Raw genomic sequence first — 111,585 nt, 5'->3', positions numbered from 1 at the left:
AATATTTAGAAAATTGGAGCGTATTTAAAATGGCTGATATTGCAAAACTGGTCGAAGAACTTTCGAAACTCACCGTCATGGAAGCGGCTGAACTGTCCAAGGCACTGGAAGAAGAGTGGGGCGTTTCCGCTGCTGCTGCTGTTGCTGTTGCCGGACCTGCTGCTGCAGGCGGTGGCGAAGCTGCTGAAGAGCAGAGCGAATTTGACGTGATCCTGACCGGCGACGGCGGCAAGAAGATCCAGGTCATCAAGGAAGTCCGTGCGATCACCGCTCTGGGCCTCACCGATGCCAAGGCTCTCGTCGAAGGCGCACCGAAAGCGATCAAGGAAGGCGTTGCCAAAGCCGAAGCAGAAGAAATCAAGGCGAAGATCGAAGCTGCCGGCGGTACCGTCGAACTCAAGTAAGCCTTACGGTTTATCGAAACTATCAAGGGCGGTTTCCGGTTCGGAGGCCGCCCTTTTTCTATGGCCGCTTCCGTGACGGCGACCGGATGATATTCCCGTCCTCCTCTGGCAGAATGATTGACACGGCCCGGCCGCTGCGCGACTAGAAGCTTTCACGATTCCGGGGGAAGCCATGACCGACAATCAGGACCTGATCGATCTTGTACGGACGATCCCCGACTATCCCAAACCCGGCATCCAGTTTCGCGATGTATCCACCCTGCTGCTCGACGGCCCGGCCTTTCGCCAGACGATAGACCGGATGATTGCGCTCGTCGATCCGGCCAGCTTCGACCTGATCGCGGGCATCGAGGCGCGTGGCTTCATTGTTTCAGCCGCGATGTCCTATGCGCTGACCAAGGGCAAGATCATGCTGCGCAAGCCGGGCAAACTGCCGGGCAAGTCGGTGAGCATCGACTATGCGCTGGAATATGGCACTGACAAAATTGAAATGCATGTCGATGCGATCAAGCCGGGCCAGCGGGTATTGCTGGTCGATGATCTGATCGCCACTGGCGGCACCGCGATGGCCGGTGTCGAGCTGCTCCGCGGTCAGGGCGCGATTGTCGAACAGGCCCTGTTCATCGTCGACCTGCCCGATCTGGGCGGCGCTGAGAAACTCACGGCAGCCGGTGTGACGCCAACGGCGCTGATGGCCTTTGCCGGTGATTGAGCGGATTGCGATCATCACCGGCGTGCAGGACGAGGCCGATGCCTTCCTGCGCGATCATCCGGTCACGCGCATCGAAAGCCCGCTGGGCACCGTCCGCCAGCTGGAGCATGCGGGCAAGCAAGTCTCGGTCTTGTGCTCCGGTATCGGCAAGGTCCACGCCGGTGCGGCGGCGCTCTATATGCACAGCCATTTCCAGCCGGATCTGTTTCTGGTGATCGGCACCGCCGGGCATGTCAGCGCGCTCGCCGGCGATTGCTTCTATCTCGGCGAGTCCCTGCAGGCCGATTATGGCACGCTGGAAAAGTTCGGCGACCATGACGGCTTCACCCATTATAATGCAGGGGCCTGGCCGATCGGTCCCTCCGACTGGAAACCGTTCGAGGCCCACCCGATGCCGGCCGCGTTCGCTCTGCCCCAGGCACGGATCGCAACCGCCGACTGTTTCGTCAAATGCCCCGACCGGTCCGGCTACCTGCGCAATGTGCTGAAAGCCGATCTGGTCGATATGGAAACCGCAGCGGTGGCGCAGATCGCGGCCCTGCTCAATATTCCCTGGGCGGGCATAAAGGCAGTCACCGATGGCGCCAACAGCGACAGCTCGGGTGATTTCCACGCCAATCTGGAACGGGCCGCCAACCGGGCGGCAAGCGAAGCGGCACGGTTTATTGCATTGCTGTGATAGTGTTTGACAAGCTGCCTCCCAATTAGCCACACTTGACGGGTCGCTCAATATTCGGGGAAGCCATGTGCCAGTACTTGAATTTGTCGTTAAGAAAACGCTGCATTTCATGCCGATATTGTTCGGATTTCTGTTTTTTGGGCCACTTTTTGCACAAATCATGGATAAAATGGGATGGCAATTACCGCTTGGCCTGCCAACCCTGACTTTGGGCCTGATCGTCGGCGGCACCTGGGGAATCATCGCATTCTTCCGGGGCAGCTGGATCTGGGCCAGACCATGACCGAGGCAGAGCTGCGCAAGCAGGAGCGCATGATCGCCCGCAAATATGCCGACCGCTTTCCCTGGGAAGTGCCGGTCTGGGGCCTGGGCAATCTGGTCATCTGGCTATCGCTCTGGCCGCTGGTTTTTCTGGATATTCTGCCCCTCTGGCTTGCCTTTCCGATCGCCTGCGTCAACGTGATGGCCTGCTTCCTGCCCGCCCATGAAGCGGTCCACGGCATGATCGCCAGACCCGGCCAGAGGCTGCGCTGGCTGAACGAACTGGTGGGCCATCTCAGCCTGTTGCCCATGGCCATGCCCTATCGCATCCAGAAACTGACTCATTTCGAGCACCACAAACATGTCAACCACCCGGAACATGACCCTGATATCACGACGCGGTCCCAAGGTCCGTGGCACGCGATCTGGCAAAGCGTTGTCCAGCGGCAACGCGGCAAGGGCGGCGTGCTGCGCGGCTATGGCTATATATTGAAAAAGATCGGCCGGTCCGATGTGCTGGTCGACGGCGCACTCTATCAGCTGACCTTCTTCGCCGCGTTATTCGCGCTCGCCTGGAGCAGCTATGCGATTGAGGCCGCCCTGCTCTGGTGGGCGCCGCGCCATATCGGCATCGCCTATATCCAGTTTTTCTTCAGCTGGGCCCCGCATCATCCGGCGGTCAAACAGGGCCGCTATGACAATGCCAAATTTTTCAGAAGCCGGGTGGGGAATATCGCATCCATGGGCATGCAATATCATCTGATCCACCATCTCCATCCGTTCATCCCCCTGACCGACACGCCCAAGGCGTTTCGGGAGCTGCGGCCGATATTGGAGGCGAGAGGGTGCCGGTTTGAAGGCGATTTACAATGAGCGCGCTGCGCTAGCTTTCCACCCAATTGCCGTGAAATCCCGGCGGGATGCGGTGTGGCACATGGATCACCGCCTGCGGCTCTCCGAGAAAATCATCGGCGTTCAATATCTGCAGTTCGGTGGTTTCGTTGGCGGCGTCGATCACCAGCCCGATTAGCCAGCCGTCATCTTCCTTGGCATCCTCGCCGGTATCCTCCGCCCGCGGCACGAACACAAATTCACCCGGATAACGATCTGCACCCAGCGCGCGAGTCTGCGTTTGACCGCTTTCCATATCGTGCTTGAACAGTTCCGACCCGCCGCGATCAAATACGCCGCTGTCATTTTCCGCCAGTGCCACGCTGTAGACATAGCGATAGGGCTGCGCCGTCATCCGTTCGTTATAGCGCGGAAATTCCTGATTTTTGTCGTGGATGATCTGGCGATCAACCGATTGGGTTTCGGGATCGACCGTCCAGCGTTCCAGCCGCGCCCATTTCCCGCCGGGTCCATATGGCGACTGCGCATACATGCTCTCATGCACCACCATATCGACGATCACCTTCCCGTCAGCGGTCTCGAACGCGTTGGCCGGATGGAAAACATAGCAGGGCTCGACATCGCACCAGATGATGTCATCATTGCTGCCTGTCTTCGGCAGCAGGCCGACCCGTGCGCCATGATCCGGGTTCCAGTCATAGGGAAATTGAAAGCCTTTCAGCAGCCGCTTCATCGAAAGCGTCGCCGGCAGATCGAGCACCAGCACATAATTTTCGCTGATCGCACAATCGTGGATCGACGGGCCGTCCTTGACCGCTATCGGCTCCTCGCGGATCACCCTGCCCTTCGGATCGACCACCACATGCCAGACCCTATCCTGCGTCGCAGCATCATAGCAGATCGCATGCCGCTCACCGGTTCTCGGATCCAGATGCGGGTGGGCCGAATAGGCATGGGTCAGCGTGCCATCGAACGGATTATGCCTGATCGTATCCAGTTCGTCGGTCAGCTCGACCGGAAAGCCGCCGGCCTCGACAATCGCAAAGGTCCGGCGGTCGATGCCGACGATATTGGTATTGGCGGTATCCGACCGCGGGTTGCGAGCTCCCGGCTTGCGCGGTTCGCCCAGCGCATCGCTCACCGCATTGCTGCGGATCCAGCGGTTGCGATACCAGGCCGCCTCGCCGCCCTTGATCCGGATGCCATGCGCCATCCCGTCGCCGACAAACCAGTGATGGCTTGGGCTATGCGCTTTTTTCAGCGGATTGGGCCCGATCCGCAGATAGCGTCCGTCGAGCTGCTCCGGGATAGTGCCAGTGACCTGCATCGCCGCGATCGTTTCCTCGCTCTGCATTGGCGCATGGATCCCGTCCAGAAACGGATGCCCGCCATTGGGCTCGGGCAGGCGTTTGCGGTTATAATTGGCAACGGCGGTGATCATCGGGGTCACAGCGGAGCGAATTGTCTTTTCAATTACGGAGGCCATAGGCGGTTCCTTTCCTGGATTGCGAATCCAACAACACAGCTGTTGGCAAATCGAGTCCCAATGTTTATGGCGTTAACATGCCAAACAATGATAACAGTGTCAACATACGTCTGCCAAAAGGCAAAACATGCTTCCATTTCTTCCACTGCGAGGCCTCCCGGTGAACGCGCCCTATCATCACGGCGACCTGCGCGCTGCGGCGCTGGAAATGGGGATGGAGCGGCTGGCGAAGCAGGAGCAGCCCGATCTCGGCCTGCGCGCGCTCGCCCGTGACCTCGGCGTCTCGGCAACCGCGCTGTACCGCCACTTCCCGAACAAGGATGCCCTGCTCGACGCTCTGGCGCTGGAGGGTCTCGACAGGCTGGGCAGGCATCAGGCAGACGCGGCCGCCAAGGCCGGTGGCGGCCCCGACGGCTTTGCCGAGATCGGCGTTACCTATGTCACCTGGGCGGTCGAAAACCCGGCGTTGCTGCGCCTGATCTACAGCCGCGTCGGCCAGGTCGATCTCGCCAGCGACGATCCAACCGCGATGGGCGAAGCCTTTCATCAGCTTCGCTCCGGCATTGCCGCCATGATGCCGGATGAAATGTCCAGGGAACAGCGCGCCGCCGCCGCCCTCCACGCCTGGTCGCTGGTCCACGGGCTGGCGATGCTGATCCTTGATGGCCAGGTCGAATATGATCCGGCAATGGTCCGCAAGGTGGTGCGGATGACGGATTTCAGTCCCTGCTGACCCAGTCGACCACCAGCCACCCTGACCTGGATCATGTTTAACCTGCCTTTTACCGGATTCTGCTAGCGCTCCGTCTCGATTGGCAGGCGGGAAGCAGAACAAGACAGATGATAGATTTCTTCACCAAAAGCGACAGGCGCGGAACGGCCTGGTTCGCCATCCTGTTCGCTCTGGTCTTCGTGCTTGGCGGCCTGGAACTCGCACTGGCCGACCGTAAATATGGATTGTTCACCGGTGGCTTTGGCCAGTCTCAGGCGGTTGACACATTTGCGGAACGGCTCATTTTCCTCGTCGGCTATATCTCGTCGATCACCATGCTGATCACGGGAATCTGGTGGATCATCGTCCGGGTCTTCCGCAGCAAAAGGTCCTGGCCGCCCGTATTCTTGCTGATCACCATTGTCGGTGGCGGTTATATTCTGCTGCTGGCGCTGACGTTCCAGCTGCACCAATATTTCAGCGACACCATGAGCTTTGCGCTGATGGCCAATCTCGGCGGCGGCAGCCTCACCGATGCCTTGCTATTCGTATCCAACGAGATTTTCATCGGTATTGCTGCGCTGGCGATCGGCTTGGCTTTCTATATCTTTCTATTCCGATGGCTTTCCCGGAAGTTCCCCGTTCGATCGACTGATCCGGTCTGGCCGGCCCAGGGACGCCTTTTCATAGGCCTCTTTTTCTCAACGCTGCTGCTAGCCGTGACCGTGCCATCGGTGTCAATCGATGTCCACAATGGCCTCAATCGCACACTTGCCTGGGGCCTGTTTACCCAGGCTGCCAATACCGTTACCGATTTCGATCGCGATGGTTACGGATGGGTCTCTACCATGCCGGACCGCTACCCCTTTGATGGCTCCCGCTATCCGCTGGCGCTCGATGTCCCCGACAATGGCATAGACGAAGATGGCTATGGTGGCGATTTGCAGCTGGTAGAGATGACAGCGCAACAGCCCATCCGCCTGATTGAAGGCAACCGCCCCAATCTTATCGTGATTGTCATGGAGAGCGCTCGCTACGATACGATCGGCAAGCGGATCAATGGCAAACCGGTTGCCCCCAATCTCGAAGCCATTGCCAAATCAGGCAGCATCATTGCGCCTGTCTTTAGTCATGTCGGCTTCACCACCGCATCGCTCAAATCCCTGTTCAGCGGCGCGCTGCAGCCTGAGACCGGATCGCCCTCACTGTTCCGCGAACTTAAATCGAGCGGCTACGAGATTTCGGTCTTCTCGGGCCAGCCGGAAGATTTTGGCGGCATTTCCAAAACCGTCGGCATGCGGGAAAATGCCGATATATTTATCGATGGTGAAAAGCTGAAAGATCTCCGCGCCTTCAGCAACGCCGCCCAAGGTTCGATCCTGATTGACGAAAGCCATCTTCTGGACGCTTTTGCGCAAGAATATGCAAAGCCCTCGGATTGGGCCCAGCCACAATTTATCTACTTCAATTTCCAGTCCCCGCATTTTCCCTATTTTCATGAGGGTATGCCACTCACATTGACGGACAGGGCATTGCCCCGCTCGGAGATCAGCCCGAAAAATCGGGAGGCGCTGCAGCGAACCTATTGGAACGCGGTAAACTACTCTGACCAGAAGCTCGGCGAACTGGTGTCCAGACTGAAGCAGGATGGAGTATGGGACAATAGCGTGGTCGTCATAACCGGCGACCATGGCGAGGATCTGTTCGAAGACGGACTGCTCGGTCACGGCCACAATATCAATTACCGGCAATATGGCACGTTTCTGGTCACCAACCGTCCGGGTGTGACCGCCGATGGACCGATTGGGCTGAGCGATTATCGGTCGATCATCCTGTCGTTGCTTCAGGGGAAAAAGCCGCATGTGGCGGAAAAGCCGGTACTGATGATGATCGGCGATCTCGATCGGCCGACCCAGATCGGCATCGCTGAAGGCGGCACGCGGTTGACGAGCCTGCGGCTTGATACCGGTGAAGCCTGCCTGGTAGAGCAAAACCGCTGTGCCAATGCCGACGGCTTGACCGGCCGTTTCAAAGACCGGGTCGATCGCCTGATCCGGGTCTGGGGTTCCGCCCGATGGCAGAACCGGTCGGAGAAGCCGCGCGATTGACGAAGATCACCGAATTGACAGGCAAAAGGCCTCATCAATCGGCACCGCCCCCTTGACCGGAATCCAACAACTCTCTATATCCCGCGCTCACCACAGATTTCGAGACAGGGCGTGCAGTCGCGCGGCGCGCCAGAAGAAATGAAATCTGCACGGTTTTCAGGACGCTAAAAAGCTGCAGTTTCCCACTTTGGGGAACATGCGGCTTTTGTTGTCTTGAAGCGCCTCCACATATTGATTTTCCGCCGGTTTTCCGGCGATGGCGAGAAGGCAAAACTATATGGCTACCCAAGCAGCTTCGGTCAAAACGACGGCTCCGACCCCGACCCGCAAAAAACGCATTCGCAAGATCTTTGGCGACATTCACGAAGTCATCGAAATGCCGAATCTCATCGAGGTTCAGCGCGAGTCGTATGAGCAGTTTCTGCGCTCGGATCCTTCGATCGGATATGTTTCCGGGCTGGAAAAGACGCTGCGCAGCGTTTTCCCGATCCGCGATTTTGCTGGCACAGCCGAAATGGACTTCGTCAACTATCAGCTCGAAGATCCCAAATATAACGTCGAAGAATGCCGTCAGCGTGGCATCACCTATGCCGCGCCGATGAAGGTCACGCTGCGCCTGATCGTGTTTGAGGTCGACCCTGAAACCGAAGCCCGCTCGGTTCTCGATATCAAGGAACAGGACGTTTATATGGGCGACATGCCCTTGATGACCAAGAACGGCACGTTCGTCATCAACGGTACCGAGCGCGTTATCGTCAGCCAGATGCACCGTTCGCCCGGTGTGCTGTTTGACCATGACCGCGGTAAGACCCACAGTTCCGGCAAATTCCTGTTCGCCGCCCGCGTAATTCCCTATCGCGGCAGCTGGCTCGACTTTGAATTTGACGCCAAGGACATCGTTAACGTCCGTATCGACCGCAAGCGCAAGCTGCCGGTGACCGCATTGTTGCGTTCGCTGGGCGATGCCATCCTTGAGGTTAAAGAAAAGAAGCCTGATTTCTCCGTTGGCGAAATGGTTCGGGTCGCTGGCATGAAGCAGCCCGCAGAAATCCTCGAAGTCGACGGCAATCTGATCACCATCCGAGAGCCGATGGGTGCGATTGATTTCAACGGCGGCAAGATCGAAGACGAAGGCCGTACCAAGAGCGCCGAAATCGTCAAGATCGTCAAGCAGGGCTATTCGGAAGAGGATATCCTCAACCTTTTCTACGGGCGCATCGTCTACAAACGTGCGAAAGATGGCTGGACGATTCCATTCGTCACCGAGCAATGGCGCGGCCTGAAGCCGACCTTTGATATCGTCGACGCCGACAGCGGCGAAGTCGTCTTCGAAGCCGGCACCAAGATCACGCCACGCGCCGCGAAAAAAGCGGAATCCGATGGCATGAAAAATATCGTCATTCCGACCGAGGAAATTTTCGGTCGCTACAGCGCTTTTGATCTGATCAACGAAAAGACTGGCGAGATTTACATCGAAGCCGGTGACGAAGTGACCGCCGAAAATCTGGAAAAGATCGACAATGCCGGTATTGATTCGCTCGAACTGCTCGATATCGATCATGCGACGACCGGTCCCTGGATCCGCAACACGCTGAAAGCCGACAAGGCCGAAGATCGTGACGGCGCCCTTTCCGACATCTACCGCGTGATGCGCCCTGGTGAACCGCCAACGCGTGAAACCGCTGAAGCGCTGTTCGAAGGCCTGTTCTTCGACCCCGAGCGCTACGACCTCTCCGCTGTGGGCCGCGTCAAGCTGAACATGCGTCTCGAACTGGACGCTCCGGCTGACTACACCATCCTGCGCAAGGAAGACATTCTGGCTGTGGTCAAAACCCTCGTCGACCTCAAGGACGGCAAGGGCGAAGTCGATGACATCGACAACCTCGGCAACCGCCGCGTCCGTTCCGTTGGCGAATTGCTGGAAAACCAGTATCGCGTCGGCCTGCTCCGCATGGAGCGCGCAGTTAAGGAACGCATGAGCAGCGTCGATGTGTCCACCGTAATGCCGAACGACCTGATCAATGCGAAACCTGCCGTCGCGACTGTTCGCGAATTCTTCGGTTCCTCGCAGCTGTCCCAGTTTATGGATCAGACCAACCCGCTTTCGGAAGTCACCCATAAACGCCGCGTGTCGGCGTTGGGCCCCGGTGGTTTGACCCGCGAGCGGGCCGGCTTTGAAGTCCGCGACGTTCATCCGACCCATTATGGCCGTATCTGTCCGATTGAAACGCCGGAAGGTCCGAACATTGGTCTGATCAACTCGCTGGCATCGTTTAGCCGCGTCAACCAGTATGGCTTCATCGAAACCCCATATCGGAAAGTCGTCGACAACAAGGTTACCGACGATGTGGTTTATCTCTCCGCTATGGAAGAGCAGAAACACACCGTGGCGCAGGCGAATGCCGAGCTGAACGATGACGGGAGCTTCGTCGAGGAAATCGTTTCTTCGCGTCAGGGAGGTGAATTCCTGATGGCGCCGCGCGATATCATCACCTTGATGGACGTCAGCCCGAAGCAGCTGGTATCGGTTGCAGCCTCGCTCATTCCATTCCTGGAAAACGATGACGCCAACCGCGCGCTCATGGGATCGAACATGCAGCGCCAGGCGGTTCCTTTGGTGAAAGCCGAAGCTCCGTTTGTTGGTACCGGCATGGAAGAAACCGTTGCCCGCGACTCAGGCGCTGCGATCGCCGCGCGCCGCGCTGGTATCGTCGATCAGGTGGACGCCACCCGTATCGTAATCCGCGCATCAGGTGCAGTGGAAGCTGGCAAGTCGGGCGTGGACATTTACACGCTGCAGAAGTTCCAGCGTTCCAACCAGAACACCTGCATCAACCAGCGTCCGCTGGTGAAGGTCGGCGAGATTGTCCAGAAAGGCGACACGATTGCCGATGGTCCATCCACTGACATGGGTGAACTGGCACTGGGCAAGAACAGCCTCGTCGCCTTCATGCCCTGGAACGGCTACAACTACGAGGATAGTATCCTGATCTCCGAGCGGATCGTGAAAGACGACGTCTTCACCTCGATCCACATCGAAGAATTTGAAGTCATGGCCCGCGACACCAAGCTTGGACCGGAAGACATCACCCGCGATATTCCCAATGTCGGTGAGGAAGCCCTGCGCAACCTCGACGAAGCCGGCATTGTCTATATTGGTGCGGAAATCGAGCCGGGCGATATTCTCGTCGGCAAAATCACGCCCAAGGGTGAATCGCCAATGACGCCGGAAGAAAAACTTCTGCGTGCCATCTTTGGTGAAAAAGCTTCCGATGTTCGTGACACCTCCCTGCGTCTGCCTCCCGGTGTTGCCGGTACGGTGGTCGAGGTTCGCGTGTTCAACCGCCACGGTATCGACAAGGACGAACGCGCCCTTGCGATTGAACGCGAGGAAATTGGTCGCTTTACCAAGGACCGTGACGACGAACGCGCCATCCTCAACCGGGCAACTTTCAACACGCTGAAAGACATGCTGATCGGTCAGACCGCGACCTCCGCGCCGAAGCCGATGAAGAAAGGTGCAGAAATCACCGAGGAAAGCCTGACCGAACTGGAACAGGCCGACTGGTGGAAGATCGCCGTCAAGGACGATCAGGTTCAGTCCGATTTCGAAGCCACCCGTCAGCAATATGACGAAGCAATCAAGCGGATCAACGAACGGTTCGAAGACCGTCGTGAGAAGCTCGAGCGCGGCGACGAACTCGCACCGGGCGTTCTGAAGATGGTCAAAGTCTTCGTCGCCGTGAAGCGCAAGCTGCAACCGGGTGACAAAATGGCTGGCCGTCACGGCAACAAGGGGGTCATCTCCCGGATTCTGCCGCAGGAAGACATGCCGTTCCTCGAGGATGGTACCCCGGTTGACATCGTGCTCAACCCGCTGGGTGTGCCTTCACGCATGAACGTCGGTCAGATTTTCGAAACCCATCTGGGCTGGGCTGCACGTGGTCTGGGCCAGCAGGTTACCGAAGCGCTGGAAGAATGGCGTCTGGCCAATCCCGATCCGGAAGCGGCCCCGCCACCGGACGCGGTCAAGGAAAAGCTCAAGGTCATTTACGGCGAGCAATATCATGAAGACATTGACTCCCGTGGCACATCCGAGATCGTCGAAATGGTCGGCCATCTCCGTCACGGTGTCCCAATGGGCACGCCGGTATTTGACGGTGCACACGAGGGCGACATTTCCGACATGCTTGAACTGGCGGGTCTGGATCGCAGCGGTCAGGTTGATCTTTATGATGGCCGGACCGGCGACAAGTTCGACCGCAAGGTGACCGTGGGCTATATCTACATGCTCAAGCTGCACCATCTGGTCGACGACAAGATCCACGCCCGTTCAATCGGACCTTACAGCCTTGTCACGCAGCAGCCTCTTGGCGGTAAAGCGCAATTTGGCGGACAGCGTTTCGGGGAAATGGAAGTCTGGGCATTGCAGGCTTACGGCGCGGCATACACGCTGCAGGAAATGCTGACGGTCAAGTCGGATGACGTGATCGGCCGGACCAAGGTCTATGAGGCGATCGTCAAGGGTGACGATACGTTCGAAGCCGGCGTTCCGGAGAGCTTCAACGTTCTGGTCAAGGAAATGCGGTCGCTCGGCCTCAACATTCAGCTCTCCAGCTTTGGCGACGAGGATGAAGATGAGGACGACGACGGGATTGCGATCGCGGCGGAGTGAGGCGCTAGCTTCACACCCCGCAGCATTTCAAATTTGGGGCGAAAGCCCAAGAGGAATTAAGACATGAATCAAGTAACAAATTTTGCAAATCCGATCGCAAAACCGGAAACATTCGACCAGATTCAGATTGGCCTGGCCTCGCCAGAGCGCATCCGCAGCTGGTCATTCGGCGAAATCAAAAAGCCGGAAACCATCAACTACCGGACCTTCAAGCCGGAACGCGACGGCCTGTTCTGCGCCCGTATCTTTGGCCCGGTGAAGGATTACGAATGCCTGTGCGGCAAGTACAAGCGCATGAAGTACAAAGGCATCGTCTGTGAAAAATGCGGTGTCGAAGTCACGGTGACCAAGGTTCGCCGCGAGCGCATGGGTCATATCGATCTCGCTGCTCCGGTCGCCCATATCTGGTTCCTGAAATCGCTGCCATCGCGTATTGGCCTGCTGCTCGACATGCAGCTCAAGCAGCTGGAACGCGTGCTCTATTTCGAAAGCTATGTGGTCATCGAACCCGGCTTGACCGCGCTGGAAAAATTCCAGTTGCTGACCGAAGACGAGATGCTCGCCGCGCAGGATGAATATGGCGAAGACGCTTTCTCTGCCGGTATCGGTGCCGAAGCGGTCAAGATCATGCTGCAGGACCTCGACTTGGAGCGGGAACGCGACGATCTCATGGAAGAGTTGCGCACGACCAAATCCACGTTGAAGCCGAAAAAGATCATCAAGCGGCTGAAAGTGGTCGAAAGCTTCATCGATTCGGGCAACAAGCCGGAATGGATGATCCTCGAAATCATTCCCGTGATCCCGCCCGAGCTGCGCCCGCTGGTGCCGCTCGATGGTGGCCGTTTCGCGACCTCCGATCTCAACGATCTCTATCGCCGCGTGATCAACCGGAACAACCGTTTGAAACGCCTGATGGAGCTGCGCGCGCCGGACATCATCGTCCGCAACGAAAAGCGCATGCTGCAGGAATCGGTCGACGCCCTGTTCGACAATGGCCGTCGTGGCCGGACCATCACCGGTGCCAACAAGCGCCCGCTGAAATCCCTGTCCGACATGCTCAAGGGCAAGCAGGGCCGCTTCCGCCAGAACCTGCTCGGCAAGCGTGTCGACTATTCCGGCCGTTCGGTCATTGTGACGGGTCCGGAGCTTAAACTGCACCAGTGCGGTCTGCCGAAGAAAATGGCGCTCGAGCTGTTCAAGCCATTCATCTACGCGCGCCTTGACGCGAAGGGTCTTTCGATGACCCTCAAGCAGGCCAAGAAATGGGTCGAAAAAGAACGCAAGGAAGTCTGGGACATTCTGGAAGAGGTGATCCGCGAGCATCCCGTGATGCTGAACCGTGCGCCGACGCTTCACCGTCTCGGCATCCAGGCTTTTGAGCCGGTATTGATCGAAGGCAAGGCAATTCAGCTTCACCCGCTGGTCTGCTCCGCCTTCAACGCCGACTTTGACGGTGACCAGATGGCTGTCCACGTTCCACTGAGCCTTGAGGCGCAGCTGGAAGCCCGCGTGCTAATGATGTCGACCAACAACATCCTGTCACCAGCCAATGGCAAGCCGATCATCGTTCCTTCGCAGGATATGGTCCTCGGCATCTATTATCTGACGATGGACCGGAAGGGCGAGCCCGGCGAAGGCATGATGCTGGCCGATATGGCCGAAGTGCATCAGGCGCTGGAAATTGGCGCAGTGACCTTGCACTCCAAAATCACCACCCGGGTTCCGCAAACCGATGAAGAAGGCAATCCGATCCTCAAGCGTTTCGAAACCACGCCGGGTCGTTTGCTGATCGCCGAATGTTTGCCGAAATCGCATCTGGTGCCTTTCGACATCGTCAACCGGCTGCTGACAAAGAAGGAAGTCGGCGACGTGATCGATCAGGTCTACCGCCACACCGGTCAGAAGGACACGGTCCTGTTTGCCGACGCGATCATGGGTCTTGGCTTCCGCCACGCCTGCCGTGCCGGCATTTCCTTCGGCAAGGATGACATGATCATTCCGGATTCGAAGGACAAGACGGTCGAAGAAACCCGGACGCTGGTTGCTGACTATGAGCAGCAGTATCAGGACGGCCTGATCACCCAGCAGGAAAAATACAACAAGGTGATCGACGCCTGGTCGCGCTGTGGTGACACGGTTGCGAACGCGATGATGGACGAACTGGCGGCGACCCCGCTGGACGAGAACGGTCGCGAACGCGAGATTAACGCGATCTACATGATGAGCCACTCCGGTGCCCGTGGTTCGCCAGCCCAGATGAAGCAGCTGGGCGGCATGCGCGGCCTGATGGCGAAACCTTCTGGCGAGATCATCGAAACACCGATCATCTCGAACTTTAAGGAAGGCCTGACGGTTCTCGAATATTTCAACTCCACTCACGGTGCCCGTAAGGGTCTCGCGGATACGGCGTTGAAAACGGCAAACTCCGGCTATCTGACCCGTCGTCTTGTCGACGTTTCGCAGGATTGCACGATCGTCGAGGAAGATTGCGGCACCGAAAATGCGCTGGAGATGAAAGCCATCGTCCAGGGCGGTTCGGTTATCGCATCGCTGGGCGAACGTATCCTTGGCCGCACGATGGCCGAAGATATTGTCGACAGCAAAGATGACAGCGTCGTGATCAAAGCCGGCACATTGCTGGACGAAGCGGCCATTCTGGTGATCGAAGAGCTCGGCATTCAATCGGCACGCATTCGCTCGCCGCTGGTGTGCGAATCCAAGATGGGCGTCTGCGGCACCTGCTACGGCCGTGACCTTGCTCGCGGTACACCGGTGAATATCGGTGAAGCGGTTGGCGTCATTGCAGCCCAGTCGATCGGTGAGCCTGGCACCCAGCTGACGATGCGGACCTTCCACATCGGCGGCGCGGCACAGCTCAACGAGCAGTCCAATCTGGAATCGGTGGCTGAAGGTGTTGTCGAATATCGCGACATGCCGGTCATCGAAGACAAGAACGGACGCTTCCTGTCGCTGGCGCGTAGCGGTATCATCGCCGTGATCGACAATGACGGTCGCGAACGCTCTGCCGACAAGGTGCCTTATGGTACCAGCGTGCTGATCAAGGATGGCGCCAAGGTCAAACTGGGCGATCGTCTGGCGGAATGGGATCCATTCACCATGCCAATGATCACCGAGAAGCCGGGCGTCATCAAGTTCCAGGACGTCATCGAAGGCAAGACGATGACCGAACAGACCGATGAAGCCACCGGTATCGCACAGCGCGTGATTACCGAATATCGTGCCTCTGGCCGTGGAGCCAACAAAGAGGATCTGCGTCCCCGCCTCACCCTGCTGGATGAGAATAGCGGAGAAGCCGGTCGCTACATGCTCGCCAACGGTGCGACCCTGTCCGTCGAAGACGGTGCCAAGGTTGCTGCCGGTGACGTGCTAGCCCGTGTGTCTCGCGAAGCGGCAAAAACCCGCGATATTACAGGTGGTCTGCCACGCGTGGCCGAACTGTTCGAGGCGCGTATTCCGAAGGACAACTCGATCATCGCGAAAATCGATGGTCGGATTGAATTCGTCCGCGACTATAAGGCGAAGCGCAAGATCGCGATTGTCCCGGAAGAAGGCGAACCCGTCGAATATCTGGTGCCGAAGACGAAAGTCATCGACGTGCAGGAAGGCGACTTCGTCAAGAAGGGCGACAATCTGGTCTCCGGTTCTCCCGATCCGCATGATATTCTTGAAGTTCTCGGGGTAGAGGCGCTGGCCGAATATCTCGTTTCCGAAATTCAGGAAGTCTATCGTCTGCAGGGCGTGAAAATCAACGATAAGCACATCGAGACGATCGTTCGTCAGATGCTGCAGAAGGTTGAAATCACCAATGGTGGCGACACCACCTTGTTGCCAGGCGAGCAGGTCGATCTGGAAGAGATGCTGGAATATAACGCCAAGCTGACCAAGAAGCAGGTTCCGGCCGAAGGCAAGCCGGTTCTCCTCGGAATCACCAAGGCGAGCCTGCAGACCCGCAGCTTCATCTCTGCCGCTTCTTTCCAAGAAACCACCCGGGTGCTCACCCAGGCGGCGGTCGAGGGCAAGAAGGATCAGCTGATTGGTCTGAAGGAAAATGTCATCGTGGGTCGCTTGATCCCTGCCGGTACCGGCGCGGGCATGAACCGTGCGCGTATCGCCGCAACCAGCCGCGACGCGGCCCTGCGGGCGCAGCAGCAGAAGATGCTCGATGCGATGCAGGCAGCGGCCGACCTTAAGGCAGAGGAAGTGGCGCAAGCCGCAGCTCCTGCTGAAGCGGAACCAACGGCTGCTGACGTATTCGGGGAAACGCCGGTAGAGGAAAGCTTGATTGCTGCGGATAGTTCCGAAGAGCAACATGCGGCCGAACTGGCTCAGAATTCCGATGCCGCAACCGGTGATTCACACATGGCCAAAACCATGGGTGAAGGCATCAAGGATAGCGAAACCGAAGCCGCTCAAACCGATGGCGACAAGGAAGAATAAACCTTCCCGCTTTGAACCGAATTAAAAAAAGCCCCGCTGGAGAGTATCCAGCGGGGCTTTTTTTGCAGCAAGCCAAGTGAGAAACTGTCTGGCCGCTAGAACCTGATTTCGCACACCGACATTTGGCCCTGCACCGTGGTTCGCCATTCGCCGGTCCATTCACCGCCCTGGGAGGCGGCGACGACCGGACATTTGATCTTCGCATCCTCCCGGCTCCAGATCGGACCGGCGTTTACATTGCGTGTATTGCCTGCGGGACGGGGCGCGGGTCGCGGTGCCGGGCGGCGCGAAAAGGCTCCCGGCTGCCGCGATGAAGACTGGATCTGGTAGAGGTCGCTCATGGCGCCGCCATTCTGGCCATAGCCGACCCAGTTCCGATAGAGATCCAGCTGCAGTTGCACATTGCGCGACCGGTCATCCAGATAGACCGACCATTCATCGCGTCCGGTCTCGATGAAATCAAATACCGCCCGGCCCTGCGCATTATATTCAGTCCAGCGGCGCGGGCCGCTTTTCCGGAAACTGCCGCCAGCGAAAAATACCTGTTGCACATTACTGCCATTGGTCACCACTCGCGGTGCCGGCGACCGGGTACGGCCCTCGTTGCGATAGGCGCCGGTGATCGGATAGAAATCGCGTTTCGGTCCGCCCCTGTCACCCAGTCTGATCCAGTTGCGATGGATGTCAATTTGCAGCTGCACATTGCGCGAAGGGTCGTTGAGATAGACCGACCATTCATCGCGGCCGCTTTCCCTGAACGTGAATTTTACGCGACCATCGGCACCATATTCGGTCCAGTAACCCCGGCCGGTTTCGCGAAACAGGCCACCGTTGAACCGGACCTCCGACACATTATAACCGTTCACGCCTTGTTGTTGCCGCTGTGCCTGCGCCGGGACGGACAGGGCTAGGGATACAGATCCCATCGCGGCAACGGTCAGGCCCATTGCCACCGCTCTGTTCAAAAATGTCATGGAATCCCCAATTTTTCGGTGCGACCCAGGACATTGGTCGCACAAAACAGGAATTATTGACAACATTTTATCCCCGAACAGCAAAATCCACCGGAACCTGTCCGGCAGACTGCTGTTTGCCGGGGTCGCCGAGCCGTTCAGGCCGCGGCTATCTGCTCCAGTGCCTGCGACACCGCATCTTCGCCGCGCATCATCTGCCGGTCGGCGGCAATGATCGTCACATCGTCAATGCCGACAAAGCCGAGGACATGCCGCAGATAGCCGGACGCGAAATCAATCTCGCTGCCGATTTCGGTGCCGCCCGAGGCCATCAGCACATAGGCTTTCTTGCCGGTCAGCAGGCCTTTTGGACCATCTTCGGTATAGTGAAAGGTCTTGCGGACCCGGGCAATCATATCGATCCAGGCCTTCAGCGCGGCCGGGACACCGAAATTGTAAATCGGTGAGCCGATCACCACTATGTCGGCCGCGACCAGTTCCGCAACCAGCGAATCGGACAGCGCCAGTTCGGCCTTCTGCTCCTCCGTTCGCTCGGCCTCGTCGGTGAAATTGGCGTGCACCCAGTTTTCGGTGACAAAAGGCATAGTTTTCGACAGGTCCCGCGATACGACCGCTGCGGGATTGAGCCTGGCAATAAGGGCATCGGTCAGAGCCCGGGATGAAGAACCGCCATGGCGGGCGCTGGCGTCGACACGGAGGATATTTGCGGCATTGGTCATGAGAATGTCTCCAGGATTGAAAATATGAAATCATATAGGCAAGGCAATGGGGGGCGCCCCGCAAGGAAGGGAAGGAGAGCGCCCCATGAGTCGAACTCAGTTCTGGGATTGCTGAGCCTCGACAAAGACGAATTCGGCATCGTCGACCGCTTCGATCTGCAGCGACGCGAGATCCCGGATCGCCAGCGAATCGCGGGCGGCTGCAGTCTCGCCATTGACCCGGATTCGGCCAGCGGAGCCGACCAGATAGATATGGGAACCATCGGCAATCCGATGCTCGACGGTCGTTCCCGCGGTCAGCGAAGCACCGTAGAGCCGGGCATCGGCACCAATCATGAGCGCGCCGTTGCTGACATCTTCGTCAAAGCCGCTGGCCAGAATTTCCAGCTGGCCGGAGCGGTCACCCTTGGGGAAGGCTTTTGCGTCCCAGCGCGGTGCACCGCCGGGGGCACGCGGTTCGATCCAAATCTGGAACAGCCGCGTCCGCTCGTCCTCGAGATTATATTCGCTGTGCATCACTCCGGTACCGGCGCTCATCACCTGAACATCTCCAGCCTCGGTACGACCTTCATTGCCCATATTGTCGCGATGGGTAATGGCCCCTTCGCGGACATAGGTGATGATTTCCATATCCTTGTGGCCATGCATCGGAAATCCGGTCTTGGGCTGGATCTCGTCATCATTCCAAACCCGGATCGGTCCAAAACCCATGCGGGATGGATCCCAGTAATTGCCAAAGGAAAAATGATGGCGGGCCTGCAGCCATTCATGGTCAACATGAGCGAGCTGTTTAAATTCGCGTTTCTCAATCATTGTCTTTCTCCTCGTTGGAGCGGCATCGTTTCCGCCCCGCTTGGAACTGAGATATGATATCGCGTTTGTTTCTTAAATAGACAATTTTGAATTTGATTGTTTCCCATTATTATCTAATATCAGGACATGGCTCTTCCCGATTACGAAGCATGGGCGATACTGGAAGCGGTGGCTCGCCTCGGCAGCTTCACGGCCGCCGCCGATGAGCTGTCCCTGTCCAAGCCCACCATTTCAAAAGCGATTTCGCGTCTGGAACGCTCTCTGGGCACAGTGTTGTTCCATCGTACCTCACGTAAAATATCGCTCTCGACAGCCGGGCAGACGCTTTTGCCTCACGCCCAGCAAATTGCCCATGTCGGCGAGGCGGCGATGGAAGCTGCGCGCGATACGACGCATCTGCTGAAAGGTCAGGTGCGTCTGGCCGCACCGCTCAGTTACGGCCTCTCCCACCTTGCGCCGGTCATCGCGAACTTCATGTGCGCCTATCCGGAAATCACCGTTGATCTACAACTCAACGATGCGCGGGTGGACTTGGTCGAGGAAGGCTTCGATTGCGCGATCCGTATTGCTGATCTTCCGGACAGCAGTCTCAGGGTTATCCAGCTGCGCAAAGTAGATATCTATTTCGTGGCCGCTCCCGCCTACATCACGCGGATGAGCGAACCCCGCACGCCCGGCGAACTGGCCGGTCACGATTGTTTTATCTATTCCAACACGCGAGGCCCCGAGGTCTGGCACATCACCGGTCCAAATGGGCAGACAGTCAATGTGCGTCCGAAGTGCCGGTTCCAGAGCAACAACGGCGATGTCATGCTCCCGGCGCTCATCGCGGGTCGGGGTATCGGTTATTTGCCGGACTTTTTATGTCAGAATGCATTGGATGCAGGAACTCTGATCAATATTCTGCCCGGATGGCGGATGGGCGACATCACGCTCAATATCGTCATGCCCCCTTCCCGGCTGCGCCCGGCGCGGGTCGATGCACTCGTTAATTTTCTCAAGGATAATCTGCGCTAGCCCTTGCCAAGCCCGCCTATTTTTCTGTCCTACAGCAGCCACATTATCTATTCTCCCTTTCTGCAACGAAGAAATATGGATCCGAGCCATGGCAAAAGACTGCATCACGACAAGCCTCTTTTCCGTTCAGGCGAGCGCGTTTGGTACCAAAATCGAACCTGCGAATATTTTTGATATTACACTGTCAAGTTTGTAAAGTTTATCAGGAAAGCAGGGCCGAATATTAATGCCGATCGAAGCTATCCTGTTATTTCTGGTTGCCGACATGATGTTCTGCCTCACTCCCGGCCCGGCGACGCTGGTCACGGTGAGCCATGCACTACCGCAGGGGCCAGCAGGAGGAATGCGCGGCGCGCTGGGGCCAATCGTCGGCGTGAATGTCGGTAATTTCATCTGGTACGGGCTCACGGCCTTTGGCCTGATTGCCCTGATACAGGCCGTTCCGACTGCTTATTCCGTGCTCCGCTGGGTCGGAGTAGTCTATTTGGCCTGGATGGGTTTGCGAATGTTTCGTGGCAGCGGGAGCGCATTGGCAACATTGAAAGGGCAGCGTGCAAGTTTCGGGAAAGGGTTTCTCAATGGCCTGGCGGTGCATATGTCCAATCCGAAGGCGCTGCTTTTCTATACCGCTTTCATTCCGCCTTTCATTGACCCAAACGGCAATATCCTGCTGCAATTTGCGATACTGGCCGGATTGACAGTGATCACGGAAACCACTGGGCTGACCTTTTATGCCAGCCTTGCTTCCAGAGCACGGCGCTTGGGCAAGGCTGATCAGACACAGGAGCGGTTTCAGAAAATTGCCGCAGCTGTGTTAATGGGTGCCGCCCTGATATTGGCTTGGTGGAACCTTAACGATGGCGCTATGCAGAGCGCGTTCAACCTGCCGCAAGACACGATAGTCTAGAGGAACATGATGATCCGAATCTGCTTATCCCTGATAGCATTGCTATTCGCGGCCCCGCTATATGCCCAAGAGGCTGCGCCAAACGACTTCGATGCGGAGACGATATTGGCACTGAAGGGGCTGCAATTGCTGGACCATCGTCTAAACGCCATCGGTTACCAGTTGACCGAGGCCAATGCCCCCTATTGCACTGACAAGGTGCCACAGACCGGCATGCTTCTGCACGCTATCGATCAATATCCCGATCACGAGGTCGCCCGGTTTGCGCTTGGTCTTGATGGACTGGTTGCGGTCAATGCCGTGGCGCCCGACAGCCCGGCCGCAGATGCCGGCCTCGCGCCCGGCGATGATATCGTGGCAATCAACGGAACCAAAGTTGAAGCTATTCCTCTCGATGATCCAGCCATCGCAAATGAGCTAGCGGATTACCGGCGGATCGCCGCTGTGAATAACAAGTTGGACGAAGCGCTCTCGCAAGGCGATGTAACGCTTGATATTCTGCGAGGTGGTCAACAAACTCAGGTGACAGTCCGATCGCAGCCAGCCTGTCCCAGCCGGTTTCAGATCAAGGTCAGCCAAGATCGTGGCGCATCGGCTGACGGCAATATTGTCTCGGTCACGTCCAGAATGGCTGAATATTTCCTGACCGACGACGAATTCGCCGCAGTGGTTGCCCACGAACTGGCTCATAATCTGCTCAAACATCGGGAACGGCTCGACGCGCTGGGAGTCAATCGCAGTTTCTTTGGTCAGTTTGGCAAGAGCGCCAGCCGCATCAAGTCCGCCGAGATTGAAGCCGACAAGCTTTCGGTATGGCTAATGGCGAATGCCGGCTACGACCCGCAAGCCGCCATCCGCTTCTGGACCCGATACGGAAAAGAGCACGGCAAAGGCATTTTCTCTGCGTCGACCCACTATCGCTGGAAAAAGCGCGTGGGTCTGTTCGAAGAGCAAATCGCCAAGATGGCGACTCTGACTGCGGTCGACGGGAAATATGCGCCGCCCCTGCTGACCAGCGCAAAATAGGCTAATAGGGTCGCTCGTACGCCTCCTTGCAATTGCGGCGTTCTTGCTTGTTCTGCGCCTCGTCCAGGCACAGTTCCCGCTCCTTCTTTCGTTTCTTGAGCACCTGGCGACCGAGATCCTCTTCCCGCTCGGACTGGCTCTGGGTCGTTGCATCAACCGCCGTCTCGACCACTGTTCCAGCCGCCCTGAAGGGCGCAGTGACGATCTTACTGGCAGTGCAACCGGAAAGGGCCAGCGGGATCAAGATCAGCGTCAGAAACGGCACGGCTCGCATATTATACTCCTCAGAAACCACGTGCGCGCCACCGAATGAAGTCCGGCTGAACGCCTACCGTTTATTCGGCCAGCAATTTCTCTACGGTGGCCCGCATCTCGGCCCCCATTTCAGGGTGAGCCAACGCGAGCGCCAGATTGGCCTCGACAAAACCCGCCTTGGACCCGCAATCATAGCGCTTGCCATCGAAGGTCATGCCATGAAAGGGCTGTTGGCCAATCATCTGTGCCATCGCATCGGTCAGCTGAATCTCGCCGCCCGCTCCGGTAGCCTGCGTTTCCAATATCCGCATGACTTCGGGTTGCAGAATATAGCGTCCCGGCAGAATCAGATTGGACGGTGCCGTACCTGCTGGTGGTTTCTCAACCAGTCCTTTCACTTCCGTGATCGGACCATCGCGATAGCCGGGGTCTATCACCCCGTAGGAAGGTGTCGCTTCCATCGGTATTTCCAGCGCACATACAATATTGCCGCCAAGCTTTTCATAAGCCTTCACCATTTGCGTCATGCAACTCGGCGATCCCACCATGAATTCATCGGGCAGAAAAATCGCGAAGGGCTCGTCGCCGATGATGTCGCGCGCGCACCAGATCGCATGGCCCAGCCCAAGCGGTTCCTGCTGCCGGACAAAGACACAGTCGCCGGGCCGCAGGCGGGTTCCCTCGAGGACGGACCGGTCTTTGGACCGTTCGGCCATCGTATGCTCAAGCTCGTAAGCCATGTCGAAATGATCCTCGATCATTCCCTTGCCGCGACCATTGACAAAGATCATCTGCTCGATGCCCGCTTCCAGCGCTTCATCCACAGCATATTGCAGAAGCGGGCGGTCAACGATGGGGAAAAGTTCCTTCGGCATCACCTTGGTGGCCGGCAGAAACCGGGTGCCCATACCGGCAACGGGAAAAACGGCTTTTCTGATCGGTTTCATAAGTCGGTTCTACTCCTTAAGTTTGTCGGCAAAACTGGTTCTCAGCTTTTGCAGCTTTGGCGGTATCGTGGCAACACAGTAAGGGTTGCTACGGCCTTCGTCAGCCCAATATTGCTGATGATAGTCTTCGGCCACATACCATGGGGATGGCCCCTCGATTGTGGTCACAATCGGCTCGCTGCGGCCCTCTCCTGCTCGCACGATCGCGGCTTCGGCCTCGGCGCGCTGTTGATCATCCATTGGGAAGATGGCCGATCGATATTGCGTCCCGATATCATTGCCCTGGCGATTGAGCTGAGTCGGATCATGAGTTGCGAAAAAAATGTCAAGCAGGTCGGCATAGCTGACTATCGCGTCGTCAAAACCGATCTTGATCGCTTCGGCATGGCCAGTGGTACCCGAACAGACTTCGCGATAGCTGGGGTCCGGTTTTGCGCCACCGATATAGCCGCTTTCGACCGATTGCACGCCGGCAATATCGTTGAACACCGCCTCCGTGCACCAAAAACAGCCACCGGCAAAAATGGCTTCCTGCTGTGCCATATACACTCCTTTTATGCGGTGGCGGCATCGCCTCCGCTATCTGTATTTCTTTTTTCCTCATCGCGCCGCGCGACAAGAAGATACATGGCGGGTGTTACCACGCGAGACAAGAGGGTCGAACTGATCAATCCGCCGATGATGATCGCCGCGAGCGGTGCGTAAAGCGCCCCGCCCCAGAACGCGAGCGGGGTCAAACCGCCGATCGCGGTAATCGAGGTGAGCAGAACCGGAAGGAAGCGGACCTCGCCCGCCTTTTCGATTGCTTCACGCAGCGCCATGCCTTGCTCGCGCAGCTGCGTCGTGAAGTCGACCAGCAATATCGAGTTTTTAATTTCAATGCCGATCAACGCGATAAAGCCGATAATCGCCATGACGCTCAAAGAGTTGCCGGTGATAAACAGAGCGAGAATTCCGCCAAACGTCCCGAGCGGTATTACACCGGCCACAACGATCGTTTCCCGGAAACGCCGGAATTCGGCCACCAGAACCGCCAGGATCAACATGATCGCGGTAATTATCAAGGGTCCGAAATTGCCGAATGTCTGGCCAATTTTTTCCGCCTCGCCGCCGACCGACCAAGTGTAGCCCTCGGGAAATTCTATCTGCTCCAGCTGCTCGACCGCACGGTTGTTCACAGTCGACGGGATTTCACCAAAATCGACCTGCGCCGTGACGAGCACGGTTCGTTGTAGCTGATAACGCTGGATCTGCGGAGGCACGTTGGTCAGCCGAGGATCGGTGATCTGAGACAAAGGCACGGGATCGCCGCTTCGGGTGGCAACATATACCCTGTCCAACACCGACATAGGTTGGCTGCCCTCAAACGGATAGCGGACGGTCACCGGATAGTCGTCCCCTTCCTGGTCGCGAAACGATGCGGCCCTCTCGCCGCTTATTGCCAACCGAATGGCGCGTCGCGGCGCGCCCGCCGGGATATCGAGAAGGGCCGCTTTCTTTTCATTCAGGCCAATGTCCAAATCGATTTTATCGGTTTCAACCGGATTGACGATATCCCGTGCACCCGGCGTCTTGCGGAGCACATCGGCAATTTTTCCGGACAGTTCTTTCAGCTTGTCGAGTTCAGGCCCTGCTACCCTGATGACAATCGGTGCCTCAACCGGCGTGCCGTTCTGGAAGAGCTCGATTTGCACGCGTGCCCCGGGGATCTGGTCAAGCTGCTTGCGCAACCGGTCGATCATTTTGGGACCCTCTCTCGTATCCCATTCGTCGAGCACCGCCAAGACTTCACCATGATTGATCCGCTCTGCCCGTGGGCCAACATTATAGAAGACCTGCGGATTGCCGTTACCGATATTTTCGGCCCGCACCTTTATACTCGGTTCGCTTTCCAATATTTTCGTCACTTCGGCGACGATCTTGTCGGTCCGGTCCAGACTGCTGCCCTGCTCCGCTTCGACCGCGACACGAAAATAAGGCGCATCGGCAAATGGAAAGAGCGAAAAGCCAAGAACCGGAACAAGCGCGAAAGCTGAAAAGCACAAGATGAGAGCGAGGGTCACTGTCTTGACCGGTGCTCCTAGAGCAATATGCAAGAATGGCCGGTAAAAGCGCTGAATCTTTTCGTTGACCCAGCGCAGCGCCCGATTGCCTTCCGGATCTTCATCCCGCCGCAACAGACGACTGGCGAGAAACGGGATCAGCGACAGGGATATCCCAAGCGAAGCGATGACGGTCGCAATAATGGCGATGAAGAAGGATCTGGTATAGGCTCCGGCACCGCCGGGCAGAAACAGCAACGGCGCAAACGCCAGAACCAGAACGGCAGTAGAGCCGATTACCGCTGCCCGGATTTCCAGACTGCCTTCAATAGCCGCTTGCGCCCGCGTCTTGCCCATCCGCAAATGTCGCGCAATATTCTCGGTGACGACGATGCTGTCGTCCACCAGCAACCCGAGCGATACGATGAAACCGGCAATTGAGAGCTGGCTGAGATTATAACCCATGGCGTATAGGACCAGCAGGCCTGAAGCGAGCGAAAGCGGGATCGAGATCATCACAATGGCAGAGGATCGGAAACCGAGCGGTAACAGGGTAAAAATGACCAAGGCGATCGCGATCGTAAAATCGCGGGTCAGTTCGCTCAATCGCCTCTGCACATCGCGGCTCTGGTCAAACTGCATCACCAGTTTGATGTCCGGCGGGAGAATTGAGCGTTGCTGCGCAAGTGTGATATCAAGCTCGTCCTTCAGGCGGGTGACATCAACGCCGTCTTTCTGGGTGACCGTGAGGAAGACCGCTCGCTGGCCATTATGCCGGGCCCGGTAGATCTGCTCTTCAGCGCCCCACTCGACCGTTGCGACATCGCCGACGGTCAGCAGCGAACCGCCCGCAGCCCGCAGCGGCAATTCCCGGATCGCTTCGAGATTGCGGAAGGCACCTCCCGCTTCCACGTTCAGCCGTCGCTCTCCGCTTTGCACTGCCCCGCCCGGTAAATCCGCACCGCCCTGCCGGACGGCATCGGCGATTGCACTGGCCGGAACACGCAATTCGGATAGCCGATCCGGCCGGACCTTGACGCTGACTTCCGGTTTGGGCAGCCCGAAAATGCGGGATTCGCGGACACCGGGATTACGCGTGAACACATCCACCAGATCATCTGCATATTTTTCCATGCGTCGCCAGGATGCGGTTTCGCTGACCAAAGCCACTTGCATGACAGCAGCCTCGGTCGTCCGGATTTTACGATATTCCAACCTCTGCAGTCCATCGGGAAGCTGGTCACGGATCGCTGAGACTTCTCGCACCACGTCATCGAAATAACCGTCAACGTCCCCCGACCATTCGCTGAATTCAACTGATATCGAGGTTCCACCATCGGTGCTTGTCGATCGCACTTCCACGATATCGTCGAGCCCCTGCATGACGTCCTCAATCGGCTTGGCGACTGTCTCTTCCATTTCCTGCGCATCGGCACCGGGCTGGATCGCGATAATCTTGACCGCTGGAATGGGGAAATGGGCATCAACCGCTTTTGGAATATTGGTGAACGCCGAAATGCCGAGCACGACCAGAAGTACGAACAGAACCAGGCTGAGTTGCCACCGAGAAATGACGAAGCGGGCAAGCATATCAGCTCCGTCGACCCGCCTGTTTCAAATATGCATTCATTGCGCGGTCCGGATGGGTTTAATGACATCCCCATCCCGCAGCTTTTCAACACCGCGCGTAACAATGACTTCCCCGGCTGTGAGTCCCTGCAAAATTTCGAGACTCTTGTCCGTCAGCTTGCCGATTTGCACGTTCCGCTGCTTGACCCGATTCTTGTCATCGACCACGAACACCAGTCCTTCACCGGTGCGGACGCCGAATATGGCATTGGCCGGGATCGCGAAGATTGTCGACGTTTCGCGCGGCACCTGAATCTCAACCGTAGCCAGTTGACCGGACCGCAGACGGTCGCTGGGCGGAAGCGCAAAATTGACTTCAAAGGTTCCGGTCCGATCGTCGGCACGTCCATCTTTCTCGCTGACGGTTGCATCCAGCGGCTCATTCGAAACCGCCGAAAGCATAACCTTGGCCGGCATCCCAATGTCTATCCGGGCCGCGTCGGAGTCGGTCATCGGAACACGCAGCACAAAACCCTTGTCTGTTTCTCCCAGTACCAAAGCGGTCATGCCGGCCGCCACTATCTGTCCGGCATCGATATTCCGTGACAATATAATGCCGCTGCTGGGCGCACGGATATAGGCAGTCCGGCTGGCAAATTCGGTCGCTTCGATCCGGGCGCGCGCGGCGCGGGCAGCCGCTTCCGCCTGTTCGAGCCGTGACTTGGTCACCCAACCATCTTTGAAAAGTTTCTCGATCCGGCCATATTCAGCCACCGCGCGGTCCCGTTCTGCGCGGGCCGTGCTCAAATCTGCTGCAACCGTGCTGTTGTCCAAAGCTGCAAGAATTGCGCCTCGCTTCACCCGATCGCCTTCTTCGTACCGCACCGATGCAACTTTTCCACCACTGGTGAACCCAAGCGATGTCTCGCGACGGAGACGCACGGTGCCGGGTGCAGTTATTATCTGGCTATCGCTGGCTGGCTGAACGACCGTCACAGCCGCCGGGATCGGATCGGCTGACGGTGGCTTTGCCTCGGGTTCACTGTCGCTGCATCCGGTCACAAAAGCCAGACCCACCAAGACCGATATTATCGTTCTGCCAAGCGTCATATCGCGCATCACCACCCCTATTGGGTTCGTCTTAAGTGGCTATCGAGTCCTGACCAATAGAAAATTGCCAAAAGCATCGAGAAACAGCCGGATTAATAGATGGGGCCCGCTAAATGTGTTATTAAAGAGTCAGTACCAACGACTTCCCCTTGGCATGTCTTGGTCAAAACCGGTCAGTGGATGTTCGCTATTTGGGCGATGCTGCGCGGCGAAGGCGGTCATTCAACGCGAGACCAATCCCTTCATCCACTATTGGTGCGACGGCAATTTTCTTTTTCTTGCTGGCCTCCGCGTGATGAAGCGCGGCAAAAAGCAGGCTGGCGGCTTCAGCGAGATCGGCGCTGGCGGACAGATTCATGTCGCCAGCCACCGGTCCGAAACCAATATGATATTCATCTGGCTGCGCGCTTGGCGCATTCAGGCGAACCGGCTTATTCGGCGCATAATGTGACGGCATCTGTCCCGGTGCCTCGATTGTCTGGCTGTTGTTTGTCGCCGCTGGCTTGCCGGCAATGCGGTCCAAAGCGGCGGCAGTCACAGGCCCCGGTCGCAAGATCCGGAAATCAGTCCCGTTGATCGCAACAATCGTCGACTCGATCCCCTGTTCGCACGGCCCGCCGTCGAGGATCAGCGGTGCTGCGGGCCCCAGGCTGCGCGCGACATGATCCGCAGTGGTGGGGCTAATGCCACCACTGCGATTGGCCGAAGGCGCGGCAAGATAGAGACCGGATGCGTGTAGCAACTCACGCATCACCGGGTGAGCAGGCACCCGCAGGGCGATGCTGTCCAGGCCGGCAGTGACTGCCGGTGCAACAGGACAATTTTCGGTTTTTGGCAAGACCAGCGTCAAGGGGCCCGGCCACAGAAACTCGGCAAACCTCATGGCCAGTTCGTTAAATTGCCCGAGCTTCCGGGCCGCTGACAGGTCCGGAACATGGACGATCAGCGGATTGAAGTCGGGTCGGCCTTTGGCGCGATATATTTCCGCGACCGCCGCCGCGTTGGTCGAATCGGCGGCCAGACCATAGACGGTCTCAGTCGGTACTGCGACGAGCCCGCCACCGCGCAATCGTGCGACAGCATCGCCGATCGTTGCTGTTCCGTAGCGGTGCGCTTTATCGCCAATATGATCGTTTGAGCCGGACATAACCCTGCGCTATAGCCCAGCACAAATTCAGGCAACAACGGATAGCAATTACATGAGTTTCACAGCCCCCGGTCGCGAACAAAATTTTGTCCTCAAACATATCGCCGATATCGGCGAACTAGCGAGCCATGAGCGCTTCGCCGGTGCCAGCGAGGATATGGTCGAGGCGATTGTTGAGGGCATCGGCCAGTTTGCTGAAGGCGAATTTGCTCCGCTCAACCGGATTGGCGATACCGAAGGCGCGCAATGGCACGATGGTAAGGTCACTCTGCCAGCGGGCTATAAGGAGGCTTATGCGCATTTTGTCGAGGGCGGCTGGGCTTCCATCGACGGACCTGAAGAATTTGGCGGTCAGGGCCTCCCCTATTCGCTGTCCGCGCTGATCCTGGAAACCTGCGGCGCGGCCAATTTCGCTTTCACGCTTTGCCCGATGCTCAGCTTTGGCGCGATCGAGGCAATTCATGCCCATGGTTCGGACGACCAGAAGGCGAAATACTTGCCCAATCTCATTTCGGGTGCCTGGACCGGAACGATGAACCTGACCGAACCGCAGGCTGGGTCAGATGTGGGGGCGCTGCGCTCGACGGCAGAACCGATCACCGAAGGCGAGCACGCCGGCAAATACCGGATCAAGGGGCAGAAGATCTATATCACCTTCGGCGAGCATGACCTGACCGACAATATCATCCATCTGGTACTGGCCCGCACCCCAGGCGCACCCGAGGGAACGCGCGGTATCTCGCTGTTCATCGTTCCGAAATTCCACCTCGATGCCGACGGCAATGCGGGTGCGCCGAATGATGTCACCTGCGTCTCGATTGAACACAAGATCGGCATCCACGCCTCGCCGACCTGCGTGATGGCTTACGGTGAGCAGGACGAATGTATCGGCGAGATGATTGGCGGCGAATTCGGCGGCATGAAAGCAATGTTCACGATGATGAACAATGCGCGGATCAATGTCGGTTCGCAGGGCGTCCAGATAGCCGAGCGCGCGACCCAGCAGGCCAGCGCCTTTGCGATGGAACGGATCCAGTCGGCCCGCGCCGGCAGCGGCGACAAGGCACCGGTAGCGATTATCGAGCATCCCGATGTGCGGCGAATGTTGCTGCGTTCGAAAGCGCTCACGCAAGCGGCCCGCGCACTGCTGTACTATGCTTCGTCAAGCGTCGATCGCGCGACTCTGGGTATCGAAGGTGCCAAGGCGCGCGCCGAAATCCTGACACCGCTGATCAAGGGCTATGGCACCGATATCGGCAACGAAGTCGCCTCAATCGGCGTGCAGGTGCACGGCGGCATGGGCTTCGTCGAGGAAACCGGCGCCGGCCAGCATTTCCGCGACGCCCGGATTGCACCGATTTACGAAGGCACCAACGGTATCCAGGCAGCCGATCTGGTCGGCCGCAAACTGGGGCTTGATGGCGGCGATGCAATGCAGGCGTTTATCGCGGATATCAAGGCGGAAGCAGAGGAAGGCAGTAGCCTGCAGACGCTGGCCGATGCGTGCGAGGATATCCGCCAATGGATGGCAAGCGGCGATGCCTCGATCGATGATCGGCTGGCCGGCAGCTACCCGTTCATGACCATGCTGGCGACCGCGACCTGCGGGATGTTGATGCAGAAACAGCACCGGATTGCCAGCGCCGAACTCGCGGACGGCGATGATCCGTTTCTCAAGGCCAAGCTGGTTACCACCCGCTATTATCTCGACCATCTGGTTCCGGAAGCATTGGGCCTCAAAGCCGCCGCGATGGGTGGTGCGGATATCCTGTACCAGCTCGACAGCGCGGAACTGGCCGGCTGATCATGAACGACGCAGGCAATGACGATATACTCGCGCGCATTGCCGATGCGCTCGAACGCCTGGCTCCCCCAACCACCAGCCCGGTGGATCTGGCGACCGGAGAAGCCTTTCTTTGGGACGGCCGTAAGATCAAGACCATATCACCATTCGAACCTATCGAGATCGATCTGCTCACGGGTATTGATAAACAAAAGGCCAGCCTGCTGGACAATACTAGCCGCCATGCGTCTGGCCATGCCGCGCATGATGTACTGCTCTGGGGCTCCCGCGGCATGGGCAAGTCAGCCCTCTCCAAATCCGTGGTCCGGACCTTGCAGGATCAGGGAAAGGATATTGCTTTGGTGGAGGCGCCCTCTGGGCAACTTGAGAAGCTTCCCGACCTATTAGAGATGCTCGCCACGGTTCAGCGCAGTTTCATAATTTTCATCGATGATATCGGCTTTTCCGAAGGCAGCGCGGAGCCGCGCCTGCTGCGCTCAATGCTGGAAGGCGGCGCGAGCGAGCGGCCAGCGAATGTGCGTCTTTACGTCACCTCCAACCGCCGTCATATCGTCTCGCGGCAGATGAGCGAGCAGGACGACCCGATCAATCCGCGCGACATCGTGGATGACCAGTTGGCGCTGTCCGACCGCTTCGGCTTGCGACTGGGGTTTCATGCCGCAACGCAGGATGATTATCTGGCCATGATTATTCGCTATGCTGACGCCCATGGCCTAAGCTTTGAGCGCGAAGATGCGCTGCTCTGGGCAAAACAGCGTGGCAGTCGCTCGGGGCGGGTCGCATGGCAATATATTGTCGAACTGGCCGGACGCAAAGGACGGTCGCTGGCCTAGACTATTTTTCGTCGGCCGCCGCCGGTTTGGACGCGCCGTCGCGGGAAACCCGCCAGATAATCCCGCCAACATCGTCGCTGACCAGCAACGCGCCGGTCTGGTCAAAGGCAACCATCGTCGGACGACCCCGCGCATCCCCTTCATCATCGACAAATCCGCTCAGGATCGTTTTCGGTTCGCCTTCCGGTTCACCGCGCTGGTTGAAGTTCACATAGACCACATCATAGCCCGCCAGTGGTTTGCGGTTCCATGACCCGTGCCGCGCGACCACCGCACCCGTAGCAAAGGGCTTGCCCAACGCCTGGCCGTGTGAAAAGGCAAGACCTAACGGTGCCACATGCGCGCCCAGCGCGTAATCCGGACGGCGCTCATACTGCCGGTGATCGAGATTTTTCGGTTCAACCCGCGGGTCGACATAACCGCCCCAGAAATGCCAGGGCCAACCATAATGGGCACCCCAACGGACCTCGGTCAGATAATCCGGTACCATGTCGCTGCCGAGCATGTCCCGCTCATTGACCACGGTGTAGAATTTGTCGGTCCCCGGCAGATAGGCCATACCGACCGGATTGCGCATGCCGTCGGAGTAGATGGTTTTTTTGTTGGTAGCGAGTTCGACCTGCAGAATGGCGGCGCGCTGTTTCTCGATATCCATGCCATTTTCGCCGATATTGCTGTTCGAACCGACCGAAATATAGAGATATTTGCCATCCTTGCTTGCCAGCAGATCGCGGGTCCAGTGGTTGTTCGGTGCCTTGGCATTCAGATTAGCAACCTTGCGGCCCTCCGCTGTAATTTTCGTATCACCTTCCGCATAGGGATAGGCATAGACCGCATCGGTATTGGCGACGTAGAGCGTGTCGTCAATCAACGCCATGCCGAACGGCGAGTTGAGATTCTCGAGGAAAGTGAATTTCTGGTCGACCTGACCATCCTTGTCGCTGTCGCGCAGCAAACTGATCCGGTTGGCGGACGGGGTTGCGGCGCCGGCCTTGCTCATCAGATTGCGCATGACCCAGCCTTCGATCCCCTTGTTGGTCCGCGGGGGGCTGTTGGTTTCTGCGACCAGAATGTCGCCATTGGGTAAGCGAAACATACTGCGCGGATGATCCAGTCCTTCAGCGAAGCGCTCTACTGTCAGCCCCTCTGCCGCAACCGGTCCTTCCCCCTCACCCCAGGGTTCTGCCTTCGCAATATTGATCGTGGGAAATGTTTCCTTGCGGACATTTGTCAGCTCCGGTTCGACGCCCTCAGTTGCTTCCAGCGGCAAGCGAGCGGTATCACCACGCATGAAATAATATCCCGCACCCACCCCGAGGATGATGAGCAGAATCGCGATATTTCTAATATGTTTCAGCATGACTCGATAATAGGTGTCGCCATAGGCTCTGACAAGCGCGCTCTGAAAAGGCTATCGACCGCGCCACCACATCAGCACCGCTATCAGTGCACCCAGCGCAAGGCCTGCCAGCAAACCAGCAGACGGCTGCCCCATCAGGCCGCCGACGATCGCGCCGCCAATCGTCCCGAGCGCGATGAAAACACCGCCGCCATTGCGATTGACCGGGTCGGCGGTGGAAGAAGTGGAAGCATGTTCGGTGGGTTCTGGAGTCATGGCGACCCTGTAGACTACAACAGATGCCATGACCAGAGACTGTCGCTGATCTTATGGTTATCCGATTGGTAACCCTAGCCTTTGAAGGTATTTCCACCCGGCACCGTTAGAGCTTGTCGACAGGTCGGAGGCGTCAAGGCTTCCCGAAACAGGAGCCATTAATGCAGTTACCCGTATTCATTGACTCCACCCATTACAGCGCAGCCGAATTACTGATCACCAACTATGGGGAAGAAGCCGGGCTGGAAGCGGCCAATCGCGCCGTCAAGAGCCGGTCGCTGGGAAACCATCTCCATTATTGCAAATGGCGGCAGGTCGAGCGGTTGTGTATTTTTCTATCGATCGATGAAACGATCGGAACAGTACACTGACCCGTTGATCGGGTCGGCGAGTCAGCGTTCAGGATCGCAAATGATTTCAGCGGCACCGTCGCTGCGGACCGTGCAATTTGGTCTGCCCTCGATCTGTATCCGGCCGGTACCGAAATTATTGATGCTCGCTTCCCGTTCGACCACGAGATGGCTACTCGCCGGCCCCCTGTGGATGAGCGTCAGCTTGTCGACGGTCAGTCCGGGGCTTTCAAAGATGCTCGCACCCTGCAGCTCAATACGGGCCGCCCGGGCGCTGCCGGCCATGGCGAGCGCGCCGCCACCAGTCATCGCTACATCAAGTTGATCGGCTTTCACTGAATCAATCCGGAGCGTACCAAATCCGCCCAAGCGCACCTTGGGCGTCCTGCCCGACAATTTGTCGAGCGTCACCGCACCGGAACCGAGATGCGAGATGTTTTCGATCGCGAAACTGCTAAGATAGAGGGTGACGGGTGCATCCTCTTCATAATTGTTCCGCGACAGGGACTTGGGGCGTACCGAGACGACCAGTTGCTTGCCGTTTCTCTGCAAAGCGACACGGTCCAGAATTTCGCGATTGGCACCTTCCGCGCGCGCCGACGGTCCCTTGCCCGAGGTCAGCACAACGTCAACGCCATTGCCGATCCGGATGTCGTCAAAGCCGAAGATTGAAAATTTGCGTTCATCTGCATGAGCCGCCGAAGGCAGCAACAGCGCGGCAACCAGCATTGATATCGATAGCAACCTCATATCGGCCTCGCTTCACCAAATTCCATCCAGCCGAGCCACCGCGGCGTCTTCGGCGCATAATGGCCGCTATTCTCGGCCAATGCAAAGCCGCTGTTTTCGAATAATCTGCTGACGGGGCGGTGCAGGTGACAACCGCCGGCAATATGTTTCCAGGCCGGTTCGATACGCCGTTGCCATTTTGCGGGGCCCTTGTCGGGCGCACGGCCATGTTCGAGAAACAGGATCTTGCCGCCCGGTTTCAATACCCTGCGCATTTCCGAAAGCACTTGCGCGCTGTCCTGGACCGAGCAAAGCGTGAAGGTTGTCAGCACCGTGTCGAAACTGGCATCGGCAAAGGGCATCGCTTCGCCAATGCCATCGCAAATATCCATATCAAAGCCGCGGTCGCTGGCCTCGCGCCGGGTATAGTCGAGCAATTCAGCCGACGGATCGAGGCCGGTCAGCTTGGTGACCTTCTGCCGGTCATAAAATTGCAAATTGATACCGCCCCCGCAGCCAAGTTCGAGCACTTCACCTTCGGCTTTCGGCACTATCAGGCTGCGGTCTTTCATAACCGCCGGTTGCGAGCAGGCGAAACGGATCAGCTTCGGGACCGCATATTTTTCCCATAGATTTGGCATCGCCGGTGAATCTGCCACAGCGGCAACAGATCACCAAGCGATTTCAGCATGTTGCCACACGGCTAGCCGCAGGTGATGTCACCAGATCCCATCGCCCGGGACTTGCATTTGGCGTCTCCGTGAACCCGGATATCACCGGACCCCATGACCTTCGCGCTAACCGAACCGTCCGACGACAATTCGACATCGCCGCTGCCGGCAATCGATATGCTGGCATTGTCGGCTTTCAGGTCCTTGCCATTCATGTCGCCGGAACCCGCTACCGATACGTCTAGTTCGGTTGCGGTGCCGGCAACCGAAAGGGTTCCCGATCCGGCAATCTTCGAATCAAGGGACGCTGTTTTGATTTTTGCCACGTTGATATTGCCGGAGCCCGCGATGCTCAATTTGGTCGATTCAGCGGTCATCTGATCGACTTCCATATCGCCCGATCCAGCCAGCTTGACCGTCCGTAAAGACGGCGCGCTGACAAAAATGGTCGCCTTTCCGCCATCTTTCCAGGACAGACCTTTGCTTTCTCGACCGATCTTGATCTGGTCGCCGGAGATTTTATAGCGCAGCTCTTTGATCGTGTCCGCATCGCCTTCCGCACGGATCGAGTAACCATCGCCCGTGGTGAAGACTACATTATCGGGCCCGGCGAGCGTTACGCCTTCAAAGGCACCGGGGTCGCTATCGCTGGCTCCGATCGGGCTTCCATCAGAAAAATTGCTGGTGCTGCTGGCAGCTTCGCCAACGGCATTGGCGATCGATCCTTCACAGGCGGCAAGCGCCAGTAGCGGCACCAATAACAATATTTTCTTCATCGATTTCTCCATCACTGTATTAATTGAATAATACACTCGCCTCTGCAATAGATCAACAAAAAATTTCATTGTCCGCATGAGGATAAAAAAAGGGCTGCCACATCTCTGTGCCAGCCCTTTCCGAATTTCGATCAACGTCGATAGCTTATCGACTAATCTTCCTTCACCTCATAATATTTGGGTGCAGCAATGTTCAGGATATCCAGAATCTTCGCCAACGCCGTCGGCTCGTCGGTTTCTTCCATAGCCGCCAACTCACGAGCGAGCCGGCTGGATGCCGCTTCAAAAATCTGACGCTCGGAATAGCTCTGCTCTGGCTGGTCATCGGCCCGGAACAGATCGCGCGTCACTTCGGCAATCGATACCAGATCGCCGGAGTTGATTTTCGCTTCATATTCCTGAGCGCGCCGCGACCACATGGAGCGTTTGACCTTTGGTTTGGCTTTCAGCGTTTCCATGGCTTCCCGCAGCGTCTTGTCCGAAGACAGTTTGCGCATTCCAACGCCTTCCGCCTTGTTGGTCGGAACCCGGAGGGTCATCCGCTCTTTTTCAAAACGCAAAACATAAAGCTCGAGTTGCATGCCGGCAATTTCTTCATTTTGCAGCTCAACAACCCGGCCAACGCCATGTTTAGGATAAACAACATAATCGCCCACATCAAAGGACAGCACATTCGCAGCCATAAAAAGCCTTTCTTGATTCAATGGAAAAGAACGCCGCTAGCGTTCGAATTTCGTAATCGCGTGACGAAAAAACCCTTTCGTACATAGATTTAACTACCGAACGCCACCCACTCCCTCGGGCATCCCGCTGTTAACCGACGCACGTTTAACAGATTCGTCACAAAAAAGCAATTTATCGTTGCAAAGCACAACTAACCATGGGTCGCGAACGCCTCACAAAGCGGTCGTCGTGCCATTGAAGTCAGCCATTGGTGAAGTCAGGCGGACTATATCACCTGACCAAGTCGCGTTGCCCTGAGCGGACTTAATCGCCCTCGCCGGGTTTCTCGGAGAAAAAGGCTTCAAACTTGCCTTCCATGCCCTTGAACTTGTCGGCGTCCTCGGGAGGCTCACGGCTAACCGTGATATTCGGCCATTCTTCGGAGAATTTGGTATTCACCTCGAGCCATTTCTCCAGACCGTCTTCGGTGTCAGGCAGAATTGCTTCGGCGGGACATTCCGGTTCACAGACGCCGCAATCAATGCATTCGCTGGGATTGATCACCAGCATATTGTCGCCTTCGTAAAAGCAGTCAACGGGGCAGACTTCCACACAGTCCATATATTTGCATTTGATGCAGGCTTCCGTAACAACATAAGTCATCTGGTCGTGAACTCCCCTATACCAGTCCGCCATTCGAGGTCAGAATCTTATCCTAGCTATTGCGCAATTTCTGGCACGTCAACAGTTGGTTTGGCCGCTAATTCAATTGCCAGTCTGCAAAATCTCGTAGCAGGATTGCGCCTGCAAAGCGCTGCTGCGGCGTTCCGGGAGTGCAATGATGCGGACGACATGGACATCCTTGCCCTGCGGGATTGTCAGAATATCACCCTGCCGCACTTTGACATGCCCCCGTTCGATCCGCCGGCCGTTCATCCGGACATAACCCTGTTCGGCCAGCTTCCGCGCCATCACCCGGTTGCGGGCAAACCGCAGGTACCAAAGCAGCTTGTCGATCCGCAGCACGGGATCCGCTGCAGGTGGTCGATCCGCCGGTCTGCTGCTCAAGCCTGCATCCTATTTTTTCATGCTGTCCCGCAGCGCGGCGAGCTCGGCAAAGGCTCCGCCAGCGGTAGCAAGAACCGGCTCGGGCTTGCGTCTGACCGGTGCGTCCTTGGACCGTTTCTGATGCTTCCCGCGAGCTTTGGAATGGTCACGCTGCTTTTTACGCGCCATCCCCTTCCAACGCCAATATTGCACTTTCTCGACGGGTGTTTCGGCTGCTGGTGCGTCCGCGGCGGGCGTCTCAGCCGGCTCTTCGGACACAGCTGGCGCCGCGGCTGACGAATCTGCATCCGTCTTTTCGGCGGGTGCGGCAGATTCTTCAGCGGCGACGGGCGATGGCGCACTATCGTCAGCCTTATCGGGTTCATCCGGTTTGGCCGCAGCCTTGTCGGTAATCTCCGTTTCAACCGAATCGCTTGGCGCCGGCTGATCATCGGTTTTCACAAATCCAGCCAGTGCCAGCAAAGCCTCGTGGCAGGCCTGCGACAAGCCCAGCGACGTCGCCAGAGCCGGATCAATGGTGAATATATCGCCTTGTTGCCGCGCTTCATGCGCTTGCTTGACCAGTCGTTCCACCATATCGACCCGGACATATTCGTCGCCAATCTTGCGAAAACCGAGCCGCGAAGCATGCTCTGCCGTAGCGAATGTCCCTTGCTTGAGATGCACCGCATTGTCAGGGGTCTGCTCGATCATCGGCTTCGCATCAAAAGCAGCAAACAGGCCGGTGCGCCAGAGGACGGCACCGGGTTTCATCAGCGCGTGGTGGAAAATATCGAGAGCGCCGAACACCAGACCGGCCCGGCGCGCATGACCGCGCATGTCATTGTCGAGCGCGCGCACCGCCTGGTCAATTTCGCGCCGCGACAAGATACCACCAGCATCGACGATCTGCGCAAACAGCGCACGAACCGCAGCCGGGGTCTCCGGATCGTTCGCCAGCGCATCGATTTTCACCAGTCCCTGCAAATGCTTGGCCTTCATGGAATCCACCCAGGCTTTGACCCGGTCGATTACCTTCTGGCTGTCCTCAGCCGGCATGTCCTTGATCGACCGTTCAAACTTGATTTCCGGCTGCAGCAGGGTCTTGCCCTTGGCAAGCACCGCCAATCGGCTGTCGCCCCACAGGATCGCTGGTTGCCCGGCTGCGTCGGGGACTAGGGCCAGAACGGAGTCCGGTGCTTTGGCAAGCGCATCTGCATTGTCTGTCATAATCCGTCCCAAATATCTTTCTGCAGCCGCAAGCAGCATCTTGCGGTCTTCTCTCCGGCTATCGGATGGCACAAGAAATTGGAAGCCCTTGAGTGTTCCTAATTCCTGCCCCTCCACCAGAACCTTGCCCTCGTCATCGACGACAACATCCTGAGGCAATGTATCTTTCAACAAGCCGCGCATCAATACTCGCGTCCGTTTGTCGACAAAGCGCTGGGTCAACAGACCGTGCATCGCATCGCTCAGCCGGGACTCCAAAGCGCGGGTCCGGTCAATCATCGCTTCCGGCTGTTCCACCCAATGGGATTTTTGCGCGATATAGGTCCATGTCCGCGCTGCCGCTATGCGCGCGCCCAGCGTGGCGATGTCGCCCTGTATATTCTCGAGGCGAGATATTTCCTGCGCCATCCGGGCATGCGGAATCCGCCCCGAGCCGCCCGCAAGATGGGGCCAGAGTGACGCAATGAAGCGCGCCTGATGATCTGCGCCAACCTTGCGGAAATCGGGGATGCAGGCGGCCTCCCAAAGCGAACGCACCTTGCCGGGCGTATTGGCCAGACTGGACAACGCCGGATCTTGCGCCAGCCGCTTCAAAACGGCCAGGTCAATCGCTTCCGGCGCGGCCTGTAATCGCCGTTCCTGCGGCTTTTCCTCCAGCGAGCGGATCAGCCCGTCGACCGAGCCGAAATCCGGTTCGGCATTCCGCCAATAAAGCCATTCCAGCTTGGGGAAGCGATGCGCTTCAAGATTTTCGATTTCCTCCGGCTGCAATTGATCGGATGAAGCCAGTCCGGAAAGCACGCCAAAAGTCCCATCCTTCTGGTGGCGGCCGGCGCGACCGGCGATCTGGCCGATTTCCGCGAGGGTCAGTCTCCTCCTGCGATGGCCGTCAAATTTCTTCAGCGCGGCAAAAGCAACATGCGTCACATCGAGATTAAGGCCCATGCCGATCGCATCGGTGGCGACCAGATAGTCGACCTCGCCATCCTGATACATTTTGACCTGCGCGTTGCGGGTCTGCGGCGACAGCGATCCCATGACTAGAGCAGCGCCGCCATGCTGGCGTCTCAGCATTTCGGCGATCGCGTACACATCCTCAATTGAGAAGGCGACAATCGCGGACCTTCGCGGCAACCGAGACAGCTTGCGCGGTCCGGCATAGCTCAGGGTAGAGAAGCGCGGCCGGGTAATGATTTCCGCATCCGGCAGCAACGCTTCGATCAGCGACCGGAGGCTTTCCGATCCCAGGATCATGGTTTCTTCGCGTCCCCGCGCATGCAGCATCCGGTCGGTAAAAATATGGCCGCGCTCGGGATCGATGCCGATTTGCGCCTCGTCGATCGCGACAAAGGCGAACTCGCGGTCCATCGGCATGGCTTCGGCGGTACACAGAAACCATTGCGCATCCTTGGGAATGATTTTTTCCTCGCCGGTGACCAGCGCTACCCGGTTGGCCCCTTTCAGCGCCACCACCCGGTCATAGACTTCCCGGGCCAGCAGGCGCAGCGGAAATCCGATCATCCCGCTGGAATGGGCACACATGCGCTCGATGGCCAGATGGGTCTTGCCGGTGTTGGTCGGGCCGAGAACGGCAATAAGAGACGACTGATCGAACCGGGACATTCTGGCACAACAGCCGATCAGGCGACGAGTTGCAAGGGCGTTAGCGCAAAAACCGCGGATAGCGACCGGATAACCCTGATTTTACACGATTCGCCGCATGTCCACGATCCTGGTCGCGGCTTAATTTGACTTTAACCAACTTCCTGCACAGAGGTTGCTTTATATCGGGTGCAATGCTGTATATTTGCACCACCGAGGGGTGCGTTTGTTCAAAAATATCGACGATATCGACATGCAGGTTCAGGGGGGTGCGATTGCGGCATCACATTCCCTTCAATCGTCTTCCTCTGAACGGTTTTTTCCCAGCGAACGCTTGGCCGAATGGCGCGAATATCTGTCTGACATCGACTGGGTCCCCGATCTTGGTCTCGATATCGGCAGTCCGTCCTGGTTCAGGGGCCTGGTGACATTGACCGCCCTGTGCGGTTTTGCGATCAGCTGCCTGCCGGACTTTGGCCCGATTGCCGGACACCGGCCGGATCCGCTGATCGGATTTCGCGCCGATCAGGCCCGCTCGCAGATGATTGCGCCGCTCGCTTACGGTGCCGATACCGGTATCCGGATGGCAGCGACCGACGCGGTGCGGCCGTTGGCGGAAAGCCCGGAGCGCCCGTCGATTGAACTGGTCGCCACGCTGGGCCGGGGCGACAGCCTCCGCCGGGTGCTGCAACGCGCGGGTGTCGCCAGTGACGAGGCCAGGCAGGTCAACGATCTGGTGAGCGGCGCGGTACCGCTGAGTGACATCAGACCGGGGACCAAGATCGATGTCATTCTCGGGCGGCGCTCGGCAAAAAATCAGGCGCGCCCGTTGGACCAGCTGGCATTTCGTGCGCGGTTCGACCTGAACCTCGAAATATCGCGCGACGGCGACCGGCTGAAGCTCAACCGCAAGCCGATTCTGGTCGACGACACACCATTGCGGATCAAGGGTACGGTCGGCTCAAGCCTGTATCGCTCAGCCCGAGCCGCTGGCGCGCCAGCGGCAGCGGTCCAGAAATATCTGCAGGTCATCGGATCCAAAATGTCCGTCTCCCGCGACATCCGCAGCAGCGATGAATTTGATATCATCCTCTCCTATCGCCGGGCGGAAACCGGCGAGGTGGAAGTGGGTGATCTGATCTACGCCGGCCTCCAACGCGACGGCAAGCCAGCGGCACAGATGTTGAAATGGGAAAGTGGCGGTCGCACCAACTGGTTCGAAGCCTCCGGAGTCGGCCAGTCGAACGGCGAACTGGCACGGCCTACCAACGGCCGGATCACTTCGGGCTACGGGATGCGGCGTCATCCGATCCTGCGCTACAAGCGCATGCACAGCGGCCTGGATTTCGGTGGCGGCTATGGTGCACCCATTTACGCAGTAACAGACGGCACGGTCGTTTATGCCGGTCGCAAGGGCGGTTTCGGCAATTATGTGAAGCTGAAGCATGCGGGTGGACTGGCCTCCGGCTATGGCCACATGAGCCGGATCGCGGTCAGCAGCGGGCGGCGGGTACGGCGCGGCCAGATTATCGGCTATATCGGCTCAACCGGACTGTCTACCGGGCCGCATCTCCATTATGAGCTCTATCGCGGTGGCCGCACCATCAATCCGCGGTCGGTGAAGTTTGTCGAACGCGCGCAATTGGCTGGCCGCGAATTGCGCCGCTTCAAGGGTGAATTGCAAAAATTGCAGCTTGTCGCACCTGGTGCCGCCCTGAGGCCCCTGAAAAGCGCTTCGGCGCAGGTCGAGCCGGAACGCGAAATCAACCGGCTGAACAAACCGCTGCAAAGCTAGAGTCAGCAGCCAACACAGCAAACAGTTGTACAGAAGTGTTGAGCGATGCAGGCGGCTCCGCTAAGCCCTGACCATGTCACAGCAAGCCTCTTTTCCGAACAGCCGATTGCGCCGCGCTCGCACCCATGCATGGAGCCGGGACATGGTCCGCGAAAACCACCTGTCACCGGCGGATCTGATCTGGCCACTGTTCATTACCGATGGGGACAGCGTCGAAGAACCCATCACATCGCTGCCCGGCGTTTCCCGCTGGTCGGTTGACGGCATTGTCGAGCGTGCCCGTGAAGCGCGCGACCTCGGCATTCCCTGTATCGCGCTGTTTCCCAACACGCCGGCGAAAAAACGCAGCGATGACGGCAAGGAATCTCTCAACCCGGACAATCTGATGTGCCGCGCAACCAAGGCGGTGAAAGACGCACTCGGCAGCGATATCGGCATCCTGACCGATGTCGCGCTCGATCCGTACACCAGTCACGGCCAGGACGGGCTGATCGATGACAAGGGCTATGTCGAGAATGATCGGACGCTTGATATATTGGCCAAGCAGGCGCTCAATCAGGCGAATGCCGGTGCTGATATTATTGCGCCGTCCGATATGATGGATGGCCGGATCGGGGCGATCCGCGAGGTTCTGGAACTGGCGCATCATCATAATGTCCAGATCATGGCCTATGCCGCCAAATATGCCAGTGCCTTCTACGGTCCGTTCCGCGATGCGGTCGGATCCGGCGGGCTGCTCAAGGGCGACAAGAAAACCTATCAGATGGATCCCGCCAACAGCGACGAAGCGATTCGCGAGATTGCCTTCGATATTGCCGAAGGTGCCGACAGCGTCATGGTCAAGCCCGGGCTGGCCTATCTCGACATTGTCTATCGTGCAAAATCAGAATTCAATATTCCAGTGTTCGCCTATCAGGTTTCGGGCGAATATGCGCTGGTCAAGGTCGGCGCCGATGCCGGTATCGGCGATCATGACGCGCTGATGATGGAGAAACTGATCGCGTTCAAGCGCGCCGGATGCAGCGGCATCCTGACCTATTTTGCCGCCGATGCAGCGCGTTTGCTGCATGGCTGAACAAGCGACAGACATTATTCTGGAAACCGAACGGTTGATCCTGCGCCGCTGGCGGGAAAGCGATATCGAGCCGTTCCGGGAACATCTCAACACCCGCAATGTGATGCGCTGGCTGGGCGGCGTGCAGAGCCGCGAAAAATTCGACGCTGCGATCAAGCGGCTGGAAGGCTATGATCGCGACTTCGGCCACACCTTCTGGATTGTCGAGCGCAAGTCGGACGGCGAAATTCTCGGATTTTGCGGATTGAAACGAGTCAATGCGCCGCAGCCAAAGCTGACCGGTGCGCATGAAATCGGCTGGCGTCTGCGCGAAGACGCCTGGGGCAAGGGCTATGCCAAGGAAGCGGCGAGCGCCTGTATGGATGCTGCTTTCAAGCGCTGGAACGCACCATATGTCGTCGCACTTACCGTCGCGGGCAACGAGCCGAGCTGGGGGTTGATGAGGCGCCTCGGCATGGTCCATTGTCCGGAGCTGGACTTTCACGACCCCAATTATGGCGAAGATCTGAACCCGACGATCGTTTATAAAATTACTGCTGATGAATGGAATTCGAGAATATGACCGATCCGCTGATCCTGCCGTTCAACGGCAAGAGCCCGAAAATTCACCCGAGCGCCTTTATCGCCCCTGGATGCAAGATCATCGGCGATGTCGAAATCGGTCCCGAATCGAGCGTCTGGTATAATTGTGTGATCCGCGCCGATGTGAATTTCATCCGGATCGGCGCGCGCAGCAACATCCAAGACGGCACCACCATCCATTGCGACAGCGCCACGCCGGCGACTCCCAACGGCCACCCGACGATCATCGGCGACGATGTCCTGGTCGGCCATATGGTGATGTTGCACGGCGCGACGCTCGAAGACCGCGCCTTTGTCGGCCTGAGCACCACGGTGATGGACGGCTGCGTGATCGAGGGCGACGCGATGCTGGCGGCCGGTGCGATCCTGACCCCGAACAAGCGCATTCCCTCCGGGCAATTGTGGGCCGGTTCTCCGGCCAAATTCATGCGCGAGCTGCCAGAGCCGGCAATCGCCGGAATGCGCATGGGTGTTGCCCATTATGTAGAAAATGCCAAGGCGCATAAAGCGGCGATTGACGATCTCGGCTAGTTTCAGCGATTCGCCCTAACGCAGGCGATTCTTCATCGCATCGATTTCACCCTGCTGGCGATCGACTTGCATGTTTACGGCATCGCGCTGTCTGGCAATGACTGCCGTTCCCCCAGACTGATCTTCGGAGGCCTCCCGCTCCAGTTGCTGCCGATAGAGCGTGTCGATGTCGGCCAGCGCCTCGACTGAAGGGCTTCGCACCATTTCGAGCCCGGCCAGCTCCATCTGGGCGACCACCCACAATTCGCTCGACACCGCTGAGCCGCGCGCAGCATCCACTCTGCTTTTGACTGCTGGCAGGCGGGCTTCAAACGCAGCATCGGCAGCGCGGCTTTGCGCCACCGCATCGTTGAGCTTTTGCTCCACATCCGTCGGTAGAGAAGCGACCACTGCAGCCGAATCGGTGGCTGCATCCATCACCGGCTCGTCTTCATAAGGGCGCTTTAACAGGGACGGAAAATCGCCCTCCTGCATCGCACACCCGGACAGCGTAACCGTGATAATCGTCACCAAAGCGGGCAGTTTTTTCATTGCCTCGTCTTTACGAGAGGCTTATCCGCTCTGCAACGGCCAATATGCGTTGGCAGTGGGTGACGCGACATCGCCTGTGCGAATAGCCAAAAACGCCTTAAGCCGGTTGACAGTGCCAGCCTCATCGGTTAGCTGCCCACTCTTTCCAGCGTGAGCCGAAAGACTCGCGTTAACGGCCTTGTGCGCTGGAACCATAAATTTGAAACGGAAACATAGCCATGTTCGCAATTGTGCGCACCGGCGGCAAACAATATCGGGTTGCCGCAGGAGATATTATCGCAGTCGAAAAACTAGCTGGTGAAGCTGGTGATTCGATAACCCTCGACGATGTTCTGCTTGCCGGCGACGGCGATGACATCAAGGACGTCAAGGGCCTGACCGTATCCGCCGAGATACTCGGACAGGAAAAAGGCGAGAAGGTTATCATCTTCAAGAAGCGCCGCCGGCATAATTATCGCCGCAAGAACGGCCACCGCCAGCAGCACACCGTGCTGAAGATCAGCGCGATCGGTTCTGAAAAGGCGCCGAAGAAGGAAGCTGCCAAGAAGGCCGATGCGCCAGCAGAAGAGAAGGCAGCGGCGAAAGCCAAGGCAGCTCCCGCTGAAAAGGCTTCGACCGAGAAAGCACCAGCCAAAAAAGCTGCTGCCAAAACTGAAACGAAACCCGCTGCCGCCAAAAAGGCTCCAGCGAAGAAGCCAGCAGCCAAGAAGTCTGCTGCGAAGAAAGAGGACTAAACCATGGCACATAAAAAAGCAGGTGGTTCATCCCGCAACGGACGCGACTCAGAGGGTCGTCGTCTGGGCGTCAAGAAATTCGGCAGCGAAGCTGTTGTCGCAGGCAATATCATCATTCGCCAGCGCGGAACCAAGACCCATCCGGGTCGCAATGTCGGTATGGGCAAGGACCACACCCTGTTTGCGCTCATTGATGGCAAGGTGGAATTCCACAAAGGCAAGCTCGGTCGCAAATATGTGTCCGTAGATGCCATGGCGGAAGCCGCAGAATAACCGGATAATCGATAAAGGGTTATCCACCAGAGGGATGACCCGGCAGGTTCTACAGAACCGTCAATTTCAGGGAGAGGGTCATCCTCTCCCTTTTTTTGTCTCTCCCTGTCGCAACGTCACGGTCTTGTAACGGTCACCCGCTAGCGGGCTAACCAGCCAAGACCGGGGGCGTTATAAAGTGACAATGGAGAGTCCAGATGTTTGCCGTCACCACAAGATTATTACTGAGACCCGGCTGGCCAGAAGATGCTGGTGCCTTGTTCAACGCCATCAATGACGAGGCGATTGTTCGAAATCTTGCGAGCGCCCCTTGGCCTTACAAGCGGAGCGACGCCGAAGAATTTCTGGCGACGCCGCGGCCACAATTGCAGCCCAATTTTCTGATCTTTCGCAGCAATGGTCAGCCACCGGAATTATTGGGCTCGATAGGATTTGGCCACGATGACGACGGGCATCTGGAGCTTGGCTACTGGATCGCCCGCGATCACTGGGGCAAGGGCTATGCATCCGAGGCCGGAAGAGCAGTTCTGGACATTGCCAGATCGCTCGGTCACGCAGAAATGCGAGCCGAGCATTTCTCCGACAATCCCGCGTCAGGAAAGGTCCTGAGAAAATTGGGCTTCAGGCCCACCGGCCGGACCGTTTCCCGATTCTCCAGAGGACGGGGTCAAGAAACCGCAGCGGTGCAGTTCAGTCTTTCGCTGGCGGGCGATGATTCGGGAGATGACGTCATGCGAGATATTGCTGCCTGAACTGATCTCAGGCGGCTTTTTTCAAACGGTCCCTGCTGGCAAGGCGCTTGGGTGCAGCGGTGGCCGCATGTCCTGGCTCTTGTTCCATGATCGCCGCTTCATACTTGCTCTCCGCGAGCTGGATCAGCGCCCGATCATCGATATCCCACGGATGGAAGCCGGGTTTGAAAAATTGCAGCAGCGGCCACAGCGTCCGCCGGAACGGTGCCTTGCCGATCAGCGCATATTGGAAGAGCCCGAACCATGCACGCGGCCCTGAAATGCCATCCTGTCGCAAGAGGTCGAGGACGCCTTTGGCCCTGTTCTTGGTAAAGCCGAACGAGATCTTGGCCATGAAGCTGCACCGCACGAGCCAGCATTTCAGTGGGCTCCAGTCTCTGGTGACGTGCAACCAGGTATCATAGGCAACGCCTTTGTGCTCAATTTCTTCCGAGGCATGCCACAACCAGAGCTTGCGCTGATGGTCATCGGCCGTTTCAAAATGCGCTGGGTTGGCGATTACCTCAGCCGCCAGAATCGCGGTGATGTGCTCAATACACATGGTCGCCGCGAGATGGGCATATTCCGAGCGCATGCGAATGCCGTTGACGACAGTGTTAATCGCCTGCTCAAGTCGGCTAATATCAAAATCGCAATCTTTCAGATGATCGTTGAAGCAATGATGTTCCCGGCTGTGGATGGCTTCCTGCTGGATGAATGCGCGAATTTCCTGCTGCAATTTTGGTGGCACGCGCTTGCGAAACTTTTTGACCGATTCGATAAAAAACGTTTCACCGGCCGGAAAGGTGACAGACAGCGCATTGAAAAAGGCAGACGCATAAGGATCTCCCCCAACCCAGCGGCGGCGTTCAATCATAGCATTGGAGAAATGTCGATTGCGGGGTCTGATATTCAGGTCAGCGGGCGTTGCGCTCTTGTTGGATGCCTGAATGTCTGTCGCTGCATCAGCGCTCGTTGAGGCGATTGCCATGACTGCCTGTGTACCTCCCAGTACTCGTTATATATTCGCGTCACCAATTCGTTGGTTAAGCGTTGGATAAACAAGGAAGGTTAAGCTTTGGCATCAGATGATGCTTTAGATTCATGGTTAAATTTGAGTTGGTATGGCTCAAAACCGACGAAAATCGGGCCACACAAACCTTAATCGCCAATTACGCCATGGTTTATTTACGTCGATAGCGAAAATACCAGACATCATGGCCCTGTTTGCGCGCCTTGGCCTCATAGCGCGTCTCCGGCCAGCCGCCGGGCCGCCTCATCCAGTCGTCCGGACTGGCGCAAAGCCACTCGAACTCGGGCCGCTGGTTCATGATCATGCAGGCCCATTCCAGATAGACCGGATGATCGGTCCCGAAGCGGAATTCTCCGCCGGGTTTCAGTTTCGCCGCGATGAGATTGACCGGGCCATCATTCATGAAACGGCGTTTCGCATGACGCGCCTTGGGCCAGGGATCGGGATGCAGCAGATAAACAAAACTCAGCGCGCCATTCGGAATCCGCTCCAGCACATCCAGTGCATTGCCCATGTGCAAGCGGACGTTGGCCAGATGGCGATCACGGACATGCTGCAGCGCGCCGACCATGCCATTCAAATATGGCTCGCAGCCAATAAAACCATGATCCGGCAACATGTCCGCACGTTCCGCCAGATGTTCCCCGGCGCCAAATCCGATTTCGAAATGCAGCGGTCGATCACCGCCAAACAGCGACCGTGCCGTGACCGGACCTTCCGTCGGAACCGCTATTTGCGGCAGCAGCTTCTCGACCAGCTCCACCTGCTGGTCGCGCAGCGCATGGCCCTGCCGCCGCCCATAGAGCTGGCGGATAGTGGTGGGATCTCCGTCTTTATATGCGGTCATTGCACGTATGCTGTAGCCAGAAAGGCGCGCGTCACAGTGCGGCCTTCAGTGCATCAACTAAATCGGTCTTTTCCCAAGTGAAGAAATCACCCTCTGCCTTGCGACCGAAATGGCCATAGGCAGAAGTGGGGCCATATATCGGCTTGTTGAGGCCGAGATGGGTCCGAATGCCTTTGGGTGTCAGGCGCACCAGCTTCGGCAAGATCTCTTCCAGCTTCTCTTCGCTGACCGTGCCGGTGCCGTGCAGATCGACATTGATCGACAGCGGTTCCGCAACACCGATGGCGTAGGACAGCTGGATCGCGCAGCGCTTGGCGAGGCCTGCCGCGACGACATTCTTGGCCAGATAGCGCGTGATATAGGCAGCCGAGCGATCGACCTTGGTCGGATCCTTGCCGGAAAACGCACCGCCGCCATGAGGGCTCGCTCCACCGTAGGTGTCGACAATGATCTTGCGTCCAGTGAGACCAGCATCGCCATCCGGCCCGCCAATTTCAAACCGGCCGGTCGGATTCACGTGAATCACCGTATTGTCGGTAATAAAGCCGTCCGGCAGCACCCTGTTGAATACGTCCATGACATATTCGCGCAATTCCTCATAGAGCTCCGGATTATCGCTGTCCTTGTAATAGCCCGGCGCGTGCTGGGTAGAAACCACTAGGGCAACCGCCTCTACCGGCACTTCATCCACATACCGCAGCGTCACCTGGCTTTTGCTGTCGGGCTCCAGAAACGGCGCCTTGCCGCTGTGGCGGTCGTCGGCCATCTGCTTCAGTATCTGATGCGAATAATGCAATGTCGCCGGCATCAAATCCGGTGTTTCGTCACTGGCATAGCCGAACATGATTCCCTGATCGCCTGCGCCCTCATCCTTGTTGCCGCTTTCGTCAACGCCTTGCGCGATATGGGCTGATTGCGGGTGCAAATGATTTTCGAAGGTGAGATTCTGCCAGTGGAATCCGTCCTGTTCATAGCCGATTTTCTTTACCGTCTCACGGACTGCGCGCTGGATCTCTTCCTGAGCGCCAGGAGCCCAGTTTCCGTCTGTATCGATCATGCCTTTGCCACGCACTTCGCCGGCGAGAATGACAAGATCGGTCGTCGTCATTGTCTCACACGCGACCCGCGCTTCCGAATCTTTCGTAAGGAACAGATCGACGATGGCGTCGGAAATCTGATCGGAAACCTTGTCAGGATGGCCTTCAGAGACCGATTCGGAAGTGAAGATAAATTCGGAGCGCATGATAAATTCCTGAATTTTTTCCAAAGAGACATAAGGAAATGTTTATATGTGCTTTAACGGGCGCGCACGCGGATGGCAATGGCAGATAGCAGCAAAATCAGCGCCATCCCCAGCGGCAATATATTGCCATAGCGCGCGAATAGCGATGGTGCCTTTGCGGTTGGCAGCCGGCTGTCGATGCGGCCCGCTTGCGCCATCGGGACGCTGGCTCTCACCGTTCCGTTGGCGTCGATCACCGCTGAAATGCCGGTCGGCGTGGAGCGGATCACGGGAAGCCCCTCCTCAATCGCGCGCATGCGCGCCTGCGCCAGATGCTGCGGCGGCCCCCAGCTGCCGAACCAGGCATCATTGGACGGATTGAAGATAAAGTCCGGCCGGTTGTCACGATTCACAACCTGCCCGGAGAAGATGATTTCATAGCAGACCTGCAGGCCAACCTTGCCGAATGCACCCAGATCGATGGAGCGGGGACCGGGGCCCGGCCAGAAATCAAAGTCACCGGGTGCCAGCCTAGACAAGCCAATAGCCGACAGAAACGGGCGCATGGGCAGATATTCGCCATAAGGCACCAAATGCGCCTTGTCATAACGTCCGAGCAGTTCGCGCTGTGCGTCCATCGCAAACACGCTGTTGCGCGCACCGACCGCTCGGCCGCCGGCCTCATCAAATTCAAGCTTCAGCGCGCCGAGAACGAGGACATCGCCAGGCTTCATCAGTGCGCCGAGTTGCTGACGCACAAATTGCGGCGGTCGGCCGTAATAATAACGCTGCGGATATCCGGTCTCCAGATAGTCGGGGATCGCCGCTTCGGGCCAGAAGATCAGGCGCGGCTGGTCATCTTTTCGCACCGTCAGCTGAGCGAGCTTGGCCAGATTTTGGTCCTCGTAGCCAGCCTGCCACTTGTCCTGCTGACCGATATTGGGCTGGACCACGGTGATCAGCGGCTGGTCCGCAGCAACCGGAGTCGCTTCGTGCCCCGGCAGCACCGACAGGCCTGCAAAGAGGAGAACAAGCGGCAACGCCGGCTTCCATTGACGCTGCAACATCAGCCACAGGCCGCCGGCCCCGGCGAACAGCAGCGCCGAGAGGCCATAGGAGCCGATAAACATCGTCAGATCCGCCATCCGGCCCAGTGGCAGCGCTATCGCGCCCAACGGACTCCAGATGAATCCACTGAAGACCCAGCTGCGCATCCATTCGGTAACGATCCACATCCCCGCCAGAGCTGGAATCAGGACCAGCGGCCGGTCTCTGGCGATCCACCGGGCCACCAGCGAAGCCAGCGCCGGGAATATTGCCAGATAGAGCGACAGCAGCACGACCGCGACATAGCCCAGCCATTCCGGCATCGCCGCCTGGAAGGTGAACGCTTTTGCGATCCAGTTCAAACCGACGACAAAATGACCAACCCCGAACAGCCAGCCGCTGAAAAAAGCGCCTTTGCGGCTCTGCACGCCGACCAGGATCGCCATCCACAAGACGAGCATCAACAGAGTCAACGGCCACAGGTTGAGCGGCGCAAAGCCGGTAGCGCTCAAGCCGCCCGCGAGCAGCGAGATTCCATAGGGATGGCGAGCGATGATTTTCTCGATTTTTGACACTGGCGGCTTTTGCCGTGTTCGGCGTGGCCATTCAATTGCTAATTGCTCGAACCGGCATTTGCTTGCTATTGGCAGTCCATGAACCTGCTTGCTCTTCTGTTACTGGCGCTGTCGCAACCGGCAGCGAGCCCACCCAAACCACTGGACGAGATCCAGCGGCGTGACCTGTCCTGCGTTGCCGTGCTGGCAATTATTGCATCAGAGCAGGAGAGCGGCGTGGAGCGCTCGCTCGACTATCCGCTGCTGTCCGAACGGGGCGCCAGCTATGCTGCACAGGTCGGTCAGCGGATCATGGATGAAACCAGCAGAACCCGAGAACAGGTGCGCGAGGACATACTGGCCGCGGTCGCAGAGCAGCAAGCCATTGCCCGCGACGCTGCAGATCCGGATGAAGCCGTTCGCAAGGAAATGGCGACCTGCCTGCCATTGCTCGACGCCGCGGTACCGCCCAAACCCAAGCCGGACCTGACGCAATGCGCCGGGATGCTGCAGCTGGCCTATGATGAAGTCTACAAACGCGAAGGGCTGTCAAAGACTGCGCAAGACCTGAAGACGCTCGCTGCCGTGCTGGACAGCCGCGCCCGCGAGGAGATGCGGGCGGAGGGCCTGAGTGGCCAGGAAAGCGACATTATATTGACCCAGAGCCGGGAAGCGATGCTGGCCGAGGCCCAGCGGCGAGAAGCGCAAGGCCAGGGTTCTGATCTGGATTTTGACCATTGTTTCTTCCTAGCCGCACCAAAAGAAAAGCAGCCCCGCAATGACCATTGAAACCCCGGCGCCCTTGCGCCCTTTCCATCTCGCGTTCCCGGTCCACGATCTTGATGCGGCGCGTACGTTCTATGGCGAACTGCTTGGCTGTGAAGAAGGTCGCAGCGACAGCCACTGGATCGATTTCAGCCTCTTCGGCCATCAGATTGTCACTCATCTCGATCCGGATTTTGTGCCCCGGCCGCTGATCAATCCGGTTGATGGCGAACAGGTGCCGGTGCCGCATTTTGGTGTGGTATTGACGATGCCTGACTGGCAGGCGCTGGCCGATCGGCTATCCGCGGCCGCGGTCAAATTCGTGATCGCGCCAACCATCCGATTCAAAGGACAGGTTGGCGAGCAGGCGACAATGTTTTTTCAGGACGCCAGCGGCAATGCCCTTGAGTTCAAGGCCTTTGCCAATGATGACCAGTTGTTTGCCAAGGACTGAGCCAGCCGGACCTTTTCAGCCCGACCGGCCTATTCTTCCTGCTCAAATTTCCAGCGCTCCAAAGCAGCGGCCAATTGCCGTTCGGCCATGTCGCGCGCCGAATCGCGAGGCAGGCCGAGCGAACCGGATAGCCGGTCGCCGATCAGCGCATCGCCCAGCGCCATCAGCACCAGCGCCAGCGTGTCATCATGCTTTTCCCGGTCTTCATGGCCGCCTTCACCAATATCGTCGACCAGTTCGTGGATTGCATCGACAATCGGGTCGAGCGCGTCTTCATTCCCGGTCAGCATCATCCAGGACCAGAGCGCTGCGCCGCCTTGCTTGTCAAAAGCGTCAAACGTCAGGTCGACAATGTCACGCACGCTACCTTCGCCGGTGCGCGACTTCAGGATCGCCTGCGCGATCATGCCGCAAACTTCATCCGACAGATATACAGCGAGCGCCTTTTGCAGGCCCGATGCGGAACCGAAATGGTGCAGAAGATTGGCGTGGGTGCGGCCAATCCGACTGGCGACAGCCTTTAGCGTCACCGATTGCGGGCCTGTCTCGATCAACAGATCGCGGGCAGCGGCCAGCGCCATGCTGCGGCTTTCTTCAGGGGAGAGACGGCGTTTCGCTATTGACATTTATGTAAGCAACCCTATTTTCATTAATGTTAGCTATAGGCTGCATTTCGAAAATTGGAAGCATCTGATGAATATGCTCAGTTCCATCGGCACCGAACCCCAAACCATCAGCACCCCGACTCCGGTAGGCCACGAAATTACCCCCCGCGACCGGCGATTTGGGCGCGAAGCCGATTTCCATCCAGAAAAATATTGGCAAAATGGTGATCCGGTGGCGACCGCCTTTTACAATTGCCTGTCACTCACCTTCCCGCGCGGCGAGGCTTTTTTCATCGAAAGCGTGAAGGAGTTTCGCGATCACACTCCGCCAAAGCTGCAAAAGGAAATCCGCGCCTTTGTTCAGCAGGAGGTGATTCACAGCCGCGAGCATCTGGCACTCAACCGCCGGGTCGAGGAACAGGGCTATGACACCAGCCGGATCGAACAGCGGATCAGCGAATCGCTTGGCATGACCAAGGGCCGACCCAAGATCACCAATCTGGCGGCGACGATGATTCTTGAACATTTTACCGCGATCATGGCCCAGCAATTTCTCGCCAATCCCCGGCACTGGCAGGATTCTGATCCGGAAACTGCCGAGCTGTGGCGCTGGCACGCGCTGGAAGAGATCGAGCACAAGGGCGTCGCCTATGACACCTGGCTCTATGCGACCCGCGACTGGAGCCGCTGGCAGCGCTGGAAGGTAAAGGCGCTGATGATGCTGGTCATCACCCGGAACTTCTGGGGCAATCGCTGGCGTGATGCGCTTGACCTGCTCGCGCAGGACGGCCTCACCGGCTGGCGCGTCAAGCTAAAATTGCTGAAATTTCTGCTTGTTGAACCCGGTATCGCACGGGCGATCATCGTCCCGTGGTGTAAATTCTTTCTGCCGGGTTTTCATCCATGGAATGAAGACGACCGGCATCTGATCCAGCGGGCCGAAAGCGACTATGAAGCAGCGCTGACCGGACGACCAGCCTCCGCCTAGCCAATAAAGATCAATGGGCCGCCTTGCTCATATCGACTTTTTCCACCCATTCCGGGAAAAAACTCGGCTCGCGGTTTGACCAGCCCGGCGCCGTTGCGGCGGCTTCACTGATCGATTGCAGCAGGCCCTTGCGGGTTTTCGGATGGAGATGCGGCAGTGCAGCGGCGGCGCAAAAGGCACCGGGAAGCCACGGACGGGCGTCCGGCCCGAGCAGCCGCTCATAGAGAAAGCGAAATGCCGGAAAACTGTGGATACGCCCCTGCCCCAGATCGTAAGCGGCCAGCGAAATCAACGATGGCATAAACGCCTCGATACTGTCGATCGCGCAATCCTGCGGGATCGTCTTTCGGATCTCGGCCAGCCGGCGATAGAGAGACATCTGCACCTTGATCCCAGCTTCCTCGACCTTGTCCCGCGACCATGTTTCGATGGCGTCCGAGCGCTCCAGACCAACATCCAGGGAACGGCGGATATACCGCTGGGCGGCAGAGCTGAAACTCGCAAATTCCTTCATCTCGGCCAGCGTCATCGCTCCGGGAACGGATCGTGTTTCCTTGGTCATGCTGTCGCAACTCCTCGTTCAGTTGAACCACGAAGACATTTGACCCAAACATGGTTAGTAATTGGTTAAGCAGCAGGAGATTTATCAGGCTTCACGCTGGCCGGATGGGAAAATTGCGCGCCCGGCTTATAAAGTTTCGACCAACGGCAAGCAGGGTTCGACCGGACACGATTCCCGTAGAGACAATTGATACCATATTGCCCTAAGTTGGCGTGAACGGATGAATTGAACATATATGAGAAAATTTGAACTGGGAAATCACAAGCCGTCGGTCGGGCATCAGGTCGCAATCCTGTCGATTCTCGGATTCTGGCTTTTCTATGTGATCGTTCTGACGCTGCGGGCCTCGATTGGCGACTGGCCAGCCCAGGGCGAAATGGCGATGCGCCGCATTGTCGTGACCATCTTTGGCATCGGCATTACCTATCTGCTGTATCTTGCGCTGCGGCATTTCGAGGACAAAGCGCTGTCCACCCGTATCATCACGGCCTTCGCCGCCGCCATTCCCTGTGCGATCATCATTGCCTGGTTCAACCATCTGGTGTTCAATGTCTATTATCCGGAAAATCTGTGGGACGAAGCGCATGTCGAGGAAATGCGCAAATATATGGCGCAGGACAATCTTGCCCTGAAGGCGATTTCCGAAGACGCTACCTCCCGTTTTTTCTTCATCATCAGCTGGGCCTCGCTCTATCTGACCCTCAGCTATGCGAGCAAGGTTCGCCAGGTCGAGCGCAAGGCCGCCCGCTTCGCTCAGGCGGCGCAGGATGCGGAATTGCGGTCGCTGCGCTACCAGGTCAATCCGCATTTCCTGTTCAACACCCTCAACAGCCTCAGCACTCTGGTCATGCGCAGCCAGTCCGAGGAAGCAGAGGAGATGATCCTCAACCTGTCCAAATTCTATCGCACCAGCCTGTCGGGGGACCCCCTGGAAGACGTGCCGCTGTCGGAAGAAGTACATTTGCAAAATCTTTATCTCGACATCGAAGCCGTCCGGTTCCCTGAGCGGCTGCGAACGAAGGTGCATATTCCGGATGAACTGCTCGGCGTGCTGGTTCCCGGATTGATTTTGCAGCCGCTGGTCGAGAATGCGATCAAACATAGCGTTGCGCACAGCAAGCGGCCGGTCACTCTCACCATCAGCGCCCGATCCGATGGCGACAATCTGATCCTGACCGTCGCCGATGACGGCGATCCGCGCCCGGTCGAACTGCAAGATGACGGCAAGAGCAGCGGCATCGGTCTCGCGAATGTCCGAGATAGGCTGGAAACGCGCTTTGGCCGGCAAGCCAGCCTCCAGACTGTACGTCCGGTGGAAGGCGGCTATATTGCCCAACTGACCTTTCCTTTGATGCTGGACAATCCATGATCGACGAGACCGAACCCAAACCGCTGACGACGCTGATAGTCGATGATGAACCGCTGGCGATCGAACGTCTCCAACTGCTTTGCGCTCGACAGCCGGATATCGATTTGATTGGAACCGCCAGCGATGGGGAAGCAGCGCTGCGGCTCACTGAACAGTTGAAACCGGATCTGCTGCTGCTGGATATCGCAATGCCCGGAAAGGATGGACTCGACGTCGCACGGGCGCTGTCGGGCAAGCCCGATGCGCCTGCCATTATCTTCGTTACCGCGTTCGACCGCTTTGCCGTGGAGGCCTTTGATGTTGCGGCGATCGACTATGTGCTGAAACCGGTCGAGCGCGACCGGCTCACACTGGCGATTTCCCGGGTACGGGAACGCACCGCTGAGCCAAGATCCGTCGAAACCGAAGATTCTCCATGGGCAGAAGAATTCTGGGTGCCGTACAAGTCCGAGCTGCGGCGCATTGTCGCCTCTGAAATTGACCGGGTCGAGGCCGAACGCGACTATATGCGGCTTCACGTCGGCAATGTCAGCTATCTGCTACACCAGACCATAACCGGCCTCGAAGAACGCCTAAACCCGGAAGAGTTTATCCGTCTACATCGTTCCCATCTGGTCCGGCGCGACTGGATAGCTGGGTTGCGCCACGATGGCGGCGGCGTGTGGATCGCCTGCCTCAAATGCGACACCGAGATCCGCATCGGGCGAACCCATCTGGCGGAAGCGAAAAAGCTCGCCGGACGATAGGGAACCTCCAGTCCGTTGGCCCAATCAGCCCCGGCGTTCGTGTCGGGGCAGCAGATGATCCGCCGTCTACTAGCTTGGCAAATCTGCGAGCAGCTTGTCCAGCGTCGCTGGATATTCGCGCACGCGAATCCCGGTCGCGTTGTAGATCGCATTGGTGACCGCGGCCGCTGCACCGCAGATGCCGAGTTCGCCAATGCCCTTTGCCTGAATCGGGCTGGCCCATTCGTCCCGCTCTTCCAGCAGCACCACTTCAATTTGCGGCACATCCAGATTGACCGGAATATGATATTCCGCGAGATCGTGGTTGACGATATGGCCGTCGCGGTTGTCAAACACCATTTCTTCGGTCAGCGCGCTGCCAATCCCCCAGATCATTCCGCCATAGCATTGCGATGTTGCGGTTTTCTCGTTGAGGATCCGGCCTGCGCCAAACACTCCAAGCATCCGCCTCACCCGTGTTTCGCCGGTCACCGCGTTGACCGCGACTTCGGCGAAATAGGAACCATAGGTGGCCTGTTGCATCTCCTCCAGCGTCTTGCCAGGTTCGATATGACCGGTCGCCGTGATCGTCTCTCCCGCCAGAATCTCGGCAATCGGACGGGCCGCTTCGCCCTTACCTGCTTTACCATCACCCAGCCGAAGATCGGACTCATCGGTGCCCAGCTTTTTCGCAATCTCTTTCCTTATATCCTCGCAGGCCAGAAACACCGCAGAGCCCGCAGAGGCGGCACCCCAGGATCCGCCCGATCCCGGTCCAGCGGGGAGGTCCGTATCACCCAATCTGGTCTCGATCCTGTCGGCTGGCAGCCCGAGCATTTCGCCCGCAATCTGCGTCAGAATCGCATAGGTTCCGGTCCCGATATCGGTCATGTCGGTTTCGACCAGCGCGCTGCCGTCGGCCTGCAGCGTGACCTTGGCCTTTGCTTCGGACAGGATGTTGACCCGGGCCGCACCGGCCATCCCGTGTCCGATAAGCCAGTCACCCTCGCGCAATGCGCCGGGCTTCTTGTTGCGCTTATCCCAGTCGAACAGGCGCCCGCCTTCATCCAGCGCTTCCACGAACCGGCGCGACGAATAGGGAAGGTCCTGCTCCGGGTGCCTGTCCGGAATATTGCGCTTGCGCAGTTCGACCGGATCGATTCCCGCAGCTTCCGCCAGTTCGTCCATCGCGTTTTCCAGCACCTGCATGCCCACCGCTTCGCCCGGTGCCCGGACAGAACCGCCACATGTCCGGTTGACCCGCGCCACTTCGATGCCGAGCTTGCGGTTCTTGCCGCCATACATGAAATGCGTCGCCTGGGTGACAGGCTCGTAGAAGCCTTCTTCGGGCAGGTTGGACACCAGGCATTCATGACCGACGCCGGTCAACACACCGTCGGTCCCGCAGGCCAGACGCACATGCTGCCGGGTTTCCGACCGGCGCATCGTGGTTTCAAAAACCTGTGGCCGTGACAGAGTCACGCACACCGGCTTGCCGATCTCTTTAGCCGCGAGCGCTGCCGATACCGCTTCCGGCGAGATACCCAGTTTCGAGCCAAAGCCACCGCCGACATAAGGCGACAGCATATGGATATTGTCCGGCACGATATGGAGCGCGTCGGCCAGTTCGTTGATGTTGTAATTGAGCATCTGGTAGCTGCCGCGCAGAGTCAGCTTGTCGCCGTCCCAGCTGGCGATCGCGCAATGCGGTTCCATTGCGGCGCTATTGTGGCCCGGCGTGCGATAGACCTGATCGACGCTGAAAGCGGCGTCTTTCATCGCCTGATCAAGATTTCCCTGATCGAGCTGATCGTCGTCCGGCAAGTCGGTTTCGGTATCCTCTGCTTCGGGATCAAATGCCGCATTGCCTTCGGCTTCATAGTGCACATGCAATGTATTTGCGGCGTGGCGGGCCTGTTCAAACGTTTCGGCTACCACCAGCGCGATCGGCTGGCCGAAATAATCAACCTGCTTGGATCCTTGCGGCGGCGCTTCATTGGCACCACCCTGCGCCGGTCGCCTCAGCAAGCGATCGTCGGTAATCACAGCCAGAACACCGTTTTTGCCAATCATGCCTCTGCTCACGACATCCGTCACGCGGCCTTTGGAGATCGTCGCCCGGACCAGCACGCCGTGGACCATACCCGGCACATCCCATTCGTGGGCATAGGTCGCGCGACCGGAAACCTTGAGCGGCCCGTCCGGTCGATCCATCGGCGATCCGACCAGACCCTGCACCATGTCGTCGAGCCGGTTGCGGGAGTCCGCTTGATCCATTTTATGATGCGCGGTCATACGACTGCTCCTTTGTCCGTGGCTTCCTGAAGAACCGAAATCAACACTCGCCTGGTCAGCGGGATCTTGAAATCATTGCTGCCGTAGCCCTGAGCCTCAGCGAGCAATTTGTCGGCCGCCTTGCCGAACAGGTCAGCCGACGGCTTCTGCCCGACCAGCAGCGCCTCCATATCTGTATCCCGCCATGGCTTGTGCGCCAGTCCGCCGAAGGCGAGCGCCGCCGAAGCGATCGCCTCGCCATCCATCTCGACAATCGCGGCTACCGAGCAGAGCGCAAAGGCATAAGACGCGCGGTCACGCACCTTGCGGTATATCTGCTTGCCCGCGGCAGGCGGCGGCAAAATCACGGCGGTGATCAGATCGCCCGGCTCAAGAATATTATCATTCTCCGGATGATCGCCTGCCAGCAGATGAAAGTCCCGAACCGGCACCGTCTTCGTCTCGCCGCCCGCCATTTCAATTTCGACCTCCGCATCCAGAGCGGTCATCGCCACCGCCATGTCGCCGGGATAGGTGGCAATACAGGCATCGCTCGCGCCCAAGATCGCATGAATGCGATTAAAGCCTGCCAACGCCTGACAGCCGGACCCCGGCTCCCGTTTGTTGCAGGGCATCGCTGTATCGTAAAAATAATAACACCGCGTCCGCTGGCACAAATTACCGCCCGTGGTCGCCTTGTTACGCAGCTGGCCGCTGGCGCCGGCCAGGATCGCGCGCGACAAAACCGGGTAATCTTTCCGGACCCGCGCATCGGCAGCACAATCGCTGTTGGTGACCAGCGCACCGATCCGCAGCCCGCCGTCGTCGGTCTCTGAAATTTCGGAAAGATCCAGCCGATTGATATCGACCAACTTGTCAGGTGCCATCACCTCCAGCTTCATCAGATCGAGGAGATTGGTTCCGCCGGCGATGTAGCTCGCGTTCGCCGCGGCCTGAGCGGTGGCATCGGCGCGGTCATTGGCTCTGGCATAAGTGAACGGCTTCATGACTTGCCTCCCGCAACCTGACGGATCGCATTGACGATATTGGGATAGGCCGCACAACGGCACAGGTTGCCGCTCATCCGTTCCGATATTTCTTCGTCGCTCAGTTGGTCCGGACCCTCCAGGTCCTCGGATACAAAACTCGGCCACCCCGCCTTCGCTTCCTCCAGCATCGCGGTTGCCGAACAGATCTGGCCGGGTGTGCAATAGCCGCACTGGAAACCGTCATGCGCGACAAAAGCGGATTGCAGATCGGACAGATGGCCCGGCTCGCCCAGCCCCTCAATGGTGGTGATATCATCGCCATCATGCATGCAGGCCAGTGTCAGACAGCTGTTAATCCTGCGGCCCTCGACAATCACGGTGCACGCTCCGCATTGGCCGTGATCACAACCCTTTTTGGTTCCCGTCAGCCCCAGATGGTTTCGCAGGGCGTCCAGCAATGTCACTCTGCTGTCCGCCTCCAGCCTGTGGCTCTTGCCATTCACGTTCAGTTCCGTCGTTTCCATGAATAGGCCATCCTTCCGGTATTTTAGAATAAGGACCGGCGGTAATTCAGCGACGGCAGTGGTCAATGCGCCGCGCGATCGGGTCCCGCCGGGTTTCTGTTGTTACGCTCTGTCGCACCATTGGTTCCCGCAACTGCCACGCAATTCTCCCCGGCCCCATGACGGGCCAACCGCTTAAACATTGCCCCACGAAGACAATGGCTGTACGGGCGGCATCTGTTTTCGGGCTATCGCCGATCATGCCCCCTCTCGATCAAGGATTTATATTTTCACATGCCGCCATTTACACAGCCGACATTCCAGGAACGCACACAAATGGCCGCCAAAGCCAAGCAGGCCGCGCTCAAGAAACTGAAGGCGAAGAAGCCGCTCAGCCCGGAAGTCATTGCCGAGCGCAAAGCCGCCGAGCGAGCCCGTGAAGAGAAACAGGCCGCCGCCAGCGCAGAAAAACGCGCCGCTTTTGAAAAAGAAAAGGCCGAACGCAAGGCCGCGAAGGAACAGGCCAAGCCAAAACTCGCTCTTGGCCTGACCGAAACCGAGAAAAAAGCCGCTCGCGACGAACGCTATGCGAAGCGGAAAAAACGCAAGAGCAAGAGATAGGCGCCAGCCAACGGAGCTGATGCCCAGCCGTTATCGCTGGTGAGCGGCCACTGCGACCCCAGGGGCAAAGAGCAGCTTCACATAAGATTGCATCAACCGCACCTGCTGGGCCGTAATAGGCGGCTCGTCGAGCGCACGCGAGATCGTCAGGCCGCCCTCGATGACGGCGCTTACCATATCGGCCAGCGGGTCGAGATCGACATTGTCTCTCATGTCATGATTCGCGACAATATCCTCGAACATCGCCCGAAACCGGGTGCGCCAGCCAAGCACGGCTCGCTTGTTGGCCTCGCGCACCTCCCGGTTGAACAGCCGGTCCTGATAGGCAGCAGTGGCGACAATACAGCCCGGATGGCCATTGGGCATGTCATCCAGCATCTCGGCCAGCAGCTTTAGACCGATTAGCATGGTCTGCAGCGGTCCCTCGCCCAGTTCGGCAGCGCGGCCGAACAAATCATCGAACAGCTCGTTCTCGACCGCGATATGCCGGTCGATCAGCGCATGGGCGAGCGCATTTTTGTCGGGGAAATGATAGAAGAAACCGCTACGGGTAATCTCTGACCCCGCGACGATTTCCTCGATCGAGGTCGCCTCAAAGCCTTTCGCAAGAATCGCTTCCTGCGCGACATCCATGATTTTCGAACGGGTTTCACTGCCGCGCGCCACTGTCTGTCCCTCTGCCTGCGTGGAGAAATACTGTACCACGAGTCCAGTTTTTCGCAACGCTCCGGCTGTCTCTACCTTCAGTTTTTAGATAAATTTCTGTAAATATTGATTAAATTAAGAATAGGAGAACCAGACCACAGATCGACTATCATAGCAATGCGGTTCAATAGATATGCCCCTCGCATCAAGAGATACGAGGAGATATTATATGAATACTATTGAGAAACTGCTGCACACCGATCGCCCATGGCTCACGGACGGCGGACTGGAAACCTGGCTGTTCTTTCAGCAAGGCTTTTCTGCCCCGGAATTTGCCGCGATCGTCCTGCTCGATGATGACGATGCCCGCGCAGCGCTGCGCCGCTATTTTGACGGATTTCTTGAAATGGCCAGCGAGGCCGGCAGTGGCTATGTTCTCGACACGGCCACCTGGCGGGGTACACCGATATGGGCGAGCAAGCTTAGCCTTTCCGAGGAAGACCTGCTGCGCCTGAGCCGCGATGCCGTGGCCTTTGCCTGCGATATCCGCCACGACTGGTCTGACCGGGTCGCTGATATCGTGATCAATGGCGTCGTTGGTCCGGCCGGCGACGGCTATGAAGCGGGGACCATCGCCGATGCCGAGACGGCCCAGCGCATCCACACCCCGCAAATCACCGCGCTGGCCGAGAGCGGAGCGGATATGATCTCGGCGATCACCATGACCAGCATCCCGGAAGCGGTCGGCATCGCTCGCGCGGCCAAGGCTGCGGGATTGCCGTCGGTGATTTCCTTCACGCTCGAGACCGATGGCCGGCTGCCCAGTGGCGATACGCTTGACGCCGCGATTGAAGCGGTTGATCAGGCAACTGATGGTGCGCCCGCATATTATATGATCAATTGCGCCCATCCCGATCACTTCCGCGGGGCTCTGGCAGACGGGTCCGACTGGCTGTCCCGCATCGGCGGCGTCCGCGCCAACGCGTCGCGTCTCAGCCACGCGGAACTCGACGAAGCCGAGACGCTCGACGAGGGCAATCCTGAAGAATTTGGCACGCTGCATCAGGAACTGGCCGAACTGCTACCATCGCTGCGCGTCGTCGGCGGGTGCTGTGGCACCGACCATCGCCATGTTGGCTGCGTGTCGCACAATTTGCATAAACAGGCCGCGTAATCGCAAGAAAAGGATTGCTCCTGGCACAATCGGCCGGGGGCAAATTTTGGCCTCTTTGGCGCGCCTTGGCGAGACCAGAAGAAGCCAAAAATGGGTTAGTTCGCCAGGGTCAAGCGGACGGTGCTTGCATATTGGATTATCGCGGATTAGCTTTCGAGGCTCAATGATCCGGCCCGCTCTTGGCCTCATCCAGCGGGCTGCCGGAATATGACCGGGATGCAAAATCCTGGCTTGTGATGGCGAATGCATTTCAAGCGAGTTTAAAAAATTTTGTTTGCTTCGAAGGCTCTGTCATTTGGCTAACTTTAGGAGGTGCTTGTGGAAACCCAGATGAAAGCCGCGATCTTGAGGGAATTTGGTTCTCCATTGACCGTGGAAATGCTGCCAGCGCCCGTCCTTGGTACGGGAGAGGTTATCGTCGACATTGCCGCCGCACCGGTCCTTAACTACGCCGCGGAGGTATTAAGCGGTGCGCGGCAATATCTGCTTAATCTGCCTGCGGTACCGGGGCCGGGAGCTATCGGCCAGGTCAGGGCTATCGGAGCAGACGCCACCCATCTGGCGGTTGGCGATTGGGTCTGGTGTGATCCCACCTTTCGCTCCCGAGACGACGCCCCCTATCCAGATATTACGCTGCAGGGCTGGAGCGCCCGCGGACCAGGCGGATTGCGGCTGCAAGACCTTTTCGGTCACGGAACCTGGGCCGAACAGACCTTGATACCGACAGAAAACGCGATATTGATCGGCGATATCTCTCCCGACGATGCGCCTTCCTGGTGCAAGATTGGTGCTTTCCTGGTCCCCTATGGCGGCTTGCTGGCCGCTGACCTGAAGGCTGGCGAAACCGTGCTGATCAGCGGCGCGACCGGCGGTTTTGGAAGCGCCGGCGTAGCGACGGCTTTGGCAATGGGCGCCGGCGCCGTTGTGGCGACCGGACGAAACGCCAAAGCGCTGGCGGATCTGAAAGATCGCTTTGGTGCGCGCGTTTTTCCGGTGCAGATGACCGGAGAGGAAGAGGTGGACCGTTCGGCGATACAGGCGGCTGCTCCTGGCGAGATAGATGTCGTGCTGGACATCCTGCCCCCTGCTGCCCTGCCGTCGCAGGCGCGTGCAGCAATCATGGCGGTCCGGCCTTATGGGCGCGTGGTGCTGATGGGCGGAATCGGCATGGAAGGCGGCGGCATACTGGAACTGCCCTATGTCTGGATCATGCGAAATTGCGTCTCGATCATCGGCAATTGGATGTATGATGCGACCGCACCGAGAGACATGGTCAAGCTGATCAAGTCCGGATTGATTGACATCGATAATTATCAGATCCAGCCCTTTCCCCTCGAACAGGCCCCGGAAGCTGTTGCACATGCTGCGCGTCATGCCGGCCCGTTTGAGCTGACTGTGCTGCGACCCTGATCAAAAAAGGCGGACACACTCGGTTTCCGGGATAAAGGCTCGCGCGAATGACGGCCTATGGTGCCATAGCTGACTTCGTCGCGCCACCAGGAGGCCCTTTCCTGTAGTAAACCAAATAGGCTATTTACATCGATACAATTTACCAAAGATGCGAGTGACAAAAATGGACAGCCAATTTTTTCCCGGCTGACCACGCTCACCCCGCTCAGTTGGACACCGCCACAAACTGCAATCATTCCTCGAAGGAGAAGTGGTCCGGATCCTAGCATCTCAGTTCTGTTAGGATCGGAATCAGACCTTGATCTGGCTGCCGCAACATTCCTATGCGCTTTTCCCAATCAGTTTATAGGGGATCATCATGCAGCCAAAAGCAAGTTTATGCGCGCTCAGCGCGCTTTGCATGCCCCTTCTCGCAACACCGCTCAGCGCGCAGACGCAGGGGGCCGACGCTGCTGACAAAGACGACGATATCGTGGTTTACGGACGGGCGTTGAAAGAGGTCGGCATCGCGCAAAGCGGATCGCAAGGCACCGTAGGTTACGCGGATTTTGATGACGTGCCGATATCCCGGGCTGGCGAGCTGGTCGAGAATGTCCCCGGCGTCATCGCCACGCAGCATTCCGGCAGCGGCAAGGCCAACCAATATTTTCTGCGCGGGTTCAACCTTGACCATGGCACCGACTTTGCCGGATTCGTCGATGGCGCTCCAGTCAACATGCGCAGCCACGGCCACGGCCAGGGCTATCTTGATTTTAATTTCCTGATTCCCGAAACGCTCGAACGGATTGATTATCGAAAGGGTCCCTATTTCGCTGATGTCGGTGACTTTTCCGCTGCCGGCACCGTATCATTCCGTACCAAGGACAGGATCGCGCCCTTTGCCAAGCTGGAAGCGGGCGCCTTCGGCTTTCGTCGCGGGCTTGCCGGTGGAAGCACAGCGATCGGCGATCTCGATCTGCTGGTCGCCGGCGAAGCACAATCCTATGACGGACCCTGGGTCCTCGCCGAGGATCTTGAACGCTTTTCCGGGCTTGTGAAACTCTCCGGCGGCAGCATCGGGGACAACCATTTTTCCTTGCAGTTAAACGCCTATGATTCGCAGTGGAGATCGACGGACCAGATACCGGAACGGGCCGTCGCCAGCGGTGCGATCGACCGGTTCGGTTTCGTTGACGGCGATCTCGGCGGCAACACCACACGGCTGGGCGCGGTCGCCAATGCCGATCTCGGCAATAGCAAAATCACCGCCTTTGCCACCTATTATGATTTCCGACTGGTCTCGAACTTCACCTATTTCCTCGAAGACCCGGTCAACGGCGACGAATTTGTCCAGCAGGATGAGCGCTGGACCCTTGGTGGATCGCTGAGCCACACGATCAATATCGGTCCGGCATCGCTCACGCTCGGCGGTGAACTCCGTCATGACGCGATCTCCGGCGTCGGCCTGTTCAACAGCGTTGGCGGGAATCCGATAAACACCATACGCTTCGACCGGATCAAGGAAACCGGGCTCGCTGCCCATGCGACAGCGGAAGTAAAACTGGCTGATAATCTGCGCGCTTTTCTTGGTCTGCGCTACGACCATCTGTTTTACGACGTGAACGCCGATCTTGCTGCCAACTCCGGCAATGGCGATGCAGGAATATTCGGCCCCAAGGCTGGTCTCGCATGGAAAGCGGCTGAGGGCCTGGAACTCTACGCCAATTATGGCCAGTCTTTTCATTCCAACGATGTGCGGGGGGCGACCATCGCCGTTGATCCGGTCAGCGGGCTGGCCGCGGACCGGGTACCGGTTTTTGCCAGAGCAGAAGGCGCTGAAGTTGGCGCGCGGATTGAGCGGGGCTCGTTCGATGCATCCATAGTCGGCTTCTGGCTGGCCCTCGATTCAGAACTGGTCTTCGTCGGCGATGGCGGTGCTACCGAAGCCAATGACGGCTCCCGCCGCTATGGTGTTGAAGCCAGCATGTTCTGGCGACCAACCAACTGGCTGACGATTGACGCAGCCTATGCCCATACCCGCGCCCGCTATGTCGGCCCGGCGGCCGGCGAGCGGGCGATCCCAGGGGCGGTGCCGGAAGTGCTGTCCGCAGGGCTCACCGTCAAGCCGCTCCAGACGGTGACCCTGACCACGCAATTGCGTCATTTCGGCAGTGCGCCGCTGATCGAAGATAATTCAGTACGATCCGATGCCACGACTCTGGTCAATGTCGGCACCTATGTTGATGTCGGCCGGCTTACGATCGGCGCGGAGCTTTTCAACCTGTTCGACGCAAAGGATGCGGACGTAACCTATTTTTACGAATCGCAGCTGGCGAGCGAGGCCGCGCCGGTTGAGGACCGCCACTTCCATCCGGTGGAGCCTCGCCAACTGCGTATCAGCGCGCGCTACCGTTTCTGACGCACCACCGTTCGCCCGGTAACGGGTCGTTCCCCCAAAAGGGCTATCATCCTAAAGAGCGAATTCGGCAGCATTTTAAGAAAAGTTTCGACAAGATATTGGCGAAAGGCCTATCCAGCTTTTTTATTTGCCAACAACATCGGACCTTCCCTTGATACTGAATATTTTCATCATCCTGTCGGCAATCGCGACCGGCTTGTTGCTGCTCGCGCCGCGCCTGTCAAAATCTCCCGTCTGGCGCGCGACAGTGACACCGCTGGCATCGATCATCGGCAGCGGTTTTCTGGTACTCGCACCGATTCTGGTTTCTGATTATGGCTTTATCGCGCCGCTGATCATGGCCGGACTGTGCCTCGGTGCCTTTCTGTTCGGATCGGCAATCCGGTTCAACATCCTGTATCGCAATGTCGACGACCCGGTTCAGGATGACGGAATCGACCGGCTGGAACTGGCCGCATCCTGGGCGCTGGTCTTCGCCTTCACCATTTCGGTTGGCTATTATCTCAACCTGTTCGGGGCCTTCGGCGTCAGCCTGACCAGCTTCGACAGCCCGGCCAACGCCAAGCTGCTGACCTCCATCATCTATATCCTGATCCTGATCGTCGGCTGGACGCGTGGGTTCAAGGCGCTGGAAAAAATGGAATATAGCGCGGTCACGCTGAAGCTGGCGATCATCGTCGGGCTGCTGGTCGGTTTGACCTGGTATTTCTATCAGAAAGCCAGCGCCAACACGCTGTTTGTCCACGCACCGGTGCTGTCTGGCTGGCCTGCGATCACGCTCGCCTTCGGCCTGATCATCACCGTGCAGGGTTTCGAAACATCCCGTTATCTCGGTCACAATTATGATGCAGCCACCCGGATAAAGTCGATGCGCCTGGCACAGATTGTCAGCGCGGTGATCTACATGATCTACATCGGTCTGTTCGCCTACAGCTTCGAGCGCGAGCAATTTGCCCTCACCGAAACCGCGATTATCGACATGATGGGGATCATCACGCCGGTCCTGCCCCTGCTGCTGGTCGCCGCAGCGCTGGCCGCGCAATTCAGCGCCGCGATTGCCGATACCAGTGGCTCCGGCGGCTTGGTCGAGGAACTGACCAGGGGCAAGATCAAGGCCCGCACCGGCTATGCGATACTCGTCGGGATCGGTCTGTTCATGACGTGGAGCGTCAATATCTTCCAGATCATCGCTTATGCCAGCCGTGCTTTTGCGCTTTATTACACGCTGCAATCGCTGATCGCGGCCAGGCGCGCGTTTCTGGTCAAGGGGCACCGGCTGAGGGGCTTCGGCTTCGTGCTGCTGGCAATACTCGGGATGCTGATCGTGCTGTTCGGCAATGATGTCGAATCATCAAACGGCTGAGCCCTTTCGAGCCACAATGCGGGATGGTCGGGCTATCAACAAGCGACGATAACAAGCGGGCGGGGAAACAGCATGTCGGCGCAAGCCGAGGCGATCAGCCTTGAGCGGAATCGCCCGGTCGAAGTGATGGCTCCGGTCCGGCACCGCTAGCGGTCAACAAAACGGTCGTCAGTCGATGACCCCTCGTCTCCGCGCCTGCCGATAGGTGCCGAGGATACGGACCATATTGCAGTGGAAAGCAAGTTCCGCGAGCGCTGCGTCAACCTTCGGATCACCGGGTGCGCCCTCGATATCGGTGTAAAATTCGGTCGCTGCGAAGCTGCTGCCCTGCTGATAGCTTTCGAGCTTGGTCATATTGACGCCATTGGTGGCAAAGCAACCGAGCGCCTTATACAGCGCTGCCGGGATATTTTTGACCTCGAAAATAAACGTCGTCATCAGCGGGCCACCGGCTTCCGGCAGGGCCGCTTCCGGGGCCAGCACGACGAAGCGCGTGATATTGTCAGGCGCATCCTCGATCGATTCCTCGACCGGCTGCAGCCCGTAGATCTGGGCCGCGAGCGGAGGGGCGATGGCAGCGGCATGCGGATCATCATGCTGTGCGACAAACGCGGCAGCGGCGGCCGTGTCGGCATAGGCGACAGGAATGATCCCGCGCTTGCGCAGATAGTGGCGGCACTGGCCAAGCGCCTGCGGGTGGCTCATCGCGGTGTGGATTTCGGCATCAGCGGAGCGCGCCATCAAACAATGGCGGATCGGCATGAAATATTCATCAACGATATGCAGACCCGATTCGGGCAGTAAAAAATGGATATCCGCCACCCGGCCGTGCAGCGAATTTTCGATCGGGATGATCGCGCTGCCGGCCTTGCCATGCTTCACCGCATCGATCGCATCTTCGAAGGAAAAACAGGGCACCGGCAGGCCCTCAGGCGCATAATCGAGCGCTGCGAGGTGAGAATTGGCGCCCGGCGCGCCCTGAAATGCGATCGCCTTCTCCGGCTGTTCAGCGCCTTTTTCGGCCATTTTCATGACCATACCCAATGCGTTTTTCGGAAAGCTGTCCATCTCGTCCCTCTTGTCGCTGTCCCGATAGTCGAACGGCATGCAGCGGGGCAAGAGGGAAGTAGCCTGCCGATCCGGCTCCCGGCGATTTTGTATCGCGGTCGGCACAAAATACGGCAATTGAGGCCTTGCGTTGCTCCGTCCTGCTCTTTACAGACAGCACAAATTTGGCAGGCCCATGGCCGCCGCTCACTCAGGGGTTTGAGACAATTTATGAGCAACAATAATACCATTGCAGGTTGGGTACTGGCTGGCGGCATCGCGGCTCTGGGTTTTTCCATTGTCAGCGGCAAATATTTCCACGCCGACAAACATGAGCGCCCCGAAGTAATGGGCTATGTCATCGAAGGCGTCGAATCCTCCGACGGCGCTGCGAATGCCGGCCCCTCGATCGAGACGCTGCTGCAGACCGCTAATATCGCCGCGGGCGAAAAGGTTTTTGGCAAATGTGCAGCGTGCCACACGATCAATCAGGGCGGTGCCAATGGTATCGGACCCAATCTTTGGGCGGCCATGGGCAAACCGCATGGCCACGTCGCCGGCTTTGCCTATAGCGATGCGCTGAAAAGCATCCCTGGCAACTGGGACTGGGAAGGCATGAACGCCTGGCTCACCTCACCCCGCGCTTATGCTCCGGGCACAAAAATGACCTTCGCCGGCCTCGGCAAGGCAGAAGATCGGGCCAACCTGATGGTCTATCTGAACGCGCAAGGCTCCAATCTGCCACTTCCAGCGGCTCCCGTATTGGAAGAAGAGGACAAAGGTGAAGAAGGAGCCGAGGCGACTTTCGAGGCCGAGGCTGGCATCGATGCCGAAGCACCAGTAGCAGACGAAACCAACGCTGCGGACGAGTAATCGACCAATAACCGGGCGGCGTCAGCCGCAATCCAGTTCGTAAAATTCGGTTATGATATTCCAGGCTTCGGCGGCGGTTTCGACGAACTGAAACAGGTTCAGGTCGTCGCGGCTGATCGTGCCTTCCTCAGCGAGCGCCTCGAAATTGATCACCCGGTTCCAGAAGGCTTTGCCGAACAGCAGAATGGGAAGCTTGTCCATCTTGCCGGTCTGGACCAGCGTAACCAGCTCCAGAAACTCATCGAGCGTTCCAAAGCCGCCGGGAAACACCGCTACCGCTCTGGCGCGCAACAAAAAGTGCATCTTGCGCAGCGCGAAATAGTGAAACTGAAAACTGAGCGACGGTGTCACATATTCATTCGGCGCCTGCTCATGCGGCAACACGATATTGAGCCCGATCGACTCCTTGCCAGCATCGGCAGCACCGCGATTGGCCGCCTCCATAATTGACGGGCCGCCGCCGGAACATACGACGAAGTCGCGCTTGCCATTGGCCGAAATACCGCACGCACTCGCCAGTCGGGCCAGTTCGCGGGCCTGGTCATAATATTTGGCTTTTTCTTTCAACCGCTCGGCGATTTTCCGTGATTCGTCATCCTCTGCCAGTTCGATCAGCGCATCGGCCTTGCTTGGCTCGGGAATGCGGGCAGATCCGTACATGACGAGGGTTGAACCAATGCCGGCTTCGTCAAGCAGCATCTCGGGCTTTAGCAGTTCAAGCTGAAACCGGACCGGACGCAGTTCTTCGCGGAGCAGGAACTCGGTATCCTGAAAAGCCAGGCGATAGGCGGGATCACGCGTCTGGGGAGTACCGATGTCGGCCTTCTCGGCAAATTCGGCTTCCTGCTTTGCGTGGTAGAAACGACGGTCGTGGAGATCTTTATTGGTCATCAATTAGCCCTAAAGCAAAGATTTGGGGCTGACCAGAGGCCTTATCGCTCTACCGGCAATATCCATTCCCGCTCATGTCGAAGTGGAAATGATTGCGGTGGGCAGCGTTGTAATTTGGCCCCAGAACCGTGCCGAAACGCTTGCAGGCACTATTATGGATAGCGGTCAGAAACTGCATTTCCCGGCGTCCGCTTTTCCAATTATCCTCGACGGTTATCCGCCTGCCATCGTTGAGAACGAAAGCGGACACGTCAATTGCATTGGCATGAGCATGTTCCGACAACTTGCCCGATCCGGCGATGTTGCGGCAACTGTAGCTGCCCATAGTTTCAATCCGCTTCAGATCACTGCCAAGATATTGGCGCGCTGCACGCTTCACGGCATATTCCGTCCAGGCGGCAAATTTTTCGGCCAGCTCGCACTTGACCGGTCCGAGATTGGTTACGTCGGCCCCGACATCCAGCAGTTTGATGCTGTCAATCTGACTGCAGCCACCGCTGAACTGGCGATTGGGCAATGGCGAAAAACGCACATTGGCCTTCCCGAGTTCGCTGAAACACTGGCGAACAGACGGGCTCGGGTCAAACGCGCCAAGACCGGCGGAAGTTGTGGGGCGTTGCGCCCGATCCCCCCGACCGTCCGGGATCGCGCCGCAAGCGGTCATCATTAATGAAACAGCGGCCAGACCAAATATACTGCGGAACACGTGAAGTTTCGGTTCTAATACTCTCATGCTCAAAAAATAGTCATAAGATAGTTAATATCGGACTAATGAGGACAATGAGAGCATATTAGCCCGGTTACCGGCCCAGTTCATCTGCGCTTCTCCATTCACTCTCCCAAGGCTCGCGACGGCTATGGATGATTGCTTGTCGCCTGGCTCCAATACTTGCGATGCGACCCCCTAATCTGGTTGAAAAATGAATAAGTCCAAGGTCAATGGTAGCTGCTATGAAGTCTAGGGCACTCCGCCCGAAGGACAGCGAGCCGAAGCCTATTTTCATCCGGAGACTCTCGAAAAACTGCTGGTTTCCCGACGCGGCGAAATAGTGTTTCGAAAGAAATAGCTGGTTTCAGTCGCTACCAGAAATGCGCTTGACATGCTGCGTTGCAACAGACAAAGCGGCGTCGGGCCACGCGGTCCCAACGCCGCGCGAGCTCTCTGTAAGGAGAAGCGTTTAAATGACTGATACGACTGTACCGACGCCTGAGTTGCGTCCTGACTGCCCGAATTTCTCTTCGGGTCCGACCGCCAAATTCCCCGGCTGGTCCCTCGACAAAATCAACACCATCGCCATGGGCCGCTCGCATCGCAGCGCCACCGGCAAGGCCAGGCTGAAATATGCCATTGACCTGAGCCGCGAACTGCTCGGCATTCCCGACGACTATCTGATCGGCATTGTGCCGGCCTCCGATACCGGAGCCGTCGAACTCGCGATGTGGAATATGCTCGGTGCGCGTCCGGTGACGGTGGCTGCATGGGAAAGCTTTGGCAATGTCTGGATCCAGGACGCGGTCAAACAGCTGAAGCTGGAAAATCTGACCGTCCTCGATGCCGACTATGGCGAGATTCCCGACCTGACGACCATCGACAAGGGTGATGACGTGGTTTTCACCTGGAACGGCACGACGTCGGGTGCAAAAATTCCCGATACGGACTGGATTGCCGATGACCGCGAAGGCGTGACCATCAATGACGCGACCAGCGCCGTTTTTGCCCAGCCGATGGACTGGTCCAAGCTCGATGCAACGACCTACAGCTGGCAGAAGGTCATGGGATCGGAAGCCGGTCACGGCATGCTGATTCTGAGCCCGCGCGCCGTCGAACGGATCGAAAGCTATTCGCCGTCTTGGCCGCTGCCGAAAATCTTCCGGGTGAAAAAGGGCGACAAGCTCAACACTGCGATTTTTGAAGGCGCGACGATCAACACGCCGTCACTGCTGGCGACCGAAGACTATATCGCTTCGCTGGAATGGGCGAAATCAATCGGCGGCCTGGCGGAGTTGCATGCCCGCGCCGACCGCAACGCCAAGATAGTCCACGACTGGCTCGAAGCCACGCCATGGATGCGCAATATGGTCAGCGATCCGGCAAAATGGACCAACACGGGCGTCTGCATGGTGTTCCAGGGCGACTGGTATGACAGTCTCGACGACGAGGCCAAAGCTTCTGTGCCGAAGAAGATCGCCGGCATGCTCGAGAAGATGGACGTCGCCTATGACTTCAACGGTTATCGCGATGCGCCACCATCACTGCGCATCTGGTGCGGATCGACCGTCGAGGAAGAAGATGTTCGCCGTCTGCTGACGTGGATCGAATGGGCTTTTGCTCAGGTGAAATCCGAACTTTCCTAGCTTTTGAAGCCCCCCGGCAAGCGCCGGGGCCCAAAGCCACGTCCTAAATACTGGTTTGGAGGCCGCCCTGCGCTGGCCTGACAATACCGAGAAGGAATCCAGAATATGCCAAAAGTACTTATATCCGACAAAATGGACCCCAAAGCCGCCGAAATTTTCCGTGAGCGGGGTTGTGAAGTCGATGAGATCACCGGACAAACGCCGGAAGAACTGATGAAGATCATCAGCGAATATGATGGTCTGGCCATTCGGTCTTCGACCACGGTCACGCCAGAGATACTGGCCGCAGCGACCAACCTCAAAGTCATCGGCCGTGCCGGCATCGGAGTCGACAATGTCGATATTCCGGCCGCGTCTGCCAAAGGCGTTGTCGTAATGAACACGCCATTTGGCAACAGCATTACCACAGCGGAACATGCGATCGCCCTGATGTTCGCTCTCGCTCGTCAGCTGCCCGCAGCCGACGCTTCTACCCAGGCCGGCAAATGGGAAAAGTCCAAGTTCATGGGCGTCGAACTGACCAGCAAGACCCTGGGACTGATCGGAGCAGGCAATATTGGTTCGATTGTCGCCGAACGTGCCATCGGCCTACGTATGAAGGTCGTGGCTTACGACCCCTTTCTGACCGAAGAGCGTGCGGTCGAAATGGGCGTGGAGAAAGTGTCGCTGGACGACCTGCTTGCCCGCGCTGACTTTATCACCATGCACACCCCGCTTACCGATCAGACGCGCAATATTCTGTCAGCCGAAGCCATTGCCAAAACCAAACCCGGTGTGCGGATCATCAACTGCGCCCGCGGCGGCCTGATCGATGAGGCTGCATTGAAGGAAGCTCTGGAGTCGGGGCATGTCGCGGGTGCAGCGCTCGACGTCTACGCCCAGGAACCGGCGAAAGAAAACGCATTGTTCGGCACTCCGAACCTCGTTTGTACGCCGCACCTCGGTGCTTCAACCAGCGAGGCCCAGGTCAATGTCGCCATTCAGGTCGCCGAGCAAATGGCAAATTATCTGGTCAATGGCGGCGTCGAAAATGCGCTGAACATGCCCAGCCTTTCGGCAGAACAGGCGCCGAAGCTGAAGCCTTATATGGCGCTTGCCACCCAATTGGGGTCTCTCGTCGGCCAACTGGCTGCCGATCAGATCAAGGGCGTTGCGGTCGAAGTCGAAGGTGCAGCGGCTGAGCTTGACCAGAAGCCGATTACCGCAGCGGTGCTTGCTGGCCTGATGCGGGCCTATAGCGACACGGTGAACATGGTCAACGCACCCTATCTGGCGAAAGAACGGGGTCTCGATGTCCGCGAAGTCCGCCATGAGCGGGAAGGCGATTATCACACGCTGGTCCGGGTTTCGGTAACGACCGACGAAGGCGAGAAATCGGTGGCCGGAACGCTGTTCGGTTCCTCCGGTCCGCGACTGGTCGAAATGTTCGGGATCAAGGTTGAAGCGGATCTCGAGGGCGATATGCTCTACGTCGTCAATCGCGATCAGCCTGGCTTTATCGGCAGCGTGGGTTCGACGCTTGGCGCCGCAGGCGTCAATATCGGGACGTTCCACCTGGGTCGTCGCAGCGATGCACCGGGCGGCGAGGCGGTTCTGCTGCTGTCGATCGATTCACCGGTCGAAGAGGCCGTCTTGTGGTCGGTTTGCCAGCTGGAAGGTGTGAAGACGGTCAAAGCGCTGAAGTTTTGATCCGATAGCAACCGAGCCAAGAAAAAAGATGGCCTGAGCCTCTGCTTGGGCTATGGAGCGTGGCCATGCAAAAGCCATCCAATCTCTTGCCCGAAGGGTTCCATGACGCGCTGCCGCCTTATGCCGAGGCGGCCTCGCGGCTGGAACGTGATGTCCTCGATACACTGGCCAGCCACGGCTATGCCCGGGTAACACCGCCACTGGCCGAATATGAGGACGGGCTTACCGAACGGATGCACGGGGCATCGCGGAGTGACCTGATGCGGATGGTTGACCCGATATCCCAGCGCACACTGGCGCTGCGACCCGACATGACCATGCAGATCGGGCGTATTGCGGCGACCAGCCTGGCGGAACGACCGCGCCCGCTGCGGCTGAGCTATTCCGGACAGGTCCTGAAACTGCGCTCCGGGCAGCTGCAGCCGGAACGCAGTCGTCTGCAAATCGGGGCCGAGCTGATTGGTACCGACAGCGTCGTCGCCGCCAGCGAGATTGTCTCGGTCGCGATTGAAGCGCTTGAGCGTGCCGGGGTGACCGGTATCACGCTCGACATCACCATGCCCGACCTGATCGATATTCTGGCAGCGGGGCCATTGCCCTTGAATGCTTCGCAGATTGCAGATGTGCGTGGCGAACTGGATATGAAAGATGCCGGCGGGTTGGTGACGATTGGCGCAAAAGGCTATCTGCCGCTGATCGAAGCAACTGGACCGTTCGAGGAAGCGATGAAGAAACTGCGCGCGTTTGACCGCGACGGGCAGCTCGGTTCACGGCTGGATGGTATTGCCCAGATTGCAGAGAGCGTTAAGGGGAAAGCGGACCTGACGCTCGACCCGACAGAGCGGCATGGTTTTGAATATCAAAACTGGTTTGGCTTCACGCTATACGCAGAAAGTTTTGTAGGCGCCCTGGGCCGTGGCGGTAGCTATGAAATAGCCCGGTCAGACGGCGGATCTGAAGCGGCTGTCGGCTTCTCGCTCTATCCTGATCCTCTGATCCACGCGGGCTTTGGAGCGAAAACCAGCGCTCAGGTCTTTTTGCCGCTGGGCCATGACCCAACGGCCGCCGCCAAGCTCCGTGAAGCAGGCTGGCGCACGGTGGCAGCGCTGTCGGCATCTGATCAGCCACAGACGCTTGGCTGTTCACATATTTTGAACGGCGACCAGCCGGAACCCTTGTAAGGAAGACTCGAATATGGCCAATGTAACGGTAATCGGCGCGCAATGGGGCGATGAGGGCAAAGGCAAGATTGTCGACTGGCTGTCCGAACGCGCCGATGTCGTGGTCCGCTTTCAGGGCGGCCACAATGCCGGTCATACGCTGGTAGTAGATGGAGCAGTCTACAAGCTCTCGCTTCTGCCGTCGGGAATCGTACGCGGTGCGCTATCCATTATCGGCAATGGCGTCGTGCTTGACCCATGGCATCTGCGCGAAGAAATCAAGAAGCTGGAAAGCCAGGGCGTCGCCATCAACACCGAAAACTTCGGCATTGCCGAAACCTGCCCGTTGATTCTGCCTATTCATCGGGACCTTGACGCCATGCGGGAAGATGCCAGCGGCAAGGGCAAGATCGGCACCACACGGCGCGGCATTGGACCAGCCTATGAAGACAAGGTCGGACGCCGTGCGATTCGTGTCTGTGATCTGGCCCATCTGGATGATCTGGGGCCCCAACTTGACCGGCTATGCGCCCATCATGACGCCCTCCGCGCAGGCTTCGGCGAGCCACCGGTTGACCGCGAACGGCTGCTCAATGATCTGAAGGACATCGCCGACAGCGTTCTGCAATATGCCCAACCGGTTTGGAAACGCCTCAATGAGGCGCGGCGGGATGGCAAGCGCATCCTTTTTGAGGGTGCCCAGGGTGTGCTGCTTGATGTGGATCACGGGACCTATCCTTTTGTCACCAGTTCGAACACGATTTCCGGCACCGCCGCTGGCGGCTCCGGCGTTGGTCCGTCCGGCACCGGCTATGTACTGGGTATCACCAAAGCCTATACGACCCGCGTCGGATCGGGGCCCTTTCCAACGGAACTGGAAGATGAAATCGGCCAGCGACTTGGCGAGCGTGGCCATGAATTTGGCACGGTCACCGGACGTCAGCGGCGTTGTGGCTGGTTCGATGCGGTGCTGGTCCGGCAGGCGCTGGCCGTTTCTGGCGTTGCCGGGATTGCACTGACCAAGCTCGACGTGCTCGACGGCTTTGCGGAGTTGAAGATCTGTGTAGGATATGATCTCGACGGCGTAACCTATGATTATCTGCCGCCTCATCATCAGGACCAGGCAGCGGTCAAGCCGATCTACGAGACTCTGGAAGGCTGGAACCAGACCACCGCCGGCGCCCGCAGTTGGGCGGATTTGCCAGCGCAGGCGATCAAATATATCCGGCGTGTGGAAGAACTGATTCAATGTCCGGTGGCCTTGGTATCGACCTCGCCGGAACGCGATGATACGATTTTGGTAACTGATCCGTTTGCCGATTGACGACAGGGAGGCATTGAAGTGCATATTGCGGTTTTATACGGTTCCTATCGGCAAGACCGCAAAGGCATCAGCTACGCCCGATATCTTGTCAAAGCCTTCCGGGACAAGGGAGACCAAGTCGATCTGATCGATGCGCAGGCAGTCGGGCTGCCAATGCTGGACCGCATGTACAAGGAATATTCAGAAGGCACTGCGCCGGAATCGATGGAAAAAGTCGCATCGATCATCAAAGCGGCCGATGCCTTTGTCTTTGTCGCTGGCGAGTATAATTGGGGCGTCCAGCCCGGACTGAAGAACCTCACGGACCATTTTCTCGAAGAGTGGTTCTGGCGGCCGGCTGCGATTGCCAGCTATTCGGCCGGACCCTTCGCCGGCATGCGTGCGATGATGCACTGGCGGGCAATATTGGGAGAAATGGGAATGGTCGTCACGTCGACACCGCTGGCACTGGCAGGCGTGCACAAGGCCTTTGACGAAACAGGTGCACCCACCGGAGAAAATGGCGAACGGCTGGAGCGCAATTTCCCCAAATTTGCCGATGATCTGCGTTGGTGGGCTGAAGCCGCTCACATGCAGAGGGCCAACCGCCCACCGCCCTACTAGCCCTTTCTAGACATCGTCCGCAGAGATCATTTCTGCGCTGTCGATTTCGCCCGTCATGGCGGCCACCGTTACCGCGACCGCAGCGTCGCCGGAAACATTGGTGGTGGTCCGCATCATGTCCATGATCCGGTCGACGCCGGCGACAAATGCGATCGTTTCCAGCGGCACGCCAACGCTGCCGAAAACGAGGGCCATCATGATCAGGCCCGCACCAGGAATGCCCGCCGCACCGATCGCCCCCAGAGTGGACGTGATTGAGATCAGCACATAATCCCCAAAGGTCAGATCGACCCCAAATATCTGTGCCCCGAACAATGTCGCGAGCCCCAGATACATGGCTGTGCCATTCATATTAATCGTCGCACCGAGCGCTACGACAAAGCTGGCGACCGAATTGCTGACCCCCAGATTGCGCTCCACACAGCGCAAGGTAACGGGAAGCGTGGCGTTGGAAGAAGCGGTGGAATAGCTTACCGCGATCGCATCAACGATCCCGCGGAAGAAATCGATCACAGGCAGCTTGGCAATGAACTTGATCATCCCGGAATAGACCAGTCCGATAATCAGCAAGCAGCCGAGATAATTGAGTCCGACCAATTGGGCCAGAGATATCAAGGCATCGATGCCCAGCGTCCCTGCCACCCATGCCATCAGCGCGAATACACCAAAGGGCGTCAGTTCCATCACAATCATCGTGACCTTCTGCATCACCACCGCACCACTATCGAAAATCTTCGCCAGCGGTTTCCCGTCTTCTTTGGCCATCAGAATGCCGATCCCGATAAGGAGCGCGAAGACGATCAGCGGCAGCACCCTTACATCGGCCATGACCTGCACCGGGCTGTCCGGAACAATCGATAGGATCATATCGACGGCGGTCGTCTGACTAGGCTCTGGCGTCGCGCCCATTTCGATAGCGCTGGTATCAACGCCGTTGCCCGGCTGAAAAAAAGTGCCAAGCGCGAGGCCCAGCCATGCGGCAATTTGGCCCGTGATAACGAATAGAACCATCGCCCGGCCACCAACACTGCCGAGCTTCTTGAGGTCGCCCAAAGCGGCTACGCCGGCAACGAGCGAGAAGAAAATCAAGGGGACGACCAGCATCTTGATCGACTTGATGAAGAAATCGCCGATCCATTTGATGGTTTCTGCTTCTGGCCCCCACAACAAGCCAGTGACTACACCGAGGATCAAAGCGGCAATGACCCGCTGCCAGAGCGGAATCTTGAACCAGAATGCCAACATATGAAGTTCCCCGATATTACCCCAGCCCCTTGCCTATCTTGAGCAAGAGCACGCGGCAAGCCCTTAGCGGCGCGTTACATCCAGAAACTGATCGCCAGACAGGTCGACAGTCCGACCCCGAAGGTCAGCGGAATGCCCGCCTTGAAAAAGTCGGTAAAACGGTAATTGCCGGCAGCATAGACCAGTGTATTGGTCTGATAGCCGATCGGCGTCGCGAAACTGGCCGACGCAGCGAACATCACGGCAATCACCAAAGGCCTTGGGTCAACTCCCAGATCATTGCCGAGCGCAATCGCTATCGGTGTAATAATGATGGCGACAGCGTTGTTGGTCACAATTTCGGTCATGATCACTGAAAGGATGTAGATCGCAAAGACCAGTCCCCAGGGAGGAACTTCGCGCAGAAACGGCGTCAATTCGGAAACAATCAGATCGACGCTGCCCGCCTGTTGCAGGCCCAGGCCAACCGCCAGCATGCCGAAAATCAGGACCAAAACGTTACCGTCAATAGAGCCCCAGGCTTCTTCGGCGTCGATACAGCGCGCCAGCAAAATTGCGCCCACCGCAAGAATCGCAGCGACGGCAAGCGGGATCACGTTGAGCGCAGCCAGCACAACAACTGCCACCAGGGCACCGATTGCAATCGGTGCCCGATCGCGGCGGAAAGCGCGAATCTTGGTATGCCCTACCCCGAAAAGATTGGGGTTTTGGTACATGCGATTGATATCTTCACTGGAGCCCGTCACCAGCAACCGGTCTGCCGCATGAATCCGCGCGTTGGTCAGGTCTGAACGGGGAAGATTCCGGAATCGGGTCATCCCCAATATCCGCACATTGAGCTGCGACAGAAAGGGGATATCATAGAGCCGGTTGCCGATGCTCGGGTGACTGGGAGCCACCGTCGCCTCGACCAGTTCCTCGCCGAGCGGACCGACATCGCCTTTGTGAACGATGCCAACCTTGAAATCTTCGGATTTCCGCAGTGAAATCAGCTCCGCCAGATCCAGTTGCACAACGATCCGGTCGCCCGCCCGCAGTTCGTGAAAGTCGAGATCATGACGAATATAGCTGCTCAGTCGCTTGACGGCCGTCACTTTCAAGCCCGCCCGGCGCAGTTCCGGGACTGCAGAAAGCTTCCTGTCGATGACGGAAGCGCGATTGCGAACGGTCAGTTCGGTAAGAAAATAGCTTTCATCGCTGCTGTCAAATTGCCCCTTGACCTGACCGCCGGGCAGCAGCCAGCTGCTGAATAATACCATCATGACCGTGCCCGCGACGGCGGCTATCAGGCCATAAGGCGTAATTTCAAAAATGCCGAAGCCGCCAAGTCCCTGATCACGGGCAACCGAATCGACGATCAGGTTGGTTGACGTTCCAATCAATGTGGTCGTGCCGCCCAAGATGCAGATAAAACTCAGCGGTATCAGCAACCTCTTTGACGAAAATCCTGTGGCCCTTGAGAGACGAAGAATGATCGGGATCAGTACGATCACCACCGGGGTGTTGTTCATGAAAGCGGAAGCGACAAAGGCCCCGAGAAACATTTCCGCAACCGCCAGCTTTGGCCGGTGCTTGGCGCGCTTGATGATAAAACCGGCGATTGCGTCGATGGTGCCGGTCCGCAGCAACGCACCTGAAAGAATGAACATGGCAGCAATGGTGATCGGAGCGGTGTTCGAAAACACTGAAAACAGACCATCGGAATCAATGATGCCGAGGAACAGAAACATACAGGCTCCGAGCACGGCTACCACCGCTGCCGGAAAACGCTCCATGATGAAGCCGGCAAACAGGAAGGCCAATATGACGAGACCAATGATCGCCTTGTGCGCCTGAATATATTCGTCGATGATATGGAGGATCAGATCAATCATGGATCGAGTCTGTCCTCAAAATCAGATAATGCGTTGGGCTAGATGGTTTCAAAACATTGCCGAATGCCTTGGCCACGGAACAATTTTCGGTCGGCAAATGTTGAAGGTTCCTGATGCTGAAGCTAGCTGCAGCGGAGGAAGCTGTCGAAAGGAAATTGGTTTCCAGCATAAGCATCATCCGCATTGGGCCCGGTGCAGCAATTTCTGATCGGCCAGAACCAGCGCCATCATCGCTTCCACGACTGGAACGCCCCGGATGCCAACACAGGGGTCGTGGCGTCCTTTTGTCGATATTTCGGTCGCCTCCCCCTCCGGGGTAATCGTCACCACCGGCGTCAGAATAGAGCTGGTCGGCTTGAATGCTATCCGGCAATAAATCGGCTGGCCGGTGGATATGCCGCCAGCGGTACCGCCGCTGTGGTTGGCGAGAAATTCGGGTCCATTGTCTGCGGGCCGCATCGCATCGGCATTTTCTTCGCCCCGCAGGCGAGCGGCTGCAAATCCATCGCCGATTTCCACCCCTTTTGTGGCGTTGATCGTCATCATTGCCGCGGCAATCTCGCTGTCCATCTTGGCATAAACCGGCGCGCCCCAGCCCGCCGGGACGCCCGTTGCTTCGCAGGCAATGATCGCGCCCAGGCTGCTGCCCTGTTTGCGGGCGCCATCGACCAGCGCCTCCCAGCGCTTGGCTGCCTCCGCATCCGGACAGAAGAACGGGTTGTTGCCGATTTCCTCCGCGTTAAAATTCGCCATATCTATCGCATCGCCGCCAATTTCGGCAACCCATGCGCGGATGGACACTTCCGGGATTGACAGTCTTGCAACGGCCCCTGCCGCAACCCGGGCCGCTGTTTCCCGCGCGCTCGATCGGCCACCGCCGCGATAATCGCGAAATCCGTATTTCTGGTCGTAAGCATAGTCCGCATGGCCGGGACGATAGGCTTTCGCGACCTCGCTATAGTCCTTGGACCGTTGATCGACATTCTCGATCATCAGGGAAATGGGTGTGCCGGTCGTTTTGCCTTCAAAGACGCCGGACAGGATCTTGACCTGATCCGGTTCCTGCCGCTGGGTCGTATATTTGGATTGGCCAGGTCGGCGGGCATCCAGAAACGGCTGAATATCGGCTTCGCTCAGCGCCAGTCCTGGCGGACAGCCGTCTACCACTGCCCCCAAAGCTGGCCCATGACTCTCACCCCAGGTCGAAAAGCGAAAAACGCGGCCAAATGTGTTGAAGCTCAAAACTCACTCTCCGCATTCATAAATTTTATCCGGTTCCCGAATGGATCATTTGGCCAATACAGGTGATAATCAATCCAGCGCGATATCCGGCGCGTCTTCCTGTTTCATGCCGACAACATGGTAGCCACCATCAACATGGTGAGTTTCTCCGGTCACTCCGGAAGACAGGTCGCTGCAGAAATACAGACCTGCGCCGCCCACATCATCAATCGTCACGTTGCGGCGAAGCGGGGAATTATATTCATTCCATTTCAGAATGTAACGGAAATCCCCGATACCGCTGGCCGCCAGTGTCTTGATTGGGCCAGCCGAAATGGCGTTCACTCGAATATTGTCGGGGCCAAGATCATTCGCCAGATATTTGACGCTGGTCTCAAGCGCAGCCTTGGCAACGCCCATCACGTTATAATGCGGGATAACCTTCTCGGCACCATAATAGCTCAGGGTGACAATGCTACCGCCATTGGGCATCATCTCTGCTGCCCGCTTGGCCACGGCAACAAGCGAATAAGCGGAAATATTCATCGTCATCAGAAAATTATCGAGACTGGTATCGACATATTTGCCCCGCAGCTCGTTTTTGTCCGAAAAGCCAATTGCATGAACCACAAAGTCAAGCGTGTCCCAGCGCGCTTTGATTTGATCGAAGGCTGCATCCAGTGCCGCCATATCGGAAACATCACAATCGATCAGAAAGTCACTGCCAAGCTCGGCAGCCAGCGGTTTCACGCGTTTTGCGAGTGCTTCGCCCTGGTAGGAGAAGGCCAGCTCCGCACCCGCACCCGCGAGCTGCTGGGCAATACCCCAAGCGAGCGACTTGTTATTAGCAAGCCCCATGATCAAGCCTCGCTTGCCATTCATTAACTCAGTCATCGCGGCAGCCTCCTGCAATCAAATTTTCCTTGTTGATAAACGCTATCTGAATGATTTTCCAGCGGATCATTCGCTATTCGCTTTTGTCCAAGGTCGTTCGGCCAGAGCAGCATTTATTTCCGCCCCGATAACCATTCCAAGGCCAACGAGGTAGAAAAAAATGAGGGTTATGATAACCCCTGCCAGACTACCATATGTGAGCTGGTAATTTGCTGCATATTTGAGAAATACCGGCAACAATCCGGTGATCATCAGCCACCAGCCGCTAATGAACACTGCACCCGGCCATTTAGGATATTGGCGAGGCCGATATTGGCGGGGGGTCAGCAGACGGAACAGCAGATAAAGCGTTGCGAACAGAACAAAAAATGGCACCGCATTGGACAAGGAGAGCCAAAGCGCGCTGGCCTGAATCGCCTGAAAATAATTTCCCAGAAACCCGCTGATGCCTGCCAGTACGAATTGTGCGCTAAGCGCGAACATCGCGACAAACACCGAGACGAGAATGAGCATGATTGACGTGAGCCGATATTCCCAGAAAGGACGCTGTGCCTCAACCCCGTAGGCCCGGTGAAGAATCTCCCGGATAGTCTCGATCAGACTGGTTGTCGTCCACAATCCAATGCCCGCACTGAGCCATAGCAAAGGCCCGGTCCTCGCGGTCATCGCATCTCTTATCGGGTCGTGTAGCGCGCTTGCAACGGACGGCGGAACAGTCACCAGAAATGCTTCGACAAACTCGGTTCCGACGTCCGTTTGACCGAAACCGCCGACGATTGCAGCCGCGATAATGAAAAAGGAAAATACCGCCAGCAGGGACATGTAGGCGAAATTTCCGGCAAAGGTGAAACCGTCATGATAAACGCCCACAGCGGTGCGTTCGATAACGATGATGGCCCGGCGGCTGAGACCTTCACCGGCCAGATCCTCTGTGGCTCTGTTTAAGGGTACCCCGGCCTCGCCCTTGTCTTGCCGCCGGGCTTCGGGCGAAAGTTCAGACAGATTGGTCCGAGCCAAGCCTACACACCCATGCTGGCGCGGGGATTGTCTTTCGGGTTCCAGCCTTTGACAAATTCTGCGAGCTTTTCATCCTTCTCCGGCAAAACGATCATCAGCGTGACCAGCTGATTGCCGCGAACCCCGGACTTGCCATGGAAACCCTTGTTTTTCAGGCGCAGCGTCTTGCCCGAATTCGAACCGGCCGGAATCGAAAGCATGACCGGACCGTCTACGGTCGGAACCTTTACCTTCGCTCCTTCCACGGCTTCTTTCAGACTGATCGGCAATTCCAGCGTGATATTGTCTCCGTCACGCTTGTAGAAAGGATGCGAATTGACGTGGATCGTGACAATGGCGTCGCCATTCCCGCCGGGGCCGGGCCGGCCCTTGCCGCTGAGACGCATTTGCGTGCCTTCTTCGACACCCTTGGGCAGGCTGAGGTCGATGGTCTTGCCATCTTCCAGCGTGATCCGCTGTTTCTGGAGCGTCGCTGCGGCCGTAAACTCCACCTTCAACCGGTAAGCGACATTGGCCCCCTTGGGGGGTGGAGCGGTGCGTTGACGGCCGCCGAAGGGGGAGCCACCGCCCCCGCCAAACAGGCCTTCGAAAATATCGCCGAAATCCGCGCCGGCATTGCCGAAGTCCGGTTGCTGGCCTGCAGGACCGCGATGATAGCTGCCGCCTCCACCGCCAAAGCCGAAGGGACCGGTCGGATTGCCTTCACCATCAATCTCGCCACGGTCAAATTGCGCCCGCTTCTCCTTGTCGAGCAACAGGTCATAAGCCTTGGTTACGTCGGAAAAACGTTCCGTCGCTCCGGGGTTATCCTTGTTCCTGTCCGGATGCAGTTCTTTGGCGAGCTTGCGATAGGCGCTCTTTATTTCCTTGTCACTTGCGCCCTTGGCAACACCCAATGCTTGATAGGGATCGATCATTATTTAGCCTTTTTCAAATCCTTATCGTGCAGAGATTGGAAGTTTCCGCTGATTTTCAACTCCAGTGTTTTATTGAGGTACAACGGCATCTGCAACCTTGTTGTGCCGGGTGAAGCGAAGCAGCAGATAGAGAACCAGACCCAATGGCCCCAACATGAAGACAAACAGCAGGATAGGTATCTGAAGCCAGCGCGCAAAGCCGTATTTGTCCGCGTTGCGGGCCACCCAGAGACCAACAAACAAATCAAAGGCAAGATAGTGAATCCAGCCGACGGTCGCGCCGCCCGGGCTGGCGAGCAGTTGCTGGACACCGCCGAGTGTCGTGAAATCCGGCGCCTGGCCGCTGCTGCCGCCAATCAACCCGGTCATCAGCGGGATGATGATTACCCCATAAGCGCAAGCCAAAAGCCCGATCCCGCCATAGAATAATCCGGTCAATACCGGTTCCCGGCGCGGCGCCAACGCCAGAATCAACCACATCAGCAACGCATAATTATTGGCGGCCGTGAATATCAGGTCCCAGTTCATAACGCCCTCTCTATCGTGCCGCTTTTAGCAGAAAACGGCGCTTTGTCGTGAAACAAAATTTTGTTTGTTTGCCGGTCTGATCGACGATGGTAAAGGCGTCTTCATGACTGATCCTTTTTCCCTGTTCGACGAGTGGTTCACTCAAGCGCGCGAAACCGAAATCAATGACAGCAACGCCATGACGATTGCCACGGCCGATGCCAGCGGGCAGCCTTCTGCGCGGATGGTATTGTTAAAGGGCCATGGCCCCGACGGTTTTGTTTTCTACACCAACCAACAAAGCCGCAAGGCTGGTGATATAGCCGAAAACCCGCAGGCCGCGATCTTGTTTCACTGGAAAAGCCTGCGCCGCCAGATCCGGATTGAAGGCTCCCTCTCAACGGTTGCCGACAGCGTGGCCGATGCCTATTTCGCGACGCGCAGCCGGGATTCGCAGCTGGGCGCATGGGCCTCTGACCAGTCGCGTCCATTGGACAGCCGCGAAACCTTCGAGACCCGGTTTCAGGAAGTATCCGAGCGCTTCGCGGGCAGCGATGTCCCGCGCCCGCCGCACTGGTCCGGCTATTGTCTGGTGCCGGACCGGTTTGAATTCTGGCAGGACCGCGCGCACCGGCTGCACGAGCGGCGGGCCTTTGTCCGCGATGGCGAAGGCTGGACCGACGGACTGCTATACCCATGACAGAGCTGCCATATTATCATGTCGATGCCTTTGCCGATCGCCCCTTCACCGGCAATCAGGCAGCAGTCATGCCGCTCGAGAGCTGGCTGGACGACGATGTGCTGCAGGCCATCGGCGAGGAAAATAACTTTGCCGAAACCGCCTTTTATCTTCCCGATGCAACCGGGGAAGCGGATTACGAATTGCGCTGGTTCACTCCAGCGGTGGAGATCGATCTTTGCGGTCATGCCACACTGGCGAGCGGCCACATCATATTGTCGCAAGACCCTGGCCGGCAACAGGTCACGTTCCGCACGCGCAAGGCCGGCATCTTGACGGTGAAGCGCGACGGGAATGGCTATACCCTTGGTCTCCCGGCCTATCCTCCGGCACCGAAGGCGATGCCGGAAATCATCGCCCTTCTTGGCGGCAGCCCGGTTGACACCCAATTTCACGAAGGACGCTACCATCTCTTGCGTTACGAACAGGCTGACGAAGTTCTGGCTCTCAAGCCCGATCTGAAAGGGCTCGCTGCGCTCGGTAATGCACAATTTATCTGCACCGCGCCCGGGAAAGATACAGACGTGCTGAGTCGGGTTTTCGTTCCCGGCGGCGGCGTGGACGAGGATAGCGTTACCGGTTCAGCCCATGCCGTGCTGACGCCTTATTGGACCGGCCAATTGGGGCGCGCCAGCTTTACAGCCTATCAGGCCAGCCGGCGCGGTGGCTATGTCAGCTGTCGTCTGGACGGCGATCGCGCCTGGCTGGGCGGAAATTGTGTGACGGTAGTAAACGGCACTTTCTCTCTGGCGGAGCCTTCCGGCAACTAGCCCTCTACGGGAAATAGCGCCATGATGCGACCGATCTGGGCACTCATCGGTGCGAGCACATCGTCCTGCGTCTTGCCCAGTCGTACCACGGTCAGCTTCTGTTCCGGCGACACCACGATTTGCTGACCCAGATGGCCGAGCGCGGCGAAGATCGTTTCCGGCCCGTCGTCTGGGAACAACACCTGATTCCGGCCTTCCGGACGCTTTTTGTTCAGCCACAGATGGCCGCCATATGCTGGATCATTTTCCGATGACGTCCGCATGAACTGAACCCAGTTGACCGGCAGATGCTTGGCCCCCTTTCGGGCCCCATTGTGCCTCAGAAATTCACCAAAACGCGCATAATCGCGGGCAGTGGCGTGAATGAAACTGCCGCCCAGAAACGTCCCGTTCGGATCAAATTCCGGATAGGTGCTGTCCATTCCCAAAGGCTCAAGCAGTCGGCCCCGGATGAAACGCAAAGTCACATCGCGCCGCACTTGCGGATCAGAACTGTCGGTCAACGTGCGGGTGATTATGTCGGAAAGAACGTTGCTGGTGGCGGTGCTATACTCGAATTTCTCCCCTGCCGTGGCCTCCATCGGGCGGGCCTCTGCATAAGCGGCCGTATCCTGGGCCCCGTCCAGAAACAGCATCCGGTTGGTATCCGCCTCGAAGATCGTCTTTCCGCCCTCCTCCGCAACTTCCGTATGATCCAAACCCGACGACATATGCAGCAAATGCCGCAAGGTAATCTGACCACGGGGATCGCCAGGCCTTTGCCATGCGGGGACGGGAGCGGGATCATCGAGTACCAGTCGACCATCTGCGACGAGAAACCCGATCAGCGCACCGGTAAAGCTTTTGGCCATCGACCAACTGATGAATCGCGTATCTTTATCATAGCCTTCGCCGTAGCGTTCAGCGATGATTTTTCCCCGGTACATGATCAGCAGAGCGCGGGTTTCGGCCATGGCCGGATCTTTGAAAAGGGGCGCTATAGCTTTGTCCAGCCGCGCTTTCGCAACCGGGCTGGAGTCGGATATATAGGCCAGTTCAGCCGCACTTTTCTGGGGTTCAGGCGCTGGTTCCTGGCTCGCGCCACATCCGGAAAGAGCGATCGACAGGACCGATAACAAGGCGAGTTTAATCTTGTGCATGCGGTGTCGTTGCACCATTAGAAGCCGCCATGGCAACCGTAAAAAAAACATCGCGAGAACCTCTGAAGAAATGGCGCATCGCTCTTTATGTCGGAGCATTTTTTCTGATCGCCCTGATTGCTGTGCTGGCCTATAATTATTCCTTCATCAAGGGACAGCTGGAAGTGGGAACGGCCTATGGTGCAAGGGTCGCTTGTTCCTGCCACTATATTGGTGGACGGGACATCAAGGATTGCGAGAAAGATTTTGAACCGGGCATGGAAATAATCGGCCTGGACGTCGACGGAGAACAAAAAAGGGTGACTGCATCGGTGCCCATGATCGAATCGGCGACGGCTGAGTTCAGGGAAGGCTGGGGCTGTATAATGCTCACGGACGAACAGCTGGAGCGTGAGTGAACTAGACTTCCGCGCCTGCTAACCACTGCTGTTCAACCGCGGCCGTACTCTTGATCCAGCCGCCGCCCAGGACACGCTCTTTATGGTAAAACACGGCTGCCTGGCCTGGAGCAACGCCAAATTCGGGATTGTGAAACTGCAGTTCTTGCCCTTCGAGCCGGGCAAGCGTCGGCTTGGCCATCGAACGGACCTTGACGTCGACAGGTCCAACATAGTCGCCGCCGATCCAGTTGATATCGCGGAGCGAGGCTGAAGCAACCGCGAGCGCCTGCTTTGGACCAACCACCACGCGCCTGGCTTCCGGTTCCAGCCGGATCACATAGAGCGGCTCAGCCTGACCGCCAATTTCCAGGCCTTTACGCTGCCCCACCGTATAGTGGATCAGGCCTTTGTGACGGCCCATTATTGTGCCATCGATATGGACAATCTCGCCGTCATCGTCGGCATCCGGTCGCAGCTTGCGGACAACGCTGGCATAATCGCCATTGGGAACAAAACAGATATCCTGACTGTCCGGCTTGAAAGCCACCGCCAGCCCCATGTCTTCAGCGATTTCGCGCACCTGCGTCTTCGGCATGTCACCCAGTGGAAATCGCAGATAGTCCAGCTGATCCTGAGTAGTTGCGAAGAGAAAATAGCTTTGGTCGCGAGCGGGATCCAGCGCCCGATGCAATTGAGCGCCTTCGGGCGTCGCAACGCGCCGGACATAATGGCCCGTCGCCAGACAATCCGCCCCCAGTTCCCGCGACAGTTGGAGCAGGTCAGTAAATTTCACACCCATATTGCACTGTACGCAGGGAATTGGTGTCCGGCCTGCCATATATTCATCGGCAAAGACATCCATGACCGAATCCTTGAACCGGCTGGCATGATCAAAAACATAATGCGCGATACCGAGCCGATCGGCGACGGCGCGCGCGTCACGAATGTCCTGGCCGGCACAACAGCTTCCGACTCGTCCCACCGCTTCACCATGGTCATAAAGCTGTAGAGTAATGCCAATGGTTTCGGCACCGGTACGCGCAGCCAGAGCGGCGACAACGCTGGAGTCGACACCACCTGACATCGCCACAACGATCCGCTTGCCGGTCAGGTCATCGCCCAGTTGAAAGTTTCCGTGAATTCGATCCGTCATATCAATCGCCGTCCTTAGAGAAATCCTGTCGCCAGCGCCAGCGCAGCGAACATTTGCTTATGCCGATCCTGATATGATCCAATTTGGCACGAATTGGTCGAATGCAAGGAAGGATTGCTTAACCTGTCCTAAGGCGAAGTGAAGATCCCTTTTACATTAGTTTATATCTTCGCTGCTAGACCAGCGGCTATGGATATGAACTTTCCACACCAGAACCGCAAATGGGTAGCGGGAGAAGAAGGTGCAGATGGCCCCAATCCCGCCGAGGACCATCGAGCATTGCTCAAAGGCGCCATTGCCCGGCAGGTATCCAGTCAGTCCGCTCGGGACTTTGACATTGCCACCCGAGGTAAGGGAGCCAGCAAAGCCGCCGTTCGTTCGTCAATGGACGACCGCATGGCTTTTTTTGCAGGCAGGTTAAGCAAAGAAAGTTCAGGCCACACGGATCAACTTTTGTTTAAATCTGGTTGCTTCCGGCCGGGTCTGGCGCTGCGGGAAATCGACAAAATGGACAATAGTTGAATGTATGAAGACGACGTTTACCTTGGCGGTTCAGGTAATCGAAAATCTCTGCCGCTACGAAGTCTAGACGTAACGGTAAACGGCGTAAAATGCCGAAAGGCAAATTGAGGGTAGTATGATTGAAAATCAAAAAATAAAACCAGCGCAAGTTGTCGGCCCCCTTGGTGAACCGCTCACCATCGATGATTTGCCGAAGCCTGGCACAACGCGCTGGGTGGTACGTCGCAAGGCAGAAGTTGTCGCCGCAGTCAACGGTGGCTTGCTGTCCGTTGATGAGGTCTGCGACCGATACGATCTGTCACTGGAAGAATTTGCTTCCTGGCAGCGCGCTGTGGATCGGTCAGGCATGCCGGGCCTGCGCGTCACGCGGATCCAGCATTATCGTGATTTGTACGAGCGTCAGCAGAAATACTGAGCAACAATATCCGACGTCAGATATCAAAAGGGTCGCCGAGGGAAATGCCTCGGCGGCCCTTTTGATTCTGTCAAGCGGCTGCAAAAAATCCGATATACGAATGCAACTATATTCGCGTACACGGGTAAAACCTAAACGCAGTACAAACAGGAGGACTATATGGGTTGGATTATTGCATTGATCGTTGGCGGTGTTGCAGGCTGGTTGGCCAGCATGGTGATGGGACGTGATGCGTCCATGGGAGTGTTCTTGAACATCGTTGTCGGCATCATCGGGTCGGTAATCGGCAATTTCGTTGGTGGCTATTTTGGCTTCGGCGGCAGTATTCAGGAATTTTCGATCATCGGCTTGTTCACGGCATTTGTTGGCGCGGTCGTTTTGCTTTTGATCCTGAACCTGATTCAGCGGGGACGCGTGCGTTAATACTCGCTTTTCTGCAGAAACTTACTAAATTACTCATCATTCAGGGCCGGTTCGTTCGCGAATCGGCCCTTTCGTATGATCCTGTTGACCGTTGATCGAACCCGGACTTGAATAAATCGCCTGATCCTGTTCCAGCTTGCCGCCGGTGCCATATTGATGTAACACAGTTAACGCAAAACCTCCGCCGGCCAGAAAAGCCGCGATTCTTTTGTGTGAAGCGGCGCAAAAATGCGATACAGAGTCCGACTGAAGAGTAAATAAATGAACTATGAATCGACCATCCCCAGCGAAGATGTTGCCATTTTAGACGATGCAGAAGCACGCAGCACAAACCGGCGGCGGCTGATTATAGCTGCGGCTGTCGCAGTGGCGCTGCTATTGGCCTATATCGGCTACCATTATTTTACCGGTAACGCTGGCGCTGGCGACGAGGATGCAGCCAGTCAGGCTCCGACCGTCACAGTAATGGCTCCGGGCAAGCAGCAAATTACACGAACGATCAACGCGACCGGGACGCTTGCCGCGCGACGGGAAATTGCAGTCAGTGTCGTCGGTGAAGGTGGCCGGGTGACCAATGTCTATGTTGATGCCGGCGACTGGGTCAAACAAGGGCAGGTCATGGCCAGCATCGACCGTTCGGTGCAGTCTCAGCAAGCAGCGGGGCTTGAAGCCTCTATCGGCGTTTCTCGTGCAGATCTTAATCTGGCGCAATCCAATCTGGATCGTGCCATGCAACTGGTTGACCGCGGATTTATTTCCAAGGCAGATGTCGACCGGCTGACCGCAACACGCGATGCTGCAGCGGCCCGTCTGCGGGTTGCACAGGCGCAATTTAGCGAGACCCGCGCCCGCAACAGCCGCTTGAACATCGTAGCGCCAAAAGCCGGCTTTGTGCTGGAACGCAACGTCGAGCCAGGACAAACTGTGACCCAGGGCAGCGGCACGTTATTCCGGTTGGCCCAGAACGGCGAAATGGAGTTGCGCGCCCAGCTGGGTGAAGCCGATCTCGCCAATGTCACGGTAGGAACCGTTACTGAAGTCACGCCGGTTGGCGCTGACAAGACTTTGACCGGACGAATTTGGCAGGTTTCTCCCGTCATTGATCCACAAACGCGCCAGGGTATCACCCGCATTGCGCTTGGCTATGACAGCGCCTTGCGCCCGGGCGGCTTCGCCAACGCGCGCATTGAGAGCGGGACATCAGAGGCTTCAGTCTTGCCAGAATCGGCGGTTCTGAACGATAGCAAGGGAAGTTATGTGTATATTGTCGGTCCAGACAACAAGGCGGTCCGCCGCGATGTGGTCATAGGATCCGTGTCCAGTGCCGGACTTTCGATCACTTCCGGGCTGACCGGAACGGAAAAGGTCGTGCTCCGCGCTGGTGGCTTCCTTAATCCTGGCGAAACCGTTCGACCGGAAGTCCAGAAAAAAGCCAGCGGCGCTTGATTCGTGCGGAAATTTGGGGCCTGATCCATGAACCTACGTAATATTTCCGCCTGGAGCACGCGCAACCCGGTTGTGCCGCTGGTACTGTTTGCTGGCCTGTTGTTTGCCGGCCTGCTGAGCTTTAACCGGATGGATGTGGTGAATAACCCGGATGTCGAGTTTCCGGCCGTTTCCGTCAACATCTCGCAGCCGGGCGCCGCACCGACCGAAATTGAAAATCAAATCACCCAGCGAGTCGAGGCAGCGGTACGCTCGATCAGCGGCGTCAAAAATATCAGCTCGACGGCAAGCGAAGGCAACAGCCGGACATTTGTCGAGTTTGAAATTGGCGAGGACGTGAACGACAGCGTCAATGAAGTCAAAAATTCGGTCGACCAGATCCGCGGGTCGTTGCCCGAAGGTATTTTGGAACCGCAGATATCCAAAGTCGACGCCGTCGGCGGCCCGATCGGCTATTTTGCTGTCAAGGCCGATGACATGACGGTTGAACAGCTCAGCTGGTTTGTCGATGACACGGTGGCCAAACGATTGCTGACCGTGAACGGCATGGCGGAAGTGGATCGCTTTGGCGGTGTGGACCGCGAGATCCGCGTGATCCTGAAGCCCGACCGAATGCAGGCGCTGGGCGTGACCGCCAACCAGATCAATAACACGCTGCGCCAGGTCAACATCAACGCCGCTGGCGGGCGCGCAGAAGTGGGCGGCACCCGGCAGTCGGTCCGCGTGCTGGGCAATGCTGGCGATGCGTACGAGTTATCCCAAACGCAAATCTCCTTGCGCAATGGCGAAACCGTAAAACTCGCCGATGTCGCCGATGTCAGCGATTCCTTTGGCGAGCGCAGTTCCATTTCCAAAGTCAAAGGCGTTGAGGTCGTCAATTTCTCGATGACACGCGCACGCGGCGCTTCCGACGTTACTGTCTATGATGAAGCGCGGGAAATCATGGACAAGATCGAAGCCGAGAATCCCGGCGTCGAATTCATTCCTCTCGGCACCAGCGTCGAATATACCCGGTCACAATATAAAAGCTCGATGGCAGCCATGATAGAGGGTGCCATATTGGCGGTGGTCGTGGTTTTCATCTTTCTCCGCGACTGGCGCGCTACAGTCATATCAGCGATCGCTATCCCGCTTTCGGCCATCCCGACCTTCTGGTTCATGGATCTGCTCGGATTCAATCTCAACTTCCTTTCACTGCTCGCGCTGGGTCTGGTGGCCGGCGTCCTTGTCGATGACGCCATCGTCGAGATCGAGAATATCGTGCGCCATATGCGCATGGGCAAGACCGCCTATCAGGCATCCATTGACGCTGCGGATGAAATCGGCCTCGCGGTTGTCGCTACGTCTTTCTGTATCGTCGCCGTTTTCTTGCCCGTAGGCCTGATGCCCGGCATTTCCGGCCAGTTTTTCAAGAACTTCGGTATTACGGTCGTTGTTTCGGTCTTGATGAGTCTGGCTGTCGCGCGAATGATAACCCCGATGATCGCCGCCTATTTCCTGAAAGCGAAAGGCCATGCGGACCATGGCGAAGGCGCGTGGATGGATCGCTATATGCAGATATTGCAATGGGTCTTGGACCGCTCGCAGGCGGACCGGATCCGGGAGACACTTGTTCCCGCAAAGGCCGCCTGGTGGCAATATCTGGTTGGTTTCGTGCTGTTCGCATTGATTTTTGCCGCATTCGCGGTGTCCGGATGGATATCAGGGTTCGCGATCAACGGCTTGCTCGTCACGCTAATTCCCAGTGAATTTCTGCGGGCAATTTTGAGCCTGATATCGGGTATCATTGTAGGTACTGTCGCTGCGCGATTGCTCGCCGAGGTGATAAAACGGATAGTCGGTTTGGTGGATGGCCGCTTTGCACACTGGTATGCTTACCGTTCGGGCCGCTTCCGGGCCCGGGGTTACGACCACCGTATATGGATGATGGGCGTTGGCCTGGTCGCTTTCGGCCTGACTGTCATATTGTTCGCGATAACGCCGGCGCAGTTTCAGCCAACGATCAACGAGGACAACAGTCGGATCCAGATCGAGGTTGTGCCAGGCACAACGCTGGAGCAAACCGAGAAAATCGCAGATCGCGTGTCGGACCTCATGTATGCGCAGCCGGAGGTTGAACGCGCTCTGACCCGCGTCCGCGAAACGAATGCAACGGTTTTCGTGTCTCTCAAAAAAGATCGCGAAAAAACATCGATCGAATTCGAACGTAGCTTGTTGCCCGAACTGCAAAATATCCCCGATGCTCGGATTTCTTTCCAGTCTCAAAGTGGCGGTGGCGGAACAGGGCGCGATATCTCGATCATGCTGACCGGCTCTGATCCCGACTTGCTCGAAACCACTGCAGCCACGCTGGTCGAGCAGATGAAAGACATTAATTTGATCCGGGCACCGCGCATCGCTGCGGACTTGAGCCGCCCCGAGATCATCATCACGCCTTATACCAATCTGGCATCTCAATTGGGTGTGACAACGGCAGCGCTGAGTCAGACGATCCGGATCGCGACGCTTGGCGAGATCGATCAAAACGCTGCGAAATTCTCACTCTCCGACCGACAGATTCCGATCCGCGTGATGTTGCCGCTCGAATCGCGGAACGATCTCACGACGATTGAGAACCTGCCCATCCCGATCGCCAGCGGTGGCACCGTGCCGCTCCGACGGGTGGCATCAGTGAGCTTTGGCTCCGGCCCGACCTCGATTCAGCGCTACAACCAGAACCGCCGGACATTCGTCGGCGCGGATCTGGCTCCCGATGTCATCAAGGGCGAAGCGATGGAAAAAATCTACGCTCTGCCGATCATGAAAGATTTGCCGACCGGTGTGTCCAATGAAGCATTCGGTGAAGATGAATGGCAACAGGAACTGGCGGTCAACTTCGTCATTGCCCTGATCGCCGGAATTCTGCTCGTGTTTGCGACCTTGGTCCTGCTTTACAAACGTGTGATGTCCCCTCTGGTCAACATGGGATCTTTGGCCCTGGCACCGCTTGGCGGCATATTCCTGGTCTGGCTATGGGGCCAATCCCTATCCATGCCGGTCCTGATCGGGGTGCTCATGCTCCTCGGCATTGTCAGTAAGAACTCGATTCTGCTGATCGACTTTGCAATCGAGGAAATGAAAAAGGGCGTACCGAAGTTTGAAGCGATCATGGATGCCGGTCACAAGCGCGCCCAGCCGATCGTGATGACGACGGTCGCGATGACCGCAGGTATGGTGCCGACCGCGCTGTCCTTGTCCGGTGACGGGGCGTGGCGCGCACCCATGGGAGTCGTGGTGATTGGCGGTTTGATCGTCTCAACGCTCCTGACCTTGGTCATTGTCCCCGCAGGCTTCAGTCTTGCCGACGGATTTGAGCGCCGTTCCGGACCATGGCTGCGCAACCGGCTGCTCACCTACAAGGCCGGTGACGATCGGCATGATCGACCCGACGCAGAAGCCCAGCCGGCCGAGTGAAGCCAGTATCGTCAAAGACAGGTAGCGGCATCGGCGGAAGCGCCGGGGTCAGTGCTAATAATGCCGGTCGCGATATGAAAATCATCGCCACCGGCATGCTGGTGATCATGGCGATCATCTATTTCGTGTCGAAAAGCCATGAAGCTGTGCACCCCGCGATTGGATTTGTCCGCGCCTTTGCAGAAGCTGCAATGGTCGGTGGTCTTGCCGACTGGTTTGCCGTGACCGCCCTGTTCCGCCACCCGATGGGTCTGCCGATACCGCACACCGCGATTATCCCTCGGAACAAGGACCGCATTGGCGATACGCTTGCCAATTTTCTCAAGGACAATTTTCTGATTTCTCGGCTGGTGGCCCAGCGGATGCGACACGTCGATCTCGCCAGTGGCATCGGACGCTTCCTTCAATCGCCGAGCGGCGGTGAGGGACGGCTGAAATTCGGTGCTTCGCGTCTTTTGGGCGATGCTATTGCATCTCTGGACAAGGACCGCCTTGGCACCATGTTCAAGGGTGCAGTGAAAAAACAGGCGGTCGGCCTCGATATCGCCACGCCAATGGGACAAATCCTGGAGGCGGTGATGGCCGAAAATCGCCACGGGCCGCTTATCGATTCTGCCATACGCTGGGCCTATCGTACGCTGGATACCAATGAAACGGTCATTCGCAACATCGTGACTGACCGGGCCAACGCAGTGATGCGCTGGACCGGCCTTGACGACCGGGTGGCCAACGAGGTCCTCGATGGCTTGTATAAACTGCTCGCCGACATGGCGGCTGATCCGCACCATCCCGTGCGCGCCAAGACAGAAGAGAATCTCGAAAAACTTGCGTCCGAACTGCGCCACGACCCGGATTTGCGACAGAAGGTCAACGAATGGAAGCTCGAGATGATCGAGAATCCGGCCATCGCTTCATGGCTGGATGGTATATGGGAACAGGGCCGCGAAGCGCTCCTACGCGCGGCGCGTGACCCCGATGCTGCACTGGCCGGGCAGTTTGGTGACGCGATGATCCAGCTTGGAGTCAGTCTGCAGCAGGACGAGCAGCTCAATCGACAGATCAACCGGTTCGGTCGTCGGGCCGTCATCGGCGTCGTCAACAGCTATGGCGACAATATCGTCAAACTGGTGTCAGAGACGATCCGCACCTGGGACACCAAGACGATCACTGATCGCGTGGAAAACGCCGTGGGCCGCGACCTGCAGTTCATTCGCGTAAACGGAACTTTGGTTGGCGGCCTGGTCGGCCTGGTGCTCCATCTGATCGGTTACTGGATCTAGCGCGACAACAATAGCCGCGCCTGGCCGGCAATTTGCGCCAACATCGCGATCGACGGCTTGGGTGTCTGTTGCGCCCGGTCCATGATCTTCCGGAACTGCGCCACGCGATCGATATTACGCTCTGCCCAGTTCTCGACAAACTGCTGCATATCCTTGCCGCGCGTCCGGCGCAGAAAATCCAGACGCATCTGCTGAAAATCGCGCGCCAGGCCTGCGACCAGCAAACGGTCCCAAGGATCTGACGGGTTGATCCGCGTTGCGGTCATTTGCGCCCAGTCCAGGCCCAACTGACTGCCCAGAGTGGTGAAAGCCTTCGCGACATCGAGTGCATCAATTTCCCGGCTGTGGGCCAGAAAGGCGATCCCGGCCGCACCGTCATTCATGTAGATATGGGCAATCTTGTCCGCAAGATCGGCCGTCGCCCCTGCCTCGATCAGGTCTTTCGTCTGCTTTGCCGCCTGCAATCGCCCTTCTGGGGTGATCAGGCTCTCGACATTCTCGTTCAGCAACGTCACTGCCGGTGCCAGCATTTCGACCGTTTCGCCAATCCCGTCATCGGAAACACCTATCCGCATCAGGTCCGCCATGTGCGAGCGAAGCACATAAGCCAAACGGTCAAACAGCAGAATCCGGATATCTTCGGAAATCTCTGCCACTTCCAGTTCACGCCACATGCGGTCTGCGTCGAACAGGCGCTCAGCCATGACGAACGCGCGGGCAACCTCACCCAAGGTACAGCCTTCTTCCTCAGCCAGTTCAAACGGGTCGATCAGACCCAGTCTGTTGATCATCCGGTTGGCCAGTTTCGTCGCGATGATTTCGCGCCGCAACTGATGGTTCAGAATCGCCCCTTCGTGGTCTTTCTGCATCGCGGTCGGAAAGGCAGCGAGCAGGTCGCTGTTCAATCCCGGGTCATCCCCCAAGTCACTATTCTCTATAGCGTCCTGCAGGACCAGCTTGGCGGTAGAGATAAGGACCGCCAGTTCCGGACGATATAGTCCCCGGTTTTCCTGACCACGACGGATCAGGTCTTCATTATTGGCCAGACCCTCGACTGCGCGGTTCAATTGACCCTGATCTTCAAATTGTTCAATCAACCGGACATAAGAGGGCAGCGATTTGGAGCCACCCATTTCGGCGATGGAAAGCCCCAGAGCTTGTAGCCGGTTGTCTTCCAGAACCAGTTCGCCGACCTCGTCGGTCATGGATTCCAGCAGAATATTTCTCGCGTCCGAGGTTAAATTGCCGCTGGCCAGTTCCGCATTGAGCGCGATCTTGATGTTGACCTCATTGTCTGAGCAATCGACACCGGCGCTATTGTCGATGAAGTCGGTATTGATCCGTCCCCCCTTCGCCGCAAACGCAATCCGCGCCGCCTGGGTAATGCCCAGATTGGCCCCTTCGCCGACAACCTTCACGCGCAGTTGTTCTGCATTGACCCGAATCTTGTCATTCGCCGGATCGCCAACCTCAATATGATTTTCGGACGCGGCCTTTACGTAGGTCCCGATTCCGCCAAACCACAACAGATCGGCATTGCATGCCAGTATTGCGGTCATCAGCTTCGCCGGCGTCGTGTCTTCATCCTTCGGCAGGTCAAGCAGAGCGGCAATCTCTTTCGAAATCTGGATTGTTTTCGAACTGCGCGAGAATACGCCGCCACCCTTCGAGATCAATTTCTTGTCATAATCATCCCAACTGGAGCGCGGCAAATCGAACAGCCTTTTGCGCTCAGTCCAGCTTTTCGCTGAGTCCGGATCAGGGTCGATGAAAATATGGCGATGATCGAAAGCGGCGACAATTTTCAGGCTCTTCGACAGCAACATGCCGTTGCCAAACACGTCCCCTGACATGTCGCCCACGCCGACCACCCGAACCGGTGCCGTCTGCACATCGATACCGGACTCGGCGAAATGACGCTGGACCGATACCCAGGCGCCGCGGGCCGTAATCCCCATCGCCTTGTGATCATAGCCGTTGCTACCGCCACTGGCGAACGCATCGCCGAGCCAGAAGCCGCGATCAATCGCGATCTGGTTAGCGATGTCGGAAAAGCTTGCTGTGCCCTTGTCAGCCGCCACCACAAAATAGGGATCATCGTCGTCAAGACGCTGAACATTGACGGGTGGGACGATATTGCCGTCGACGATATTGTCGGTCACCGACAGAAGCGCGGAGATAAAGATCTTATAGGCTTCGACACCTTCCGCCAGAAACGCATCGCGGTCCTCGCCCGACGGCAATTGCTTGGCAAAAAAGCCGCCTTTTGCCCCGGTCGGAACGATGACGGCATTTTTGACTCGCTGGGCTTTCATCAAGCCCAATATCTCGGTGCGGAAATCATCCCGGCGATCGGACCAGCGCAAACCGCCACGAGCCACCGGACCGGCCCGCAAGTGGATACCTTCAACGCGAGGACTGTAAACGAAGATTTCCCGCCACGGCAGCGGGGCGGGCAGTTCCGGAATTTTGGCGCTTTCGATCTTGAAGGCCAATGCTTCTCCAACCTGATAAGCGAAAGCGTTGGTCCGCAATATGGACTGGATGACGGCGCGGAACAGACGCAAGATGCGATCATCATCAATCGCATGCACCGCGACCAGAGCCGCTTCTATATCCTGCGTTGCCGCCATTGCCTCGCTTGAACGATCGCCGCTGAAGTCGGGATCATGCAGGCTGCGGAACAGCCGGATCATCGCTGCCGTGACGTCGGGTGCCTCGGCCAGAGCTTCAACAACAGTCGCGAGACCATAGCTCAGACCCGTCTGTCTCAGATAACGGAACCACGCGCGCATCCATACGGTCGAGCGTGCATCAATGCTCGCAGAGATGATGAGCTGGTTGAAGGCATCATTTTCGGCCTCGCCGTCCAGTACGCTGGTGATGGCCGCTTCGATTTCTGCCGACCGCGCGATCAGCTTTTGGCATCGTTCCTCGGATCGCAATTCGAGAAGGAAGTCATGAATATAACCCAAACGCCCGCCGTCCAGTGGGGTTGGAACGGATTCGAGGACGGTAAAACCGAAATTTTCCAGCGACGGGACCGCATCCGACAGGGGTAGCGCTCCGCCGAGATGATAGATTTTCAACCGCAAAAGATGGTCGGCGTCGCTCGCCAGCCGGTAGAGCCGGGTCGATCGCTGGCCACCACGCTCAAGCTTGAACAACCGCAGGATATCCTTGGCCGCTTCCAGTGCCCCATAGGTAGTCTGATAGGCCGCAGGGAAACAATCTGCATAACGCTGCGCCAGAACCGGAGCCCGGTTTTCCTGGCCGGCCTCCCGAAGATTGCGTTCCACTTCCGGTTTCCATCCCCGGACCATGTTTTCCAGCTCCTGATCAAGCACGTCGGGATCCGGAATTCTGCCATCAGCCCCCATATCGAGGGTGTAGCGCAAGGACGACACGCCGCCCGCTTCGAGCGTATTGGACCAGCTCAATATTTTCGCTCCGGTCGCGGAGGTCAGCATTTTTTCAACATTTTTCCGGCGCTCGGTGGAGAGCTGTTCGCGCGGTAGCCAGACGAAAGCAAACAAGTGGCGAGCGAGCGGCGAAATTACGCTGTGCAATTTCGGACGCGGGCGATCAATCAGCGACATCGAGATCAGCGCAAGCTTCTCCAGATCGTCCTGCGCGAACGTAATCAGCAGATCATGCGGCAGCGACGTCAACGCATGGGTCAGACTTTTGCCGGCATGACCGGCAACGGAGAACCCGAACTTGTCAAACAGGCGCGTCAACTGTGTACGCAATACCGGGATATTCTCGGGCGAAGCGGCAAGCGCTGCGCTGGTCCACATGCCGGAGATGATAGAGAGCGCCGCGATTCTGGATTTGTTCCTGACAGGCACAATGATCAGATCCATCAGGACATGGCGATGCACGGTCGAGAGCTGATTGGATTTGATAATAAGTGGTGCTTCGCCGCCATTTTCAAACCATTCGAACGCACGTCTCCGACTTTCTTCAGAAAGAATCGGCTGCGACCGCATGCGCGCGAGACCGAGCTGCTGGGTACGACCGCCTTTGGCGTCGACCATTTCATGGCCCAGAAGCGTCAGGTTGCGATCGAGGAACCAGCGCAGCAGGGTCGCGCCTTCTCCGGGCGGCAACGCATCGGCGTTGTCGCCCAGTACGATCTGCAATTTCAGCCAATCGCTGACCGCTGCAGCCACATCCTTCAGGTTTGCGCGCAGCGCGTTGACCAACTCCCTTCGAACACGGGCATCGGTCCGCTCCAGTTCAATATAGATCAGGGATTCGCGCTTCTCGCCGCCGATTGCCTGTTCGACAAATTCGACCAGTCGACCTTCGGAATCGCGTCTTACCGCGACAACAGGATGGATCAGCCGCTCGACCGTCAAGCCGAACCCGGCAATCGTCGCGCACACCGAATCGACCAGAAACGGCATGTCGTCATTGACGACGGCAAGACGCAAATGTCGTTGACTCGGTTGGCCGCTGACACTTTCCAGCAATACGCTGGCCTCGCTGCCGTCGCGTTCCTGTGCACAGCGCAGAGTGAAACGCGCAGCCTCTTCACAGGCGCTTTCGTCAAAACCGACATTTTCGCCGGGCAACGCACTTTCACGAAAGGCTGCTACCAGCGCTTGCTCCAAACTCTCGACGTCTACGCTGGTACGCGTGGATTTGCTTGCGCTATCGGTCGCCATTTATCCCCCAAGTGGATCAAGACGGGTCAGCTACCCGCCGGTATCCGGACTCTATGCGCCTATTGGAGCACCCGCTCAAGAGCTAGCCGTTTCTTTTCAGATGGATGTTGGCGAAAGTTACCGACAGTGTCATATTGGTTACATGGGAAACCATCGATGACATTGGCACAACAGCTCTGCTGCTGAAGCGTCAGAACTGCGTGTGCTTGAGCGCCTGGGTCGTCAGCTTTTCATTGCCGCAAACGGGGCCGACGATGCTCAATTCCCCGCTCGCTTCCTTGCGGGCAACCAGCACTACAAACTCGGAGTCGCCGGGATCAATATCGCGCAATTCCTGCGACGGTGCGGCCCGCAATTTCGTCAGCAGATTCTCACCGACAGAACGAACCTTTGATATCAGGCCAGAAGGTCGTCTAGCATCGCGCTCCGCATGAACAATCGCTTTCAGCCCGCCGTCATGCTGCTCGATAAATTCGGCAAAACTTCCCTTTTCCATGCCTTGGCGGGCAGCATATTTGAGCGCGGCCGCATATTCGGTCAACCGTGTCTTGTCGTAGCGGGGGCCGAATACCAGCTTGACGATCGGCGTCATTGGGGCCCGTTTCTGCACCGTCAGGCCGGACTCTTCGAGCAACAGTTTATATTGGTCTGGATAGCGCTCCGTCATCAGATAGAAATCATAGGCCCTGCCGATTGCGGCATAAAGAGCCGCACGACTGCGCTGTTCGCAATGGGCGGCATTGTCGGCGCTGTCCCGCGCGATAGACAACCAGTCGACCAGACTGGCGTCCTCATCCAAGTCATCAACGACCGGCACCTCCCTGTGAGGGTCAATAGCTTGCTCTGAAGTGAGTTCCAGGTGCGGAGGAAGATCCTGATTATCCAGATTGCCCGCATGTGGTCCGTCTGCCCAAACCGGCCCAGCGACGATCCGCGCCGGTGCGGAAAGCATCGCTGCGGACATCTCGCCTTCAATTTCAAGATGCGTGGCATCGGCGGCGACTTCTTTCCAGTTGATCACACCATAGATGAAATCAATGGTCTCATCATCGGTCGAGAAAGGCAGCAGGATCCCGCGATACATGATGGTGGAACCGCGTTGATTGATGAATTCTGCTTCAAAACCAATCGGCGCCTGATTGGCAATAATCTGCAGATAATGGTCGGTGATTCGCGAAAGCAGCGACCGCGCGGGAACGTCGGCAACCGCAGTGATCGCAACGTCGATTTCGCACTCTTCGCGCAACGCCTGACCGAGAAACTGAATGGTCGGGTTTTCGATGCCGTTGGTAAAATCAAGCAATACGCTGTTCGGCCCAAAATCAGGGTCCGATTCGGGCGACAGTTCTTCAACGCTCGGAAAAAGCCGTTCGCCCAACATCCCTGCCCAGAAATTATAGGCGCGGACATGCATCCGGCGCTCGTCCTGGCCGATACTGGGGGGAGCTTCAACCGCACCATCATCATCCGGAAAGGCAGCATATTCAGGGGCCGAATCTTCATCCTGCTCGTCAGTTTCGCCGTAATTCTTCAGGTTTTCCATGCTGCCCCATCGCGATTGCATCTATCCCAACCGGTCTTGCACCGCTCATGGTAAATATCTCGTAAATTTCGGGCAGGTGCTTTCGGGGCAATCTGCAAACGGGACTCGATCGCCATGTGAAAATCGTGCCGAATATCAATCGAGCGGCCTTGTCATGGCGAAGCTCTGCTGGTAATGGCCCGCGATCAATGAAAATGCGTGCGATCATCGCTTATCCATTTCATCGATGCCGCTTTAGCTCAGTTGGTAGAGCATCGCATTCGTAATGCGGGGGTCAGAGGTTCGAATCCTCTAAGCGGCACCACACATTTTTCCCATTTCCGAGCGTCTCTGTACCTGCCGCGATATGGCATAATTAATGCCTAGGTGCTGTCAAAGCAAAGTGGCTGATCAGTCGAGGCGCTGCTAAACGGCCTGGATGAGCAAGTCCGATAACTCATTCCGCTACTTCAATTCGTCTCCTGAAGTGATCTGTCTTGTTGTTATGCTGTACGTTCGTTTTCCGCTGAGTTTGCGGAACGTCGAGGACCTGCTGTTCGAGCGCGGCATCGATATCTGTCACGAAACCATGCGTCTGTGGTGGAACAGGCTCGGCCCGATATTTGCGGCTGATATTCGCCGGCAGCGGGTAAGCCGGATGCGCGGCTTTCGCCAATGGCGGTGCCACCTTGATGAGGTGTTCGTGAACATCAACGGCAAGCGGCACTATCTGTGGCGTGCTGTTGATCACGAAGGTGAGATTCTCGAGAGCTATGTTACGAAGAAACGTGATAAATCCGCAGCTCTGGCGTTCATGAAACGAGCGTTGAAGCGCCACGGGAAAGCGGAAACTATCGTAACCGACGGGTTGAGATCCTATCCCGCTGCGATGCGCGATCTTGGCAATGTTGACCGTCGCAATATGGGCCGCTGGCTCAACAATCGAGCCGAGAATAGTCATTTGCCGTTCCAACGACGAGAGCGCGCAATGCTGCGTTTTCGACAAATGAAAACGCTACAGAAATTCGTCTCAGTCCACGCCTCTTTTTACAATCACTTTAACTCCGAACGCCATATCGTCGACCGCCAAACTTACAAGACACAACGCTCCGCTGCACTGGCCGAGTGGCAAAATCTCGCGGCCTGACGTAATCTCGATCTGGCGTTTGGTGCGCCAATCGGGGACGAGTTGGGGTTAGACTGACAGCACCGTATGAATCTTTGGACTCAATACAACATCGCGACTTCATCAACTTAACGTGACAATGCCTCTATTACAAATGGTCGAAGGATTTTATTGAAGCTGGCAGCGCCAGTTTACTCTATTTCTTGCTGATGTCGCATGTTGCGTAATACCCATCGGATATGACTGGAAAAGCAAACCTCTGCAGAGTTGGCGTCCCCCAACAATATTGTTTCGTGCAATAGTCGATAGTTATAGATATACTGTTCCCAGTGATTGCCAGGGGCAATATCCGCCAGCAATGTCGTATAGAAACGGATATAAGGACGACGATAGAAAAACTCTACGAAACCATTTCCTGAAATCTTGTTAAGCTCCATATGATAGCGGTACAATGAATCAACAAAATCCCGGGCGTGGCGACGAGTCCAGGCTTCTTCTATGGTGCAGAACGCAATATCAAGCTGTGCTTGATATTCAGGGTTGGGCAGTTTTCCGCTGGCAAGTCTTACGCCAAGAACACAAATAGCTTCGGTAAATTCAAGGAAGTCGATCCGTTCGTCGACACTTAATCGACGGATGCGTGCCCCGCGATTGGCGACCAGTTCCACAACGCCCTCACCGGCGAGCATATGAAGAGCCTCCCGCACTGGTGCGCGGCTGACGGCATATTCATCCGCGAGATCTGCGGCGATCAAGCGTTGACCCGGCGCGAAACGCCCCGCCATGACGCCATCGACTATAGAATCCACAACATGGCTAACCAAAGATGCGTTGCCGTCCGCAGCGGCAGAAGCGTCTGGGCTCCGAGCCACCGGGGCGGCGCCATCGGATAAGTTGGTGCCATCCTCGACGGCTTCATTCCAGCCGGAGGAGCTGGAAGGCGAAGCGACTTTGTTTTCGGCCGAAATGTCGGCTTGGGCGTCCCATTTTCGAAGAGATACTTTTTCAGTCTCGCTCATGACCGCGGCTGTAGACATGCTTCGGGCTTTTGCCAAGAAATATTATACTTGTTTGTGAAGACAATATTGCATACAAAATGTTCGACTCATAAAAAGGAGAATGGTATGAGGACCATCACAGCGGAAGAATCTGTCTCAACGGAGAAAAGCGCCGTAGCGGATATAGAAAAAACTGCGATGCTCGACGGCTTGGCCCAGATCGTTGGACCAGATCGTGTTCTAAGTGACAGTAAGAGTCGTGAATTCTATTCGACCGATTTAAGCTGGAGGCCTCGCGAAATTGCCGAAGTTGTGGTTCAACCCGGATCGCTAGATGAGCTTTCAGCAGCAATAAGCCTAGCATCTTCGCGCGAGATGGCCATTGTTCCCCGCGGTGGTGGCATGAGTTATACCAGCGGCTATACCCCCCAACGCAGTGGATCAATGCTTGTCGATATGCGCCGGATGAACAAGATCGTCGAAATTAATACCGACGACATGTACGTCATCGTCGAAGCAGGCTGCACCTGGAAAGACCTTTATGAAGCGCTGGCGCCTCACGGCGTTCGCACACCTTATTGGGGACCGCTATCAGGTGCCTATGCGACGGTTGGCGGCGCTCTGTCTCAAAACAGCCTGTTCCATGGTTCGGGAACGGGCGGCACTGCGGCCGAGAGCGTTATCGGCCTGAAAGTGGTTTTGTCGGACGGCTCCGTCGTGACCACAGGCTCTTGGGCCCACAAGAACAGTAAGCCGTTTTGGCGGCATTTCGGTCCCGATGTGACCGGCCTGTTTACAGCTGACACAGGAGCGATGGGCGTCAAGGCATTGGCAGCATTGCGGCTAGTGACGACCCCGCCACATACTGGATATTTGTCTTATAAGTTCGAAACTCTCGACGCCATGCTGGCGACGCAGGTCAGGATTGCCAGATTGGGCATTGCATCGGAATGTTATGGTTTCGATCCCTATTATAATGGTGGCTTTGAAAAGCAGGGGATCACGTTCGAGGAGGGCCTGTCGATCGTCGGCAAGATCGCGCGCAAGGGCGGTCTAAAGAATCTCGGGCGTGCGGCAAAAGTGGCGATGGGCGGCAAGAAAATCCTCAAAAACGTGCCCTATTCGCTGCACATGACGATCGATGCCCACACCGAAGTGGTTGCCGCCGAACATACCGATATTGCCGCCGAAATATGCGTCGAGGAGGGCGGGACCGAAATGGTCAATTCAATCCCGACCGTCTTTCGCAATGCCCCATTTGGCGGCGTGCGGACGATCCTGTTGGGTTCAGAGGGCGAGATTTGGATACCCGTTCATGGCTATTTCCCGCTGTCACGCGCGATCGAAGCGGCCCAGAAAACGGAGGCGTTCCTGGCCGAGCGCAAGCCACTTATGGATGAATGGGGGATCAAGACCAGCTATCTGACGTGCTTTTCCGGCCCTGAGTTCGTAATTGAGCCGAGCTTTTATTGGCATGACGAACTGGGCGATTTCCGCCTGTCTCTGATCGAACCCGAATTCGCCGAAAAATGGAAATCTATTCCCGCCAATGAGCAACGCCGCAAAGTCGCCTTGCAACTTCGCGACGAGTTGCGCGACCTGTTCGATTCCCTCGGGGGGCTACATCTGCAAATCGGCAAATATTATCAGTTCGAGGAGATGATGAACAATCCGGGTCTGGCACGCATCATCAAAGGCATGAAGTCTGTGGTCGATCCCAAACATGCGATGAATCCTGGATCGCTGGGGGCATTGTCACGTTAAGTTGATGAGGTCGCGATGTTGTATTGAGTCCAAAGATTCATACTGCGGTTGTCGCAACTTTCCAGTCGGCGAAAGCATCTGCTCTGAGTTTTTTTTGAACAGGTTTCGGTTAACAAGATGACGTTGGTGGTTGAAGTGATTGTAGGTAGTGGCGTGGACGGTGAGGAAGCGTTGGGCGGAGCCGGGGATTTAAAACGCTGCATCTTTCGTTCTCGTCTTCGCGCTGGCTGATGGGAATTTTCTCCCCGATTGTTCGCACGCTTGTTGTCGACATGCTGAGCGGTAATTCGCATTTCACGAAATGCAGCGTGATAAGATCGCAGCTTGTCAGTCACGATAAGTGTAGGAACTATTTCCTGCTTCTTAAGCAGGCTGCGCATCAGCTTTCTGGCGGCTTTGGTATTCCTGCGGGACTGAACCAGAAAGTCTAAAACCGTGCCTTCATTGTCCACCGCTCGCCATAGCCAATGACGTTTTCCGCAGATGACAAGCACCATCTCATCGAGATACCAATGATCACTTGGGGCCGGGCGATTAGTTCGCAGGTTCGTTGAAACCTGAGCGCCGAATTTCAGAAACCAGCGCCGTACGGTTTCATAAGAAACGTCCAGCCCCCGCTCAGCAAGGAGATCTTCGACATCTCGATAGCTAAGGGTAAATCTAGCATAAAGACACACTGCATGGATAATCAGTTCAGGTGGAAACCGGTGACGATCGAACGATATCTTCTGCATCAGTACAGGCTATTCCAGTGCATCAGTACAGGCTATCCCAGCCTCCAGATTTTCACCAGCTAAGTTAACGTGACAAGGCTCATCGGAAAAATCAATGGGCTTTGTTCGGTGCTATCAACGTCTGTTCGTGCCGGTAATTCTCGATCCAGTTTTTGGGTGGCAGGGGCAACGGCTGGCTTTCGGACGAGCGCGCGGGAACAAATGCCGCGCGCGGCTCGGCGCTGCGGATTTGTTCGAGCCAGAAAACACCATCAAATTCACCACTATTTCCGCGGGTCGCAATCAGATCGATATCGCCGTCTTCATCCATATCCTGCGCGATAAAAGCGTCATACATTCCCCGCGCGCGGCGAGAAACGTCATGGCGTTGCCAGCCGCGTCTGGGGTCGCCGGAATTTTCGAACCATGCGATGCGCCCTACCGTGGACGAAGGGGTGACTGCCGGACTGTCGAAATCGCGCGCATCGCCGCTGTACCCGCCATCCAGAATGTTGAGGCCGGAATAGCCGCCAATAACGGCGTCGAGATCACCGTCGCCATCGAAATCCGCAAGCGTGATACCGATGACCATGTCGGGGAGAATGTCGCCGATACGGTAATAGACCCAGGGCTGTTTCAAATCCTCCGGCTGGCGGAGCCATCCCAGTGCTGGCAGGCCATGCGGGGCTCTTTTGTCCCCACAGCGCTCCATCGCACCGACTATGAGATCGAGCCGCCCGTCGCCATCGAGATCGGCAAAGGCGGACTGAAATGCAGAGGACCGGATATCGCAATGGGAGGGATCATTTCCCTGTACGATTTTGATCGGCCGTGGAAAGATTTGCACCATACCGGCGGGCGTGACGCCGGTATTTTCGAGAATATACATTTCCTCCAGCCTCCGCGCCGCTGCCAGCACATCGAAATCGCCATCGGCATCGATATCGACGGGCATGGCTGTATTGGGAACGTCTCTCGCAAAGAGCACCTGCTCGTGCCAGGCGTCCTGTCTCAGCGGATCGCCGGTAAGCGTAAACAGCGAGGTTGTCCGGTCCTCACGCGGAGCCGACGGGTCTATGATGTCGCTGGCGCCTTTGTTGGCAGCCACTATATCGGGGCGGCCGTCGCCGGTGATATCCTCGATAAAGACCCGGAGCCACGATCCGCGTCCTTGAGTGATTTCAGGAATCATTGTCTGCCATTCGGCCGATCGCGCTCGGGCACCCGGGTTGGCCAGAAAAAGCAGGTGCGCCTCCTCGCATGCAGCGACGAGGTCGGGCCATCCGTCCCCGTTCAGATCGCCAATGGCCACATCTTCGATCGCAGCAACCGAAGGACCCTCTGCGACGGTTACCAACTCCCAACGGTCAGGATCGGCGGTGCCGAAGGCAATCCGCAAATGGTTCGAATCCTCATGCACCGAGACAATGTCGGGAAACCCGTCACGGTCGATATCCGCCATCGCCAATCCGTCGCCACCGCGGATCGCAACGCCTCCGTTTATGCCCTCGCCATCAATCAGATGCTCGCGCCAGGAGATATACGAACCGTCCTGCGCTCGCGCCCGGGTCGGCGTATCCGCTACAGTCTGGACAACGGCAGAGCGCTCCCCGTTGACCGTTTGGCAACCGGCCAGAGCGAGCGGCCCCAAGAGCGCCGCCCCTATCAGGAAAGAACGAACAACAGTCATCTTAGCCTCAGGTCGCAAGAGGCACGTTGGCGGGGCTGGCATCAAGTTCGGCACGCGTCGACCGCGCCGCTATCAGATAATGGGCGGTCCCCCACAATGACGCGGTACATCCCGTGATCAGCATCCCGAAAGCCAGCGCATCGGCCATGCCCCTTGCAGTAAACCAGTCACTGAGGAAGCCAACGATGACAGGTCCAAGGCCAAGCCCGATCAGATTGATGCAAAAGAAGAAGATTGCCGAGGTCAGCGCACGCATCCGCAAGCCGACGAGCCCGTGTGACACGGCCAGCACCGGACCGAGATAGGATGCAGACAGAAAGTGGAAAAGCCCCGTGAGCAGCAATGCGACGATCAGCGTTTTGGTCGTCATCATGACCAGCAACACCGGGGTAATCGCGAACAGGAGAACGGCGGGACCCCATACATACCAGCGCGTATCTTTGCGCGCCAGCCGGTCCGCCATCCATCCACCGAAGAAGGAACCGGCGCCGCCGCCAATGCCGGCCGTCAAAGCCATCCATGTGCCGAGCGCACCAAGGCCGATATCAAAATTGCGCAGGAAATAGGACGGCAGCCAATTGCCGACGCCATAAATGATCATTGCCTGCAGGCTGCCTGCAATGGCGATATTGCGAAAGGTCTTGCGCGACCAGAGAAACTTGAGAACTTCCATGAGCGGGGGCGCAGGGGTCGTGTCGAGTTCGCGCTTTTCCGACCAGCCGCGCGCAGGCTCGCGTACCGTCAGACGCAGCAGAAGCGCAACCAGAACACCGGGCAAACCGACAACGAAAAAGGCGGTCCGCCAGCCGAAAGCCTCGGCTATCCAGCCGCCCAATGCAAAGCCGAGCAAGATCCCGATATATATTCCGATGGAGTAAATCGACAGAGCGGTAGCCCGATCCTTCTTCTCGAAAATGTCCGAGATCATGGAATGGGCCGGTGGACTACCGCCCGCCTCACCCACGCCCACCCCGATCCGCGCAAGCAGAAGCTGCGCGTAATTCTGCGCAAAGCCCGTGACAGCGGTCATCAGGCTCCAGACGGTCAAAGCGATCGCAATGATGCTGTTTCTTTTTCCCCGATCGGCCCAGCGCGCAATAGGAATGCCGCATGACACATAGAAAAGGGCAAAGGCAAAGCCTGACAGCAGGCCCAGCTGCGTGTCGGACAATTGCAGCTCGAGTTTTATCTGCTCCTGCAGGATGACGAGCAACTGCCGGTCGACAAAATTGAGAGCGTAGACCAGCGTGAGAACTGCCAAGACATAATAGCGGTAGGAGGCGGTTGCGTAAGGCGAGGACTGATCAGCGCGATCTGCTTGGCGGTCTGTCCCGGGGGTAGCCGCCCGGTTCATGAAAACTGCGCCAAATTCGAGCCCGCTGTTCTGCCATTCTCATACTGCACGATAATCACGACCATATTCTGTCTCCCATCTATTTTCGCCTCGGCGGCGACCATATTATTCATGTTCAATTGGTTGACTGGCCACCGGCCGCAACGCCGACCTGCAGTCCCCAGGATCGCCCCGCAGCCCGGCGCTGCGAAACGAACGCTTCGTTGAGTTCAAATGCGCCGCCATACGGGTCGCGAGCCAGCTCTGCGGAATTTGCAAAGCGCATGAACGCCTTGTCGTCGGCGTAACGCAGCCATTTGGGATTACCATCGCTGCGCGGCATCCCGTCACGTGCAAAACTGGTCCAATAATCGAGCATCGCAGAGGCAATCGCTGCATCGCTTTCACCGTCCGGAACGGGCCAATGCTCGGGCAG

97 protein-coding genes, 1 tRNA gene and 1 pseudogene (1 of these 99 cut by a window edge) are annotated in these 111,585 nt (G+C 57.4%); 50 read left to right on the top strand and 49 right to left on the bottom strand.

Annotated features, from left to right (window positions below; all coding sequences use genetic code 11):
- Nucleotides 1–29: 29 nt before the first annotated feature.
- The 5 genes from rplL (at nucleotide 30) to ACN0WW_RS15210 (ending at nucleotide 2,929) form a co-directional block, all read left to right on the top strand.
- Nucleotides 30–404, top strand: coding sequence for a 50S ribosomal protein L7/L12 (gene rplL, locus ACN0WW_RS15230; RefSeq protein WP_159645941.1), 375 nt, complete (start codon nucleotides 30–32; stop codon nucleotides 402–404).
- A gap of 172 nt (nucleotides 405–576) precedes the next feature.
- Nucleotides 577–1,116, top strand: coding sequence for an adenine phosphoribosyltransferase (locus tag ACN0WW_RS15225; protein WP_417613721.1), 540 nt, complete (start codon nucleotides 577–579; stop codon nucleotides 1,114–1,116).
- Nucleotides 1,109–1,795, top strand: a complete 687-nt coding sequence (locus ACN0WW_RS15220; protein ID WP_417613720.1) for a purine phosphorylase — start codon at nucleotides 1,109–1,111, stop codon at nucleotides 1,793–1,795. Before ACN0WW_RS15225 ends, ACN0WW_RS15220 begins: the two co-directional genes overlap by 8 nt.
- Before the next feature lie 67 nt (nucleotides 1,796–1,862).
- Entirely contained in the window at nucleotides 1,863–2,078 is a 216-nt protein-coding gene (locus tag ACN0WW_RS15215; protein ID WP_417613719.1) for a hypothetical protein, read from the top strand.
- Nucleotides 2,075–2,929 (top strand): fatty acid desaturase, encoded by an 855-nt coding sequence (locus tag ACN0WW_RS15210; protein ID WP_417613718.1) that lies wholly within the window; start codon nucleotides 2,075–2,077, stop codon nucleotides 2,927–2,929. The genes ACN0WW_RS15215 and ACN0WW_RS15210 overlap by 4 nt, the downstream gene beginning before the upstream one ends.
- A gap of 10 nt (nucleotides 2,930–2,939) precedes the next feature.
- Here the strand turns inward: ACN0WW_RS15210 and ACN0WW_RS15205 are convergent, their stop codons facing one another.
- Nucleotides 2,940–4,394, bottom strand: a complete 1,455-nt coding sequence (locus tag ACN0WW_RS15205) for a carotenoid oxygenase family protein (RefSeq protein WP_417613717.1) — start codon at nucleotides 4,392–4,394, stop codon at nucleotides 2,940–2,942.
- Nucleotides 4,395–4,521: 127 nt separating this feature from the next.
- Here ACN0WW_RS15205 and ACN0WW_RS15200 point away from each other — a divergent pair, with 127 nt between their 5' ends.
- The 4 genes from ACN0WW_RS15200 to rpoC all read left to right on the top strand — a co-directional run bounded on the left by ACN0WW_RS15200 (nucleotide 4,522) and on the right by rpoC (nucleotide 16,347).
- Entirely contained in the window at nucleotides 4,522–5,127 is a 606-nt protein-coding gene (locus ACN0WW_RS15200; RefSeq protein ID WP_417613716.1) for a TetR/AcrR family transcriptional regulator, read from the top strand.
- 107 nt (nucleotides 5,128–5,234) lie between these two features.
- The gene (locus ACN0WW_RS15195) at nucleotides 5,235–7,214 is read left to right on the top strand and encodes a sulfatase-like hydrolase/transferase (RefSeq protein WP_417613715.1); all 1,980 of its coding nucleotides are present in this window, start codon (nucleotides 5,235–5,237) and stop codon (nucleotides 7,212–7,214) included.
- A 277-nt stretch (nucleotides 7,215–7,491) separates the two neighbouring features.
- Nucleotides 7,492–11,889: a DNA-directed RNA polymerase subunit beta gene (gene rpoB, locus ACN0WW_RS15190; protein ID WP_417613714.1), complete on the top strand. Its 4,398-nt coding sequence runs from the start codon at nucleotides 7,492–7,494 to the stop codon at nucleotides 11,887–11,889.
- A 63-nt stretch (nucleotides 11,890–11,952) separates the two neighbouring features.
- Complete coding sequence (gene rpoC, locus ACN0WW_RS15185) at nucleotides 11,953–16,347, top strand: DNA-directed RNA polymerase subunit beta' (RefSeq protein WP_417613713.1); 4,395 nt, start codon at nucleotides 11,953–11,955, stop codon at nucleotides 16,345–16,347.
- Between the two features lie 95 nt (nucleotides 16,348–16,442).
- Here rpoC and ACN0WW_RS15180 read toward each other — a convergent pair whose 3' ends face one another.
- The 3 genes from ACN0WW_RS15180 to ACN0WW_RS15170 form a co-directional block, all read right to left on the bottom strand.
- Complete coding sequence (locus tag ACN0WW_RS15180) at nucleotides 16,443–17,321, bottom strand: mannan-binding lectin (RefSeq protein ID WP_417613712.1); 879 nt, start codon at nucleotides 17,319–17,321, stop codon at nucleotides 16,443–16,445.
- A 137-nt stretch (nucleotides 17,322–17,458) separates the two neighbouring features.
- Complete coding sequence (locus ACN0WW_RS15175) at nucleotides 17,459–18,040, bottom strand: FMN-dependent NADH-azoreductase (RefSeq protein ID WP_417613711.1); 582 nt, start codon at nucleotides 18,038–18,040, stop codon at nucleotides 17,459–17,461.
- A 96-nt stretch (nucleotides 18,041–18,136) separates the two neighbouring features.
- Nucleotides 18,137–18,853, bottom strand: a complete 717-nt coding sequence (locus tag ACN0WW_RS15170; protein ID WP_417613710.1) for a pirin family protein — start codon at nucleotides 18,851–18,853, stop codon at nucleotides 18,137–18,139.
- A 126-nt stretch (nucleotides 18,854–18,979) separates the two neighbouring features.
- On the opposite strand from ACN0WW_RS15170, the gene ACN0WW_RS15165 reads away from it, so the two are divergent.
- From ACN0WW_RS15165 to ACN0WW_RS15155, 3 genes are all read left to right on the top strand, one after another.
- Complete coding sequence (locus ACN0WW_RS15165) at nucleotides 18,980–19,870, top strand: LysR substrate-binding domain-containing protein (RefSeq protein WP_417613709.1); 891 nt, start codon at nucleotides 18,980–18,982, stop codon at nucleotides 19,868–19,870.
- Between the two features lie 226 nt (nucleotides 19,871–20,096).
- On the top strand, nucleotides 20,097–20,777 hold the full coding sequence (locus ACN0WW_RS15160) for a LysE family translocator (RefSeq protein ID WP_417613708.1): 681 nt from the start codon (nucleotides 20,097–20,099) through the stop codon (nucleotides 20,775–20,777).
- A gap of 6 nt (nucleotides 20,778–20,783) precedes the next feature.
- Nucleotides 20,784–21,803, top strand: coding sequence for a M48 family metalloprotease (locus ACN0WW_RS15155; RefSeq protein WP_417613707.1), 1,020 nt, complete (start codon nucleotides 20,784–20,786; stop codon nucleotides 21,801–21,803).
- Between the two features lies 1 nt (nucleotide 21,804).
- Here ACN0WW_RS15155 and ACN0WW_RS15150 read toward each other — a convergent pair whose 3' ends face one another.
- From ACN0WW_RS15150 to ACN0WW_RS15125, 6 genes are all read right to left on the bottom strand, one after another.
- Entirely contained in the window at nucleotides 21,805–22,077 is a 273-nt protein-coding gene (locus ACN0WW_RS15150; RefSeq protein WP_417613706.1) for a DUF6726 family protein, read from the bottom strand.
- Nucleotides 22,078–22,138: 61 nt separating this feature from the next.
- Nucleotides 22,139–23,005 (bottom strand): UTP--glucose-1-phosphate uridylyltransferase, encoded by an 867-nt coding sequence (locus tag ACN0WW_RS15145; protein ID WP_417613705.1) that lies wholly within the window; start codon nucleotides 23,003–23,005, stop codon nucleotides 22,139–22,141.
- Between the two features lie 9 nt (nucleotides 23,006–23,014).
- Nucleotides 23,015–23,548, bottom strand: a complete 534-nt coding sequence (gene msrA / locus ACN0WW_RS15140) for a peptide-methionine (S)-S-oxide reductase MsrA (protein ID WP_417613704.1) — start codon at nucleotides 23,546–23,548, stop codon at nucleotides 23,015–23,017.
- Between the two features lie 11 nt (nucleotides 23,549–23,559).
- Complete coding sequence (locus ACN0WW_RS15135; protein ID WP_417613703.1) at nucleotides 23,560–26,637, bottom strand: efflux RND transporter permease subunit; 3,078 nt, start codon at nucleotides 26,635–26,637, stop codon at nucleotides 23,560–23,562.
- A 36-nt stretch (nucleotides 26,638–26,673) separates the two neighbouring features.
- Nucleotides 26,674–27,735, bottom strand: a complete 1,062-nt coding sequence (locus ACN0WW_RS15130) for an efflux RND transporter periplasmic adaptor subunit (RefSeq protein WP_417613702.1) — start codon at nucleotides 27,733–27,735, stop codon at nucleotides 26,674–26,676.
- A gap of 178 nt (nucleotides 27,736–27,913) precedes the next feature.
- Nucleotides 27,914–28,873, bottom strand: coding sequence for an L-threonylcarbamoyladenylate synthase (locus ACN0WW_RS15125; protein WP_417613701.1), 960 nt, complete (start codon nucleotides 28,871–28,873; stop codon nucleotides 27,914–27,916).
- 52 nt (nucleotides 28,874–28,925) lie between these two features.
- Here ACN0WW_RS15125 and ACN0WW_RS15120 point away from each other — a divergent pair, with 52 nt between their 5' ends.
- Both ACN0WW_RS15120 and ACN0WW_RS15115 read left to right on the top strand, forming a co-directional pair.
- Nucleotides 28,926–30,677, top strand: coding sequence for an acyl-CoA dehydrogenase (locus ACN0WW_RS15120; protein ID WP_417613700.1), 1,752 nt, complete (start codon nucleotides 28,926–28,928; stop codon nucleotides 30,675–30,677).
- Between the two features lie 2 nt (nucleotides 30,678–30,679).
- Complete coding sequence (locus ACN0WW_RS15115; protein WP_417613699.1) at nucleotides 30,680–31,510, top strand: ATP-binding protein; 831 nt, start codon at nucleotides 30,680–30,682, stop codon at nucleotides 31,508–31,510.
- A 1-nt stretch (nucleotide 31,511) separates the two neighbouring features.
- Here the strand turns inward: ACN0WW_RS15115 and ACN0WW_RS15110 are convergent, their stop codons facing one another.
- Together ACN0WW_RS15110 and ACN0WW_RS15105 are read right to left on the bottom strand one after the other, a co-directional pair.
- Nucleotides 31,512–32,870: a PQQ-dependent sugar dehydrogenase gene (locus ACN0WW_RS15110; protein ID WP_417613698.1), complete on the bottom strand. Its 1,359-nt coding sequence runs from the start codon at nucleotides 32,868–32,870 to the stop codon at nucleotides 31,512–31,514.
- Between the two features lie 51 nt (nucleotides 32,871–32,921).
- The gene (locus tag ACN0WW_RS15105; protein WP_417613697.1) at nucleotides 32,922–33,125 is read right to left on the bottom strand and encodes a hypothetical protein; all 204 of its coding nucleotides are present in this window, start codon (nucleotides 33,123–33,125) and stop codon (nucleotides 32,922–32,924) included.
- Between the two features lie 161 nt (nucleotides 33,126–33,286).
- On the opposite strand from ACN0WW_RS15105, the gene ACN0WW_RS15100 reads away from it, so the two are divergent.
- Nucleotides 33,287–33,496: a hypothetical protein gene (locus tag ACN0WW_RS15100; RefSeq protein ID WP_417613696.1), complete on the top strand. Its 210-nt coding sequence runs from the start codon at nucleotides 33,287–33,289 to the stop codon at nucleotides 33,494–33,496.
- A 21-nt stretch (nucleotides 33,497–33,517) separates the two neighbouring features.
- Here ACN0WW_RS15100 and ACN0WW_RS15095 read toward each other — a convergent pair whose 3' ends face one another.
- From ACN0WW_RS15095 to ACN0WW_RS15065, 7 genes are all read right to left on the bottom strand, one after another.
- Nucleotides 33,518–34,225, bottom strand: a complete 708-nt coding sequence (locus ACN0WW_RS15095) for a GIN domain-containing protein (protein ID WP_417613695.1) — start codon at nucleotides 34,223–34,225, stop codon at nucleotides 33,518–33,520.
- Nucleotides 34,222–34,845: a class I SAM-dependent methyltransferase gene (locus ACN0WW_RS15090; protein WP_417613694.1), complete on the bottom strand. Its 624-nt coding sequence runs from the start codon at nucleotides 34,843–34,845 to the stop codon at nucleotides 34,222–34,224. Before ACN0WW_RS15090 ends, ACN0WW_RS15095 begins: the two co-directional genes overlap by 4 nt.
- A gap of 62 nt (nucleotides 34,846–34,907) precedes the next feature.
- On the bottom strand, nucleotides 34,908–35,651 hold the full coding sequence (locus ACN0WW_RS15085; protein ID WP_417613693.1) for a head GIN domain-containing protein: 744 nt from the start codon (nucleotides 35,649–35,651) through the stop codon (nucleotides 34,908–34,910).
- A gap of 152 nt (nucleotides 35,652–35,803) precedes the next feature.
- Nucleotides 35,804–36,334: a CarD family transcriptional regulator gene (locus ACN0WW_RS15080; RefSeq protein WP_417613692.1), complete on the bottom strand. Its 531-nt coding sequence runs from the start codon at nucleotides 36,332–36,334 to the stop codon at nucleotides 35,804–35,806.
- Between the two features lie 304 nt (nucleotides 36,335–36,638).
- On the bottom strand, nucleotides 36,639–36,977 hold the full coding sequence (gene fdxA, locus ACN0WW_RS15075) for a ferredoxin FdxA (RefSeq protein WP_417613691.1): 339 nt from the start codon (nucleotides 36,975–36,977) through the stop codon (nucleotides 36,639–36,641).
- Between the two features lie 102 nt (nucleotides 36,978–37,079).
- Nucleotides 37,080–37,382 (bottom strand): RNA-binding S4 domain-containing protein, encoded by a 303-nt coding sequence (locus ACN0WW_RS15070; RefSeq protein ID WP_417613690.1) that lies wholly within the window; start codon nucleotides 37,380–37,382, stop codon nucleotides 37,080–37,082.
- Nucleotides 37,383–37,391: 9 nt separating this feature from the next.
- Nucleotides 37,392–40,214 (bottom strand): helicase-related protein, encoded by a 2,823-nt coding sequence (locus tag ACN0WW_RS15065; RefSeq protein ID WP_417613689.1) that lies wholly within the window; start codon nucleotides 40,212–40,214, stop codon nucleotides 37,392–37,394.
- Between the two features lie 199 nt (nucleotides 40,215–40,413).
- On the opposite strand from ACN0WW_RS15065, the gene ACN0WW_RS15060 reads away from it, so the two are divergent.
- From ACN0WW_RS15060 to ACN0WW_RS15045, 4 genes are all read left to right on the top strand, one after another.
- Nucleotides 40,414–41,988: a M23 family metallopeptidase gene (locus tag ACN0WW_RS15060; protein ID WP_417613688.1), complete on the top strand. Its 1,575-nt coding sequence runs from the start codon at nucleotides 40,414–40,416 to the stop codon at nucleotides 41,986–41,988.
- A 73-nt stretch (nucleotides 41,989–42,061) separates the two neighbouring features.
- Nucleotides 42,062–43,063 carry a porphobilinogen synthase gene (gene hemB / locus ACN0WW_RS15055; protein ID WP_417613687.1) on the top strand — a complete coding sequence of 334 codons (1,002 nt, stop codon included), beginning with the start codon at nucleotides 42,062–42,064 and terminating at the stop codon, nucleotides 43,061–43,063.
- The gene (locus tag ACN0WW_RS15050; RefSeq protein WP_417613686.1) at nucleotides 43,056–43,625 is read left to right on the top strand and encodes a GNAT family N-acetyltransferase; all 570 of its coding nucleotides are present in this window, start codon (nucleotides 43,056–43,058) and stop codon (nucleotides 43,623–43,625) included. The genes hemB and ACN0WW_RS15050 overlap by 8 nt, the downstream gene beginning before the upstream one ends.
- Complete coding sequence (locus ACN0WW_RS15045) at nucleotides 43,622–44,176, top strand: gamma carbonic anhydrase family protein (RefSeq protein ID WP_417613685.1); 555 nt, start codon at nucleotides 43,622–43,624, stop codon at nucleotides 44,174–44,176. The genes ACN0WW_RS15050 and ACN0WW_RS15045 overlap by 4 nt, the downstream gene beginning before the upstream one ends.
- 15 nt (nucleotides 44,177–44,191) lie before the next feature.
- Here ACN0WW_RS15045 and ACN0WW_RS15040 read toward each other — a convergent pair whose 3' ends face one another.
- A complete protein-coding gene (locus ACN0WW_RS15040; protein WP_417613684.1) occupies nucleotides 44,192–44,707 on the bottom strand; it encodes a hypothetical protein in 516 nt (171 codons plus the stop codon).
- Nucleotides 44,708–44,925: 218 nt separating this feature from the next.
- Here ACN0WW_RS15040 and rplU point away from each other — a divergent pair, with 218 nt between their 5' ends.
- The 3 genes from rplU (at nucleotide 44,926) to ACN0WW_RS15025 (ending at nucleotide 46,466) form a co-directional block, all read left to right on the top strand.
- A complete protein-coding gene (rplU, locus tag ACN0WW_RS15035; RefSeq protein ID WP_417613683.1) occupies nucleotides 44,926–45,441 on the top strand; it encodes a 50S ribosomal protein L21 in 516 nt (171 codons plus the stop codon).
- Nucleotides 45,442–45,444: 3 nt separating this feature from the next.
- Entirely contained in the window at nucleotides 45,445–45,714 is a 270-nt protein-coding gene (gene rpmA, locus ACN0WW_RS15030; RefSeq protein ID WP_159646056.1) for a 50S ribosomal protein L27, read from the top strand.
- A 197-nt stretch (nucleotides 45,715–45,911) separates the two neighbouring features.
- Nucleotides 45,912–46,466, top strand: a complete 555-nt coding sequence (locus tag ACN0WW_RS15025) for a GNAT family N-acetyltransferase (protein ID WP_417613682.1) — start codon at nucleotides 45,912–45,914, stop codon at nucleotides 46,464–46,466.
- Between the two features lie 7 nt (nucleotides 46,467–46,473).
- Here ACN0WW_RS15025 and ACN0WW_RS15020 read toward each other — a convergent pair whose 3' ends face one another.
- The 4 genes from ACN0WW_RS15020 to lnt form a co-directional block, all read right to left on the bottom strand.
- Nucleotides 46,474–47,436 carry a metal-dependent hydrolase gene (locus tag ACN0WW_RS15020; RefSeq protein WP_417613681.1) on the bottom strand — a complete coding sequence of 321 codons (963 nt, stop codon included), beginning with the start codon at nucleotides 47,434–47,436 and terminating at the stop codon, nucleotides 46,474–46,476.
- Nucleotides 47,437–47,629: 193 nt separating this feature from the next.
- Nucleotides 47,630–48,325, bottom strand: coding sequence for a tRNA (guanine(46)-N(7))-methyltransferase TrmB (trmB, locus tag ACN0WW_RS15015; RefSeq protein ID WP_417613680.1), 696 nt, complete (start codon nucleotides 48,323–48,325; stop codon nucleotides 47,630–47,632).
- A gap of 31 nt (nucleotides 48,326–48,356) precedes the next feature.
- The gene (metK, locus tag ACN0WW_RS15010) at nucleotides 48,357–49,568 is read right to left on the bottom strand and encodes a methionine adenosyltransferase (RefSeq protein ID WP_417613679.1); all 1,212 of its coding nucleotides are present in this window, start codon (nucleotides 49,566–49,568) and stop codon (nucleotides 48,357–48,359) included.
- Between the two features lie 53 nt (nucleotides 49,569–49,621).
- Complete coding sequence (gene lnt / locus ACN0WW_RS15005; protein WP_417613678.1) at nucleotides 49,622–51,169, bottom strand: apolipoprotein N-acyltransferase; 1,548 nt, start codon at nucleotides 51,167–51,169, stop codon at nucleotides 49,622–49,624.
- A 78-nt stretch (nucleotides 51,170–51,247) separates the two neighbouring features.
- On the opposite strand from lnt, the gene ACN0WW_RS15000 reads away from it, so the two are divergent.
- Nucleotides 51,248–51,937, top strand: coding sequence for a hypothetical protein (locus tag ACN0WW_RS15000; RefSeq protein ID WP_417613677.1), 690 nt, complete (start codon nucleotides 51,248–51,250; stop codon nucleotides 51,935–51,937).
- Complete coding sequence (locus ACN0WW_RS14995; protein WP_417613676.1) at nucleotides 51,927–52,367, top strand: VOC family protein; 441 nt, start codon at nucleotides 51,927–51,929, stop codon at nucleotides 52,365–52,367. Before ACN0WW_RS15000 ends, ACN0WW_RS14995 begins: the two co-directional genes overlap by 11 nt.
- Nucleotides 52,368–52,396: 29 nt before the next feature.
- Here the strand turns inward: ACN0WW_RS14995 and ACN0WW_RS14990 are convergent, their stop codons facing one another.
- Nucleotides 52,397–52,993 (bottom strand): TetR family transcriptional regulator, encoded by a 597-nt coding sequence (locus ACN0WW_RS14990; protein ID WP_417613675.1) that lies wholly within the window; start codon nucleotides 52,991–52,993, stop codon nucleotides 52,397–52,399.
- A 67-nt stretch (nucleotides 52,994–53,060) separates the two neighbouring features.
- On the opposite strand from ACN0WW_RS14990, the gene ACN0WW_RS14985 reads away from it, so the two are divergent.
- Entirely contained in the window at nucleotides 53,061–53,960 is a 900-nt protein-coding gene (locus ACN0WW_RS14985; RefSeq protein ID WP_417613674.1) for a metal-dependent hydrolase, read from the top strand.
- 10 nt (nucleotides 53,961–53,970) lie between these two features.
- Here ACN0WW_RS14985 and ACN0WW_RS14980 read toward each other — a convergent pair whose 3' ends face one another.
- Nucleotides 53,971–54,522 carry a hypothetical protein gene (locus ACN0WW_RS14980; RefSeq protein ID WP_417613673.1) on the bottom strand — a complete coding sequence of 184 codons (552 nt, stop codon included), beginning with the start codon at nucleotides 54,520–54,522 and terminating at the stop codon, nucleotides 53,971–53,973.
- Between the two features lie 235 nt (nucleotides 54,523–54,757).
- Here ACN0WW_RS14980 and ACN0WW_RS14975 point away from each other — a divergent pair, with 235 nt between their 5' ends.
- Both ACN0WW_RS14975 and ACN0WW_RS14970 read left to right on the top strand, forming a co-directional pair.
- A complete protein-coding gene (locus ACN0WW_RS14975; RefSeq protein ID WP_417613672.1) occupies nucleotides 54,758–55,891 on the top strand; it encodes a sensor histidine kinase in 1,134 nt (377 codons plus the stop codon).
- Entirely contained in the window at nucleotides 55,888–56,637 is a 750-nt protein-coding gene (locus tag ACN0WW_RS14970; RefSeq protein WP_417613671.1) for a LytR/AlgR family response regulator transcription factor, read from the top strand. Before ACN0WW_RS14975 ends, ACN0WW_RS14970 begins: the two co-directional genes overlap by 4 nt.
- Nucleotides 56,638–56,706: 69 nt before the next feature.
- Here the strand turns inward: ACN0WW_RS14970 and ACN0WW_RS14965 are convergent, their stop codons facing one another.
- The 3 genes from ACN0WW_RS14965 to ACN0WW_RS14955 are packed head-to-tail and all read right to left on the bottom strand — an operon-like array spanning nucleotide 56,707 to nucleotide 60,403.
- Entirely contained in the window at nucleotides 56,707–58,911 is a 2,205-nt protein-coding gene (locus ACN0WW_RS14965; RefSeq protein ID WP_417613670.1) for a xanthine dehydrogenase family protein molybdopterin-binding subunit, read from the bottom strand.
- A complete protein-coding gene (locus tag ACN0WW_RS14960; RefSeq protein WP_417613669.1) occupies nucleotides 58,908–59,897 on the bottom strand; it encodes an FAD binding domain-containing protein in 990 nt (329 codons plus the stop codon). Before ACN0WW_RS14960 ends, ACN0WW_RS14965 begins: the two co-directional genes overlap by 4 nt.
- Nucleotides 59,894–60,403 carry a 2Fe-2S iron-sulfur cluster-binding protein gene (locus ACN0WW_RS14955; protein WP_417613668.1) on the bottom strand — a complete coding sequence of 170 codons (510 nt, stop codon included), beginning with the start codon at nucleotides 60,401–60,403 and terminating at the stop codon, nucleotides 59,894–59,896. Before ACN0WW_RS14955 ends, ACN0WW_RS14960 begins: the two co-directional genes overlap by 4 nt.
- Before the next feature lie 273 nt (nucleotides 60,404–60,676).
- Here ACN0WW_RS14955 and ACN0WW_RS14950 point away from each other — a divergent pair, with 273 nt between their 5' ends.
- Entirely contained in the window at nucleotides 60,677–61,003 is a 327-nt protein-coding gene (locus tag ACN0WW_RS14950; protein WP_417613667.1) for a DUF6481 family protein, read from the top strand.
- Nucleotides 61,004–61,033: 30 nt separating this feature from the next.
- Here ACN0WW_RS14950 and ACN0WW_RS14945 read toward each other — a convergent pair whose 3' ends face one another.
- Nucleotides 61,034–61,669, bottom strand: a complete 636-nt coding sequence (locus ACN0WW_RS14945; protein ID WP_417613666.1) for a TetR/AcrR family transcriptional regulator — start codon at nucleotides 61,667–61,669, stop codon at nucleotides 61,034–61,036.
- Between the two features lie 208 nt (nucleotides 61,670–61,877).
- Between ACN0WW_RS14945 and ACN0WW_RS14940 the strand changes: the two genes are divergently transcribed.
- The 4 genes from ACN0WW_RS14940 (at nucleotide 61,878) to ACN0WW_RS14925 (ending at nucleotide 67,993) form a co-directional block, all read left to right on the top strand.
- Nucleotides 61,878–62,822, top strand: coding sequence for a homocysteine S-methyltransferase family protein (locus ACN0WW_RS14940; protein WP_417613665.1), 945 nt, complete (start codon nucleotides 61,878–61,880; stop codon nucleotides 62,820–62,822).
- A 318-nt stretch (nucleotides 62,823–63,140) separates the two neighbouring features.
- Nucleotides 63,141–64,232: a zinc-binding dehydrogenase gene (locus ACN0WW_RS14935; RefSeq protein WP_417613664.1), complete on the top strand. Its 1,092-nt coding sequence runs from the start codon at nucleotides 63,141–63,143 to the stop codon at nucleotides 64,230–64,232.
- 400 nt (nucleotides 64,233–64,632) lie between these two features.
- Nucleotides 64,633–66,630, top strand: a complete 1,998-nt coding sequence (locus tag ACN0WW_RS14930; RefSeq protein ID WP_417613663.1) for a TonB-dependent receptor — start codon at nucleotides 64,633–64,635, stop codon at nucleotides 66,628–66,630.
- 151 nt (nucleotides 66,631–66,781) lie between these two features.
- Nucleotides 66,782–67,993, top strand: a complete 1,212-nt coding sequence (locus tag ACN0WW_RS14925; protein ID WP_417613662.1) for a hypothetical protein — start codon at nucleotides 66,782–66,784, stop codon at nucleotides 67,991–67,993.
- Between the two features lie 168 nt (nucleotides 67,994–68,161).
- Here the strand turns inward: ACN0WW_RS14925 and ACN0WW_RS14920 are convergent, their stop codons facing one another.
- Entirely contained in the window at nucleotides 68,162–69,061 is a 900-nt protein-coding gene (locus ACN0WW_RS14920; protein ID WP_417613725.1) for a prephenate dehydratase, read from the bottom strand.
- A 210-nt stretch (nucleotides 69,062–69,271) separates the two neighbouring features.
- Here ACN0WW_RS14920 and ACN0WW_RS14915 point away from each other — a divergent pair, with 210 nt between their 5' ends.
- Nucleotides 69,272–69,913, top strand: coding sequence for a c-type cytochrome (locus ACN0WW_RS14915; RefSeq protein WP_417613661.1), 642 nt, complete (start codon nucleotides 69,272–69,274; stop codon nucleotides 69,911–69,913).
- Between the two features lie 21 nt (nucleotides 69,914–69,934).
- Here ACN0WW_RS14915 and ACN0WW_RS14910 read toward each other — a convergent pair whose 3' ends face one another.
- Nucleotides 69,935–70,804 carry a TIGR00730 family Rossman fold protein gene (locus tag ACN0WW_RS14910; protein ID WP_417613660.1) on the bottom strand — a complete coding sequence of 290 codons (870 nt, stop codon included), beginning with the start codon at nucleotides 70,802–70,804 and terminating at the stop codon, nucleotides 69,935–69,937.
- 49 nt (nucleotides 70,805–70,853) lie between these two features.
- Nucleotides 70,854–71,468: an extensin family protein gene (locus tag ACN0WW_RS14905; protein WP_417613724.1), complete on the bottom strand. Its 615-nt coding sequence runs from the start codon at nucleotides 71,466–71,468 to the stop codon at nucleotides 70,854–70,856.
- A gap of 518 nt (nucleotides 71,469–71,986) precedes the next feature.
- Between ACN0WW_RS14905 and ACN0WW_RS14900 the strand changes: the two genes are divergently transcribed.
- From ACN0WW_RS14900 to ACN0WW_RS14880, 5 genes are all read left to right on the top strand, one after another.
- A complete protein-coding gene (locus ACN0WW_RS14900) occupies nucleotides 71,987–73,159 on the top strand; it encodes a phosphoserine transaminase (protein WP_417613659.1) in 1,173 nt (390 codons plus the stop codon).
- 105 nt (nucleotides 73,160–73,264) lie between these two features.
- The gene (gene serA, locus ACN0WW_RS14895) at nucleotides 73,265–74,848 is read left to right on the top strand and encodes a phosphoglycerate dehydrogenase (RefSeq protein WP_417613658.1); all 1,584 of its coding nucleotides are present in this window, start codon (nucleotides 73,265–73,267) and stop codon (nucleotides 74,846–74,848) included.
- 65 nt (nucleotides 74,849–74,913) lie between these two features.
- Nucleotides 74,914–76,029, top strand: a complete 1,116-nt coding sequence (locus ACN0WW_RS14890; protein WP_417613657.1) for an ATP phosphoribosyltransferase regulatory subunit — start codon at nucleotides 74,914–74,916, stop codon at nucleotides 76,027–76,029.
- Between the two features lie 13 nt (nucleotides 76,030–76,042).
- Nucleotides 76,043–77,332, top strand: coding sequence for an adenylosuccinate synthase (locus ACN0WW_RS14885; RefSeq protein ID WP_417613656.1), 1,290 nt, complete (start codon nucleotides 76,043–76,045; stop codon nucleotides 77,330–77,332).
- A 12-nt stretch (nucleotides 77,333–77,344) separates the two neighbouring features.
- Nucleotides 77,345–77,935 (top strand): NADPH-dependent FMN reductase, encoded by a 591-nt coding sequence (locus ACN0WW_RS14880; RefSeq protein ID WP_417613723.1) that lies wholly within the window; start codon nucleotides 77,345–77,347, stop codon nucleotides 77,933–77,935.
- A gap of 6 nt (nucleotides 77,936–77,941) precedes the next feature.
- On the opposite strand, the gene ACN0WW_RS14875 is transcribed toward ACN0WW_RS14880, so the two are convergent.
- From ACN0WW_RS14875 to ACN0WW_RS14845, 7 genes are all read right to left on the bottom strand, one after another.
- A complete protein-coding gene (locus ACN0WW_RS14875) occupies nucleotides 77,942–79,180 on the bottom strand; it encodes a dicarboxylate/amino acid:cation symporter (protein WP_417613655.1) in 1,239 nt (412 codons plus the stop codon).
- A gap of 74 nt (nucleotides 79,181–79,254) precedes the next feature.
- A complete protein-coding gene (locus ACN0WW_RS14870; RefSeq protein WP_417613654.1) occupies nucleotides 79,255–81,054 on the bottom strand; it encodes an SLC13 family permease in 1,800 nt (599 codons plus the stop codon).
- Nucleotides 81,055–81,228: 174 nt separating this feature from the next.
- Complete coding sequence (aroC, locus tag ACN0WW_RS14865; protein ID WP_417613653.1) at nucleotides 81,229–82,296, bottom strand: chorismate synthase; 1,068 nt, start codon at nucleotides 82,294–82,296, stop codon at nucleotides 81,229–81,231.
- 69 nt (nucleotides 82,297–82,365) lie between these two features.
- Nucleotides 82,366–83,169: an enoyl-ACP reductase FabI gene (fabI, locus tag ACN0WW_RS14860; protein ID WP_417613652.1), complete on the bottom strand. Its 804-nt coding sequence runs from the start codon at nucleotides 83,167–83,169 to the stop codon at nucleotides 82,366–82,368.
- Nucleotides 83,170–83,235: 66 nt separating this feature from the next.
- Nucleotides 83,236–84,186 (bottom strand): YihY/virulence factor BrkB family protein, encoded by a 951-nt coding sequence (locus ACN0WW_RS14855; protein ID WP_417613651.1) that lies wholly within the window; start codon nucleotides 84,184–84,186, stop codon nucleotides 83,236–83,238.
- 2 nt (nucleotides 84,187–84,188) lie between these two features.
- Nucleotides 84,189–85,103, bottom strand: a complete 915-nt coding sequence (locus tag ACN0WW_RS14850) for a DnaJ C-terminal domain-containing protein (protein WP_417613650.1) — start codon at nucleotides 85,101–85,103, stop codon at nucleotides 84,189–84,191.
- A 69-nt stretch (nucleotides 85,104–85,172) separates the two neighbouring features.
- Nucleotides 85,173–85,631: an ABA4-like family protein gene (locus ACN0WW_RS14845; RefSeq protein WP_417613649.1), complete on the bottom strand. Its 459-nt coding sequence runs from the start codon at nucleotides 85,629–85,631 to the stop codon at nucleotides 85,173–85,175.
- 103 nt (nucleotides 85,632–85,734) lie between these two features.
- Between ACN0WW_RS14845 and pdxH the strand changes: the two genes are divergently transcribed.
- Both pdxH and ACN0WW_RS14835 read left to right on the top strand, forming a co-directional pair.
- Nucleotides 85,735–86,310 carry a pyridoxamine 5'-phosphate oxidase gene (gene pdxH / locus ACN0WW_RS14840; protein ID WP_417613648.1) on the top strand — a complete coding sequence of 192 codons (576 nt, stop codon included), beginning with the start codon at nucleotides 85,735–85,737 and terminating at the stop codon, nucleotides 86,308–86,310.
- The gene (locus tag ACN0WW_RS14835; RefSeq protein WP_417613647.1) at nucleotides 86,307–87,119 is read left to right on the top strand and encodes a PhzF family phenazine biosynthesis protein; all 813 of its coding nucleotides are present in this window, start codon (nucleotides 86,307–86,309) and stop codon (nucleotides 87,117–87,119) included. The genes pdxH and ACN0WW_RS14835 overlap by 4 nt, the downstream gene beginning before the upstream one ends.
- Here ACN0WW_RS14835 and ACN0WW_RS14830 read toward each other — a convergent pair.
- Nucleotides 87,116–88,258: a serine hydrolase domain-containing protein gene (locus ACN0WW_RS14830; protein WP_417613646.1), complete on the bottom strand. Its 1,143-nt coding sequence runs from the start codon at nucleotides 88,256–88,258 to the stop codon at nucleotides 87,116–87,118. The genes ACN0WW_RS14835 and ACN0WW_RS14830 overlap by 4 nt on opposite strands.
- Before the next feature lie 29 nt (nucleotides 88,259–88,287).
- Between ACN0WW_RS14830 and ACN0WW_RS14825 the strand changes: the two genes are divergently transcribed.
- Nucleotides 88,288–88,656, top strand: coding sequence for a hypothetical protein (locus ACN0WW_RS14825; protein WP_417613645.1), 369 nt, complete (start codon nucleotides 88,288–88,290; stop codon nucleotides 88,654–88,656).
- A gap of 1 nt (nucleotide 88,657) precedes the next feature.
- On the opposite strand, the gene mnmA is transcribed toward ACN0WW_RS14825, so the two are convergent.
- Nucleotides 88,658–89,791: a tRNA 2-thiouridine(34) synthase MnmA gene (gene mnmA / locus ACN0WW_RS14820; RefSeq protein ID WP_417613644.1), complete on the bottom strand. Its 1,134-nt coding sequence runs from the start codon at nucleotides 89,789–89,791 to the stop codon at nucleotides 88,658–88,660.
- 195 nt (nucleotides 89,792–89,986) lie between these two features.
- On the opposite strand from mnmA, the gene ACN0WW_RS14815 reads away from it, so the two are divergent.
- The 6 genes from ACN0WW_RS14815 to ACN0WW_RS14790 all read left to right on the top strand — a co-directional run bounded on the left by ACN0WW_RS14815 (nucleotide 89,987) and on the right by ACN0WW_RS14790 (nucleotide 97,330).
- Nucleotides 89,987–90,313: a hypothetical protein gene (locus tag ACN0WW_RS14815; protein ID WP_417613643.1), complete on the top strand. Its 327-nt coding sequence runs from the start codon at nucleotides 89,987–89,989 to the stop codon at nucleotides 90,311–90,313.
- A gap of 115 nt (nucleotides 90,314–90,428) precedes the next feature.
- On the top strand, nucleotides 90,429–90,728 hold the full coding sequence (locus ACN0WW_RS14810) for a DUF1153 domain-containing protein (RefSeq protein ID WP_067203167.1): 300 nt from the start codon (nucleotides 90,429–90,431) through the stop codon (nucleotides 90,726–90,728).
- Nucleotides 90,729–90,887: 159 nt separating this feature from the next.
- Nucleotides 90,888–91,151, top strand: coding sequence for a GlsB/YeaQ/YmgE family stress response membrane protein (locus ACN0WW_RS14805; protein WP_417613642.1), 264 nt, complete (start codon nucleotides 90,888–90,890; stop codon nucleotides 91,149–91,151).
- Between the two features lie 261 nt (nucleotides 91,152–91,412).
- A complete protein-coding gene (locus tag ACN0WW_RS14800) occupies nucleotides 91,413–92,597 on the top strand; it encodes an efflux RND transporter periplasmic adaptor subunit (protein ID WP_417613641.1) in 1,185 nt (394 codons plus the stop codon).
- Between the two features lie 27 nt (nucleotides 92,598–92,624).
- Entirely contained in the window at nucleotides 92,625–96,050 is a 3,426-nt protein-coding gene (locus ACN0WW_RS14795; protein ID WP_417613640.1) for an efflux RND transporter permease subunit, read from the top strand.
- A gap of 74 nt (nucleotides 96,051–96,124) precedes the next feature.
- Nucleotides 96,125–97,330 (top strand): DUF445 domain-containing protein, encoded by a 1,206-nt coding sequence (locus ACN0WW_RS14790; RefSeq protein ID WP_417613722.1) that lies wholly within the window; start codon nucleotides 96,125–96,127, stop codon nucleotides 97,328–97,330.
- Here the strand turns inward: ACN0WW_RS14790 and ACN0WW_RS14785 are convergent.
- Both ACN0WW_RS14785 and ACN0WW_RS14780 read right to left on the bottom strand, forming a co-directional pair.
- Entirely contained in the window at nucleotides 97,327–102,003 is a 4,677-nt protein-coding gene (locus ACN0WW_RS14785) for an NAD-glutamate dehydrogenase (RefSeq protein WP_417613639.1), read from the bottom strand. The two genes, ACN0WW_RS14790 and ACN0WW_RS14785, sit on opposite strands and share 4 nt — an antisense overlap.
- Before the next feature lie 190 nt (nucleotides 102,004–102,193).
- Nucleotides 102,194–103,546, bottom strand: coding sequence for a hypothetical protein (locus tag ACN0WW_RS14780; RefSeq protein ID WP_417613638.1), 1,353 nt, complete (start codon nucleotides 103,544–103,546; stop codon nucleotides 102,194–102,196).
- A gap of 228 nt (nucleotides 103,547–103,774) precedes the next feature.
- Between ACN0WW_RS14780 and ACN0WW_RS14775 the strand changes: the two genes are divergently transcribed.
- Both ACN0WW_RS14775 and ACN0WW_RS14770 read left to right on the top strand, forming a co-directional pair.
- Nucleotides 103,775–103,850, top strand: a tRNA-Thr gene (locus ACN0WW_RS14775).
- A gap of 114 nt (nucleotides 103,851–103,964) precedes the next feature.
- Nucleotides 103,965–104,672, top strand: coding sequence for an IS6 family transposase (locus ACN0WW_RS14770; protein WP_417613637.1), 708 nt, complete (start codon nucleotides 103,965–103,967; stop codon nucleotides 104,670–104,672).
- 170 nt (nucleotides 104,673–104,842) lie between these two features.
- On the opposite strand, the gene ACN0WW_RS14765 is transcribed toward ACN0WW_RS14770, so the two are convergent.
- Nucleotides 104,843–105,670, bottom strand: coding sequence for a GntR family transcriptional regulator (locus ACN0WW_RS14765; RefSeq protein WP_417613636.1), 828 nt, complete (start codon nucleotides 105,668–105,670; stop codon nucleotides 104,843–104,845).
- A gap of 105 nt (nucleotides 105,671–105,775) precedes the next feature.
- Here ACN0WW_RS14765 and ACN0WW_RS14760 point away from each other — a divergent pair, with 105 nt between their 5' ends.
- A complete protein-coding gene (locus ACN0WW_RS14760; RefSeq protein WP_417613635.1) occupies nucleotides 105,776–107,413 on the top strand; it encodes an FAD-binding oxidoreductase in 1,638 nt (545 codons plus the stop codon).
- 37 nt (nucleotides 107,414–107,450) lie between these two features.
- Here the strand turns inward: ACN0WW_RS14760 and ACN0WW_RS14755 are convergent.
- The 4 genes and pseudogenes from ACN0WW_RS14755 to ACN0WW_RS14740 all read right to left on the bottom strand — a co-directional run.
- Nucleotides 107,451–108,147: pseudogene (locus tag ACN0WW_RS14755) on the bottom strand (IS6 family transposase).
- A gap of 91 nt (nucleotides 108,148–108,238) precedes the next feature.
- Entirely contained in the window at nucleotides 108,239–109,816 is a 1,578-nt protein-coding gene (locus ACN0WW_RS14750) for an FG-GAP repeat domain-containing protein (protein WP_417613634.1), read from the bottom strand.
- Nucleotides 109,817–109,823: 7 nt separating this feature from the next.
- Complete coding sequence (locus tag ACN0WW_RS14745; RefSeq protein ID WP_417613633.1) at nucleotides 109,824–111,170, bottom strand: spinster family MFS transporter; 1,347 nt, start codon at nucleotides 111,168–111,170, stop codon at nucleotides 109,824–109,826.
- A gap of 115 nt (nucleotides 111,171–111,285) precedes the next feature.
- On the bottom strand, nucleotides 111,286–111,585 hold the final stretch of the coding sequence (locus tag ACN0WW_RS14740) for a carboxylesterase/lipase family protein (protein WP_417613632.1). Its footprint extends 1,245 nt past the window's final position; only the last 300 of its 1,545 coding nucleotides appear in the window; its start codon lies off the right edge, out of view; its stop codon occupies nucleotides 111,286–111,288.

The sequence above is a fragment of the Parasphingorhabdus sp. genome (genome assembly GCF_048269865.1).
Classification (GTDB): domain Bacteria; phylum Pseudomonadota; class Alphaproteobacteria; order Sphingomonadales; family Sphingomonadaceae; genus Parasphingorhabdus.
The sequence above is the reverse complement of the archived record's forward strand: the minus strand, read 5'-3'. Positions and strand labels throughout refer to the sequence as shown.

Excerpts from the sequence above, each read along its gene's own strand:
- rplL (WP_159645941.1), top strand. The coding sequence starts at position 30 with ATGGCTGATATTGCAAAACTGGTCGAAGAACTTTCGAAACTCACCGTC.
- ACN0WW_RS15225 (WP_417613721.1), top strand. The coding sequence starts at position 577 with ATGACCGACAATCAGGACCTGATCGATCTTGTACGGACGATCCCCGAC.
- ACN0WW_RS15210 (WP_417613718.1), top strand. The coding sequence starts at position 2,075 with ATGACCGAGGCAGAGCTGCGCAAGCAGGAGCGCATGATCGCCCGCAAA.
- ACN0WW_RS15205 (WP_417613717.1), bottom strand. The coding sequence starts at position 4,394 with ATGGCCTCCGTAATTGAAAAGACAATTCGCTCCGCTGTGACCCCGATG.
- ACN0WW_RS15200 (WP_417613716.1), top strand. The coding sequence starts at position 4,522 with ATGCTTCCATTTCTTCCACTGCGAGGCCTCCCGGTGAACGCGCCCTAT.
- ACN0WW_RS15195 (WP_417613715.1), top strand. The coding sequence starts at position 5,235 with ATGATAGATTTCTTCACCAAAAGCGACAGGCGCGGAACGGCCTGGTTC.
- rpoB (WP_417613714.1), top strand. The coding sequence starts at position 7,492 with ATGGCTACCCAAGCAGCTTCGGTCAAAACGACGGCTCCGACCCCGACC.
- rpoC (WP_417613713.1), top strand. The coding sequence starts at position 11,953 with ATGAATCAAGTAACAAATTTTGCAAATCCGATCGCAAAACCGGAAACA.
- ACN0WW_RS15180 (WP_417613712.1), bottom strand. The coding sequence starts at position 17,321 with ATGACATTTTTGAACAGAGCGGTGGCAATGGGCCTGACCGTTGCCGCG.
- ACN0WW_RS15175 (WP_417613711.1), bottom strand. The coding sequence starts at position 18,040 with ATGACCAATGCCGCAAATATCCTCCGTGTCGACGCCAGCGCCCGCCAT.
- ACN0WW_RS15170 (WP_417613710.1), bottom strand. The coding sequence starts at position 18,853 with ATGATTGAGAAACGCGAATTTAAACAGCTCGCTCATGTTGACCATGAA.
- ACN0WW_RS15165 (WP_417613709.1), top strand. The coding sequence starts at position 18,980 with ATGGCTCTTCCCGATTACGAAGCATGGGCGATACTGGAAGCGGTGGCT.
- ACN0WW_RS15160 (WP_417613708.1), top strand. The coding sequence starts at position 20,097 with ATGCCGATCGAAGCTATCCTGTTATTTCTGGTTGCCGACATGATGTTC.
- ACN0WW_RS15155 (WP_417613707.1), top strand. The coding sequence starts at position 20,784 with ATGATGATCCGAATCTGCTTATCCCTGATAGCATTGCTATTCGCGGCC.
- ACN0WW_RS15150 (WP_417613706.1), bottom strand. The coding sequence starts at position 22,077 with ATGCGAGCCGTGCCGTTTCTGACGCTGATCTTGATCCCGCTGGCCCTT.
- ACN0WW_RS15145 (WP_417613705.1), bottom strand. The coding sequence starts at position 23,005 with ATGAAACCGATCAGAAAAGCCGTTTTTCCCGTTGCCGGTATGGGCACC.
- msrA (WP_417613704.1), bottom strand. The coding sequence starts at position 23,548 with ATGGCACAGCAGGAAGCCATTTTTGCCGGTGGCTGTTTTTGGTGCACG.
- ACN0WW_RS15135 (WP_417613703.1), bottom strand. The coding sequence starts at position 26,637 with ATGCTTGCCCGCTTCGTCATTTCTCGGTGGCAACTCAGCCTGGTTCTG.
- ACN0WW_RS15130 (WP_417613702.1), bottom strand. The coding sequence starts at position 27,735 with ATGCGCGATATGACGCTTGGCAGAACGATAATATCGGTCTTGGTGGGT.
- ACN0WW_RS15125 (WP_417613701.1), bottom strand. The coding sequence starts at position 28,873 with ATGTCCGGCTCAAACGATCATATTGGCGATAAAGCGCACCGCTACGGA.
- ACN0WW_RS15120 (WP_417613700.1), top strand. The coding sequence starts at position 28,926 with ATGAGTTTCACAGCCCCCGGTCGCGAACAAAATTTTGTCCTCAAACAT.
- ACN0WW_RS15115 (WP_417613699.1), top strand. The coding sequence starts at position 30,680 with ATGAACGACGCAGGCAATGACGATATACTCGCGCGCATTGCCGATGCG.
- ACN0WW_RS15110 (WP_417613698.1), bottom strand. The coding sequence starts at position 32,870 with ATGCTGAAACATATTAGAAATATCGCGATTCTGCTCATCATCCTCGGG.
- ACN0WW_RS15105 (WP_417613697.1), bottom strand. The coding sequence starts at position 33,125 with ATGACTCCAGAACCCACCGAACATGCTTCCACTTCTTCCACCGCCGAC.
- ACN0WW_RS15100 (WP_417613696.1), top strand. The coding sequence starts at position 33,287 with ATGCAGTTACCCGTATTCATTGACTCCACCCATTACAGCGCAGCCGAA.
- ACN0WW_RS15095 (WP_417613695.1), bottom strand. The coding sequence starts at position 34,225 with ATGAGGTTGCTATCGATATCAATGCTGGTTGCCGCGCTGTTGCTGCCT.
- ACN0WW_RS15090 (WP_417613694.1), bottom strand. The coding sequence starts at position 34,845 with ATGCCAAATCTATGGGAAAAATATGCGGTCCCGAAGCTGATCCGTTTC.
- ACN0WW_RS15085 (WP_417613693.1), bottom strand. The coding sequence starts at position 35,651 with ATGAAGAAAATATTGTTATTGGTGCCGCTACTGGCGCTTGCCGCCTGT.
- ACN0WW_RS15080 (WP_417613692.1), bottom strand. The coding sequence starts at position 36,334 with ATGGCTGCGAATGTGCTGTCCTTTGATGTGGGCGATTATGTTGTTTAT.
- fdxA (WP_417613691.1), bottom strand. The coding sequence starts at position 36,977 with ATGACTTATGTTGTTACGGAAGCCTGCATCAAATGCAAATATATGGAC.
- ACN0WW_RS15065 (WP_417613689.1), bottom strand. The coding sequence starts at position 40,214 with ATGTCCCGGTTCGATCAGTCGTCTCTTATTGCCGTTCTCGGCCCGACC.
- hemB (WP_417613687.1), top strand. The coding sequence starts at position 42,062 with ATGTCACAGCAAGCCTCTTTTCCGAACAGCCGATTGCGCCGCGCTCGC.
- ACN0WW_RS15050 (WP_417613686.1), top strand. The coding sequence starts at position 43,056 with ATGGCTGAACAAGCGACAGACATTATTCTGGAAACCGAACGGTTGATC.
- ACN0WW_RS15045 (WP_417613685.1), top strand. The coding sequence starts at position 43,622 with ATGACCGATCCGCTGATCCTGCCGTTCAACGGCAAGAGCCCGAAAATT.
- ACN0WW_RS15040 (WP_417613684.1), bottom strand. The coding sequence starts at position 44,707 with ATGAAAAAACTGCCCGCTTTGGTGACGATTATCACGGTTACGCTGTCC.
- rplU (WP_417613683.1), top strand. The coding sequence starts at position 44,926 with ATGTTCGCAATTGTGCGCACCGGCGGCAAACAATATCGGGTTGCCGCA.
- rpmA (WP_159646056.1), top strand. The coding sequence starts at position 45,445 with ATGGCACATAAAAAAGCAGGTGGTTCATCCCGCAACGGACGCGACTCA.
- ACN0WW_RS15025 (WP_417613682.1), top strand. The coding sequence starts at position 45,912 with ATGTTTGCCGTCACCACAAGATTATTACTGAGACCCGGCTGGCCAGAA.
- ACN0WW_RS15020 (WP_417613681.1), bottom strand. The coding sequence starts at position 47,436 with ATGGCAATCGCCTCAACGAGCGCTGATGCAGCGACAGACATTCAGGCA.
- trmB (WP_417613680.1), bottom strand. The coding sequence starts at position 48,325 with ATGACCGCATATAAAGACGGAGATCCCACCACTATCCGCCAGCTCTAT.
- metK (WP_417613679.1), bottom strand. The coding sequence starts at position 49,568 with ATGCGCTCCGAATTTATCTTCACTTCCGAATCGGTCTCTGAAGGCCAT.
- ACN0WW_RS15000 (WP_417613677.1), top strand. The coding sequence starts at position 51,248 with ATGAACCTGCTTGCTCTTCTGTTACTGGCGCTGTCGCAACCGGCAGCG.
- ACN0WW_RS14995 (WP_417613676.1), top strand. The coding sequence starts at position 51,927 with ATGACCATTGAAACCCCGGCGCCCTTGCGCCCTTTCCATCTCGCGTTC.
- ACN0WW_RS14990 (WP_417613675.1), bottom strand. The coding sequence starts at position 52,993 with ATGTCAATAGCGAAACGCCGTCTCTCCCCTGAAGAAAGCCGCAGCATG.
- ACN0WW_RS14985 (WP_417613674.1), top strand. The coding sequence starts at position 53,061 with ATGAATATGCTCAGTTCCATCGGCACCGAACCCCAAACCATCAGCACC.
- ACN0WW_RS14980 (WP_417613673.1), bottom strand. The coding sequence starts at position 54,522 with ATGACCAAGGAAACACGATCCGTTCCCGGAGCGATGACGCTGGCCGAG.
- ACN0WW_RS14975 (WP_417613672.1), top strand. The coding sequence starts at position 54,758 with ATGAGAAAATTTGAACTGGGAAATCACAAGCCGTCGGTCGGGCATCAG.
- ACN0WW_RS14970 (WP_417613671.1), top strand. The coding sequence starts at position 55,888 with ATGATCGACGAGACCGAACCCAAACCGCTGACGACGCTGATAGTCGAT.
- ACN0WW_RS14965 (WP_417613670.1), bottom strand. The coding sequence starts at position 58,911 with ATGACCGCGCATCATAAAATGGATCAAGCGGACTCCCGCAACCGGCTC.
- ACN0WW_RS14960 (WP_417613669.1), bottom strand. The coding sequence starts at position 59,897 with ATGAAGCCGTTCACTTATGCCAGAGCCAATGACCGCGCCGATGCCACC.
- ACN0WW_RS14955 (WP_417613668.1), bottom strand. The coding sequence starts at position 60,403 with ATGGAAACGACGGAACTGAACGTGAATGGCAAGAGCCACAGGCTGGAG.
- ACN0WW_RS14950 (WP_417613667.1), top strand. The coding sequence starts at position 60,677 with ATGCCGCCATTTACACAGCCGACATTCCAGGAACGCACACAAATGGCC.
- ACN0WW_RS14940 (WP_417613665.1), top strand. The coding sequence starts at position 61,878 with ATGAATACTATTGAGAAACTGCTGCACACCGATCGCCCATGGCTCACG.
- ACN0WW_RS14930 (WP_417613663.1), top strand. The coding sequence starts at position 64,633 with ATGCCCCTTCTCGCAACACCGCTCAGCGCGCAGACGCAGGGGGCCGAC.
- ACN0WW_RS14920 (WP_417613725.1), bottom strand. The coding sequence starts at position 69,061 with ATGGACAGCTTTCCGAAAAACGCATTGGGTATGGTCATGAAAATGGCC.
- ACN0WW_RS14915 (WP_417613661.1), top strand. The coding sequence starts at position 69,272 with ATGAGCAACAATAATACCATTGCAGGTTGGGTACTGGCTGGCGGCATC.
- ACN0WW_RS14910 (WP_417613660.1), bottom strand. The coding sequence starts at position 70,804 with ATGACCAATAAAGATCTCCACGACCGTCGTTTCTACCACGCAAAGCAG.
- ACN0WW_RS14905 (WP_417613724.1), bottom strand. The coding sequence starts at position 71,468 with ATGACCGCTTGCGGCGCGATCCCGGACGGTCGGGGGGATCGGGCGCAA.
- ACN0WW_RS14900 (WP_417613659.1), top strand. The coding sequence starts at position 71,987 with ATGACTGATACGACTGTACCGACGCCTGAGTTGCGTCCTGACTGCCCG.
- serA (WP_417613658.1), top strand. The coding sequence starts at position 73,265 with ATGCCAAAAGTACTTATATCCGACAAAATGGACCCCAAAGCCGCCGAA.
- ACN0WW_RS14890 (WP_417613657.1), top strand. The coding sequence starts at position 74,914 with ATGCAAAAGCCATCCAATCTCTTGCCCGAAGGGTTCCATGACGCGCTG.
- ACN0WW_RS14885 (WP_417613656.1), top strand. The coding sequence starts at position 76,043 with ATGGCCAATGTAACGGTAATCGGCGCGCAATGGGGCGATGAGGGCAAA.
- ACN0WW_RS14875 (WP_417613655.1), bottom strand. The coding sequence starts at position 79,180 with ATGTTGGCATTCTGGTTCAAGATTCCGCTCTGGCAGCGGGTCATTGCC.
- ACN0WW_RS14870 (WP_417613654.1), bottom strand. The coding sequence starts at position 81,054 with ATGATTGATCTGATCCTCCATATCATCGACGAATATATTCAGGCGCAC.
- fabI (WP_417613652.1), bottom strand. The coding sequence starts at position 83,169 with ATGACTGAGTTAATGAATGGCAAGCGAGGCTTGATCATGGGGCTTGCT.
- ACN0WW_RS14850 (WP_417613650.1), bottom strand. The coding sequence starts at position 85,103 with ATGATCGATCCCTATCAAGCATTGGGTGTTGCCAAGGGCGCAAGTGAC.
- ACN0WW_RS14845 (WP_417613649.1), bottom strand. The coding sequence starts at position 85,631 with ATGAACTGGGACCTGATATTCACGGCCGCCAATAATTATGCGTTGCTG.
- pdxH (WP_417613648.1), top strand. The coding sequence starts at position 85,735 with ATGACTGATCCTTTTTCCCTGTTCGACGAGTGGTTCACTCAAGCGCGC.
- ACN0WW_RS14835 (WP_417613647.1), top strand. The coding sequence starts at position 86,307 with ATGACAGAGCTGCCATATTATCATGTCGATGCCTTTGCCGATCGCCCC.
- ACN0WW_RS14830 (WP_417613646.1), bottom strand. The coding sequence starts at position 88,258 with ATGCACAAGATTAAACTCGCCTTGTTATCGGTCCTGTCGATCGCTCTT.
- ACN0WW_RS14825 (WP_417613645.1), top strand. The coding sequence starts at position 88,288 with ATGGCAACCGTAAAAAAAACATCGCGAGAACCTCTGAAGAAATGGCGC.
- mnmA (WP_417613644.1), bottom strand. The coding sequence starts at position 89,791 with ATGACGGATCGAATTCACGGAAACTTTCAACTGGGCGATGACCTGACC.
- ACN0WW_RS14815 (WP_417613643.1), top strand. The coding sequence starts at position 89,987 with ATGAACTTTCCACACCAGAACCGCAAATGGGTAGCGGGAGAAGAAGGT.
- ACN0WW_RS14810 (WP_067203167.1), top strand. The coding sequence starts at position 90,429 with ATGATTGAAAATCAAAAAATAAAACCAGCGCAAGTTGTCGGCCCCCTT.
- ACN0WW_RS14805 (WP_417613642.1), top strand. The coding sequence starts at position 90,888 with ATGGGTTGGATTATTGCATTGATCGTTGGCGGTGTTGCAGGCTGGTTG.
- ACN0WW_RS14800 (WP_417613641.1), top strand. The coding sequence starts at position 91,413 with ATGAACTATGAATCGACCATCCCCAGCGAAGATGTTGCCATTTTAGAC.
- ACN0WW_RS14795 (WP_417613640.1), top strand. The coding sequence starts at position 92,625 with ATGAACCTACGTAATATTTCCGCCTGGAGCACGCGCAACCCGGTTGTG.
- ACN0WW_RS14790 (WP_417613722.1), top strand. The coding sequence starts at position 96,125 with ATGAAAATCATCGCCACCGGCATGCTGGTGATCATGGCGATCATCTAT.
- ACN0WW_RS14785 (WP_417613639.1), bottom strand. The coding sequence starts at position 102,003 with ATGGCGACCGATAGCGCAAGCAAATCCACGCGTACCAGCGTAGACGTC.
- ACN0WW_RS14780 (WP_417613638.1), bottom strand. The coding sequence starts at position 103,546 with ATGGAAAACCTGAAGAATTACGGCGAAACTGACGAGCAGGATGAAGAT.
- ACN0WW_RS14770 (WP_417613637.1), top strand. The coding sequence starts at position 103,965 with ATGAGCAAGTCCGATAACTCATTCCGCTACTTCAATTCGTCTCCTGAA.
- ACN0WW_RS14765 (WP_417613636.1), bottom strand. The coding sequence starts at position 105,670 with ATGAGCGAGACTGAAAAAGTATCTCTTCGAAAATGGGACGCCCAAGCC.
- ACN0WW_RS14760 (WP_417613635.1), top strand. The coding sequence starts at position 105,776 with ATGAGGACCATCACAGCGGAAGAATCTGTCTCAACGGAGAAAAGCGCC.
- ACN0WW_RS14750 (WP_417613634.1), bottom strand. The coding sequence starts at position 109,816 with ATGACTGTTGTTCGTTCTTTCCTGATAGGGGCGGCGCTCTTGGGGCCG.
- ACN0WW_RS14745 (WP_417613633.1), bottom strand. The coding sequence starts at position 111,170 with ATGAACCGGGCGGCTACCCCCGGGACAGACCGCCAAGCAGATCGCGCT.